The organism is Bifidobacterium tibiigranuli (genome assembly GCF_009371885.1).
GTDB classification, from domain to species: domain Bacteria; phylum Actinomycetota; class Actinomycetes; order Actinomycetales; family Bifidobacteriaceae; genus Bifidobacterium; species Bifidobacterium tibiigranuli.
Map to the genome: position 1 here is coordinate 57,672 of NZ_QLZA01000005.1, position 115,343 is coordinate 173,014.

The window sequence follows — 115,343 nt, forward strand, 5'->3', positions numbered from 1 at the left end:
CCTCGGCGTCGCCTATGAGCTGACGGTGCCGTTGGCACCGTCCTTCGCGACCTTAGCGGTCGCTCACTTCGCCTACGGACAATCCACAGGATTGTCCGCTTAACGGCTCAGCACAGGGCTTCTCATTTGACGGCTCCGCGGCTCCGCAGCTCCGCGTAACCAATCTAGTGCGTTGATGACGTCGATGCCGTCAACCGTGCCGAGTCCAAGTGTGTCCAACGTCAGTATCATGCGGTTGCCGGACTGGTCGCGCAGCCGCGACAGCGGCTCGAATTCACGCTGTCGCGTCGCCGGATCCATGATGCTAGCGCTGACTTGGATGAACAGCCGCTCACGGGTGAGGTCGTCGCGCACGCGAGCGGCGACGAAATCGATTTCAAGATTATCGATTTTACCAACCTGCACCTCATAGCCGCGTATCTTCAATTCATTGAAGATGACGTTTTCCAGCAGGAATCCGAAGTCGCCGGATGGGTATCCAAGCAGCATGTTCTTGATGCCGAGATCGGTGGGGTAATACTTGTTCAGCCCTTGCAGATAGTCGCCGCCTTTTATGTTGATGCGTGGTGCGCGATAGAACAGAAACGCGTCCAGCAAGCCGGATATGTACCGTTCGATGGTCTCGTTGGCAGTGGGCCGTCGTGCGCTTTTGAGTCGATGCTCGATGTTGGTGATGGACGTCGGCGAGCCTGAGGTGTCAGCAAGATAGCATGCTACATCGTTGAACACCATAGGATTGCGGATCTGCAGATACTGAGAGATGTCGCGCACCAGAATAGTGTCATAGATGCCTGAGAGCACGGTGTGTGCCAACGGCTGGTCAGTGCCTTGATCGACGACCGGCGGCAACCCTCCATACCGGGTATACCGTTCGAATGCGATGGTTTGATTGCTCTCTTCTGTGTAATGCATGAATTCGTCGAATGACAGGGGAAATACATTGATTTCGATGTGACGACCTGACAGCAGCGTCGCCAGTTGGCTGGACAGCAGATGCGCGTTGGAGCCGGTCAGATAAATGTCAACGTTCTTGTCGACATGCAGCGCGTTGACGGCTCTCTCCCATTTCGGCACGATCTGGACTTCATCGAGCAGCAGATAGTGACGCTCGCCATTGTGGATGCGAGACGCGATGTGCTGATAGAGCCGTGTTGCGTCGAATCCGTTGTACTGGAACGATTCGAGGTTGATGTCGATGATATGGTCGTCCGGGATTTCGTGCGACGTGAGGTATTGGCGGAGAAGAGCGAGCAAGGATGATTTGCCGCATCGGCGCATGCCGGTGACGACTTTGATCAGCCCATTATCCTTCGCCGCGAGCAGCTTATTCAGGTATAGGGGTCTCGCCTTAAGTTCCATCGCTTTTCACCTTTTACTAGTATGATAGTAAAAGTATATCAAATTAACCAACTTTTACTAGTATAACCTGAAAAGTATGGTTTATTCGAAGACTTTTGCAACTATGCTAGTAAAAGTCTGTTTGCTTGAGTCTTCCCATGCCCTCCAGCCTTTTGCCTATGCGGGCATGGGCTGGTCTAGAATTTTGTGTGTGCCACGTTGTTAGGTAAATGTTGTTATCACGGTCACCAGTAGGAAGTAATCAGCATGAAGAAACTTATCCTCGATCTTGATACCGGAGTGGATGATGCGCTCGCGATATCCTATGCACTGGGCAGTCCGGAAGTCGAGCTGATCGGCATCACCGGCACGTACGGCAACGTCCAGGTCGAGCAGGGCGTGCGCAATTCGCTCGCCATCACCGACCTGTTGGGCCATCCGGAAGTCAAGGTCTACCAAGGCCTGCCGCGCGCCAGCACCAAGGATTCCTTTGCGGTGGGCAAGGTCTCCGCCTTCATTCACGGACAGAACGGCATCGGCGAGGTGACCATCCCCGATTCGAAGCGTGAGGTGGAAAGCGAGCCGGCCGTCGACTTCATCATCGACGCGGTCAAAACCTACGGCAAGGACCTCATCTACGTACCGACCGGCCCGATGACCAATATCGCGGCGGCATTGCGCAAGGCACCGGAAATTAAGGACCAGATCGGCGGCATCGTGCTCATGGGCGGCGCGCTGACCATATGCGGCAATGTGAACGCCTGGACCGAGGCCAATATCTCCCAGGATCCAGAGGCCGCGGATTATCTCTTCCGCTCCGGAACCCCGACGACCATGATTGGTCTCGACGTGACGCTGCAGACGCTGCTGACGTACAAGGAAACCCAACGTTGGCGTGACTTGGGCACCAAGGCCGGCGCGTTCCTCGCCGATATGACCGACTATTACATCAAGGCGTATGAAACCACCGATCCCCTTCGCGGCGGCTGCGGCCTGCACGACCCGCTGGCGGTCGGCGTGGCCGTGGACCCGACGCTGGTGACCACGCTGCCGATCAACATGAAGGTCGACGTGGAAGGCCCCACGCGCGGCCGTACCATCGGCGACAATGACCGGCTGAGCGACCCAGTCAAGACGGTGAACGTGGCAATTGGCGTCGATGTGGAGCGCTTCCTCAACGAGTTCATGACTCGGATTACCGCGCTTGCACAGCAGGCGGGCTAAGTAGCTGTCGCAATCACAAATCAGAGACCACAAGGCAGAACAATACGAATCGGCGAGACATAAAGGACTACTTATCATGACAGATACCGCGACAACGACCGGTGCACAGGCTGCGGACGATGTGGACGAGGCGACCAATAAGATGGCCATCGGCGCGCTCATCCCGCTGCTGATAACCTTCATTCTGGGCACCCTGTGCCTGCAAGGCTTCGATTTGGTGTTCCAGCAGGTGGGCGTCGCCGTGGGAGCGCCTGAGCACGCATCCCTGATAACCGCCCTGCCCAGCATCGTGTTGGGCATCGTATGCTTCATCTACGGCTCTCTGGGCGACTTCGTGTCGTTGCGCAAAATGGTGACTGTCGGGCTAGTGACGCTGCTGGTCGGCTCGCTGTTCGGATTCATCGCCAACTACTTCTTTCAGGCGAATCTGTGGACCGTGATAACCGCGCGCGTGTTGCAGACCGCCGGCGAGCAGGTGGCAGGCTCGGCCTATCTGGTCGTGGCCACCAAATACCTCAGGAACTCGCTCAAGGTGATCTTCTTCGGGCTGTTCACCGCCGGATACCAGCTGTCCGCAGCCATCGGCGTATTCGCGGCGGGCCTGCTCAGCTCGCTTAGCTGGCAGTTCCTGTTCCTCATCCCTTCGGTCACGATTCTCTTCCTGCCGCTGTTGCTGAAGAATCTGCCGGCGAAGAACGGCAATGGTAAAAAGGTCGATATCTTCGGATTCACGATTTTCGGCCTGGGGACGGCGTTCCTGACCCTCTTCTTCTCCTATATGAACTGGTGGCTGCTGCTGGTATCCGTCGTGCTGTTCGTCGGTTTCGGCCTGTATATCGATAGGGCGAAGAGCCCCTTCGTCACGCCGGCATTCTTCCGCAACGTGCGCTGGATCATGGCGATATCGCTGATCGCGCTGTTCTACTTCGTGAACTACTGCATTTCGCCGTTCTTCAACGCGATCGGCCACGATGTATACGGCATGAGCACCATTCAGGTATCTGACTACGTCGTGTGGGCCTTTGTTGTAGCCACGGCCGTCGGTACCTCCTCCGGCGTGATCGTCGGCAAGATTGGCCGCCAGCATGCCATTATCACGGCCGGCTGCCTGATGACGCTTGGCTTCGTCGGCTCTGCGCTGCTCGTCAAATCCGGATTCCTGGTGCTGACCCTGATGGCGTGCGTGTTCTACGCCGGCGTCGGACTGATGTACTCGCCGCTGATTTCCACGGTGCTCGGCACCCTGCCGAAGTCCGAATCCGGCCGCGGCGTAGGTATGAACGATCTGATTATGAACGTCACCGGTTCCATCGGCATCGCGATTTTCGGCGGTCTGATGGGAGCCAAGGCGATGTCGGGCAGCAGCCTCGTCGGCGCGACCGGCGCGGCGGCCAGCTACTCGAACCTGCTGCTTGTGGGCGGCGGCGTGCTCGCGCTTGGCGTTGTGGCCTACCTGGTCTTCCGCAAGAAAATCTACAGCGACGCGGCGTGATGCTCGCATAGGCATAGGCATAGGCATAGGCGCTGCGCTGCACGCTGTATGCGCACATATGAAAGGATAGTCAACATGACCGATTCCATCCTTGCGGCGCTGAGCCGCATCCATGGCACCGTATCCGTCGTCGGTTCGATGAACGCGGATTACACGGTCACCACCGAGCGTTTGCCCGGACCGGGGGAGACTGTGAACGGCGGACCGTTGCAGATTCTTCCCGGCGGCAAATCCGGCAATCAGGCCGCCGCTGCGGCGCGTATCGGCGCTGAGGTGCAACTGTTCGGCGCGGTCGGCGACGATGCCAATGCCGACTTCCTGCTCGGCAAGCTTGGTGACGCCGGTGTCGATACGGCGAATGTGCTGCGTGTCGAAGGCCCCAGCGGCACTACGGTGATCACCGTGGACGCTCACGGCGAGAACACCATCGTGTACTCGCCCGGGTCGAATGCGCAGGTCAGCGTGGAGTACATCGAATCGATGTGCGAACGGCTGATTGCTTCTGGCGTGCTGGGCCTGTGCTTGGAAAGCCCCATTGAGACGGTGACTGCCGCCGCCAGAATCTGCCACGAGGCCGGCGTGAAGGTACTGGTCAACAACTCGCCATTCATGGCTGTTTTGCCGCAGGAGTTGATTGCGCTCTGCGACATTCTGCTCGTCAATGAACACGAAATGGCGCAGATGCTGGGCATCGCCGAACCGGACCACGACGATTGGAGCGCTTTCGATTGGCATGCGGCGCTGGAACAGCTGCGGGAGCTCGGATTCGAGCAGACGATTGTGACGCTTGGTGGTGACGGCTCGGTGGTCTTGGATGCGACCGCTGATGATGTGATTCCTATTGCGCCAGTTGCCGTCACTCCCGTGGACACCACCGGCTGCGGTGACGCCTTCATGGGCACCGTGCTCGCGGGTCTCGCCTCCGGCTTTGCGCTGTGCGAGGCGGCTCAGCTCGCCTCCTTCGTCTCCGCCTACGCGGCGACTGGACTTGGCGCGCAGGCCTCGTACGGCACCACCGCTCAGATCAAAGAGCGTTTCGCCAGGCGGTAGCTTTTTTCGACTCCTTCGCATGGCACGGAGTCTAAAAGATTATTGCCGTGCCCTGGGAACCTGTGTAGGCATCTACAGCAGAAGGAAGGCGATATGGACAAAATGAACGAGTTCCAAGTCGAATTGCCTGATGGCAGCATGATGCCTCGGCTCGGTATGGGCACGTGGTATCTGGGGGAGGGGCGACGGCCGCAGACTGAAGAGATTGAGGCGCTTCGCACGGGTCTGGATGCCGGAATGCGACTCATTGACACTGCGGAGATGTACGGCGAGGGCGAGGCTGAGCGACTGGTCGGCAAGACCATCGCAGGATACCGGCGCGAAGATCTCTATTTGGTCTCCAAGGTGTATCCGCATAATGCGGGGCGCAGCCATCTGCGTGAGAGTCTGGAGGCGAGTCTGGACAGGCTCGGCACGGATTACCTTGATATGTATCTGCTGCACTGGCGCGGTTCCGTGCCGCTGGCCGAAACTGTGGCCTGCATGCAGGACGCCGTGGATGCAGGACTGATTCGTCGTTGGGGCGTTTCGAATTTCAACCTGGCTGATATGCGTGAGCTGCTGTCGCTCGATGGCGGCGCGAACTGTTGCGCGAATCAAGTGCTCTACCATCTGGGTTCGCGTGGCATCGAGGTGGATCTGATGCCGTGGCTTGCCGAACGACATATCCCGATTATGGCGTACTGCCCGCTCGCTCAGGCCGGGGGACTGCAGCGCGGTCTTATCGACAGCGCGGCCGTACGCAACGTTGCGCAGTCGCACGGTTTCACGCCGATGCAGGTGCTGCTGGCGTTTGTGCTGCACCAACCGAACGCTATTGCGATTCCGCGCAGCGGCAGCCGGGAGCACACCTTGGAAAACGCGGCTGTGCTGCAAAACCCGTTCACTGACGAGGAGTTCGAGGAACTCAGCCGCGCATTCCCCGCGCCGAACCATCCGGTTCCGCTTGATATGGAATAGCGTGATCATGTGTGATTGCAGCGGCTGGCGAACAGGAGCGGCGGGCTGCTCTCAGATCAGTGCTATTATGTCGACATGTATGGCGTTGATCCGTTATCAGCGGGGAGTCTTCGGAAGAACGATTGCGGTCGTTCGGTCTGCCTTGATTGCGACTCATCGGGCTGGCTGTACGACAGCGATTCAGTAGAACCGACGGGTTCGGCCCGACATAGCCGGATCGAGCGGCCGCGCACGGGCCTCGCGAATATAGCGAGACGGACATGCGGCAAGCGAGGTGGTACCGCGGTGGCGGCTGCCGACAGGTTGGATGTGCACGTTGAACAACGTGCGTTTCAGCGGTTTCGGCATCCTCTGTCGTCCTCGGGTTGTGTATGACGGACCTGCCAAACGAGGAGAACTGCGGTGAGTGAAACCACCAATTCCAATGCCGAATCCCAGCATGTGTATCCCAAGGCCGCTGTGGGCGAGCAGAGCGCGCATGTCGCGCCGAACCCAAGCTTCCCGGATCTCGAAGTGTCGGTGCTCGACTACTGGGACAAGGACGATACCTTCAACAAGTCCGTCGAACGCAACCCTTCCGGCGACCATAGCCAGAACGAGTTCGTCTTCTTCGACGGCCCGCCTTTCGCCAACGGCCTGCCGCATTACGGCCACCTGCTCACCGGGTATGCCAAGGATGTGATTCCGCGCTACCAGACCATGAAGGGCCGTCGCGTCAACCGCGTCTTCGGCTGGGACACGCACGGCCTGCCTGCGGAGCTTGAGGCGCAGAAGGAACTGGGCATCGAATCGGTCGACCAGATCGAGCGGATGGGCATCGAGAAGTTCAATGACGCCTGCCGCGCGTCGGTGCTCAAGTACACCGGCGAATGGCAGGATTATGTGCATCGTCAGGCGCGCTGGGTCGATTTCGAGCACGGCTACAAGACACTCGACATCCCGTACATGGAATCGGTGATGTGGGCTTTCAAGCAGCTCTACGAGAAGGGCTTGGCGTATCAGGGTTATCGCGTGCTGCCCTACTGCCCCAAGGATCAGACGCCGCTGTCCGCGCACGAGCTGCGCATGGACGCCGACGTGTATCAGGATCGCCAGGACACCACCGTTTCGGTCGCCGTCAAGCTGCGCGACGAAGAGGACGCCTACGCGGTCTTCTGGACGACCACGCCGTGGACCGTGCCGACCAACTTCGCCATCGTTGTGGGCGCTGACATCGATTATGTCGAGGTCAAGCCCGCGACCGGCAAGTTCGCGGGCAAGAAGTTCTATCTCGGCAAGCCGCTGCTCGCCTCCTACGCCAAGGAACTGGGGGAGGACTACGAAGTCGTGCGCGAGCTCAAGGGGTCCGACATGGTCGGCTGGCGCTACTGGCCGGTTTTCCCGTATTTCGCGGGCGACAAGGCTACGTCCGAGGGCGGCACTCCCGGCCCGAACGCCTATCAGATCCTGCTGGCGGATTACGTCGATACCGTCGAGGGCACCGGCCTGGTGCATCAGGCGCCTTACGGCGAGGACGATATGAACACGCTGACCAAGTACGGCATCGTGTCGACCGACGTGCTCGATGGAGGCTGCAAATTCACCAGCGCCTGCCCGGATTACGAGGGGCTGTACGTGTTCGACGCCAACCTGCCGATCCTGCGTAATCTGCGCGCCGGCGACGGCCCGCTCGCGCAGATCCCGGCCGAGCATCGCGCATTGCTCTTCCAGGAGAAGAGCTACGTGCACTCCTACCCGCACTGCTGGCGTTGCGGCACGCCGCTGATCTACAAGCCGGTCTCCTCATGGTTCGTTTCGGTCACCAAGTTCAAGGACCGGCTGCTGGCGCACAATCAGGAGATCAACTGGATCCCTGAGAACGTCAAGGAAGGCCAGTTCGGCAAATGGCTGGCGAACGCGCGCGACTGGTCGATCAGCCGCAATCGCTTCTGGGGTTCGCCCATTCCGGTGTGGGTCTCCGATGATCCGAAGTACCCGCGCGTCGACGTGTACGGTTCTTTGGACGAGCTCAAGCGCGATTTCGGCGATTACCCGCGTGGCCGCGACGGCGAGATCAACATGCACCGGCCCTTCATCGACGAGCTGGCGCGCGTCAACCCCGATGATCCTACGGGCAAGTCGCATATGCACCGCATCAGCGATGTGCTGGATTGCTGGTTCGAGTCCGGCTCGATGTCCTTCGCGCAGTTCCATTATCCCTTCGAGAACAAGGAATACTTCGAGCAGCACTTCCCGGCCGATTACATCGTGGAATACATCGGCCAGACGCGCGGCTGGTTCTACCTGCTGCATGTGATGGCGACGGGCCTGTTCGATAGCTCGGCGTTCGAGAACGTGATCTGCCACGGCATCGTGCTCGGCAGCGACGGCCAGAAGATGAGCAAGCATCTGCACAACTACCCGGACGTGAACGGCGTGTTCAACGACTATGGCTCCGACGCGATGCGCTGGTTCCTCATGAGCTCGCCGATCCTGCGCGGCGGCAACCTCATCGTCACCGCCGATGGCATCCGCAACACGGTGCGCCAGGCCATGCTGCCGATCTGGAGCTCGTACTACTTCTTCACCCTGTACGCGAACGCCGCCAATCATGGGGCGGGCTTCGATGCACGGCTGCTGCGCTCTGACGAAGTGGCCGGGCTGCCGGCGATGGACCGCTATCTGCTCGCCCGCACGCGCATGCTGGTCGAGCGTGCGCAGCAGGCGCTGGACGATTTCGCCATCTCCGATGCCTATGCTGCGGCGTCCGATTTCATTGATGTGCTGACGAACTGGTACATCCGCAACACGCGCGACCGCTTCTGGAACGAAGATGCGGACGCGTTCAACACGCTTTACACCGTGCTGGAAACCTTCATGCGCGTGCTTGCGCCGCTCGCCCCGATGGAAGCCGAAGCCGTGTGGCGCGGGCTGACCGGCGGCGAGTCGGTGCATCTGGCGGACTGGCCGTTCATCAATGACGCGCAGTCCGGCGAGGACACTGAGCTGGGGCAGGTTCTGGTTGCCGACCCGCAGCTGGTCGCCGCGATGGAGAAGGTCCGCGAGATCGTCTCCGCCACGCTTTCCGTGCGCAAGGCGGAGCGGATTCGCGTGCGCCAGCCGCTGGGGCGGCTTACGGTTCTGGTCGACGACCCGAACGGCGCCGCTGGCTACGCGGATGTGCTCAAGTCCGAGCTCAACGTCAAGGATATCGAGTTCTCCACCATTGAGGATGCGCCCAAGCACGGCCTCAAGGTCATCAACGATCTGAAGGTCAACGCCCGCGCGGCCGGCCCAAGGCTCGGCAAGCAGGTGCAGTTCGCCATCAAGGCCTCCAAGTCCGGCGCATGGCATGTGGACTCGGCTACGGGCGCGCCAGTCGTGCAGACCCCGTCCGGTGATTTGGCGCTGGTCGAGGGGGAGTACGAACTCATCAACCAGGTCGAGGAAAGCGATGCCGCGGCTGGCGCCGCAGCCGGCGCCGTATCATCCGTGTTGCCGACCGGCGGCTTCGTGATCCTCGACACCGCGCTGAACGCCGACCTGCTCGCCGAAGGCTACGCCCGCGACGCCATCCGCACCGTCCAGGACGCCCGCAAGGACGCCGGCCTGGATATCGCCGACCGCATTGCTCTGCGCCTGACTGTGCCAGCTGCCGACGCCCCTAAGGTCGAACAGTTCCGCAAGTTGATCGCCGCCGAGACGCTGGCCACGAGTTTGGATATGGTAGCGGATGATGGGGTGGAGGAGCTGGGTGTGGCGGTAGAGAAGGCGTGAGACCTTAACAGTCTGCGCATCTTAGCATGATGTAATTGGTAAGGATTGTGGAGTGTATTTGTGGTGACGCTCTACAATCCATAGGTTACTAACTAATGCTGTAGCAGGTCCTCAGCAGTAAACTCAAATACAATCGAGAACTTCGTTATATCGAAACGAAAAGATCCGTAAACCTCAAGGTCCACACATGTTCTACAACAACATTTATTATGACAGCCAAGGGAGGATCCAACAGGCGTGCGATTGCGATAACACGACTCCGATAGCTGATTATCAAGTACTTCAACAAGGGCGAAACGTCAATTAGTTACAGGCGAAATCCAGTTTTCCTATGAAAATTTCTGATGTGGATTGCCTGCCTTACACGTACCAATGCGAATAGAACGCTGAACTTGCTCGCTGACCGGGACGTGTTGGTCGAGACTACCGGCGGGCGCAGGAACCGGGTATGGGAGCATAAGGGAATTCTGTCCGTGTTAGCTGATTACGCGTAAAAGAACCGTAGGCAATGAACATGATGCAGGCGTATCCTATTGGGGAGCCCACGGGGCTGTCCAAGCAAGCCCTGTCGATTTGGGCCAAGACGGCGGGCTATAGGCGTGAAGATGCCGACGATGACAGTTATCTGCTGCTCTGGCAGCATATGGAGGACACCGGTGCGGTGTCATCCTGGGTATGGAATGAGTTCCTTCCTGAGGATGTCAAGTCGTTGCTGGCGGAAGATATCGGCGACGAGGTTGCTGCTGAATACCTGTACTGTTTCATAGCCATGGTTCATGATGTCGGCAAGGTGTCACCGGCTTTTGCTGTGCAGGACGACGATGGTGCCGACCGCATCCGGCAGACGGGGCTACGGCTCAGCAGAGATGTCGCCCATGACCCGAAGCGCTCAGGTTATCGGCATGAACTCGTTGGATTCACGACAATTCTCGCTTGGTTCAAGACCCAAGATTTTCCCGCGGATCGCGGATCCTTTGCCTATGGGCTGGCAAGCGTCGTCATGGGGCATCATGGATCCTCGGCTAACGACAAAACGCAAACCTTGCTTGAATCCGCTTTTGCGGACATGTTTCTCGGTGACAAGCACTGGTCTGATATTCGTATGGAATTGCTGGACTGGGGCGCTGAGACCACCGGATTCTCGCAATGCGTGGACACGCTGCAATCCAGGCCGCTTCGCCGCAGGACGCAGATTCTGCTGACGGCATTGGTGATCATCGCTGATTGGATCGCAAGCGACAAGTACCTGTTTCCTCTCAACGACGATTCAGGGATTGCTATAGCGCGGTTCGACGCCGCAGCTCGCGCTCGCAAAGCGTGGCGACGCCTTGATCTGCCCCGCCCGTGGAAAGTCAATGATGCCGGGCAAACGCCCGATGAACTTTTCGCCCGGCAGTTCGCCATACCCGGCGCACAGCTCAGACCGGTGCAGCGTGCTGCGGTCGATGCCGCACAGCGCATGGAAAAGCCCGGTCTGCTGATTGTCGAAGCCAATATGGGCGAAGGCAAAACCGAAGCAGCATTGCTGGCCGCTGAAATATTGGCTGGGAAGTTCCATTGCGGCGGCATATATTACGCATTGCCCAGTCAGGCGACCGCCAACGCGATGTTCACGCGCATTCTCGACTGGATTGGTCATTTGCCGGCCGATGAGCGCAATCCGCTGGCTTCGCTGTTCCTTGCGCATGGCAAACGTGAACTCAACGAAGAGTATGAACAGCTACGAAATCAATGGTTCGCTAACGACCAGATGCCTGACTTGCGCTTCGAGGGTGAGATATGCAATGCAGACCACGATGACCCGTACAACAGGCATATGACCGAAGCGGTTGTAGCCTCGTGGCTCACCGGGCGCAAACGCGGCAACCTCTCCGATTTCGTAGTGGGTACAGTCGATCAGGTGCTCATGGCAGGGCTCAAAAGCCGCCATGTCGTGCTGCGCCATCTGGCGCTTGCCGGCAAAGTCGTGATTTTGGATGAGATCCACTCCAATACAGCCTATATGAATGTGTATATGGAGACCGTGCTTTCATGGTTAGGTACATATCATGTTGCGGTCATCATGCTCAGCGCGACCCTGCCGCAGGAGCGCCGCCGTGCATTTCTTGCGGCGTATCAGAGGGGATTCGCTGCTCCGGCTCAGGTTGAATCGTTCAAGCAGCGTGCTCCGATAGAATCGACTGGCATTTCCATCTTTGCTGCGCATGCGCGATCGTACGGTGCTCGAAAAGGCGGTTCCGCAGTGCAGAGGCCACGAAGCGATGGCAGCTCCCAGCACGATACCGTCAGTCAGCAAAGCGCTGACACTTCTGCGAGCCAAGCTTTGGATATGCGGTATCCTCTGATCTCAGTAGTCAGCGGGGATGATCCGGCAAGCTCGCCAGAATACTCATGGACGATCGCGTTTTCCCCGCAGGCGCGGGGGGATCCGGGCCGTCTATACATAAAGGAGTATACGGTATGGTTTTCCCCGCAGGCGCGGGGGTGATCCAGGACGCCGCCTGTCCTCCTGCGGCCGCCACGCCGTTTTCCCCGCAGGCGCGGGGGTGATCCGCACAGTCTCGAGCGAAGAAGAGACGCCGGAAAGTTTTCCCCGCAGGCGCGGGGGTGATCCGCCGACCAGCACTCCCAGCCCCTCGGCGGAGAGCGGGTTGCCAATCTTCCACACGTTCTCGCATATGTACTTGAGCACGTACAGCGACATGGGAGGAAGAAGCAGGGAGGCGATGGACATGGTCATGACGGTGCCGCTGGTGTTGCCGTTCTGATCCACGATGTTCAGGGCCGCCATGAAGGCGTTGGTCATGGTGGTGATGAGGGTCGCGACGATGGAGATGACGGTGATGCCCGCGCATGAGGCGACCATCTGCTTGACCACGTTTTGACGGCCTTGCCGCCCTTGTCCGGCATGACCGCGTAGATCAGGAAACCGAAGTAGAGCCCGATGCCCGCGAGCAGGTAGGACATGACCGCCGCGAGCATGCGCAGCAGTCCCAGTCCAAGGTCCCAGATGACGAAGTTCACCAGGCCCGAGAGCGCGAAGACGACGGCGCCGCCGATGTCGGTAAGGCCCGAGACGCCGTGCTGCGCATTGATGGTGTTGATGGCCGCGTTGTTCTGCAGCGAGTTGCCGTTGTTCGAGTCGGAGCTTGCCGCGGCGGTCTGCCAATCAATATCTTCGGTTTTCCAGCCGGCTCCCGAGTCACTCTTGATGTCGAACTTGTTGACGATGGCGCGCAGCGAGTCGCCGCCCGCATCGCTGCTGCCGCTGGGGCTATCCCAGCTCCACTTCTGGCCCCTGATCTTCGAGTGGGCATTGGGCCCGGGCTGGAGGATGTCGTAGTTCCAATTTTGCCCGGAGACCCGCCCGTTGACGGCTGCAGAGCACTGGTCGGAGAGGGGGAGCGATACCTCCTCCACGTCGGGCAGACCGGAGTCGGCGCTGAGGTCGACGCCCGTGGAGTCGGTGACGGTCTTCGACAGTCCGCGATGCCCGCCTGTGAAGCTGGATGAAGCCGAAGCCCGGGCGCGCGTAGAACGTCTTCTTGTCGGACTTGAGCCCGCACACGTCGAACATGGTCACGGCGCGGTCGAGCATCTGGTTCGAGGTCGGGTTCTTCTCGCTGGATACGAGCATGTTGGGCCATCACGCGGCGGCGCGTCCGTTGATGACGGCGCCGCTTCCCGCCGCGGCCTGGGCTATCATCCCCTGGTCGAAGCCGGAGACGCCGCCGCGGGCCTCGAGCGCGCGGCAGAACACCTGCATGCCGTTGTCTCCCGGGCCGTACTGGGCGCGCGCCCAGACGCGCAGGCCGGTCTCCTCCCACATGCGGTTGAGGGCGATCAGCGTGGGATCGTTGCCCGTCTTGTCCTCGTTCGACTTCGAGTTGTCCTCGAGCTGCGCGGTGTACCGGCGACAGGACAGATAGTCGATGCTCCCCGCCTTCGAGGAGAGGAAGTTCGTGGTGTCGTGCGTCAGGCTCGTGTCGAGCATGCCCGAGAGCTGGCCTAGCGGCATGTTGATCACGTTGTTGACCTGCCCCACCGTCCATGCGGGCGTCATCGGCGTGTTCACGGTGGCTCCGGGGCTGGCGCTGGCCGCGCCCATGCCAAGGAACAGGCCAAGACCCAGCCCCATGGCTCCTACCTTCTTCATCAGCACGCGGGTGCCCTGCCCACGGAAGACTGCCCACATGCCGCCCAGCGCCGCGAGCATGATGATGATGAACGGGATCATGAAATCCGCGACGGTGAGGGCCGTGTACATCCTGCCCGCAAACGTGTTGACCATGGGCCCGAAGGAGCTGTCCAGCCCCCTCGCCCCGGCCTTGGACATGCCCACCATCCACGCCGCCGCGCCCCACAGCTCGTTGCCCAGCGACAGGAAGATGCCCTCGACGTTAAGGGGGATGCTGGTGAACAGGCTGGTGATCTGCTCGATCAGCCCGTCCGAGCGGTTGGACAGCCCGCCCGCCAGATCGGCCCAGCGCAGCACCGGCAGGTTCGGTCCCATCTTCTGCAATCCGCCCATGGCGACAATCAGCGACATCGTAAAGCTCCTCCGCGTCCAAATGGCAATCTGCGATGGCGCTATGCGCCTAGACCGACGCATAAGACGATGAAATGTCATTTTCAGCATCGGAAGAGAAGAGGAAATCATGAAGAAGAGGATGCTTGGCCTGGTCGCAGCCGCATTGGGGGCGATGACGCTGCTCTCGGGGTGCGGGGGCACGGGAGCGTCTGTACCCGCCGCCGAGCCGAAGCCGCAGCTTAATGGAACGTATGTCTTCAAGGACACCCCCCCCAGCAGGGCAAGCTCACGTTGAAGGATGGCGTAGATAAGTTCGTGGAGGGTGACTACACCGCTAGTGGGACGTACGCACTGTCGGACAAACCAGGCGCAGACGGACTCTATATAATAAGCACGCTTTATAGCGACTCCAATGGCCTATGCATGACCTCGAAGCCTGAGCTTTGCCACAAGGGTGCCGAGAAGATGGGGGTTTACATTAACCAGTTCTCCATAAAAGCCTCTGACGGCGGAAAGCAACTGACGCTCACTCCCGAGTTCGATCAGGTCAGGGCGAAGAGCTTTCTGGCTCCCAATCAGGGATTCATGGCAGTGCCCTTCGGAAGCCAATGCGAATACGACATGACGAAGGGCGCTCTGAAGGACCCGGACTGCGCCACGCTGATCAGGCAGTAGTTCACAGAGGTCTTCTATCGGGCAGGGGGCATCGCATATTCGCGAGGCCCCCCTCTTGTTGCATCTCGGTCTACCGTTCGGCGCGTCGCGCGATGGTGCGTGGATGCCATGGGGCGCATGGAAGAGGAAAAACAGGAGGAGTGGGTTCTCCTCGCGCGACGATGCGAGAAAATGAAACCGACGGAGCCTTGGGACAGACCGGAAAGCGGCGACATCCAACGGCATTCGGAAGTACCCAAGTACTGGCTGAGAGGAGGTCCGGGTTCCGGTTTCTGCGTGACTCTGGAATCGAAGTGCGCCTGCATTATAGCCCGTGATGGACATGCCTGCGATGAATTCATGCGCGAATTTGATTCCGAATACATCTATACGACCGCTCTCTCGGAGCTCGTTCATGTTACATTCATTATCGACAATGCAGTGCATGCAGGCTCCGAAGAGGAGGTGCTTCGCGGTGCTGCCGTCAGTGAGACGGATGACGGATTCATGGTTTCGCTTGGCTATCCGGTGGAAAACGCCATTAGGGATATCCTTTACGAGATGGCGAAGGCGCTGCTCGTAAGACCCCTTGCGGATTCCATTCGGTTCTTGGATGCGAAATACGCAAGCGTCGGATGGAATCCAAAAAGAAAGGAAGAGGCCCTGAGCGAGCTTGAAAGACTAGAGCTTGAGCGAACGAGTATTCTTCAGGGCGATGTCTTTCATGATAGGGTCATGAAAAGGTACGAAGACGAGAAGCATCTCGATGATCAGATGCAAGGTCTTCGAAGAATCGTCGAGGCGAGAGATGTCGGCCTAAGGCGCATGAGGCTTGCCACAACGAGCATGCTGGAGGCTGGCGTGTTCCTGCTCTCCTCCTCCGAGATGCTTCAGTTGGTGTGGGATGTCTGGCTGGATGGCTGGCATGTGCGCTATTCTTTCAATCGGGTGCTTCTTTTTCTCCTGATTGTCGCAATCGGCTGCACTGGCGTCTATCTGGCATGGCACAAGCGAGATTAGCGAAAAAACCCATCGAGGGTAAGACCGGCAGTGAGCCACGTGAATATCATAAGAAGCGCGGCTACGATTGCCCCTATGCTTACGATCAGGAGAATTCTTGATAATTTTGGCTTTTCGGAGCCCGGGCATATCGCCAGCTTGGCAAACGTGGCTGCGAATATGACAAAGATGAAGAATCCTATGATTGCCGACACCGCATCGAGATGGGAGACGTAGAAATTGAAGAAACGAATCATGTTCCCCTATCTGCGTCCTCTTCTGCTGCAATAGCTCTGAACCCCCATAATTCCGCCGCTCCCGTTCGCGTCCACTTCGGCGCGTCGCTCTCAGAGGGCCGCTTCATGCCGCAGTCCCGCTCAAATCCAGCTTGTAGGCCTTATGCCCGTATATCGGTCGCCGCCACTGCTCGACGAGCCGGTAGCCGTTGGGGCTGAAGGACTCGCCGGAGCCGGGCAGGATGAACTGCCCGTCCAGGGCCTTGGCCTCGTCCCGCATGCGGTCGAAGCGCCGGGGGTTGAGCTCGCCTGCCACCGAGCGCTTGCGGGTGAAGAACGTCAGGGCGATGACCAGGCCCACGGGGCTGAGGACCAGCGGCCAGGATGACTGGGTGAACGCCATGATCGGCGCCGCCGGGACCGCCCCGGCGCCTAGGCCCGCGAGGGCGATGAGCAGGTCGGTGGATCGGAACCAGAGGTGCTGCGTGATCTTGAGCTCGTCCACCTGGTCGACCCTGTTGCCGCTGATGCGCGTGATGTCGAAGAGCATCGCGCCTCCCTTTACGAGAGGTGGACGAGGCCGCCGCCCGTGAGCTTGTCGAAGGCGAAGATCGCCAGATCGGGGATGATCGCGAAGAGCGAGGCCAGGATGGGGAGGATGGTGGCGGGCGCGAAGCACACCACGCCCAGCGAGATGCCGCAGATGATGAACATCATGCCTCCGTTGCCCTGCACCATCTGTCCGATCGTGGTCTGCGGGAAGACCTTGCGGGCCAGGATGAGGCCGACGCACACGAACACGACGATGCCGCCGATGACCATGAGCGAGGTCTTGACGGTATCGTTCGCGTTGATGACGGTATCCGCGAACTTCTTGCCCGCGCTCGCAGCCTGCTGGGTGATCGTCCCGAGATTGTAGGTAGCCAGGTTAATGGACTGACCATGCATGGGATTCTCCTTTCTTTCCGAGTCGGAGCGATTCCGGCTCAACGACCCGGTGCTATGCGCCAGCGGACGCATAGCATGCCGCCATGGCATCAAAAGCGAAGAAAAAGGAAGCGGACGTCTGGGCCGAGGCGGTGAAGAAGGAGCCGGATCCCGACAAGGAGTTCGTCAAGCTGGTCGCGGGCCGCACCCGCTGGTACCGCGGCGTGTGGATAGCCACCCTGGTCGGCATCGCGTATCTGATCATGATGACGTCCAATCTCCCGCAGCCCAAGCCCCCCATCGCCCCGGATTTCAACCCCGACGGCAAGCAGGCCGCCTACCAGCAGGTCGAGTCCTGGCTGGCGGGCACGCAGCCGCTCGGGGCGCACGCGACCATCGTAAGCTGGGATGGATCCGCGAGCGTCGACGTGAACGACGGCAAGACGCCGGTGAAGGCCATCCGGCACGCCATGACGGTGCAGGGCGACGACGGGCGATGGTGGACGGTGTACTCGACCATCGCTGCGGGCGCCCATCCGCTCGGCTCCCCCGATGCGGTGCCGCTATCCGCCCAGCTGAACGGGGACTCAGGGGCCACCTCGGCGCTCCAGTACGGCTGGGACGGGACGCTGGGGAGCTACATGCCCAGCAGCGCCGCGACCCGGCTCATCACGCAGTGGGCGAACGCGCTGTACGGCGACGACTCGGCGCTGCTCACCACGATCGTCGCGGATCCCTCTCCGGGCGCGCAATACGTCGCGCTCTCGCTCCGTGGCGCGAAGAGCGTGACAGTGGACACGGGTGCGTATCTCAACAGAGGCAAGGTGGCGCGCGACAAGCACTCGTCGTCGGTGGCGTTTTCCCCGCAGGCGCGGGGGTGATCCGCGCGGTCGAGCATCTGGTTCGAGGTCGGGTTCGTTTTCCCCGCAGGCGCGGGGGTGATCCGTAATCATGAGTCTCGTGTACGCGACCACTGACGTTTTCCCCGCAGGCGCGGGGGTGATCCGTCGTGGGAGGCGCGGACGGTGGTTTTCCCCGCAAGCGCGGGGGGTGATCTGAAGGAATCATGACAGTGAATGAACTGCGCGACGTTTTCCCCGCAAGCGCGGGAGTGACCCGGACGGCACGAGCGCCGGCACGCTCAGCTGGCAGAATGAAGTGGACTGGGTTTTGTTCCTTGTTGTTTATTGGGTGACTGGTGTCGCCTTGGTTTGATAATACCGTGCTTCCACCTCGGCTGGCGTGTGGTAGCCGGGGTGCTGGTGCAGGCGCTCGTTGTTCCACCAGGAGACCCATTGCAAGGTCGCCGTTTTCAACGCTTGCACGGTCTGGAACGGCGCGGAGCGTCTGACCGGTTCGCTTTTGCAGGCGCCGTCGGCGCTTTCGGCCAGCGCGAAGGCGCGCGAGTCGCCCACCGTGCCGGTGGACGCGAGGATTCCGGCCTCGTTCAGATGCGTGCCGTACAGGCTGCTGATGACTGGGCGCCGTGATCCGAGTGGCGGATCAGTCCCCGGGTGTCGCCGTGCCGGGCCGTCCAGGCGATCGACTGATCCAGGGCGACCAAGGCAAGCGCACGCGTGTGCCGGCTGGCCGATACCGCCCAGCCGACCGCGTGGCCGCAGGGATCTGGCCACGGCGAGCCCCTTGGATGCCCAGGGAACGCATCACGCGCAGTACCTGATCCCTGCCGATCCCATCCCAGCTTTGACCGATCAGCCGGGCATGCGTCTTCCGGTAGCCATCCATACACGGCCATGAACCGGTGCGCACGGATCAGCGCGACGTGAGCAACCCGCAATTCAACGAGGCCCCGGGCGTCCGGCAGATCGGCCCGACCCCGAACCGGACGCGATGCGCGTCGACATACGCGATTCAATCAGCGTCGTGCCGGGTCGAGCCCGTGCCTACGAAAAAGCCGACGCCGAACCCGATATCTCATTCGCGCGGCGCAGCTCGGCATTCTCCCGGCGCGGCTTCCCCAACTCCTCGGATTCTCCCGGCCCCGTCATGTTCGCAGTATCCGAGCGCTGCCGCCAACGCCGCAACGACTGGCGACACCCAGGCTCTTCGACACGCCTTCCAAGGCCTTCGTCTCCGACATGTAATTGGCGCGCGAGTCCGCCAACAACCTGACGGCCCTCTTCTTGAACTCCGCATCATATCTTCTGGCCATGATTCCATCATCTCTTCATCTAGGGAAAGCAGGAACAAAAACCAGTCAACATCAGTTTTCGTGCGCCAGCGACCACAGCATGCGGGTCGAGGCGTACAGCCCTGAGTTCGCCGCCGACAGAATCGCCGTGAGAATCACGAAGTTCAATATGTCTCCGGCGAACGGCAGACCGATGCTCTTGAAGACCAGAACGAATGGGCTTTGATCGACTCCCGCCTGCTTCCAGGGAATCAAAGTCGCCATCACCGTGATGCTGCCGATGAAGAAAATAATCAGACGCCATAGCGTCGTGTGAATCGTCTTGGGAATCGTTCTCGCCGGATCCTTGACCTCCCCGGCCGTGACCCCGATCAGCTCTGTGCCCGAAAAGGCAAAGTTCACGGTCAGCATGGTCGTGAAAACGCCTTTGAATCCGGTCGGGAACAGGCCGTCAGCGTACAGATTATGGAAGAGAGGCTGCGGGTTGTATCCCTGCACGTGGAACGCTCCGAAGATAGCCAGCAGACCAATGCCAATGAACAGCACTATTGCCAAGACCTTGATGCTGGCGAACCAGAATTCCGTTTCCGCAAAGAAACGCACAGAAAAGGCGTTGGACAGGAAAATGACGATCATGAATATCAGACTCCACATCCACGTCGGCGAATGCGGAAACCAGTTGCGCATAATCAGGCCCGCGGCAGTGAATTCCGATCCCAACGCCACCGTCCACGTGAGCCAATACAGAATCGCCACCGTGAATCCTGTGCCCGGCCCGATGAATCGATTGGCGTAGACATGGAACGAGCCGGTCTGCGGCACGGCAACCGACAGCTCGCCCAGGCAGAGCATGACCGCATACACGATAACCGCTTCGATGGCATAGGCCAGAATCGTGCCGACCGGCCCTGCCTGGTGAATCGTGTATCCGGAACTCAGAAAAAGACCTGTGCCGATCACTCCGCCCAAAGAGATCATCAACAGGTGACGAGCTTCCATTTTGCGTTGCAAGGTTCCCTGTTTGATTTCCATCTTTCCGCATCCCCCGATTGGATTATGTTATTAGCGTTATCTTGGGCCTTTGTCCTGACAAGCATTGGCGTAGCGTGTCATACGAGTGTTCCAGTTGGCGTTCCGCGGAAGCCGCATCAGTCTATATACCTATATATACAAGGGAAGCCTCTCGGCACGAGCATCCCCATGGTGTAGGGTCGGGGGCATGACCATCACCATTGCAACCTCGAATGTCAACGGCCTGCGCGCCGCGAATCGCAAGGGCGTCTCATCCTGGGTGAGCGCCACGACCCCCGACGTCTGGTGCATGCAGGAAGTGCGTGCGCCGCAGAACGAGATCGAGCCGATTTTCGACGATTTCGCCCAGCGATATGCGCAGGAGAACAAGGTACCGTCTCCCGACGCGCTCGTTCGCATGAACGAGATATGCAAGATCAAGGGGCGCGCCGGCGTGGGACTGCTCTCCGATCTGCCGGTGGTCGCACAGCGCTATGGGCTGCCGGGACTTGAGGAGGACGTGGACACCGGGCGCTGGATCGAAGCCGATATCACGACGCCGCAAGGCTACGAGATAACCGTGGCGAGCGTCTACGTGCATTCGGGCGACGCGAAGGACGAGGTCAAGATGACCCAGAAGTTCCGCTTCCTCGAGCAGATGCTCGTGCGCATGGGCGAGTTGCGCGACGAGGCGGCTCGTGGCGGCAGGCAGGCCGTGCTGTGCGGCGACTTCAACATCGCGCACACCCCGCTCGATATCAAGAACGCCAAGGCCAACCTCACGCATTCGGGCTTCATGCCCTCCGAGCGTGTCTACATCGACAAATGGCTTGACGAGTACGCTTTCGTCGATGTCATGCGTAATCTGGCTGGTGAGATTCAAGGACCATACACGTGGTGGAGCCAGCGCGGGCGCGCCTTCGACAACAACGTGGGTTGGAGGATCGACTATCAGTTCGCCACGCCGGAGCTGGCCGAGACCGCGCGCGGATTCGTCATCGACAAGGCGCCGAGCTACGAGACCCGCTGGTCCGACCATGCGCCGCTGCTCATCACCTATGACGTGTGAGCACTGCGTGGGTAGGCGCTGAGTTGGGCAAACACTGAGTTGAACAAACACTGCGCAGCAAACACTGCGTGGGCGAGCGTTGAGTAGCAAGCACTGAATGCTGAATGCAACTCAATGAACACTAGGTAAATACACACTGCATAATAAACGCCGGGTGCTAGGCTTGGGACGGTTGCAACCACTAGAAACGAGGAACCATGGGATTGTTTGGCTTCGGCAGGAAGAAGCATGACCCGCAGGCCGATGACACGGCGAAAAAAGTTGCCGCAGACGGCAACGCCAGCGATACCGATATCGATGCTGACGCCGACAACGCGCATGTATCCGCACTCGTAGATGAGCCGTCGTTCCCCGACGAGCCGAGCACCGACTACGAGGGGCGCGGCGAGGAGTACGGCCCGTGGGACACGGCCGACGAGGACGCGCCGGGCTACGACGATTACCTCGACTTGGGCGCGTTCTACCTGCCCTTCCTGCAGGATATCGAGCTGCGCATCAAGGCGAACCGCAGCAGCCAGCAAGTGCTGGGCTGCACAGTCACCTACAAATCTTCAAGCGTGGAAATCGAGGCTTTCGCGGCCCCCAAGACGATGGGTCTGTGGGACGATGTGCGCGGCGACCTGCTTTCCTCGAATGCCAAGGCGAGCGAGCAGCCCGGCGCGTTTGGCATGGAGCTGAAGCTGCCCGTATCAGTCAAAGGCGGCAAGACGGTGATCACGCGCATCGCTGGCGTTGACGGCCCGCGCTGGATGCTGCGCGGCATTTTCTCCGGCAATGCGGCGATCAACCCCGACTCCGAAGAAACCAAGACGCTTAACGAGTTCTTCGCCGATATCGTTGTCGAGCGCGGCGAGGAACCGCTCGCTCCGCGTGATCTGATACCGATGCACCCGCCTGTGGCACCCGCCGAGCGCAAGGCCGCCAAGGATCAGGAAAGCGATGACACCGAGTCCGACAGCAACGAGATTCCCAAGCGCCCCAAGGGGCCGTTCGATTCGGATCAGCAGACCGAGGTGAAGACCACGCTCGCGCGCGGCCCGATGTTCTCCGAAGTTCGATAGGCGCGGCAGCAGTATAACGAGCACGACGCGTGGGCAGGCACGGCTAAGAGAAGAGAAAGCGCGGCACAGGCATGAGTCCGTTGAATGCTGACGAACGCAGCACCACCCGAACCGGCATGGCGGCTTTGGCGCATGCCGATGCCAGCGATGATTTTTCGGTCATCGGGGCGATTGGAGGACCGCGCGGCATTGTCGAATCGATGCTGCCCGGCGTCGTTTTCGTCGTGCTCTTCATCGTCACCAAGGATGTGCGGCTGACCGTGATCGTGTCCGCCGTTGTGGCGCTTGTTCAGGTCGCCGTCCGGCTGCTGCAACGGCAGTCGGTTATGGGTGCGCTGAGCGGCGTGGCCGCAGTTGCTATTTGCTTGGTCTGGGCGTGGAAAAGCAACGAGGCGCGCGACTACTATATGTTCGGCTTCCTGACGAACGCCGCGTATATTGTGCTGCTGCTCATTTCGCTTGCCGTGCGAGTGCCGGGGCTGGGCCTGATGGTCGAATTCATTCGCACGCTGCCCACGGAGCATTTCCGCGCATGGCTTGACGGCTGGCGCTCGGACCGCAAACTCCGCCGCGCCTACACGACCATCACCGTGCTGTGGATAGGCCTGTTCGCTTTGCGACTGCTCGTGCAGGTGCCGTTGTACGTCACGAATCATGTGACGCTGCTCGGCACGGCTAGACTGCTGATGGGCATACCGTTCTGGGCGCTGGCCATCTGGGTGTCGTACCTCATCGTCGCCACGCCGCTGCACCATCACAAAGTTATGGAACGCGAACGGGCTGGTCGCGAAGCGTACAGTTCGGCGCATAACGAGTTCTATGAAGACGCGCAGGAACAGCAGGAACAAGAGTCCGGCAACGACTGAGTAGCCAGCGTATGGCCGGCGCATAATTACATAACCGCATAGTCACATAATTGCGTAAGCATATAACACAGAGCAACAGAAGTAGGAGTCTTTCATGCAGATCACGGTACGCATCGAGCGCTACGCCGACCAAGGCCGTTGTGTGGCCCATAGCGATGGCCGGGTGGTTTTCGTGCGCTTCGCATTGCCGGGCGAGCTGGTGCGTATCGAGCTTGATGAGCCGCATGAGCGCAAGGATCGCTTCTGGACCGGCGAAGTCGTCGAAGTGCTCGAAGCGAGCGAATTGCGTGTGCCTCCTGCGTGGCCGTTGGCAGGGCCGCTGGCTGACGGCGGCGGCGTGGGCGGGGCCGATCTCGTCCATGTCTCGCTGCCGGGGCAGCTGGCATGGAAATCCGCGACGGTTACCGAGCAGATGCGCAGGCTCGGCCATGTCGAGATTCCCGATGTGCCGGTCGAACGCATCGCCGGCGACGAGGAGATGCAGGGACTGCATTGGCGCACACGCATCGAGCTGATTGCCGACGAGCAGGGCCGGCCTTCGATGCGACGACGAGGCAGCCATCAGCGCGTGCCGATCGACACGATGCCGCTGGCGTCGCAGGCGCTGCTCGCCGTGGCGCAGGAGCATGGCATCTGGGACGGCGGGCTGGAACCCGACGCGCATGTGCGCATCGCGGTTCCCGAGCCGCGTGACATCGACACGGCTGCAGACGGCACTGCATTACACAACACTGCGGCAGATAGCACGGCGGTAAATAACACTGCGATACAAAGCACAGCCGCAGACAACGCCGACGTTGCCAACGATTCCGCGCTGCGCTCGGCTGTAGGGGAGAACTACGCCATCCTGGTCGACGGCAAGCTCGCCGCCGGCTCCGATCAGCTGCGCGAAACGACCACGGTTGGCGCACGCACCTTCCATTATCGGGTCAGCAGCGCAGGATTCTGGCAGATGCACCGCCGTGCGCCGCTCGTACTGCCGCAGCATGTGATGACGTTGGTCGACCGCGTGCTGCAGGGGCGCAGATCACCGGTGATCTGGGACTTGTATTCAGGGTCGGGCCTGTTCACGCTGCCGCTGGCCGTCCACGTGCCCGATACCCGGATGCTCAGCGTCGAAGGTGCTGCGCAGCCAGTCGAAAACGCGCGCAGAAATCTGGGCGATATGGGCATCCACGCCGAGCAGGTCAAGGCGCTGGCCGGCGATGTGAGCGCCGTGCTGCGTCATGTGTCCAAAAGCCTGGCGCATCCCGACGTGGTCGTGCTCGACCCGCCCCGGGCCGGCGCGCGCAAGGAGGCGTGCCGCCAGATTGCCGCCGCGCACCCCGCAGGAATCGTCTACATTGCCTGCGACCCGGCTTCATTGGCCCGCGACACTGCCGCTTTGACGTCGCAAGGGTACAGGCTCGCCGACATTCATGCCTTCGACATCTACCCGATGACCCATCATGTGGAGACCGTCGCGCTCTTCACACGCAAAGACTTTGCACGATGAGCATTCGCAGCATGGTTCGGCGGTTAGGCGCTGGTGACGTGAAAAGCGGTTCCCGCCGACACGTCGCTGCGCGCATAACCGGCATGCTGGCATCGTTGTGCGGTGCCGCCCTGTTGCTGAGTGCCTGCTCGCCGCGCAATGCCGCCGTGGGCGATACTGCCGGGCATAGCGGCGATGGGACTGTCGTCGTTCATGACAGCATCGACAAGGGCGATGTGAGCGTGGGGCTTATCGGCTCGGATGATGCTGCGCTCGACCGCACGGTGCTTGCAGCGCTGTCCGGCTCGGGCCTGAACGTCTCGTATGTGTCGACAAGCCAGGTTCGCAATCCGCTTGACGCCGCTCAGCAGGGCGCGAAGGACTTGGCTGCACAGCCGGTCAGCGTGATACTCATCACGCGCATCGATGCCGATACAGCCGCAGATGCTCATAGCTGGGATGAGGCGCTTGGCGCCGTTCGCAATGCGGGCATTCCGGTGGCGCTGATCAACCCGCGCACGCCGCCGCGCGATGCTACGCTGTGCGCGGCGCAGCTCAACACTGCAGGAGATATTGGTGAGGGCACGGCTAAGAACAATCATGAGAACGATCATGACGACAAGTCGAAAACCGCGCCAATCAAAACCGTGCCAATCGCTCAGGCCGTAATGGCGTTGGTCAACGACGTGCCGCATGGGCGTATGATAACCGTCAATACCGCAGCGCAGACCACAGCAAACACTGTCGGGCAGTAGGCGGGCAGTGGAAAGGGCAACTATGCACGATACCATGGAAACCATGGGCACAGAGTCGGCAGGCGGAGAGTCTGCGAGCGACGCCGTCAACACGATGCCGCAGGTCGAGGAGAGCGGCCTGGGCGAGCGGGAGATTCATGAGCGCGTGGAGCGCGGGCAGACGAATCTGGTCGACAATCCGACCTCGCACTCGCTGGCGCAGATCATCCGCTCCAACGTCTTTACGCTGTTCAATGGTATTATCTTCGTCGCGATGCTCATGGTGATGGTCACCGGCTCATGGCGCGATTCGATCTTCGGACTCATTATCATCGTCAACACCGGCATCGGCATCGTCACCGAGCTGAAGGCAAAGCACACGCTGGACAAGCTTTCGATTCTGGTCGCATCCCACCCGCTTGTGCGGCGGGCTGGACGCAATGTCGAAATCGATCATGATGATATCGTGCTCGATGATCTGCTGTGGATCCGCTCCGGCGAGCAGGTGCCTGCCGACGCCGAAATCCTGCACAGCTGGGGTCTTGAGCTTGATGAATCGATGCTCACAGGGGAGTCGAACACGGTGCGCAAGCAGCCTGGCGACAGCGCCTATTCGGGGTCGAACGCGGTCTCCGGGCTGGCGCTGGCACAGGTCAGTGCCGTGGGCAAGCATGGCTACGCCGCGAAGCTGACGGCTCAGGCGAAGGTCTACACCACGACCGTGTCCGATCTGAATCGCGGCATCAACAAGATCCTTGAGGTGCTCACGTTCCTGGTGGTGCCGCTGTGCGCGCTGCTCATCTGGTCGCAGGTACATGCGGTCGGCGGCTGGTCGGCGGCGGTTTCTGGCGGCCAATGGCGTCAGGCCGTCGTCTCCGCGGTGGCCGGTGTAGTCGGCATGATCCCGGAAGGTCTGGTGCTGCTCACATCGTTGAACTTCGCCATCGCTGCGATGCGGCTCGCTCGCAAGAACACCTTGGTGCAGGAGCTCGAGGCCGTGGAGACGCTCGCGCGGGTCGACTGCCTGAATCTTGACAAGACCGGCACCATCACCGATGGCGGCATCGAATTCAAGACGCTGCTGCCTGTGGATTCGCTGCCTGCGGATGGGGTCGGTGCCGAGGCTGGCGTTGGAAGCGGTGATGATGCTGATGATGCCTCCGACGCCAGGGGCCGGGTTCCCCGTGAAGTGACGCAGGCCCTGTTCGATCTGGCCAACGAGGAAAACCCCAATGGCACCGGCCGGGCCGTGCTGGAAGCGCTGTCTGCGCAAGGCTATGTGGCGGGGCAGGTCGACGCGCGCATGCCGTTCTCCTCGGCAAGGAAATGGAGCGCCATCGCGCGCAAGGGCGATGGCGTCTGGTATTTCGGCGCTCCCGAAGTGCTGCTCTCAGCGCCTGCACAAATTAGTGGGACGGCACAGATCAGTGGGACGGCACCGGTCGACGAGACTCGCTTCGCCGCGCTTTCCGCCGCAGTTGCCCAATACGCGAACCACGGCAACCGTGTACTGCTTATCGCCCATCGAGCGGGCGATATCCCCGCCGATTTCGACTCTGAGCCGCGCTTGGATTCTCATGCGCTCCCGGTTGCATTAGCGCTCTGCGCCGAGCGTGTGCGCGACGATGCCGCCGATACCCTGCTGTGGTTCCGCGAGCAGGGGGTGCGCTGCCGTGTGATCTCCGGCGACAATCCGGCCACCGTAGGTGCCATCGCAACCCAAGTGCGTCTATGCGGCGACAAACCCGTACGCACGATGGACGCGCGTGAGCTGCCAGAAGACATAGCCGAGCTCGCCCAAATACTCGACAATGTCGATGTACTCGGTCGCGTCATGCCCGAGCAGAAGAAGGCCATCGTTCAAGCTCTGCATCGAGATGATCATGTGGTCGCCATGACCGGCGACGGCGTCAACGACACGCTGGCGATCAAGGAAGCCGATCTGGGCATCGCCATGGGCAACGCCGCGCCGGCCACCAAGGCCGTGGCACAGGTCGTGCTGGTCGACTCGAAGTTCTCCCATCTGCCCGATGTCGTGGCGCGTGGCCGGCAGGTCATGGCCAATATGGAGCGCGTCGCCTCGCTGTTCCTCGTCAAGACGGCCTACTCCATCATCATTTCCCTGGGCGTCGTGCTCACAGGGATTCTTTTCCCGTATCTGCCTCGGCATATCACCTATATCGGCGCGCTGACCATCGGCATACCGGCCTTCGTACTCGCGCTGGCACCGAATACGCGCCGGTATATCCCGGGCTTCCTGCGGCGCGTCATCACCTTCTCGCTGCCCAGCGGCATCGCCATCGGGGTAAGCGTGCTGCTGAGCTCGTGGTTCCTGCCCGAGATCATGCAGTGGGACATGCATGTGAAGTTCAATCAGCGCTCGCTGTTCACCATCAATGCCATTATCGTGTTCGCTCTGGGCATCGTGGTGTTGGCGCAGGTCGCGCGCCCCCTGCTGTCTTGGCGTGGCGCCCTTGTCGCATTGTTCGCGGCGGCTGGCGTCATAGGCGCCTTCATTCCCTTTGTCGCAAGCTTTTTCGCGCTGCAACTGCCCTCTGGAGGCTCGCTTGTGGCCACGCTGGCGGCGCTCGCCATAGGGCTGCTGATTCTGGCGACATGCCAGCTCATAGCTAATCTCGTGCGGCGAAATATGCCCGGAGTACGATTGCCGCATGACAGGCGGATGAGCCGGAGCTGAATTCTCTCCTATACTTACTTTATGAGGCGGGGATTCAAGCTCCTAAGCCTTCGCCGACCGGCATGCGCCCGTATGCCTGCTGCGCTGTGTTGCCGTGCTGTTTGACGGAATGCAGCTGCAGAAGTCAGGTCGCGCGTGCCTGGGAACGAGACGATTCGAGCCCCAACGTTCGGAGGAACCATGTCTGTACGAGACAAGCAGCTGTCCACGCTTAGCGTGAACGGCAAGGAATTCGACTACTATCGCATCGATGATCTGCCAGGCGTGGATCACTTGCCGTATTCCCTGAAAGTGCTGGTCGAGAACCTTGTACGCAACATCGACGGCGCCAATATCACCGACGAGCATGTGAAGGCGCTGCTCGACTGGGATCCGGATGCTCAGCCGAGCCACGAGATCCAGTTCACGCCTTCGCGCGTGGTGATGCAGGACTTCACCGGCGTGCCGTGCATCGTCGATCTGGCAACGATGCGCGATGCGGTCAGCGAACTGGGCGGCGACCCTGAAGTGATCAACCCGCAGGTGCCAGCTGATATGGTGATCGACCATTCGGTGCAGATCGACACCTATGGCGTGTCGGACGCGGTCGAGCGCAATATGGACATCGAATACCAGCGCAACGGCGAGCGCTACCAGTTCCTGCGCTGGGGGCAGCAGGCACTGAACAACTTCCGCGTGGTGCCGCCGGGAACCGGCATCATCCACCAGGTCAACATCGAGTACCTGGCCAAGGTCATCATGAGCAAGGCAGGGGAGCGCGGGCGGCAGCTGGCTTACCTCGATTCCTGCGTGGGCACCGACTCGCATACCACTATGGTCAACGGTCTGGGCGTGCTGGGCTGGGGCGTCGGCGGCATCGAAGCCGAGGCGGCCATGCTCGGCCAGCCGATTTCGATGCTCGTGCCGCGCGTCGTGGGCTTCAAGCTGACCGGCTCGATTCCCGAGGGCGTCACCGCCACCGATGTCGTGCTCACCATAACCGACATGCTGCGCCAGCACGGCGTGGTCGGCAAGTTCGTGGAGTTCTATGGCGACGGCGTGGCCTCGGTGCCGCTGGCCAACCGCGCCACCATCGGCAATATGAGTCCGGAATTCGGCTCGACCTGCGGCATCTTCCCGATTGACGACGTGACGCTTGACTACCTGCGCCTGACCGGCCGCAGCGAGGATCAGGTCGCGCTCGTCGAGGCCTACGCCAAGGCCAACAAGCTCTGGGGTGACACCAAAGCGCCCGGGTACGTGGAGCCGAAGTACTCGGAGTACCTCACGCTCGATCTGGGCACCGTCGTGCCCTCGATCGCCGGGCCGAAGCGCCCGCAGGACCGCATTCGGCTGTCTGAGTCCAAGGACTCCTTCGCCGCGACACTGCCCGATTACGAGACTGACAAGACCGCGCAGCAGCCGGTGCCGGTCAGCACGGATTTCCGTGGCGACTTCGACGTGGCCAATGGCGATGTGGCCATCGCCTCGATCACCAGCTGCACGAACACCTCGAACCCCTCGGTGATGATCGCTGCAGGGTTGCTGGCGCGCAATGCGCATGCCAAGGGCCTCAATCCCAAGCCGTGGGTCAAGACCTCGCTGGCCCCCGGCTCGCAGGTGGTCGCGGACTATCTGGAAAAGGCCGGCTTGCAGAGCGATCTCGATGCACTGGGCTACCAGCTGGTCGGCTTCGGCTGCGCCACCTGCATCGGCAACTCCGGGCCGCTGCTGCCGGAGATATCCTCGGCCATCAACGAGAATGATCTGACCGTCACCGCCGTATTGTCTGGCAACCGCAACTTCGAAGGGCGCATCAGCCCCGACGTCAAGATGAATTATCTCGCCTCGCCGCCGCTGGTTATCGCGTATGCGCTCGCGGGCACCATGAGCTTCGACTTCGCCAGCCAGCCGCTGGGGCAGGACAGCAAGGGCGAGGACGTCTTCTTGGACGACATCTGGCCGTCCAACGCCGAGGTCCAGCAGGTCGTGGACGAGACGGTGTCGCGTGAGATGTTCGTCGAGGATTATCAGTCGGTATTCGACGGCGATGAGCGCTGGAAGAGCCTCGATGTGCCCGAGGGCGAGCGCTTCGCGTGGAACCCGGATTCCACGTATGTGCGCCGCCAGACCTTCTTCGACGGCATGCGCCACGAGCCCGAACCGGTGCAGGATATCCACGGCGCGCGCACGCTGGCGCTGCTCGGCGATTCGGTCACGACCGACCATATCTCGCCCGCCGGCGCGTTCAAATCCTCGAGCCCGGCCGGGCAGTACCTGATCGAGCACGGCGTGAACCAGAAGGATTTCAATTCCTACGGTTCGCGGCGCGGCAACCACGAGATCATGGTGCGCGGTACCTTCGGCAACATCCGCCTGCGCAACCAGCTGCTGGCCTCGGTCGGCAAGGAGGTCACGCCAGGCGGCTTCACCTATGATTTCCTCTCGCAGGAGCCGACGACGATTTTCGACGCCGCGATGCACTACCGCAAGGAGGGCATTCCGCTCGTGGTGCTGGCTGGCAAGGAATACGGCACCGGCTCGTCGCGCGACTGGGCGGCCAAGGGCACGGCGATGCTCGGAGTCAAGGCCGTCATCACCCGCAGCTTTGAGCGTATCCACCGCTCGAACCTGATCGGCATGGGCGTGCTGCCCCTGCAGTTCCCCGAAGGCGAATCGATCGAGTCCCTGGGACTTGACGGCACCGAGACCTTCGACATCTCGGGCATCGAGGCGCTCAACAACGGCGCCATCCCCAAGACCGTCGTAGTCAGTGCCACCAAGTCCGACGGCAGCGTCGTGGCATTCGACGCGACCGTGCGCATCGACACCCCCGGCGAGGCGGACTATTACCGCAATGGAGGCATCCTTCAGTACGTGTTGAGGAATCTCATGGAGTAGTGCGCACTACTCCATCGCGCAATCCTATAGTGCGCACGAATCGAACATTGGCGAATTGTCGCAATCATTGGAAATTCGCCCCAAAGGCCTTAATTAGCCTTTGTCAAATGTTCGATTCGTGCGCACTACAGCTGCATCCCGGCGAGTAGTGCGTGCCTTCTGCGATTGACAATCTCTACAATCGACTTCACGAACCTATTTCGAGTCTCCTCGGTTCTGAGGTCGGCTGCAGTCGCCTGGATGATGATCCATCCCATGGCGATGAGCTCGTTCATGCGCGTTGCGTCGCTACGCATCTGTGCCGGATCGCTGTGATACGCCCCCTGATATTCGATACCTACTTTTACGTCCGGAATTGCGATATCAATGAAGCGCCACCGCCTATCTCGGGTTTGCACGGGATGATTCGTCGTAATATTCGCAATTCCGTACAGAAGCATATGCACCTGTACCTCCGGCGGGGAATCGGTATTCTCGACAAGATAGGGAATGACTCGCATGCATCGAGCTCTGCCAGTGAAGCGTGGGTTGGCTGTAACGTAGCCGACGAGTTCGGATTTCGTTGCCGCCTTGAGCACCTTGTCACGGCACAATAAGGCCGAGCCCACTATAGCCAGCGATTCGTCATCGATATAATGCGATATCTGCGCCCAGGCCATCGCTGGCGAGGCAAGCAGGAATTGGCATCCAGACATGCGGCGGACATCTTGGGATGACGGCCACATGTGGGGCTTGACCCCTCGCAGCCGGGGTCGAGATGTGCGATGCGGAGATGACACATGAATCAACTCACTCGACAATGTACAGCCAGATGCTTCGACGCCCCAATAATGAAGCGCGTTGACATAGCCGACGATAAGAGGTCTGCGTGTGCGCCGTGCTGCCTCATTGCAGCGTTGATGTTCGCCTGACCTCAGCGCCATTGCCTGTTCTCGCATGAAAGATACCATGCGCCCAGTGTAGAGATGTAATGTGCAGGCAGTCCAGCGGGAACGGGGTATGTGGTCGAAGGCTTTGCGTAGTGCACACTACGCGATTGGGCAAAGCCATAGTGCGCACGAATCGAACGTTGGCGGACTATATAATCATTCGAATCCTGCCAAATGTGCGCACTACGCAATCATGCAATCGCGTAGTGCGCATAGTCCCCTAGTTCCTACCCCCGAAGAGGCGCAGCAGGTAGAGGAACATGTTGACGAAGTCGAGGTAGAGGCTCAGCGCGCAGACGATTGAAAGGCGCTTGATCATGTCGGGGTTCGTCGCGTACTGGGCGAAGAGCGCGCGGGTGCGCTGTGCGTCGTAGGCCGTCATGCCGGCGAAGATCAGCACGCCGACGGCGGAGATCACCATGATAGTGGTGTCCGAGGGCATGAGGAACATGAGGATTACCTGGCTCACGATGAGCACAAGCAGCGCGACCATGAGAATCGGGCCGGCCTTGAGCATGTTGACCTTCGTGGTCAGGGAGAGCATCGTCAGCGCCACAAAGAAGCCTGCGCTGATGACCAGCGCTATGCCGATGGAACCGAGATCGTAGACCATGAAGATCGAGCTGAGCGTGAAGCCCATCAGCGCAGCATAGACGTAGAACATCGCGTACGCGGTGCTGGTTTTCATCTTCATGATGCGGGCGCCGAGCGTTATGGCCAGCACGACCTGCACGATGGCGAGTCCGATCCAGCCGAACATGCCCGTCGCGACGAGAAAGGCGTTGAGCGCCCCGGTCATCTGCGTGAGGACCGCTACGGCAGCGGTGACCAGCAGGGCGAGCGTCATCTGCCCATAAGCATTAGCGATCGAGACGCGCTGTGCACGCTCATAGGAGTATGTGGCCTGCGCGTCAATCGGAGCCTGGCCGGCCTGCGCGGCAGCGTAGGCGTACGGCGTTCCGTCGGGATTCTGCCCGGCCGGCATCTGATAGACGGGCTGCCCGTTCTGGGGCTGCTGCTGGCCGTATTGCGGCTGATTGAATTGACTGTTATTGTCCTGCGGTTGTCTGCCGAACGTCATGGTTACTCCTTGGTTCGCGTACCTTTCCATCCTAGAGTAGACGGATGTGCTGAATGTTAGCTCGGAGCGCAGCGATGCGCTTGGCTGCCCGATTACGATGGGAGCTATGGCCGAACAGGTCAGTGCAGCGCAGTACGACACGGCGAAAGTCGGCCAGTCGGACGACGAACATGGCTGATGCCGAATTCACATTACTGAATCGAGGAAGCATGACAAGCGATATCAAGAACCCGACCATCACACTGAATAATGGCGTAACCATACCGCAGCTGGGGCTGGGCGTATTCCAGACGAAAAGCGGCAAGGAGACCACCGACGCAGTGCGCGAGGCTTTGCAGGCCGGATACCGGCACATCGACACCGCCGCAGCCTACGGCAACGAGGAATCAGTAGGCGAGGGCCTGCGGCAGTCGGGACTCAAGCGGCATGACGTGTTCATCACGACGAAACTGTGGAATGACGACGCGCGCGCCGGCATAGCCAAAGAGGCGTTCTACCGGAGCATGGAGAAGCTCGGCACGGAGTACATCGACCTGTATCTGATCCACTGGCCGGTCGACGGCTGGGAGCAGGCGTGGGAGACCATGGCCGAGCTGTACGCCGAGCGGCGCGTACGGGCGATTGGCGTGAGCAACTTCCAGCCGCATCACCTTAAGTCGCTGCTGTCGATCAGCGATACCAAGCCGGCGGTCGATCAAGTCGAGTCCTCGCCGCAGTTCGCCAACCAAGATGTCATCGACTTCACACATGCCAACGGCATCAACGTGGAGGCGTATAGCCCGCTGGGCGGCACCGGCGGCACGCTGCTGTCCAATCCCGCGCTCGCCTCGATTGCCGAGCGTTATGGCAAGTCTCCGGCGCAAGTGGTGATTCGCTGGCACTTGCAGCGCGGCCTGATCGTCATTCCGAAATCGACGCACGCGGAGCGCATCCGCCAGAACTTCGACGTTTTCGATTTCCAGCTGACCGGAGACGATATGAAGGCCATCGGCGCGTTGAACACTGATACGCGCACCGGTGCCGACCCCGACAACTTCAACTTCTGACGCTGGCTGAGATCGGCTGACGCTGACGCGGGTTGGCGCTGACTGACGCTGACACACCTACGGCTACCGCATTCGTGCGCGTGCCCTACCCCTTGTCCTGCGCCCTGCGGCGCGGCGCCTCATCGCCTTGGGGCGCTCCGTTGATGTCGCGATGAATGTTCTGCATCTGCGCCTCGACGTTCTGCAGGCTGCGCGCGCAGTCGAGCAGGGTCTGCGAATGCTCGCTCAGCCTAGCGTCGGGCAGGTCGGTCTTATAGCGCAGCGCGTGTTCCAAGCTGGCCCAGTAGTCCATCGCGATGGTGCGGAACTGCACTTCGACCGGCGTGTAGTGCGCCCCGGAGGAGAGGAACACCGGCACTGCGTAGATCACGTGCAGGCTGCGGTAGCCGTTCTGCTTCGGATTCTTGATGTAGTCCTTGACCCGCAGCACCTGAATGTCGGATTGCGCCGAAAGATAGTTCGACACCGAGTACACGTCGTCGCGATAGTTGCAGATGACCCGGATGCCGGCCACGTCGAAAAGATTGTCCTTGATGGACTGGGTGGTCGGCGGCAGCTCCTTGCGCCTGAGCTTCTCCAGAATCGAATCGACGGATTTGAGCCGGCGCTCCAAATGATGAATCGGATTGTGCTCGAAGCGCACTTGGAACTCGCTGTCGAGCACATCCAGCTTCGTGCTGATCTCGTACATCGCCCCCTCGTACACCTGCATGAGATCCACGAATTCGGTGATCTCGCTACCGTTGAACGACGTCCTGTTGGCGTTTGCCGCTTCGAGCCTCGCCTGCATTTCGGCGGTGTTGATGCGGTCATGACGGTCTAATATCACGGTTCCCTATCATAGCCGCATGGCGCTGACGGTTGACTGGATAGTTTCATGGATATGCGCCCTTCTGAACACATACGGCGCATATGCGCGGCTTGCAGGCGCAACGTGTCGCTCAGTCCGGTGGCGGCGCATCGCTACAATCGCGCATATGCATGCAATATGGGAATCCGGCGCGGCTCTGGGTGCGGAAGCGGGCGCAAAGACGGCCACGGCATCTGAGAGCGGTGTTTCGGTGCCGGTGCTGGCGCGCGATGCCGCCGGCGGCAGCAACTCCGAGCTGGACGCGGTGAGCAGCACCGCACGCAAGGTCGTCTCCATCATCGGCCCCACCGCCTCGGGCAAGACCGGACTCGCCATCGCGCTCGCCGAAACTCTGCGTGAGCGGGGGGATACGGCGGAAATCATCAACGCCGACGCCTATCAGATGTATCGCGGCATGGATGTCGGCACGGCGAAGGCCACGCCACAGGAGCGCCAAGCAGTGCCGCACCACCTCATCGACATCATCGAGCCCGACGACGCTATGAGCGTGGCGCGATTCCAGCAGCTCGCCACGGCGCGCATCGCGCAACTGCAGCAGAGCAATATCCGCCCGATTCTCGTCGGAGGATCGGGGCTGTACGCGCGTGCCGCGATTGACGACATTTCCTTCCCGGCGACCGACCCGACCGTGCGTTCACAGCTAGAGGAACGCTCGCGCGTTGAAGGACCGGGCGCGTTGTACGCCGAGCTGCAGGCCAAGGATCCGCAGGCCGCAGCGCGCATGGACCCGCATAATCCCCGCCGCACGATTCGCGCCTTGGAGGTCATTGCGATTACGGGGAAGCCATACTCGGCGAGTCTGCCGCAGTATCGCTACGTCATGCCCGCCGTGCAGATCGGGCTGGACCTGCCGCGCGAGGAGCTCGACCGGCGTATCGATATCCGCACCGAGGCGATGCGGCAGGCGGGATTCGTTGATGAGGTGCGCCGGCTGCGGCCCCATCTGGGGGTCACTGCGGCGCGTGCGCTGGGCTATCAGCAGATTCTTGAGGCGCTCGACGGCACTATCAGCGAGGATGAGGCCTTCGCACAGATCGCTCAGCGCACGAAGCGGCTGGCGCGCAAGCAGATGGGCTGGTTCGGGCGCGACCCACGCATTCACTGGCTAAATGCGCTCGACCCGCAGCTGGTGGACCATACGCTTGCGGTTATCGAACAGGCGGATGCGGGAGCCTTTGACGAGCATGACGCGAATGCGACCGGCTACGCTCACCATCACCTCGGCGATGTGGGCGATGTGGCCGAAGCAGGCGATGTGGCCGAAGCGTAGCGTACATATAGCGTGTCAGTGCGCCGGGCCCTGGTCCCAGCCGGCAATAAGAAAAACGCGCGTGGGATTGACCGGGCGCTGAATAGCGGCGAACAGCTGCTCGAAGCCGCTGATATCGCCGGTATAGGCCAGCCGCTTCGCGTGCTTGTAGGCTTGCCGGCTCACCGGGCCCCAGTCCAGATCCCAGCCCGCGTCATGTGCCAGCCGCGAGGCGAAGATACGCAGCACCATCGCGTTGCCGCCCTTGAAGGGATGCAGATAGCCCAGCTCGTCATAGATCTTCGCCAATTCATGGGTGAAATCGTCGCGATCGAGATTGCGCAGATTGTGCTTCTCGCTCAGCTCGGTGGAGATGTTCATCGCCCCAGTGTCGATAAGTCCGGCCGGGAAGAACGCCTCCGGATCCTCGTCACGGCTGGCATCACGATCGGGCTCATTGGCTACATCGCCCGAACTGTGCGCAGCGGCGCGCTGCATGCTGTGGTCCTTGACATCCTTGGTGCGCAGCAGACCCGCGTCGTCGTACACGCCGTCGAACAGCGCGTGGTGAATGGCCTGCAGCTCTGAAAGATCGCCCGTGGGCTCCCAGCCGCGCTCGGCGAGCAATACGGTTCTGGCGAATACGCCGCTTGCCGCGTCATGCGGGTCTCGGTCGGCGATCTCGATCAGCTGGCGCACGTCCGAGCTGCCCAAGGCATAGCCATCCGCTGCCCGTTTCGTGGCGTCGTTGGGCGTCATTGCTTCCAATGCGCAGTTCTTGCGGGCAAATGCGACTGCGACGGCACGTTCTGCAGGAGTCATATCTGCCTATCATAGTCGATGGAAATCTGATGAAAAGTCGATGGGAACGGGAGCCGGTAGAATCAAGGGCGTTATGGCACGAACCGCATCTTCATCAAACAACACAGCCAAATCCCCGCGCTCCAAGGCGAAGGGGGCCTCGAGCGATGCCAAAGGCTCCGCCAGCGAGCTCAAACCCGAGCCGTTCTGGCATAAGGCGCTGCTCGCCGTGCCTCGAGGGCTTGGCAAAATTGTGCGCACCATCAGCGGCGTCGGCGAATACGACCCTCAGAACCGCAACGATGGCTGGTGCTTCATCCTGTTGGTATTGGCAATAGCGTTCGTTGCCTCGGAATGGTTCCGCGTCGATGGAGTGCTGGGCCGGGCGCTGCATGCCTTCGTCTCGGGTGTCTTCGGCGTCATGAGCGTGGTGCTGCCGGTGCTGCTCACCTATCTTTCGATACGTCTTATGCGCAACAGCGGCGCGGATTCGGACAATGCCAAGGTAGTGACCGGCTGGGCGCTGTTGCTGTGGTCCGTGTGCTCGATTATCGATGCGCTGGTGGCTTCGGACACGCGAAGCTTCAATATGTCCGAGATACAGGGTGCCGGCGGACTGCTCGGCTTTGCGCTCGGCTCTCCGCTTTCGTGGGGCCTGTCCGAGGGCTTCGCCGTACTCATTTTCGTCGTGACTGCACTGTTCGCCCTGCTGCTGATCACTCGTATGCATGTCAATGAGGTTCCTGATCGCATTCGCGGCGTGTTCGGTCGTCGTGGAGCAGCAGCCAGCAACGCCGATGATGATACTGAGCAGTTCCCGAACGAGGTGCATGTCGGCGAGGGCACGCTGTCCTTCGCACAGGGCGTGCCTTCGCACAATGACGCGGACGAGGCGGAGCAGACGCTGGACGCCAAGGCGGCGAAGGGTGGACTGTGGGCGAAGTTCCTGTCGCGCTTCTCCCGCAAGGGCGCGGATGCAGACAGCGGATCCTTGGATCGCTACGAGAATGACACCGCATTCGACAAGGCTGCGCGCAGCCACGGCGAGAGCGCCCAGTTCCCAGCGGTCGACGCGCCTACTGGCGCTGCGCAGGGTACCGGGGCAACCGGAGCAACGTACGATGGCGCTGATCTGCACCTGCCGGGCAACGCCGGTTCACCGCGTATCGTCAACCCGACGTATGACCGCGCCGCATATGACGACGCGGAGAATTCGCAGCCTACGGTCGCGTTGAATCCGTTGGGAAGCACTGCGTTGGGAGGCGCTGCGCCGGGGAATGCTGCACAGACAGGCTACGGCGACTACGGTTCCGGCGAACACGCTGCAGCGCCCGACTCTGCCATAGCCGACCCGTGGGCGGCAATCGGCGCCCCCGGGCCAGCGCAGGATGGCGGCGATGCCATGCTGGTGAACGCCGCAACGGGTGAGATAGCCGACGACGGCAGCGATAACAGCAATGACGCCGGTATCCCTGACGATGCCCTAGCTCCGTACCAATTGCCCGACCTGAACCTGCTGGCCAAAGGACAGCCGCATGCCGTGCGCACGCCGGCCAACGACAATGTCATTCGCGCGCTGACCTCCACCTTCCAGCAGTTCAAGGTGGACGCCAAAGTCGTCGGCTTCCTGCGCGGCCCTTCCGTCACCCAGTACGAAGTGGAGCTTGGCCCGGGCGTCAAGGTCGAGAAGGTCACCAACCTGCAGCGCAATATTGCGTACGCAGTGGCCAGCTCCGACGTGCGCATTCTGTCGCCTATCCCTGGCAAATCGGCCATTGGCATCGAGATTCCGAACATCGACCGCGAAATCGTGCATCTGGGCGATGTGCTGCGCTCCGACGAAGCGGTGAGTGACGCCAATCCGATGCTCGCGGGCGTAGGCAAGGACGTCGAAGGGCATTTCGTCACCGCCGATCTGACCAAGATGCCGCATCTGCTCGTTGCCGGTGCCACTGGCTCGGGCAAGTCGAGCTTCATCAACTCCATGCTCACCTCGGTCATCATGCGGGCCACGCCTGAGCAGGTCCGCCTGATCATGGTGGACCCCAAGCGCGTCGAGCTGTCGGCCTACGCGGGCATCCCACATCTGCTCACGCCCATTATCACCGACCCCAAGAAGGCCGCGCAAGCCCTCGAATGGGTCGTCAAGGAGATGGACGCGCGTTACGATGACCTGCAGTTCTTCGGCTTCCGCCATGTCAAGGACTTCAACGAGGCCGTGCGCGCCGGTAAGGTCCACGCCCCGCTCGGTTCGAATCGCAAGGTGGCTCCATATCCGTACCTGCTTGTCGTGGTCGACGAGATGGCCGACCTCATGATGGTGGCCAAGAACGATGTGGAGAGCTCGATTCAGCGTATCACGCAGCTGGCCCGCGCCGCCGGCGTGCATCTGGTGCTGGCTACGCAGCGCCCGTCGGTCGACGTCGTCACCGGCCTGATCAAGGCGAATATTCCATCCCGGCTGGCGTTTGCCACATCCTCTGCGACCGATTCGCGCGTCATCCTCGACTCGGTGGGTGCGGAGACCCTGATTGGTCAGGGCGATGCGCTGTTCCTGCCGATGGGGTCGGCCAAGGCGTTGCGCGTGCAGGGTTCGTGGGTGAGCGAATCCGAGATCCGCAAGGCGGTCGAATACGTGCGCACGCAGCGCAAGCCGCATTACCGCGACGACATCGAGCAGATGGCCAAGGAAGCCGAGCAGCATGCCGTCGAGCCTGACGAGGATATCGGCAACGATATGGATGTGCTGCTGCAGGCGGCCGAGCTGGTCGTCACCACGCAGTTCGGGTCCACTTCGATGCTGCAGCGCAAGCTGCGCGTCGGATTCGCAAAAGCTGGGCGGCTGATGGACCTGCTCGAATCGCGCGGCGTCGTAGGACCTTCCGAAGGCTCGAAGGCCCGGCAGGTACTGGTGCAGCCGCAGGACCTGCAGCAGGTGCTCGCCTTCATCCGCGGGGAGAGCGATTCGCTGCAGACTTCGGCGGGAGCGGCAGACGGAGCGAACGATGCGCTGGGCGAATAATTCGAGCAGCGCGGCAGTTGTCGCCGGTTTTGCTGGTTTTGCTGATTTTGCTGGTTTTGTCGACTTTGCCGATTACAGCTTCGATTTCAGCGATATGCGCATGTGCGGTAATGAGTTCGCAGTAGGGTGAATAGTATGCAAACACGGGATGAACATAAGACATCGTTATGGGACGGTTGGAATAGCCCACCGAATCTGGTGACCTATTCCCGTATCGTGCTGGTGCTGATTTTCCTTTGGGCGGACATCGCCGCCGGCCCTTGGGGAGCGCAGAACCTGCGGCTGCGATGGGCTGCAGCGCTGCTCTTCGTCGTCGCCGCGTCCACCGACAAGCTGGATGGCTGGATGGCGCGCAAGTACGACCAGGTTACCGAACTGGGCAAGCTTATGGATCCCATCGCCGACAAACTGCTGATTCTGGCCACACTGGTCGTGGCCTCGGCATTCGGCGAAGTGTTCTGGTGGGTTACGATTCTGTTCCTGATTCGCGAGCTGGGCATCACGGTGATGCGTTTCTTCGTCATTGACAGCGGCGGCAAGGTCATCGCCGCTTCGCGGGCAGGAAAATACAAGACCCTGACCGAATGCGTCGGCTTGGGCATGCTGCTGACGCCCATGTGGTCGCTTGCCTCGGGCGATGAGGTCCCTACCTGGGTCAATGTCTACCATGGCGTCACGCAGGCGATTATCTATATCGCGCTCGCTCTATGTCTGTATTCCGGCGGGGAGTATCTGATCAACACCTTCGGCGGGCGGCGATCCGCGTCCTCGGCCGGTGGCGATCAGTCGGCATGACTGGTATGGCTGGCATAGCCAGTGTGTCTCGCGCCGAGACGTCCGATGGTGAATCGGATATGCAGGGCCGTTGCGACGCGCTTGCCGCAAAGATTCTCGCGCGTTGCAAGACACTCGGCGTGAAAATAGCCGTTGCGGAATCGCTGACTGGGGGATTGCTGGCCGACGCCTTCGTGCGTGTGCCGGGTGCTTCGGCGGTGTTCCTTGGCTCGGCGGTCACCTATGACATCGCCGCCAAGGCCTCGATTCTGGGCGTGGACGCCGAGCTGCTGCGGCGCGAAGGCGCGGTGTATCCCGAGGTGGCGCGTCAGATGGCGCAGGCCACGGCGAATCTCTACCACCAGCCGGGCTATGACGCTGTCATCGGGCTGTCGACCACCGGCGTTGCGGGGCCTGGCCCGGACGGCAGCAAACCTGCGGGGCTGGTCTATATCGGTCTGGCGATTCCGGCCGTGTTCGCAGCTTCCCGGCAACCGCAAACCATTGTGCGGGAGCTGCACTGCCACGGTTCGCGCGAGGCGGTGCGCCAGCAAAGCGTGCTGCATGTTTTGGAAAACCTAAGCGAACTAACAGTGAATTCACAGGAATAATCTCGTCTTCCCGGTGTTGTTCATAGTGTAAGCCTTACGAACACGAGCCGAAAGGAATGGCGCAGATGGACACGATGACACGCACCAACGAACAGACGGATGTAACCACTCTGTCGACACGGCCGGTTCAGGCGGGCAATGCGCGTATGCGCGATTTGACTCCCGCACAGCGCAGGGCGGTGATGTTCGCCCAGCAGCAGGTGATACGCGCGCGGGCTGCGAAGAAGGCCAAGGATGAGCGGCAGGCTGCGCTCAGCCGCATGTGGCAGGCCGAGGACGCCGAGCAGCAGTCCAAGCCTAGGGCGGCTTCGCGCAAACGCGAGTCCACCAGCGAAAGCAGAGATATGTCGCTGCGCGAGGCAATAGGGCATGTGCTGCGCGATTTGCGCACGCAGGACCATAAGACGCTGCGCGAGGTAAGCGAAAAGGCCGGCGTCTCGCTCGGCTATCTTTCCGAAGTCGAGCGTGGGCAGAAGGAGGCCAGCTCCGAGCTGCTTGGCTCGATCGCCGAATCGCTGGGATTGAGCACTGCGCAGATGCTGCGCATGGTCGCCGATTATCTCGATTCCGTCGAGCTGTGAGCATCGCGTCGTCTCCGGCAGTATAACGACAACGAAACCCGCCACCTGTGGATGGCGGGTTTTTCGTGCGTATGCAAGTCGTGCGTATGCGAAAGCAACGGCGTGCGTAGTTGTGGCGGAGTAGAATTCGCTGAGACGAGATATGGCAGGAACTATGAGATCGAGGTGCTGTGCGCGAACGGGAGTTTTGGGAGCTGCTTGAGGAGATTTTCGGCCGCAGCTATGGCCGCAGTCTTGCCCATGACCAGCAGCTCACCGCGCTTGAGGGTATGAGCGTGGTGCAGGCTCTCGCAGCGGGTGTCGAGCCGCGCGTCGTCTGGAATGTGCTGTGCGACCAGATGGATGTTCCTGATTCGCAGCGATGGGGCAGAGATCACAACGCGCCTCCGCTGCCAGCGCGCTGATTGGGCTCCGCGATGCCAGTGCGGTGAACGACGCTTGCTGTGGCTGCTGACGACACGCCGTGTTCTCCGTAGCATGTTCGAACAAATGTTCGTATGCTGGGTTATAGTATTTTCAGCGCAGATCATGCATCGGCGGCTTCCACACACTGGCGGCTTCCAGTTATCAACGGCTCTGCAGCCGCTTCGGATTCAGCGGCTGAGGGTCCTGTGAGACGAGAGACGCTCGGCGTGTCGAAATGGCAAGCCTTCGACCACAATGGTCTGTCGGGATTGCCGAGGCGGCATGTCACGCCATACCGTGGGATGTGACGAGAGCTGTACAACGTAAGGAGCAGACATGGCACAACAGGCAAAAGTCGCGTCGAAGGCGAACGTGACAGATTTACGCGGCGAGGATCCGCGGCGGCAGGCCGCGCTGAAAACCGCGCTGCAGGAGGTCGAGAAGAGCTTCGGCAAGGGGTCGGCTATGCGTTTGGGCGACAAGCCCGCGCAAGACGTCGAGGTCATCCCCACCGGGTCTCTTGCACTGGATATGGCCTTGGGGATAGGCGGGCTGCCCCGTGGCCGCATCGTGGAGATCTACGGTCCGGAGTCCTCCGGCAAGACGACGCTGGCGCTGCATGTGGTCGCCAATGCGCAGAAGAACGGGGGAGTGGCGGCGTTCATCGACGCCGAGCATGCCTTGGATCCGGTCTATGCCAAGCATTTGGGCGTGGACACGGACTCGCTGATCGTCTCGCAGCCCGACAACGGCGAGCAGGCGCTCGAGATCGCTGACATGCTGATTCGTTCCGGCGCGCTGGATGCCATCGTCATTGATTCGGTGGCGGCACTGGTGCCCAAGGCCGAAATCGAAGGCGAAATGGGCGACAGCCACGTTGGCTTGCAGGCGAGGCTGATGAGTCAGGCGCTGCGCAAGATGACCGGTGCGCTGGCGCAGGCTGGCACCACCGCCATCTTCATCAACCAGTTGCGTGAGAAGATCGGCGTGTTCTTCGGCAGCCCCGAGACCACCACCGGCGGCAAGGCGCTGAAGTTCTATTCCTCGGTCCGCTTGGACATCAGGCGCATCCAGACGCTGAAGAACGGCGATGAGGCCGTGGGCAATCGCACCAAGGTCAAAGTGGTGAAGAACAAGATGGCGCCGCCCTTCAAATTCGCCGAATTCGATGTGCTCTACGGCGAGGGCATCTCGAAGGAAGGCTCCGTGCTGGACATGGCGCTGCAATGCAATGTGGCGAAGAAGTCCGGCTCTTGGTTCACCTACGACGGCGAGCAGCTTGGTCAGGGCCGCGAGAACGTGCGGCAGTTCATGAAGGACAATCCGGCGATCACCGACGAGATTGAGCGCAAGGTGAAAATCGCCTTCGGGCTGCTTCCCGACGACACGCCGGACCCTGACGATGCTGATGGCGCAGCTGGTGGTGACGCAGACGGCGGTGATGCGGCTCATGACGCAGCCGGCGCGGGCGAGGCTGGCGATTCCAAGGCCAAAGCCTCAAAGGCCGCCGCAGCCAAGGCATAGCCGATGATCAGCGCCGAAGAGTTCCTGAGCAGCCACACGCCTGTTGCCGAAGAGGGCGAACCGGAGACGGAGCAGCCCGAAAGGCGAGCCAAAGAAGCTGATTTGGCGGCCCAAGGCGATGCGGCAGGGAAAGCCGCTCAGGGTGGGGCAGCTGAGCCCCTGCGGCATGCCGGTTCCTTCGGTTCGCAGCCTGATGATGCTGTTGGTTCTGGCATTGCTGGGCACGCTCACGGCGCTGGGCATGCTCATGACGCTGGGTCTGGAACGGCATCATCGTATGGTTTGCACGGTGCCGGTCGCAGCAGTTTCGGCCACTCAGGCTTCCGCGATGCGCATTCGCGGAAGCCATATGGTGGCACGCGCCGGTCACGCAGACACGCGCGAGACCCCGACGACACCTCGCCTAGGGCGCAATCGCGGGGGCAGCGCGGGCCTGATGATCCGCAGAGTCTGGATGCATGCCGGGAGGCGGCGCTGACGCTGTTGGACGCTGCGGCGCGCCCATCCGGGGCGTTGCGAACGCGTTTGCTTGGCAAAGGCTATGCACCAGGCGTTGTCGAAGAGGTCATCGAGCGGTTGAGCGCGGTGAATCTTATCGATGACCGGGCATATGCGCAAGCAGCAGTCCGCTACTGCATCGGGCGGATGTACGGGCGACATGGCGCCATCAACGAACTCGTGCGCAAGGGAGTCGAGCGGCCGTTGGCCGCCGAGGTCGTGGATGAGGCTGACAAACACGGTGCGTTTGAGGAATCGGCGTGGGAGCTTGGACGCTCTGTCGAACACAAAACCCGTGGGCTTGATCGCCAGGTGCGCAAACGCCGTTTGTGGAGCGCTGGCGGGCGCAAAGGGCATGACCCGGCGGTTCTGCGCGACATGGCGCACCAGCTCTTTGACGATGATGGACAAGAGGTCTAACTGCCTCCCCTGTACGCTGGCGGCTGTGGCTATGCGGCAGGCAGCGTATGATGTAATCCGTTGCGGCGGTTGCCGTCTTTGGCGATGAGAGGGGCATTATGTCCGAGGTTCTCTTTGAAGTCGTTGCGGCGATCGTGCTTATGGCGCTGCTTGCCGTGGTCGTGCTCAAGCCTCGTGGATTGCCTGAAGGGTTCGTCGGTTTGCTCGGGGCTGCGATTCTCATCGTGATTGGCGCTACAACGCCGTCTGTCGCCTTCGCCCAAGCCGAAAGCTTGATGCCGACAGTGTTGTTCCTTGGCTTTTGCCTGATATTCGCCGGATTATGCGAGCGGGAGGGGCTGTTCGTATATTGTGCCGACATTATAGGTAGGCTGTCGCGGGGCAGGCCGGGAAAACTTTTCGTCCTGTGTTTTCTCATGGCCGCGTTCGTCACAGCGTCTTTGAGTCTGGATACGACCGTGCTGCTGCTGACCCCGGTCATACTGGCCACGGCGGAGCGCATGCGGCTGGACTATCGGCCATATGCTTATGCTGCCTGTCATCTGGCCAACACGGCCTCACTGCTGCTTCCAGTATCGAATCTGACGAATCTGCTCGCTATGCAGAACACGGGATTGGATTTTCTTGACTTCGTGGTCATGATGGCGTTGCCATGGCTGGCTGCTGTGGGAACGGAATTCGCCGTGCTGCGCTGCGGCTTTGGCACGATGCTGTCTTCGAGGCACTACGATGCAAGCGACTCGGGGCGTCTGCAAACGACCGGGAACCGCTCGGCAGATGACAACGCGCCCAAGGATGATGAGCACGTTCCGTTGCTGGCCATTGTGGTGGTCGGCATGACGCTTGCGGGATTCATGATTTCGGGCAAGCTGGGACTCAGCCCATTCTGGTTCGCTGCCTTCGGCTGCATAGCATTGACTATAGGACGTGCCGCAGCGGGGCGGGCTTCGGCACGAGAGCAATTGCTGCAGGCGTGGAACGACGCCAATCCTTCCTTCCTGCTGTTCGTGCTGGCCTTGGCTGTTGTGGTCGCGGCGCTGTCGGGCAATGGGTTGGGGAATCTGATCGCTCCGCTGTTCTCCATGGGGACTTCGCTGCCAGTGCTGCTGCTGGTCGCAGGCGTTGCAGCGCTCTCGGCCAATGTGCTCAATAATCTGACTGCGGCGATGCTGCTTATTCCCTTGGCGGCGAGCCACGGCTTGATTATGGTCATGGCAATCCTGATTGGCGTGAACATCGGCCCGAATCTGACCTATGCCGGGTCGCTGGCGACGATTCTGTGGAGAAGAACTCTCCAGGAACGCGGGCGTCGCGTAGAATTGGCAAGATTCACCGCCATTGGTCTGATCAGCGTGCCGCTGTGCATCATTGCTGCGACAGTGACACTGTGGCTGCTTGCCTAGATCAACGTATGCCACTGGTTACGGCACGGAAGTCACGGGTCACGAAACCTGCTATGAAGACTACTTATTTACCAATGAAATGAGACAGCGGCAAAACAAAAAACTAAGGAGTGTTGAGACCCCTCATACCCCGGGTTCTGTCGTGCGCCAAAGCGCACGGATGGCCATCCATCTCGACCTGACGTTGCCGCCAGGCTCTAGCAGCCTACCCGAAGGCCCGAGCGAGCAGCTCTTTACGCCTTCTGCTTGGCCTTGCTCCCGATGAGGCTTGCCATGCGACCCACTGTTGCCAGGGGCCCGGTGGTCTCTTGCACCGCCGTTTCACCCTTACCCGGCCTTGCGGCCAGGCGGTCTGTTCTCTGTTGCGCTATCTCTCAGGTCGCCCTGGGCGGACGTTATCCGCCATCGTGCCCTGTGGAGCCCGGAAGTTCCTCAGACCCGCCATAAGCGTGTCCGCGGCCACCGAAGGATCTCAACCACTTCATTGTAGCAAGACTTTCGGTGTCGATTGCATAACGTTCGCGAAACGAGTTGTTTGCCGCGAGTCCTTGCTGCGTTAACCCAAGCTTCGATTACAATGAGTCGTACCCGGACAGTGAAGACGCCGTCCGACACATATAGCGGGAAACCGCTTGAGATAGGAGGTCCACATGGAAATCGTCGTAACCGGACGTCACACGCAGATCAAGCAGAGGTTCCGCGATGTCGTCGAAAGCAAGATGAATCGTGTGACCGCCATCGCCCCGGACGCACAGCGCGCGCAGATTGTGCTTTCGCATGAGGGCAATCCTCGTCAGGCAGACACGGCCGAGCGCGTGGAAATCACCGTGATCGCAGGTCGCTCCGTCGTACGTGCCGAGGCATCGAGCACCGATGAGTTCAGCGCACTTGACATGGCGCTGGATAAATTGACGCTGCGGCTGCGCCGTACGCGCGACCGGCGCAAGGACCATCGCCGTGGCTACACCAACCCGGCCCCGGTCGATCTGGGAACCATCCTTCCGCCCGAGGAGCCGGAGGCAGAGCCCGAAGAGCCGAACAATAGCCCCCAGGCCGCCATCGCTTCCGAGTTGGGACCCGGCGAGTCCGTCGAGGTGCAGGTTGGTGACACTCCAATTGTGATTCGCCGCAAACTGCATCTCGCCGATCCGATGACCATCGACGAGGCGCTGTACGAAATGGAACTGATCGGCCACGATTTCTTCCTCTTCGTCAATAAGGAGACCGGCCGCCCGTCCGTCGTCTATCACCGTCACGGATGGAGCTACGGTGTGTTTGAGATCGATACCGCCGACAACGTCGCCAAAGTCATCAAGGGCTGAAAACCGGCATAGGGAGAGTCGACCTGAAATTCAGACCTAGGGAATTCGCCTTCAGCGAGCGTGTTCCCGGGGAATGATGGCAGAAATCCCGCAAAACTAACAAGGACGAGGGGCTGTACATCAATGCGATGTACAGCCCCTCGTTGCGTCTCGTATGCGAGCGGCAGACCGGATTATAGGCCGTAAGAAGCCGTGGGAGGCAGCCCCAGACATCGTACGACAGGAGATGAAAAGGGGCTGCTGCACGAATCGACGCCAGCCTGTTATGAAAATCGGCGCACTCGCGTACTATATAGACTGTTTGTGCCCGGCCCAACGGTGCCGGGGTATGCTCGTTTTAACGAACAAGACGGATCAGGGAGCAAAAACGTGGTAGACATCGTCGACAAGGCGCTTCGTATGGGCGAAGGCCACCAGATCAAGAAGCTGGAGAACGTGGCGAAGGCCGTGAACGCTCTTGAGGATAAGATATCCGCATTGAGCGACGACGAGCTCAAGGGGCAGACCGCCAAATTCAAGAAGCGGATTGCTGATGGGGAAAGCCTTGATGATCTGATGCCCGAAGCCTTCGCCACTGTGCGCGAAGTCTCCAAGCGCACGCTCGGCCAGCGCCATTTCGATGTGCAGCTCATGGGCGGCGCGGCGCTGCATTGGGGCAACATCGCCGAAATGAAAACAGGTGAAGGCAAGACCCTCGTGGCTACGCTGCCCGCGTATTTGAATGCGCTTGGCGGCAAAGGCGTTCACGTGGTCACCGTCAACGACTATCTGGCGAGCTACCAGAGCGAGCTGATGGGGCGTATCTTCCGCTTCCTGGGACTCACCGTCGGCTGCATCATCACCGATCAGAAGCCTGTCGAGCGCCGCAAGCAGTACAACGCCGACATCACCTACGGCACCAACAATGAGTTCGGCTTCGACTATCTGCGTGACAACATGGCGTGGGAAAAGAACGAACTGGTGCAGCGCGGCCATAACTTCGCGATCGTCGATGAGGTCGACTCCATCCTCATCGATGAGGCCCGTACCCCGCTCATCATCTCCGGCCCGGCCGAAGGCGACGTGACGCGCTGGTACCGCCAGTTCGCGCGGCTGGTCCCCAGGCTTACCCGCGACGAGGATTACGAGGTCGACGAGAAGAAGAAGGTCGTCGGCATCCTCGACCCAGGCATTACGAAGGTCGAGGACTTCCTCGGCATCGACAACCTGTACGAACCCAGCAACACGGCGCTGATTGGCTACCTCAACAACGCCATCAAGGCCAAGGAACTCTTCCTGCGCGACAAGGACTATGTCGTGACGCACGGCGAGGTCCTCATCGTCGACGAGCACACCGGCCGTATCCTGTCCGGACGCCGCTACAACGAGGGCCTGCACCAGGCCATCGAGGCCAAGGAAGGCGTCGAGGTCAAGGCCGAGAACCAGACCTTCGCCACCATCACTCTGCAGAACTACTTCCGCATGTACGACAAGCTCTCGGGCATGACCGGTACCGCCGAAACCGAGGCGGCCGAGTTCATGGGCACCTACAAGCTCGGCGTGCTGCCGATTCCGACGAACCGCCCGATGGTGCGCCAGGACAAGAACGATCTGATCTTCCGCACCAAGAAGGAGAAGCTCACCGCCATCGTCAAGGACGTGGCAAAGCGCCATCTCAAGGGCCAGCCGGTGCTGCTAGGCACCGCCTCGGTCGAATCCTCCGAAATCGTCTCCTCGCTGCTTGACGTCGCAGACATCGAGCATCAGGTCCTCAACGCGAAACAGCATGGACGCGAGGCTGCGGTCGTCGCCGTCGCCGGACGCAAGGGCGCCGTCACCGTGGCCACCAACATGGCCGGACGAGGCACCGATATCATGCTCGGCGGCAATGTCGAGTTCCTGGCCGACCAGAAGCTCAAGTCCGAAGGCTATTCGCCCGACGACACCCCGCAGGAGTACGAGGACCGCTGGCCCGGCACGCTCGCCGAGATGAAGGCGCAGGCCAAGGACGAGCACGAGGAAGTCACCGAGCTCGGCGGCCTGTACGTGCTGGGCACCGAACGCCACGAGTCGCGGCGTATCGACAACCAGCTGCGCGGCCGTTCCGGGCGTCAGGGCGACCCGGGCGAGTCCCGGTTCTACCTGAGCCTCGAAGACGACCTGATGCGCCTGTTCAACACGCAGCTCGTCGCCCGCGTCATGACCAAGGGCATGCCTGAAGGCGAGCCGATCGAGTCGAAGAGCGTCTCCAAGGGCGTGCGCACCGCGCAGAAGTCCGTAGAATCGCGCAACTTCGAAATCCGTAAGAACGTGCTCAAGTATGACGACGTGATGAACAAGCAGCGCAAGGTCATCTATGCCGAGCGCCAAGCGGTGCTCAAGGGCGAGGACATCCACGAGGATGTCGAGCGCTTCATCGCCGACACTGCGGAAAGCTATATCAAGGGTGCCAACAACGGCTCCGACAAGCCGAAGGACTGGGACTGGGGGGGGCTGTTCAAGGCCCTGAACATGGTCTTCCCGGTCGGCGTCGACATGGGCGAGGCCAAGAAGAAGGTCACTGACCTCAAGCACGAGAAGGCCGTCGAAGCGCTGCGTGACATCTTCGTCGAGGATGCCAAGGCCCAGTACGCCGAATTCGAGAAGAAGATCGGCGCCGAAGGCCTGCGTCAGCTCGAACGGCGTGTCGTGCTCGCGGTGCTTGACCGCAAATGGCGTGAGCATCTCTACGAGATGGACTACCTCAAGGACGGCATCGGCCTACGCGGCATGGGCCAGCGCGACCCGCTGGTCGAATACCAGCGTGAAGGCTACCGGATGTACAACTCGATGATCGAGGCCATCAAGGAGGAAAGCGTCCAGCTGCTCTTCCATGTCGACGTCGAGCAGGTCGCCCGCACCGAGGACTTGGAAACCGAGCAGGACGAGGATGCTGCGGTCGATGCGGCTCAATCGGCGCTTGGTATTGCTTCGTCTGCTGAGGAGACCGGCGAGGCCAGTGATGCGGTGGCGATCAGCTCCGAGCCGGGCGACCCCGATGCTGCTTCTACCCAGGACAGCGACGAGGACGACAGCGCCCAGCCCGGCATCGTCGGTCCGGCTCCGCTCAGCCACGCCGAGGGCAAGGTTCCTGCGAGCAAGCAGCCCAAGAGCGAGGAATCGAAAACGGCATGGTCGGACGGGAAGACCTTCCCTGGTACCTCCAAGAACTCGTCGTGCCCGTGCGGCTCGGGACGCAAGTACAAGATGTGCCACGGTCAGAACGAGTGACGGAGAGGCGATGACACGCTGAGCTGCGATTCAACAGCTGGCAATTGAACGGCCATCAATTAAACGACACAGGGCGGCGGACACTGGCAACGGTGTTCGCCGCTTTGCTATTCGATAGCGGTGTCTGCTAGGCACATTCATGCGTTTGGGTAAGGGGAAACACACGAATCTGCCCAGTAGAGCCAACATATGGAAACACGAAAACATTCTGTGACGGGAAGACAGTAGAATAGGGCATCGTCATGGCGACGTGCCATGAGCAGCAGCATCACGCCTCAGGGAGGGCTTATGTCCGAGATCACATGGAAGTCGATTCTCACGAAGCTGGTCGGTGGCGACCACTTGAACGCACAGGAGTCTCGATGGTTCGTGGATGACCTGATGAACGGCGACGCCAATCCGGCAGCTGTCGGTGCCGTGCTGGCGATGCAGCAGCAGCTTGGACTGACCGCCGATGAGATTTCAGGAGCTTCGCAGGCCATGGTCGCGCATGCCGTGCCGCTGCATGTGAGCGGCGAGCTCACCGACATCGTGGGAACCGGTGGCGATGGTGCCGCGACGGTGAACCTGTCGAGCATGGGTTCGGTGGTCGCTGCTGCGGCTGGCGTCAAAATCGTCAAGCATGGCAACCGTGCCGCCTCCTCGAAGTGCGGCGCCGCCGATGTGCTCGAAGCGCTGGGTCTTCCGCTTGACCTCGAACCGCAGGCCGTGGCCGAAATCGGCGACGAGGTGGGCATCACCTTCGCCTTCGCCAAGACCTTCCATCCTTCGATGCGCTTCGTAGGTCCGGTGCGTTCTGCGCTGGGCATTCCGTGCGTGTTCAATGTGCTCGGTCCGTTGACCAACCCCGCCAAGCCGCAGCATGTGGCTATCGGCTGCGCCGACCGCAAGCTCAGCCCATTGATGGCGCAGGTGTATGCCGGGCACGGGCAGAGCGGCATGGTCTACACCTCGCACGAAGGCCTGGACGAGCTAGCGCAGACGGGGCCGGTGTCCGTGTGGGAGATTGCCGATGGCAAGGTCACCGAGATTGAATTCGACCCGGTGGAGCAGCTGGGACTCGAACGCATCGATGTCAGCGCGCTCAGGGGAGGGGAGCCGGAGCTCAACGCTTCCATCTTCCGCCGCTTCCTTGCGGGCGAGGACGTGTCGTCGCGTTCGACGGCGCTGCTCAACGCCGCGTCGGCCATCGTGGCCGATGGGCATCTGGTGCCGCAGGGCGATTTCATCGAGCGTTTCAAGGCAGCCTACGCGATCGCGGAGCAGACCGTCGACTCTGGTGCGGCTCAGGCGCTGCTCGACCGCTGGCTCGCCGCAGCTCAGGCCAAGCGATAGCGGGTCGAACGAGTCAGACTCTGGCGCCGTCATCGAAATAGTCATCGCGGGTCTGCGAGGATCCGCGATGACGGGCGATGAGTCCTGCGCCGCCAATGAGCGCGCAGGGGCCGAAGAACATGCCCAGTATGCCCGTGTACTGGTGGAAGAACACCGACGCGATGGTGCCAGCGATGCCGACGAGCAGCAGCCCCCAGAACACCAGCGTCGTGGCATCGATATGGCCGATTTTCGGGTTCGGCGGCACGAAATCGTCCTGCGAGTCGAGCATGTCGTCGGTATCCAGCCAGCTTGAGGCTGTGAAATCACGTGGGCCGTGGCTAGCGCTCGGTATGTCGCCAGCGAAGGTTCCCTCATCGAGGTCGTTGACCGAGAGCAGCGCCTCCTTCTCCTTGCGCTTGGCATGCTTCTCGAACTGCTTCGCACTGCGGGAATGCGCGACATCGCCCAGATCGTCGGCATGGCTGCTCTCGAACTCGGCCCACAGCTCGTCGGCGTTGGCAGCGTCGGCCTTATCGCCGTCAGCGGCATTATTGACGCCGTTCGAGCCGTTTTTCGGCGTGGAGTTTGGACTCGTATCTTCGCCGTTGCTATTGTTGAGTTCAGTCATAGGCACCACTCTAATAGAGGTGCCGTAACAACTTGGCGCATCACGACCATGCCGCTGCACATAAGGCGGTGGCCGTCGAACGCCGCGCGAAAGGGAGAGTCATGCTCTACTGGTTGTTCGTCAAGGGACTCGGCCCCGTCGCCCGCTGGCGCATGAACCCGTCAAGCCGGGGAGTCGAGAACATTCCCAGGCAAGGCGGCGCTATCATCGCCTCGAATCATCTTGCCGTCATCGACGATGCGCTGATACCGCTGACCAGTCCGCGCATGATTCACTTCATGGGCAAGGCCGAATACTTCGAAGGCAAAGGCATCAAAGGCAAATTCCAGAAATGGTGGTTCACTTCGGTGGGCGTCTTCCCTGTGGATCGCTCCGGCGGCTCCAAATCCTTGGGTGCGCTGGCGCACGCGCGCGAAATCCTCGAAGCTGGGCATCTCTTCGGCATCCATGTCGAAGGCACGCGCAGCCCCGATGGGCGGCTCTACCGCGGTCATGTCGGTGTGGCGAAGCTGGCGCTGGAAACCGGCTGCCCGATCATTCCCACGGCCGTCATCGGCAGCCGCGAGCTGCAGAAGCCGGGGCAGGTGATTCCGTCAAAAGGCAATTCGATGGTGATGTACGGCAAACCGATTACCGTGGCGAAGAAGGCACCAGGCGATATCACGCATGACGAGCTGCGCTCGCTGACCGACCGTGTGACCGAGGCCATCCGCAAGCTCAGCGGCCAGGACTATGTCGACGAATACGCCCAGAAGGTCAAGGCGCGGCTGCAGGCGCAGGAGTCGCCGTCAGACGCTGCAGAGCATGAGACGCGCTGACAAGGGTTACTGAAAAGGTTGGTGGTCTCGCATAGTTTCATGCGAGACCACCAACCTTCATGTTTCTTGAGGGCTTAGTCGTTTACGTGTCTTTGCGGCGTGCCTTTCATTATCAGTCAGTGAAGGCTGCATCGACTGCGTCAGCGAATGCAGCTAAAGAGGGGAATTCCCATGTGGGGTAGACCTCTGCACTAGGCTCCGGGGTGGCGCCCCAGCCGGGCTGATTGTGGCGACGGTTGATCCACACGGTTTTCAGGCCTTGCTTCTGAGCAGGAACGTGATCGTGGAACAATGATTGTGCTACATGCAGCAATTGGTCAGGCTGCAGTCCAAGTTCATCGATGCGGCTGAGCAGAGCATGGAAGTTCCTAGGCGATGGCTTATAAGATCCGATTTCGTTGGCTACGAGAATCTCGTCGAACTGTATTCCGAGTCGTTTTTCGCTGGCGTCGAAGCCTTCCCGATTGACGTTCGAAAGAATAATGAGGGAGTAGTGCCGATGCAGGCGTTCCAACGCCTTATGGGAATCAGCAAACGCGGGCCAGTCGGGTACGGAGACTCCGAGCTTTTCAGCCTGCTTTTCGCTCACCTCGTATCCGAGTTCCACGCCGACTCGTGTGAACGCCTGCTCTAGAACCTGCGGATAGGGCATGCTCGGGAATTCGGCTTCCACAGCGGCCTCGTGGTCGGCATAAACATTGAGAAGCTGCTCCTGATTTGCAGAGATACCTATGCTTTGGGCCCATTCGACAAGGACACTGCCTATTCCGGTCTCCCAATCGATGAGCGTTCCGTAGCAATCAAAGCTCAGTGCCTTGAATGTTGTGAATTCTTCGTACATAAGACCATCATCCATTCTTATTGGTGTCATGCGCCGCGATTCCACGGCGCGTTCGTGTTTGATTTCCACTTGCGCATATGGGATTCAGAGGAATCGTTAACATTTTACGATTTATATGTAGTGCTATGTCACGGATATTTTCATCGGAAACATTATGGTAATCAATTGGTTGTCTTTTGTAAACATTTGACAGTTATCAATATGGGTACTGCATGAAGAAAATTACGATGCACATTACCAAGTGAGGAATCATGAACAAAATAAGAAAAATCGGAGCCGTTGCATGCGCAGTGGTGCTGAGTGCGGTTATGGGATTATCCGGATGCGGATCTGCCTCATCTAGCCCCACCCCCAGCAAAACTCTTAAAGTTGTTACTTATGCGAACTGGAACCCATTCGAATATCTCGATAAAGGCAAGATGGTCGGTTTCGATATTGACCTTATTCAGGCCGTCGCGAAGAAGGCCGGCTATTCGGTGACCATCAAAAATGCTGGCTGGGAGGATATGTTCAGTCAGATTCAGGGCAAATCCAAAGATATGGCGATTTCGGGCATAACGATAACGGACGATAGGAAAAAGACATATGATTTCTCTTCCCCCTACTTCGTATCACGTCAGAGCATCGTGGTCCACAAAGATAGTTCGATTGCATCTGCTGCAGATCTCAAAGGCAAAAAGGTCGGAGTGCCAAGCGGGCAGACGGGGCAGACGGCTATGGAGAAATTGTTCGGAGAAAAGAATCCTAATATCATTGCCTCCAAAAATGGCCTGCATTATATGCAGCTGATTCATGGCGAAGTGGATGCCGCAGTAGGCGACGACACGAATAACAAGCATTTCATTGAAAGCAACAAACAGTACGACCTCAGGATTGTCAGGGACGACAAGGCATTTGCACCGGAATACTTCGGGATTATGTTCCCGAAGGGAAGCACCTACCGCGATCCTATCGACAAGGCGCTCGCCTCTTTCATCACAACAAAGGAATACAGTGAAATGTACCAGAAGTGGTTCGGTACCGCTCCGAATATCAAAGATCTGAAGTCATAGTGCATCTCTGAACAGTATCGTTCTTTCAATCGTATTCCAGGTTCGATGGATGAATGAGTACGCAGTAACCGCAATTCACGCAGAAGATGATTGTAAAGGTGATTCAGAATGAGTTTTGATTTTAGTATCGTATATCAATATCTGCCATATCTGCTATCAGGCACATTGCTGACATTAGGATTCTCGTTGGCAGGCGTTGTGTTTGGAAGCGTCATAGGCGTGCTGATCGCCTTCGGAAAGATGAGTCGAAATAAATGGGTGTCTCTGCCCTTCAGAATCTATGTCGCGTTTTTCCGAGGCACGCCGCTGCTAGTCCAGTTGCTTATTATCAATTTCGGCGTTGTGCCGGTTATCATCGGTACGTCAAACGGAACCGTTGCGGCTATCATGTCGTTGTCTTTGAACTCCGGTGCATATATCGCTGAAACAGTTCGAGCTGGTGTTGAATCCATCGATCGTGGGCAGTCAGAGGCATCCAAGTCTTTAGGCTTAGGGAAAGTGCAGTCGCTGCGGTACGTCATCATGCCGCAAGCAATCAAACGAATCCTTCCGCCTTTGGGCAATGAGTTCATCAGCCTTATCAAGGACTCGTCGCTTGCCTCGACCATTGCTGCTCCCGAACTGACCTATTGGGCTCAGGCGATGAATGCGCAATATTATCGCGTGTGGGAGCCATATCTGTCTTCTGCATTCATTTATCTGGTGCTGACCTACGTCTTGGGCTATTTGGTCAACAAGCAAGAGAAAAGGATGAAATCATGATTTCAGTAAGAAATCTGAAGAAAAGCTTCGGCGACCATCAGGTTCTCAAAGATGTTGACATGGACGTGGATGAGCGTGAGGTTGTGGTTATCATAGGTCCTTCTGGCTCAGGAAAATCAACGTTGCTGCGCTGTATCGGTCAGCTGGAAACGGTCAATGAAGGCGAGATAGCAGTCAATGGCACGGTCATCTCGCAGCACGATGAGCATGATAAGTACACACGGGCCGATATAGGAATGGTCTTCCAGCAGTTCAACCTATTCCCGCATTACACCTGCATGGAGAACATCGTTCTTGCCCCCACAAAAGTGAAGAAGATGCCTCTGCCTGAGGCTCAGGAGCTGGCAATTGAGCTGCTGCGCGAGGTTGGTCTTGAGGACAAGGCATCTGCATATCCATCGTCATTATCAGGTGGTCAGCAGCAGCGTGTGGCGATTGCCCGTGCACTTGCGATGAAGCCGAAGATGATGCTATTTGACGAGCCCACATCGGCGTTGGATCCGGAAATGGTCGGCGAAGTGCTTGAAGTCATGCGAAGACTGGCCAAAGAAGGAATGACCATGATTGTGGTGACGCATGAGATGGGCTTTGCTCGAGAGATTGGTGACCGTGTCATTTTCATGGATGGTGGCCAGATTCTTGAGCAAGGCGACCCTGTGTCATTGTTCGCCAATCCCCAGAACCCGCGGACCCAAGCCTTTCTCAGCAAAGTGTTGTAGCCACGCAAACAATATTTCAAACAAAAAAGGAGTAAATCAATATGGAGTTTACGAGAGAATCAGAGTTGCTGTATATCAGTGATTCCATTCCGGGAATGGACCTCAAGCCTGAAGCCATGCCTTTCTTCCCCAATACCGCATTCACGATGAAGACGCTTTCGGAAGTGAAGCAGACCTATAAGGACGAGGGCTACACCTATATCCGTACCAACAACCCCAACCGCGACCTCTTGGCGAATGCAGTCTCGTGGCTGGAAGGCGGAGAGAAATCGCTGATTTTCTCCTCCGGAATGGGTGCGATCACCACCACGCTGATCACCATTCTGAACCCAGGCGATCATGTCATCTGCAATTCGTACATTTACGGCGAAACGTTCGATGTATTCAGCAAATTGCTCTCTCGCTTCGGAGTGGAGACAGATTTCATTGATCTCGGCGACATCGATGCGGTCAATGCTGCTATCAAGCCCAGCACTAAGTTGATATACACGGAGGTGCTTAGCAACCCGGTCATTGAGCTCACGGATATTGCTGCTATGGCGGACATTGCGCATGCTCATAACGCCTTGCTGATGGTCGACAACACCTTCACTACTCCTCTGGCTATCAAGCCAATTGAATTGGGTGCTGACATCGTCATCAACAGCCTTACTAAGTTCATGAATGGACATAGTGATGCCATTGCAGGCTCCATCACGGCGTCGGCCAAGCTCATTGATGAGATCCATCCCGTGCGCATGCTCTGTGGCACGCCGGGCGAGCCATTCAATTCATGGATGATTCTTCGCGGCCTGCACACGCTGAGTCTCCGTGTGCCCAAGCAGATGAGCAATGCGAAGAAGCTGGCGGAGGCTCTTGAGAAGCATCCGGCAGTTAGCAAGGTCAACTATCCGGGGCTGGAAAGCTCTCCTCAGCATGATCTGGCGATTCGCGTATTTACCGATTCAGGTTTCGGAGGAATGCTCAGCTTTATTATTCCCGATGACGATGAAAAAGTCGATGAATTCATGAGTCGGCTTCATTTCGCGCATTATGCGCCGACGCTTGGCGGTCTGCGCTCGTCGTTGGATCACCCGATTATTTCTTCGCACAAGCACATGCCGGATGCCTTGCGCAGGAAGATGGGTATTACGCCAGGCATGTTCAGACTTTCCGTGGGCATTGAGAATCCGGATGATCTGATTCGTGATTTCTATAATGCGCTCAGTGTATTTGAGGCATAAATGGCACGGGGAAGGGAATAAACGTGAATGTTACGGTTCTTGGTACTGGAATTATGGGAAGTGGTATCGCGCGCTCATTGGCGAGAGGAGGTTTGTCGGTTACAGCTTGGAATCGGACCATTGCGCGTGCCGAGCCGCTGAAAAAGGATGGCGTGTTGGTTGAGCCTGACCTGCATACAGCCCTTGTGCATGCCGAAGCCGTGATTATAGCGTTGTATGACGCAGACAGCGTTCTGGACGTGCTGGAACGCTCCGCGTCATATACTCCTAGTAATACGATCTGGATACAAACGGCGACCATCGGAGTGGAAGGCACGAAGCGCGTGGCGGATTTGGCTGAGCGCGATGGGCTCAGGGTCATTGAAACCATGATGATGGGAAGCAAGGATCAGGCCGCTGTCGGTCATCTGACGTTGATTGGTGGCGGAGACCCTGCCCTGTTCGAGCAGGCGAAGCCTGTTTTGGATGCCATGTCATTCAAGCTGGTGCATTGCGGCCCTCAGCTTGGAGATGGGACAGCGGTCAAGCTGGTGTGCAATCTCTGGCTCGCTTGCATAACTGCGGCTGCCAGTCAGTCAATCAAGCTGCTTGAACACCAGCATGTCGACCCAAGGCTTTTCCTTGAGGTCATCGATGGTGCTACAACGGATTCCCCATATGCCCATATCAAGGGTATGAAAGCTATCACGCATGATTTCAGCCCGCAATTCGAAGTCCTTGCGCTGCGCAAGGACCTGGGACTCGTCGGTTCGGTGATGGAATCTGTAGGGTTCCGTACCGATCTGCTCTCTACGGTGACAAATCTCTACGACGAAAGCATCAGTCATGAGCAAGGCCACGAAGACATCAGCGTAGTATCTCAGACGTTTGACGAAGACAGCGCGCATTGATTTTCGTACGTGCTGAATCGTAGCGCGTTGGACCTCAAAAAAACAATAATTCAATCAAAATGCAAGGAAAATTACAGAACAGGGGAAGCATATTATGGCCACATTGAGTCCAGCGCTCAAACAGTCGTCATCTGTTGTGGTAGATCACGCCAAAGGAAGTTGGATATACGCGCAGAACGGAAGACGATATCTGGATTTCACCACCGGCATCGGTGTAACCAGCACCGGCCATTGTCATCCCAGAGTCGTCAAGGCTGCGCAAGAGCAGATTGGCAAGGTGATTCATGCGCAGGCGACTACGGTGATGCACCAGCCCATGCTTGATTTTATCGATGAGCTGGGTACGGTGTTGCCGGAGCAGCTCAATTCCATATTCTTCTCCAACTCGGGTTCCGAAGCCGTCGAATCGGCGCTGCGACTGGCGAAGATGGCGACTGGAAGACAGAATATTATCGCCTTCCAAGGCGGTTTCCACGGCAGGACGATGGGTGCCGCATCGGTGACTTCTGCGACACTCACCGTGCGATCTGGCTTCGGTCCGATGATGCCGGGAGTGTTCTTTGCGCCGTATCCCAACTCTTACCATTATCACTGGTCGGAGGAAGAGACAGTCGAGTTCTGCCTGCGCGAGCTTGATTTCATGTTCCACACGCAAACCGATCCCAAAGACACGGCCGCATTCATCATCGAGCCGGTGCAAGGGGATGGCGGGTACATCAAGACACCGCCCGCTTTTATGAAGGCGCTGCGCGATATTGCCGACCGCAACGGCATCATGCTGATCTGCGATGAAGTACAAGCTGGCGTAGGCAAAACCGGCCACTTCTGGTCGCACCAGATCTCGGGTATCACTCCGGACATCATGACGATGGCAAAAGGCATCGCGAGCGGTTTCCCAATTTCAGGCATCGCCGCGAACGAATCCATCATGAAGCTCGCCTGGCCGGGATCACAGGGAGGCACATACTGCGGGAATGCAGTCTCGGCTGCCGCGGGCGTGGAGACGATTCGTGTCATCAAGGAAGAGCATTTGGTTGCCAACGCCGCTGAGCGCGGCGTGCAGCTCGCCGGTTTGCTACACCCGTTGGCACAACGACATGCGAACATCGGTGAAGTGCGGGGCGTTGGTCTTATGCGTTCCATGGAATTCATCGGTGACGATGGAGACCCTGACCCTCAGTTGGCGCGCAAGGTGCAGCTTGCTGCCGAGGATGGAGGATTGCTTACCTTGACATGCAGTCCCTACAACAATGTGGTCAGGATTGTGCCGGCTCTCAACGTGAGTGCCGAGGAGATTGACGAGGGAGCCTCGCTGCTGACCGCAGCGGTGGAATCGGTGCTGGGGTAGCCCGGTAGTGTATCGACTGAGCATTGGCTTGGGCAGCGAGCAGGTTGTACTGCCCAAGCCAATCAGTGTTGGCCTGTGAGATATTCGACGGCCGATTCCATGTGCCGATCAAGCTCTTTGAGCAGCGGCTTTTTGTCGCCCTGCCGCAGAAGCTCAAGCAGCAGCTTATGCTCGGTCGCTATCTCGGATGGTGCCATATACGCGCCGCGAAGATGGGCGATGCAGAGTGTGATCTGCGCGATGATGGTCGAATAGAAATCGTTGACCCGTTTGCTGCCTAGCGCCTGAACGACGCTTTGATGAAATTCCACGTCACCTTTGACAACGACGTTCCAGTTTTCGTTGTTCGTGAGCGAATCCATATTGTGAATGCACTGCTGCAAGCTTGAGAAGACGGATTCATCCGGCGAGTGTTGAAGATGGACGAAAGCTTCGCGTTCGATGATCAGACGCGCAAAATAGATGTCTTTCACGTCTTCTTCGGACATGGTGGCGACAAAGACCCCACGATTCTTTTTCGCTGTGAGAATTCCTTCCGAGACGAGTTGCTGAAAGGCCTCGCGGACAGGTCCGCGGCTCACGCCGAACGATTCGGCGATTTCCATTTCCTTCAGCTTGTCGCCAGGGGAGAGAACTCCATTCAGCAGCAATTCGCGCACCTTGTCGTACACTATCTCGTGCGTCGGCGGCACGTTGATGGTGTAGGAACGCAAAAGCGGATTAGCCATGAGTACCCTCTACTAGATTTTGCAAACAATAGTACAGTGTACGATGCGGGCTAAACGGCGGAGCCCTTATTGCCCAAGAAATTCAACGTGTTGTATATGGGGCTGCAGCATAAGAGTTCTTAGGCAATAAAGTTTTCATAGGTACTTCCTTGCATGGGTGTTCTAGACTTCGGTATGCTGTGAGAAAATATCGGCGATTACATGGAGATTTGCATTTCCGCCGGAGAGAATGCATACATTTTTTCCAGATGTTTTTTTCAAGAGAAGCCCTGCAAAGGACACGGCAGCGGAAGGTTCGATAAGCATCTTCGTGTAGGTGACAATAAGCGTAAGCGCGGTAGCTATTTCCTCGTCGGAAACGGTGACCATCTCGTCAACATTGTCCATGACCTCGGCAAAGGCTTTCTCGCCTGGCGCGGTTCCTGCTAGGCCATCAGCTATTGAATACCGGCTCGGAATCGTTGTGATTCTTCCTGCCGAGAATGAAGCCCCCATGCAGTTCATGTGTTCTGGCTCCACACCTATCACTGTTGTCTTGGGGGACAGAGCTTTGATTGCTGCCGAAATCTCCGATATAAGGCCTCCGCCTCCTACGGGGACATAGATGGTATCGACACCAGGTAGGTCTTGTAGGATTTCGAGACCTATTGTCCCTTGCCCCGCCATTATTCGCGGGTCTTCCACGGGGTCGATGTATGTGGAATTGCTTGTTTGCATATATTCCAAGGCTTTGGCATGGGCTTCGGAACCGGTTTTCCCGTATGAAGTGATGCTGCCTCCGTATGCCTTGCATGCATTGACTTTTGCCGCAATAGCGTTTTCAGGCATGAAGAGCTGGGAACGTATGCCAAGAACCGAGGATGCGTAAGCTACTGCCTGCGCATGGTTTCCTGACGAATAGCATACGACGCCGCGAGCTTTCTCATCGTCGGTGAGCGAAAGCAAGGTGTTGAAGGCTCCACGTACTTTAAACGATCCGGTCTTTTGCAGGTTTTCGCATTTGAAATATACTTCGGAGCCGACCATACTTCCCAGAGACGATGAGGATGCAAGAGGGGTCGTGTGCACATAGTGTGCTATGCGACATGCCGTTGATTCTATGTCAGCTACATTCAGCAATGCTAACCCCCTCAGATAGGCGTATTTGGTGCTTCTTCATCGCATTACTCATCGAATACACTCAGCGCATCGAAGAGATCACGGATGATATCGTCGGAATTCTCCATGCCGACAGAGAGGCGAATCAGTCCGAAGGTGATTCCTATCTTGTCAAGCTCTTCCTGAGGGAATCCATAGTGGGATGAGGTCATCGGATGCTGCAGAGTCGTTCGATACCCGCCAAGCGTCATTGCGTAATGAACGATATTCAGATGCCGCAGGAAGGCGTTGATCTTATCCCGATCTTCGGGAATTTCGAAGCTGAGCATCGCCCCATAGCCATTCGTAAATTCCTTGGTTGCCAGTTCGTGCTGCGGATGTTCGAGCAGACTTGGATGATAGACCTTACTGACTGCCGGATGAGACTGCAGCGCTGCCGCGACTTTCGTAGCATTGTCCATCTGCGCTCTGACACGCAGATCCATAGTGCGCATGCCACGCTGGACAATCCATGCATCGAAGGGGTCTGCGGTCGTTCCCAGAAGAACCTGGAGCCTATACGCCTGTTCGATTATTTCATTGGTTGATGTGATGGATCCGGCGGAGGCGTCGCTATGCCCGTTGGCGAATTTCGTCAGACTGTTGATGGTGACATCCGCGCCATGATCAATAGGCGCGATGAGCAGAGACGTGGCGAAGGTGTTATCGACGACGAGCTTTGCTTGATGTTTATGTGCAATGCTTGCCAACGAATCAATGTCGGCTACGGCAATCATTGGATTCGAAATCGTTTCCGTATACAGGATTTTCGTGTTGTCCTGTATGGACTGTTCTACTACAGCCAAATCTGACATATCCACAAAAGTCGTTGCGATGCCAAATCCGTCGAGTTTTTCCAGCAGATCAATCGACTCTCCATATAGGGTCTGATCGGCGAGGATATGATCGCCTGAGTGCACCAAGGAGAGAATCAAGGTTGAAATCGCCGCCATGCCGCAGTTGCAAATGATAGATCGTTCGCCCTTTTCAAGACAATTCACCAGTTCGGCAAGAGCATTGCGGTTGGGATTGCGCGAGCGAATATAGGCATATCCTTTTTCGCGATAGATATCTTCCAAATCATCAAGATCCTGCGGATGGAATGCGGTTGTCAGGTAGATGGGTAGAGATTCAGGGTCGCTGGCTCTTTCGTGAATTGCAGAACCTTGATGGACGATTTGCGTTGATCGACTGAGGCTGTTCACCATACGTACGCTCCTTGGTGCATTCTTGTTGAAACACCAAAGATTTTAACATTGAAGAATGTTAACAATCTATAAAGTGCAAAACCGAACTATGTAAAGCGTACGGAGTCAGACTTTAGCGTTCGCCTGCTGCAGTCTCTTTCTCAAGCACGCGTACGTGGATGCTGTTGGCGAATGAGGATTGCAGGATGATTGGGGCAGTGGAAAGTTGGCCGTTTGAGCTGGAATTGGCATTTCCTGGTTCTAAGCTGCCTGCCGAAACCGGTGAATGCAATCGGGACAGCGTCATGGTGCCGGACGTCTTGTCTTGGTTCTCGACGCGCAGCGTCGTACCGATGGTGATGTGCTGGGCATCGAAGTAGCGTAGCAGCTCGGGATCCTCGTCGCTGACGCGCTCGATGGTGACGGCTGCGCCGGCTTCCACCTCGGACAGCGGGGTTTCGGCGACGTTTGGCATCGAACCGTCGGCACGGGGAATCGGGTCGCCGTGGGGGTCGGTCGCGGGGTGGTCGAGCATATCGTCAATGCGATCGATCATCATGTCCGAGGCGGCGTGTTCCAGTGCGTCGGCTTCGGCGTGCACTTCGTCCCACGAGTAGTGCAGCGCGCTGACGAGGAAGGTCTCCAGCAGCCGATGCCTGCGCACCATAGCCAGCGCGTACCGCTCGCCGGTGTCGGTCAGTTCGATGGCACCATAGGGGTCATGCCGGGCATAACCGCCTGAGACGAGGCGGGCCACTGCGCCGGAGACGGTTGAAGGCCTGACATGCGCCTTGTTCGCCAGATCCGAGGGCTGCACGGGGGTGCGCCCCCATTCGTGGAATCCCCAGATGACCTTGAGATAGTCCTGCGCATTGGGGGAGAGATCCTGTAACGTCATAACCCACCAGTGTATGCGGCTGCCTGCCATACGCGACACGTCCAGGTTAGACGCGTCATGTGAGATCGTTCACTTCGCGTCGGGCTTGAAACTGCCCATGCGGCGCGCGATGCCGGTATCGTCGTAAGTGTCAATAAGTGCAAGTGTCATAGGCACAGTGTCATAAGCAGCACAGTGTCATACGCACGGCTGGCCGCATATCGACCGGCGACATGCGGCTGCGGCGCCAACGCCGCGCTGCAGCCCGGAACAATCGCTCGCGAAGGAGTTATGAACATGGCAAAGGCTATCGAAGAGGCCAAGGTACTGATCATCGTACAGAACTGGGGCATCGAGGAGACTGAGATGACGCGGCCGCTGCGTGACCTCAAGGCCGCAGGGGCACAGGTGACTCTGGCGGCGGCATCGATGGACCCTGTTGAAACCGTGCAGCATGACCGTTATGAGGGCGAAACCGTGCAGCCTGATGAGACCTACGACAGCGTGAATGCGGCGGATTACGATCTGCTGGTCGTTCCTGGCGGCACCTGCAATGTGGACCGTCTGCGTGTCGCTCCGGCTGCCATCAAGCTCGCGCAGGACTTCGCTCACGCAGGCAAGCCCATCGCCGCGATTTGCCACGGCCCGTGGCTGCTGGTCAACGCCGGGCTGCTGCCGGGCAAGACCTCAAGCAGTTGCCGCTATATCAAGGCCGATATCGAGAACGCAGGTGGCACGCAGGTCGATGAGGTGCTGCATATTTGCAATAGCAACGGCTGGCGCCTGATTTCCTCGCGCAAGCCCGACGACCTCGATGCCTTCGTTGGCGCAATCAAGGACACGCTCACCGAGTAACTTGAGGTGCGGCTAGTGGGTCTCGGCGTGTCACGGTTAAAGACGGTTGACAGAGCAAGGGGATGACGAACGCTCAGCCAAAGTCAGCCAAAGATTGCAGCGCCGTCTTTGACCATGATGATGGAGATGAGGAACAGAATCCACACCGCATCGACCATAAGATCATAGTTGAGTCGGTAGTAGGTCTTGAGGCCCGCGCGATCGGGCAGGTGCTGCACGCTGGCCGTGGCGTGGGAGAGTGCCATGAACTGGATTGTGGTGGAGAACATGAGCACGAGGCACCACGGGCACAGGGCGCGGATGACGAACACCGACTGGGTGAACAGCCAATAGGCGTAAAGCAACGCGAACAGCCCGCCGAACCAGGTGGCTGCGGCGAACCAGCGCGGTATGCGGATGCGGGCCAGTCCGATGACGGCGATGGTGACGAACACGCTTTCCGCCGCGATGCCGAAGAAGGCATTGGGGTAGCTCAGCCCGTTGAATTTGACGATTTCGGACTGCCATGATTCGGCGACCGTCGAGCACGACAGCACGCTGTTGACATCGCAATCCAGCAGCTTCTTGGGGTTATGAGCCAATTGGAGCGTTTCTGCCGACAGAATCAGCGACACCAGCAACGCTATGAGCGAAAATATCAGCATGACCGCATAATTCCAGGTCGCGCTGTGACGCAGCCCAGCCAGCGCGGGCGTGAACGGGGTAAGCGGCGAGCGCGAAGCGGGGGCAGGGACAGCGCCCCTGTGCAGCGCAGCGGCGTCGGACTCTTTGGTATCAGACGCCGCTGCATCAGCGACTACTGCTGTTACAGCGTCTGCGGCGTTCGTTCCGCCATCGGATAGGGCTGGGTTCTTGATGTCGTCCACAATGGTCCTTCTGTTGTTCCTCAACAATGATGTCGCTGTGATAATCGTCGTATGATCATGACACTGCCGCGTGCCGTTATGCGTTATGGCAGTCTCACGATTGCGGCGACATGATGACATTTACGCCTTCATATGCGCTTGTTTGCTGTGTCACAGCTTACGATGGTTGCATGACGTATGACGATTGTGCCGAGCGTCCGCAAACCGGCTGGGATATGCACTGTCACACGGTCTTTTCCGATGGTACGGAGACTCCCGAAGAGCTGGTCCGGCAGGCCAAAGCGATGCAGCTGCTCGGCGTGGCTATAACCGATCACGACACCACCAGCGGCTGGGTTCCCGCTCAGCGCGCCGCAGAGCGGTTGGGGTTGCCATTGCTGCGCGGCACTGAAATCACCGCCGAATTCGACCGGACCTCTGTTCACATGCTCGCTTACCAATACGATCCGAACAGCCCGCATATCGCCAGCATGTTCGCCAGAACCCGCGATGGCCGTGTCCGCCGCGCCAAGATCATGGTGGAGCGGCTGTCCGAGGACTTTCCGATCACTTGGGATGACGTGCTCGATCAAGTCAAGGAAGGGTCACGCACCACGATTGGCCGGCCGCATATCGCCGATGCGCTGGTCGCCGCTGGCGTCTACGACACGCGCTCCGAGGCTTTTCAGGGGGCGGTAAATGGTCGCAGCAAATACTACGTGCCCACGGCTTCGCCGACAGCGCTGGAAGTGGTGGATGCTGTACGCGAGGCCGGCGGCGTGAGCGTCGTCGCGCATCCGGCCGACACCAGCCGCAATCGCGTGTTGCTCAGCGACGAGCAGATTCACGCGCTGGTAGATGAGGGATTGGACGGGCTGGAAGTGTGGCATCGCGGCAACGCACCAGCGCAACGCCTCCGGCTGCTTGCCCTCGCGCAGCGCTACGGGCTGCTAACCACCGGAGGGTCGGACTGGCACGGCAAAGGCAAGCCGAACCTGCTGGGCGAAAATGTGACCGATCCAGAAACAGTAGCGCAAATCATCGAACGAGGGGCGATCGTTCCGATTAACCCATCGGGAGCTTCATCGCTTCGCTAGTTTCGTCCGGCGTGTGCATTGAACATCGAAAAACAAGACCGAAAAACAATGCGTGGGCATGAAATCCATTGTAAAAACAACAGTTTCACGCCCACGCATTGCAGGTCTGTTCAGGAGTGATTCGAAATCACCGCAATCGCTTGGTCACAGTGCCACTTGATCACAGCGCGCCGAAGCCGACGGCGTGGCGCGTTTCGGAGCCGATTGTGGCGTAGCCGAGGGCACGGCCGGGTACCAGGATGCGGCGGCCCTTGCTGTCCGTGATGTCGATCATGGTCTGGTTGGCCACTGCATCGGCAATAAGCGAACCAATCTTTTCAGCGCTTTCGTCGCTGCTGAAATTCACCGGCCGCGCCACGTTCTGGATGCCCAGTTCGATATCCATCATTACTCCTTTTTGTTATCATTCAAACTTGCGTTCACAGCATTCGCTGCGCGTCACACGTGTCGCATATGAGACTCGTATGACACGCAGTTTCGTTATGTCCCTAGCCATTGTGCCCGCACCCAGCGCTTTACGCTTTCGGCGTGGTGTCATTCGTGTCGTCGGCTGACTGCGTATCGCCAGAAACGAGGTTTGTGCCGTTCGCATCGCCTGAGCTGGCCGTTCCGGCACTGCCAGACTTCTGCGGCGTACTGCCTGATTCCTGCCGAGCATTCGCGTCATAATCGGGATATTCGTTGCGATCGGGGTAGATATGCACGCCGCTGCTCGTCGTGTCGTCCGGGTCGAAGCCGTCCAGGCCCTCCTGCGCATCGCGCAAGGCGCGCTGCTCGCGTTCGAGCAGCGGGATGACGATGGTGGAGGTGTCGCTGGGGCTGAATGAGCCGCCATCGAACGTGTCATCATTGAAGGCGTCGTCGCTGCCAGCCAAACCGTTGGAGCCCTGCGAACGCTGCAACGACGAAGGGGCAATGGCCATCGTCGCCGATGAAGAGTGCTGCCTGGAATGTCCGAACTGCTTGGACTGCCTGCTTGGCTGCACCGGACGGTCCGCCGTGGAATCCGAATCAACGGGCGCGGCTGCCCGGCTCGCCCGTGCCGAACCGGTTCTGTCCGATTCGCCGGTGGCATCCATTTGCCCGGTTCCGTCGCCGCCTTGCGACTCGCCGGCACGTTCCTGTTCTGCGGCTTCGAGAGCGGCGCGGCGGCGCTCCGACTCGGAGAGCAGCGTGCCGACCGTGATGGTTGACGGTGCCTGACCCGGCGAGGCATGCGCGGAATGTACGGCAGGGGCGGCAGCGGCGTGACTCTGCGTCGCCACGGCAAGCTGATGGGCCAGCCGTTCGACCTGCGCCTTGAACTGCATGATTTTGGCATTGTCGGCGTGGTTGAGTGCCTGAATAAACTCGCCGACCTGCTCCATCTGCAGCCACAGGTTCGCGCGCAGCATAATCAGATCGTCCAGCCGCGACCCCAGCATGCGCCCGTAGGCCGTCAGCACGGCGTTGCGGTGCGGCTCGTCAAGCTTGGCGAAGGTCCACGCCAGATCGCGTGCCGGATCGTTCACCTGCATGTCCTGCCAGTTGGTGACGGCGGTGATGGTGGAATCCGAGAAGAGGAAATCGCCGTCTGAGAAGCCGCCGTGCACCGGGCAGGTGGCGAATGACCACAGGCCTTCGGTTTCCAATATGCGCGACCAGCTTGCGGTAATCGACGATGGAATATGGCCGGCCTGACGCAGCCGCTTGATCCAAGCGGTGAGCTGGGCGCGAATCTGCCCAGTGGAGAACGCCGGGTATTTCCCTTCCTGCAGGAAGTTCGGACGCAGCCGGTGAATCGCGCCGATGGCGGTGCCGACGCTTGCGCTGTCGTCCAAAGTGAGCAGATCAAGCGGGCGGGACTGCCCGTTGTGATGCGTGGCGACCAGAACCGCCGTGCTACCGGTGACCCCCCGATCCGACGCGCCGTCTTCGAACGCGAGCACATTGTCCATCGCGAATCCCAAGCCCCCGGGCTCCCTCGCCTTTGCCAGCGTGTTCGCGGCGTGCACGCGCCTCGCCAGACGTTTTTTGCCGGCTTCGGTATCGGAGGCGAAAACATCGTACAGGGCTCCGGAATTGTCTTGCACAACCGCCAGATCAATGCCCATCGCCTCATCCGTGGCGTTATTCTGCTCGCTGTTGCGTGCTCCGGCCACGGCGATGCTCGGCATGGCCGCCGATGCGAGTGCCGCCAACATGAGATTGCGTCGTTGATTCACACCTCCACACTAATACATAGGCGTCTAAAACCAACACGGTATGCCAATTTCTGGCGTTACCGGCTTACGAATTTCGTGCTGCCCATACCGCTGAAGGTGCAAGCGCGGGCACGATGAAGGCACAAGCGCGGACAGCGCGAGGACTCAACGAGGGCACGGACAGCGTGCCATTAGGGGGTGCGGCTGACACAATGGCAGCTATGAACGCATCAGCCGAAGCCATCGTGCAGGGACTTGACGACGCCCAACTGGCCGCCGCCACGACTTTGCATGGCCCGGTGCGCATCATCGCCGGGGCCGGCGCGGGCAAGACACGCACCGTGACGCGCCGCATCGCCTACGCCTGTGCGAGCGGGGCCTGGGACCCTACGCGCACGCTCGCGGTGACCTTCTCGGTCAAGGCGGCGGCTGAAATGCGCTCGCGGCTCGCCTCCTTAGGCGTTGGCGAGCAGGTGACGGCTTCGACCTTCCACGCGGCGGCGCTCCACCAGCTGCGCCAGGTCTGGCCGGACATCTGCGAGGCGCCGTTCCCGCATGTGATTCGCGAGCCGGGCCGTGCCATCGACCAGTGCATGTGCCGGGTCCTGGGCACCGACCAGTTCGGCGACGCCGAAGTGCGCGCGGTTCTGGCCGAGATCAACTGGTGCAAGGTGTCGCTTATCGCGCCGTCCGACTATTCGCGGGTATGCGCGGCCACGCATCGCCAGCCGCCCGCCGGCCTGGAAGTCGATCGGCTTGTCGATGTGATGCAGGAATACGAGCGCGTGAAGACTTCGCATGGGGAGATTGACTTCAACGATATCCTGCTGCTGACCTGCCACATCCTCGATGACTTCCCGGAGGAAGCCGTGCATATCCGCGCCGCCATCGGCTGGCTCACCGTGGACGAGTACCAGGATGTTTCGCCGCTGCAGCACCGGCTGATGAGCCTGTGGCTGAACGGCAATCGCGATGTGTGCGTGGTGGGGGACCCCGCGCAGACCATCTACTCCTTCGCGGGGGCGAGCAGCTACGACCTGCTGGGCTTCGCCAGCGAATTCGCGCCGTTGAGCGCGGACATCGACCTCGGCATCGACTACCGTTCCACCCCGCAGGTCGTGGGTTGCGCGAATCGCGTGCTCGCGTCGGCAGCCAATCGCGAGGATTATCTCAAACTGTCGGCGCTCAGGCCGGGCGGCGCGCGGGTGAGCCGAACCGTCTATGACGATGATGACGAGGAGGCGCGTGGTGTGGCGATGCGCATCGCACGCATGGTTTCCCAAGGCGCCGCGCCGGACGATTTCGCTGTGCTCACGCGGATTAACGCCCAGCACCGAGTCGTCTGCCGCGCGTTGCGTGAGCAGGGTCTGCATTATCGGGTGCGCAGGGATGCGGGTTGGCAGCATTCGGCGCTTGAGGACGAGGGTGCGGGGCTGGACCATGCGCTGAGCCAGGCGCGGCAGGAAGCCTTGGAGCAGATCGGCGCGGGTGGTCAGCAGGGCAGTCAGCAAGGTATCCAGCAAGGGGTGACGCTGTCTACGATTCACGCGGCCAAAGGTTTGGAGTTCAAGCACGTCTTTATCATCGGATGCTCGGAGGGCCTGCTGCCGTTCAGCTCGCCCAGCCCTGGCGAGCAGCTTGAGGAGGAGCGCCGGCTCATGTACGTCGGCGTGACCCGTGCCGAGGACACGCTGCACCTGTCATACGCGCGTCGCAAGGACTCGTCGGGCGGCATCGCCCGTGCGCCGAGCCGCTTTCTGTGAGGAGGAGCGTGCCTAGGGCCGTCAGAATCTAACTGCCACAACACCTAATTTGATTTGCGCTCTGCATGAGTCCCAGCTCCGGCTAATGCCCCTTTCGTGATGCTGATTCGCCTTTAGCGTCACGAAAGGGGTAGCAACTGCTCGATAATGCCCCTTTTGTGACGCTAATCCAAGCTAAGAGTCGCGAAAGAGGCACTCGATGAGATAGGTGTCGATTATGAGCACCACAACATGGGCAGATGAGGCATCGATGAGCTAGCTGAGCATGTTCCTAAGCCGTGGGTTTGTCGTCGTTTGGATTGCTATCAGCTGAGTTGTCGTCAGTATCATCCCCGGGTTCCTCGCCGAGCAGCTTGCTCAGCTCGGCGTCCCAGTCGATTGCCGGCTCCTTCGCGGAGCCTTCGATGGCCTTGCCGTCAACCGGAGCCGCGCCCGTCGATGTGGAGGATGTGGCGTCTGTGGCGTTTGCGGCGGTGATAGCGGCATCGTCGCCCGGCAGCTTGGGAAGCAGATCGGGGTGGCCCCATTTGGCGTCACGTGCCTCGGCGCCGTCGACGCTGCCAATGGTCTCCCAGAGCGCCGCGGCCTCGCGCATGCGCTTGGGCCGCAGCTGCATGCCAAGCAGCGATTCGAAAGTGCGCTCTGCCGGGCCGCCCACCGCACGCTCGCGTCGCAGCATCTCGCGCAACTGCTCGATATGCGGGATATGGGCCATGCCGGCCTTCCATGTGACGCAATCGACCCAGCCTTCGACCAGCGCGAGCAGATTCTCCAGGCTCGCCATGGCCTCCTGCTGCTCGGGCGTGTCGGGAATGCCGACCTTGGTAAGGTTCACGGCACCCGCGATGGACTCGGGGTTCATCGCGTCGGCGTCGCGCAGCTGCTCTTCCACGGCGTCCAAGTCGATATCGACGCCCCGGGCGTACTTGCCGATCAGCGCCTCGAAGCGCGGCATCAGCCATGTGACATCGGCGAACAGGCGGGCGTGCGCGACCTCCTGCAGCGCGAGGAATGCCAGCACTTCGTCCTCATCGATGTCCAGCTCATTGGCGTATTCCACGGCGTTCTGCGCGATGAGCGCACCCGCGGGGTTCTTCAGCAGGGCGATTCCCTGGTCAAAGCTGCCGCGCACTTCGTGGGAGAGGTCGCCAGCCGCATGGCCTAGCTGCATCGCGTATGAGGTGTTGCCCAGCAGCTTGATGAGCTTGACCGGGTCCTTTATGCCCTCGGGAAGCGGAAGGGGCACCGGCCCTGCGAAGACCCCGGCGATCTCGCCATCCAAGGCTCCGCCGAGCCGTTCGGAGAGGACGGCAGAGAGCGCGTCGCTCATCGACTGCGCGACGGGAGCGGCGAATTTCGCCCAGGCGTCCACGGTGCCCTCCACCCAGCCGGCACGCGTGAGCACCTGCGGCTCGCCCGGCGCTGGGTTAAAGGAGCAGGCCGTATCAAGCCAGAGGTTGGCCTCGCTCATGGCGCTGCGCACAGCCTGCCCATCCTGCGCGGCGACGGTGCGCTGCGAGCTGTCGTCATTGGCCTGCTGCAACGCAATCGACGTCGCCAGCTTGACGTTGATGGGCCCCTCAGCGACGGTGCGCTGCATATCGCTCACCGTGTTCAGCCCGCCGGCGGAGAAGGCCTGCATCAGGGCCTGCACCTCCTGTGGTTTGGGCAGATTGCTGGAATCCTGATTCATGAGCTGTGCGCGGACCTCTTCGGGAAGCTGGGAAATCTGGGTCCAGGCGACCTCGCCCTGAATCGGGCCGAAGCATTCAATCAGCCATTGGTGAATCGCGTTCTCGTCCATGCCCATCCATCCTTTGCTTGCGGCGGTGAGTCGTCGTTCTCCACCATATGTTACGCATTGTCCTTTACGCTTATTGTCCTCTACTTTAGACGTTTCGCTGAGGGAGACATGTGCAGAACCGGGAAAATCCGCCATTAGACGCGGCGGATGGTGTGGTCGCTGGCATGCGGCGAGCGCTTTCGGACGGCAATGCGCGAAATGAGGCGTGCATTCGGCTGTTGAGTGAGGCATTTGGGCAGGGGAGCCAGCATACTAATGCCTATGTCGGTTATGCATGCACACGAGGAGCAGCCGCAGTCAGACGACGCGCGGACGCCGGAGCAGTCCCAGTCTCAGCCACAGGACGCAGCCCAAGAGCAGCCGGGGTTTTTCGGTCGTGGTGTGCGCGCTGTGCGTTCGTATTTCGCATCGAGTTCCTTGCGCACTATGGCAGGCCTGATATGTCTGGCGCTGTGCGTGATTGCGTTAGTGCTGCCCAGTCCCTATGTCGTGGAGTCGCCGGGGCCGACACGCGATGTGCTCGGCACAAGCGGCGGCGAGCCGATTATTACGGTCTCAGGTGTGCCACATAGTTCCGGCGCGGCTGGCAGCGACCAGCACCGCGACGCAGGCAAGCTGCTGCTGGTGACCGTCAACGCCAACGGGATTCCCGGCTCGCCGGTCACCAATGCGCAGGCGTTGCTGGCGTGGCTGAATGCGCATAAGGAGATCACGCCGAGCGAAGCAGTGTTCCCGGTGGGCCAGGATGCCAAACAGTACGTGAAACAAGAGCAGGGCGAGATGACCGGGTCGCAGGATGCCGCCAAAATCGCGGCTTTGAACTACGCCAAAGGTCTCGGCATCGACGTCTCGGGAGTGAAGGTCTCGATGCATGTCGATAATATCGGCGGTCCTTCGGCGGGCATGATGTATAGCCTGGGACTGATCGACAAGCTCACTGCAGCGCAGGAGACCGGTGGCAAGACGATTGCCGGCACCGGCACCATCGATGCCAACGGTGAGGTCGGCGCGATAGGCGGCATCCGGCTCAAGATGCTTGGTGCGAAACGCGACGGGGCCACGTGGTTCCTCGCCCCGAAGGCGGACTGCAACGAGGTTGTGGGGCATGTGCCCAAGGATCTGCGCGACGTGCAGGTGTCCACGCTGGACGAAGCCTACAAGGCCGTAGTCGCCATCGGCCAAGGCAAAGGCGACGCGCTGCCGCATTGCGTGGCGGTCGCCAAGCGATAACCGGGGTATGAGTGCGTCCAGAGTCCGATCTGAGCCGATGCGGCACGCGAAACTCCATGCTGCACTGCGGCGTGGCGGCGCGGGGGATGACCACATGGTGATATCTCGACTGGGCATGTAACGCAACTGTTCGTAGCGTCTTGCTAAGATGCCTACTGTGAATGAAACGGCATCTCAAAACGCTGAAGAATTCGGTTTTCGCGCTGGCGACATCGTACAGGAATGGCTGTGGGACGATGACGTCAACGACGCGATTCGCACCAAGATCGAAGCCCTGACCGGCGAGGATCTGGTGGATGAGGATTACGATTCCGCCGTAGACGGAGTGATCATCTGGTGGCGCGATGGCGATGACGAAGACGGACTCGCCGATACTATCGTCGACGCCTATGGCGTCTTGGGTGAGGACGGCCCCCTGTGGGTGCTGACTCCCAAGCCCGGGCGGCCTGGCGCTGCCAACCCCAATATCGTGCTGTCCGCCGCAAAAACCGCTGGAATGAATGGCGCCACGCCCCTGACTGTCGCCCCTGACTGGAACGGGATACGCCTGCGCCCCTTCGGCAAAGGCCGTTGAGGCTTCGGGCGCTAAGACTTTGGACGCTGCGTAATCGGCGTCCATCGTTGCTGCCTCGATAGGGCTTATGGGGTCTGAACGGTTCGTGCTTGTGCCTTGTGCGAGTGCTTCCGCGAATTAATTAAGCACATTCTTGAGGATTGCGGGATTTCAGGCCTTGAAACTCGTGTATACAGCTTCACGGGAATGGCGTTATTCCGCCAAAGTGCTGCACGCCAAACCTGTGGTCTACTTTGCGAAGTGCCTAATAGACGAAAAAAGTGCTTAGTAAATGAATTCTCGCGGATTGTGGCCATTGAGCAACTGCTGTTTCAGGTGTCTGGCGGCTGGAACCGACCAAAACTGGGCAAGGCAACGTGTATTCAGCACTTTTTTCGTCTATTAAGCAGGTGCACAAGTATACGTCTGGCATGCATTCTGTGTGAGCGTTGGAATTCCAACGATTTCGAGTGTGCGGCAAAACTTGGTATGGCCCTGAAACATGGTCGCGCGCGGAAATCTGCTTAATTAATGGCGAGGCGTGTAAAAGTGAACAATGAAAGAGGTGTCTGGGGGCAGGCGAATTCGAGTCGCATTCGCCGCGGGGTGACTCGCTTGCGCAGCAGGCCCAGGCTATAGCAGAGAACGCGGAACGCAACATATGCGTCTATGCGTCACAATACGAAGACGCGGCCGCGCGCGCACCCGTGATTGTATGAATACTGGGTGCACACGCGGCCGCGCATACAAGTCGCTCAGTCGATCTGATCGAGTCCAGGGTAGAGCGGGAAGTCCTCGGTCAGCTTGACGACGCGGGCGTGCAGCGTCTCGGTGTCGGCGGAGGTGCCTTGTGCCAGCGCGGTGCCGATGATGTCGGCCACCTCACGGTACTGCTCCTCGCCGAAGCCGCGCGTTGCCAGCGCCGACGTGCCGATGCGCAGGCCTGAGGCGACCGAAGCCGGGCGCGGGTCGAAAGGCACGGTGTTGCGGTTGACCGTAATGCCGCACTGCGCGAGTAGATCCTCGCCCTGCTGGCCGTCCAGCTCGCTGTTGCGCAAGTCGGCCATGACCAGATGCACATCGGTGCCGCCCGTGAGCACGCTGATGCCGTTGGCTTTCACATCGGCAGCGCTGAGCCGTTCCGCGAGGATCTTGGCACCGTCAAGCGTGCGCTGCATGCGGTCCTTGAATGCGTCGCTACCAGCAACGGCAAAGGCGACGGCCTTGGCGGCGATCACATGCATGAGTGGGCCGCCCTGCTGGCCGGGGAATACGGCGGAGTTGAGCTTCTTGGCATATTCCGAGCGCGCGAGAATGAATCCGGAGCGCGGGCCGCCTAAGGTCTTGTGCGCGGTTGATGAGACGACATCGGCGTATGGCACGGGGCTGGGGTGCAGCCCGGTCGCCACCAGTCCGGCGAAGTGGGCCATGTCCACCCAGAACTTTGCGCCGACCTCATCCGCGATGGCCTTCATCGCCGCGAAATCCTCGATGCGCGGGTAGGCGCTCCACCCGCCGATGATCAGGGCCGGGTGGGTTTCGAGCGCCCGCTGGCGGATAATGTCGGGGTCGATGCGGTAGGTTTCCGGATTCACACCATAGGACTCGGCATGGTAGAAACGTCCGGAGAAGTTGATCTTCATGCCATGCGTCAGGTGACCGCCGTGGTCGAGCGCGAGGCCGAGCACCGTGTCGCCGGGCTTGATGAGCGCCTGATACACGGCGGCGTTGGCCTGCGCGCCCGAATGCGGCTGCACGTTCGCGTACTCCGCGTTGAACAGCGCCTTGGCCCGGTCACGGGCGAGCGTTTCGACCTGATCGACGACCTCGCAGCCGCCGTAGTAGCGCCGCCCTGGGTAGCCTTCCGCATACTTGTTCGTCAGCACCGAACCCTGCGCCTGCAGCACCGCGCGCGGCACGAAGTTCTCTGAAGCAATCATCTCAAGGCCCTCCTGCTGGCGGCGCAGTTCGCCGTCGAGCAGCGCGGCGATCTCGGGATCGGCCTGCACGATCGGGGCGTTGAATATGTCGCCCGGAGTCTGCGCTAAGGGTCGTTCGGCGGATCCAGCGGATTGTGTCACAGTGGATGTGGAAGTGGTTGCGGTCATACATGCTTCCTAACGTGCTAGCGGTTTGGACAGTGTTTTCAGTTGTGCTTCCGATATGCATTGTACCGGTTTCGCCGGGGAAGGGCAGGGGGTTGATGGGGCGTATCGGCTGCGGGGCGGCCAGCCAATGCGCCAGACCTATTGTTGGACCGAATGCCAGTGTCCGGATTGTAGCGCTAACGAGCAGTTATCGCTACAATCCGGCCTATAACGAAGCCTATGCGTCCGTTGTGTAGCGACAGGCTCACGTTAGCGCTACACAACGGACGCTAAGGCCAGCAAGCGGTGCCATTACGTCATTTCGAGAACGGTTGTGCGCGCAATCATGCGGCGACGGGCTCGCGCTTCTTGACGCGCGACACCAGCCAGATGGATACGGCCGCAACCGCATAGAGCAGCGCGAGGATGGGAATCAGCGCGCTGTAGCGATGCGTCTGGTCGGAGGCGTGGCTGACGACGAAAGAGGCCAGCTGATTGCCCGACAGCCCAGCGATGGCCCACGCGCTCAGCGCCAGTCCGTGCGTGGTGGAGACGGCGGTGATGCCGAAATGCTGGTCAAGCAGCACCGGCAGCGTGGAGAAGCCGCCGCCGTACCCGGCATTGACGAGGAAGAGCATGGCCAGCACAGCCCAGAGCAGCGCCCGGTCGATGCTGTGTGTGCCGATCTGCAGCAGACACACCGCGATGGACATGGCGAAGATGATCAGATACACGGTTTCGCGCCGCTTGAGGTGGTCGGAAAGCGTGGAGAAGCCGATGCGTCCGAGCGTGTTGAACACGGCGTCGACCGCCAGCACCGTGCCGACGATGCCCGCAATGGCGACCGAGAGCTTGTCGGCGCTCAGACCCGCGTACTTCGGCATCTGGCTGAGCGCATCGTGCAGGATGTCCTTCTCCTGCGAGATCAGCGCAAGCCCGCAGGTGATGTTGATGTAGAAGGCGAGCCAGATGCCCCAGAACACGGGCTTCTTCATGATGCTTCGGCGGCTGACCTGCGCCTCGGGATGGTAGACGTAGCCTTGCGGGCGCTTGATGAGCAGGAATCCGGCGAACATCATCACGGCGTAGACGGCTGCCAGAATGTAGAACATCGCGACAAGCCCGACCGAAGCGATGAGATACTCCATCACCGGGCTGGCGATGGCCTTGGCCAGACCGAAGCCCGCTACTGCGATGCCGGTCGCCAGGCCCTTGTTGTTCGAGAACCACAACATGAGGTTCTTCACCGGCACGAGATAGCCGATGCCAAGCCCCACGCCCATAATCGCGCCGTAGCAGATGAACACGCCCGGCAGAAAATTCAACGCGATGCTCAGGCCAGTGCCGGCGAACCCGACGGCGAAGCAGACCATCGAGACCAGCGCGGATTTCTTGATATCGCGCTCCACCATAGGACCGAGGAACGCGGCCGACATACCCAGGAAGAATATGGCGAGCGAAAAGCCCCATTCGATGGTCCCCGCGGGCGCGTGCATGCGGTCCGCGATGAGCTGCTTGAATACGCTCCAGCAGTACACGGTGCCTATCGAAACGTGAATCAGGAGTGCCGGCGCAATGGCCCGCGTCCAACGATTATCGGCGATACGTGACATGGAATCCTCTCTCTGTTTTCTCTTATTGTGCAGAGGGCGCGCAGCAGGACGGCCGAGTCACGCAGTTTTGCGCAGATTTATGGCGCGGTGATGTGTAGCCCGGTGGTGTGTGATGGTGTATGCGCGAGGGCAAGATTGTTGCTGTGCTCTGGAAACACTGTGTTGTTTGGGCGCAGTGTTGCTTGCTGCATTGTTGAGTGGATTGGCTGGTGAATTGGTTGCTTGCGCTCTCTACACGAAACAAAATAACACGACGGCAGTGCGTTCTGTCAGGCCATTGTTGCGACACGCTGGGGGCTAATCGCGCAGTGTGATGTGGGACACAGGTAAATGTTCGATTGTGTTAGTTTTTACTGTTCTGTTACTTGCTGTTGAGCGTGTGATGTTGTGTGAGAATATGCGTAAAACCATTGTAAATACAGAGTTTTACGTGTGCTATAACTTTTGCTGATAATTTTTTTCGTATTCTGTAAGCGAACAATGTGAAGGCGTGTCGTGTGAAGTTCTGTCTCGCGGCAGTGCTTCGTGTTTTGGATTTCGCCGCCAAGATGAATGTAATGCTTTTACATATTGAATGGTACAATATTATGTACAAGTACTGTTTTGGAGGCAATCATGGTGCAGGCGGTCGCATACAGCAATTTCCGTAAGGATCTCAAATCGTATATGCGCAAGGTCAACGAGGATTCGGACATGCTGCTTGTGACCAATACGAATCCGGATGACGACGTTGTGGTGATGAGCGCCGCCGATTACGACTCGATGATGGAGACGCTGCGCGTCTATCAGAACCCCTACCTGCGCAACAAGATCACGCATGGACTTGAGCAGGTGCGTCAGGGGCAGGTTCAGGAGCATGCGTTGCTCGATGGTGACGGTTCCGGGGCGTCGGCATGATTATTGCGTGGACGCAGGATGCGTGGGGCGACTACCTGTTTTGGCAGTCGCAGGATCGCAAGACGCTCAAGCGAATCAACAGGCTCATCAACGACATGTGCAACCATCCATTCGAAGGCATCGGCAAGCCGGAAGCATTGCGATGGGGACTGCAAGGCGCGTGGTCCCGTCGTATCGATTCAGCGAACCGCATCGTGTACACGGTTGTTGAAGGGCGGTTGTGCATTATTTCCGCGCGGGACCACTACGAGTAAGAGGGTCTGAATGATTTCGTATTTTGGATATTGAAGGGGTAAATAAAATGATAAAACCGAATACTCTAAAAGCTGGGGATACCGTTGCTCTTGTTTCCTTATCTTCTGGCATTGCGGGTGAAGAAATATTTTCACACAGAGTAGAAATCGCTAAAGTACGGCTTGAAAATGACTTTGGGCTTAATGTTGTTATTACGCCCAATGCTATGAAGGGGATTGATTTCCTTGACAAAAATCCACAGCTGAGAGCAAAGGATTTAATGGATGCCTTTATGGATACCGATATAAAGGCTGTTATTTCCATGATTGGCGGTGATGATACAATTCGCCTTTTACCTTTTATCGATTTTGATATTTTACAAAAAAATCCTAAAGTATTCATGGGATACTCCGATACTACAGTCAACCATTTTATGATGTATAAAGCTGGAATAACTTCATTTTATGGACCGTGTGTATTTGCTGAATTTGCTGAAAACGGTTCAATGCACAGCTATACAAAGGAATACCTTAAAAAAGTATTATTTGAAAAGCATGACACAGTCAGCATTCTCCCCAGCCAACAATGGACATCAGAATTTTTGGATTGGGCAAATCCAGAAAACAACACGATATTTCGCACCATGTTGCCAGACAGCAAAGGATATGAATTATTGCAGGGGAATGGAGTTGTAAAGGGGAGGCTTATTGGCGGCTGCGTGGACGTGTTTCCAATGATTGTTGGGACAGAAATCTGGCCGAATAAAACCCAATGGGAAAACAGTATCCTCTTTCTCGAAACATCAGAAGAGTATCCGTCCCCAAACAGCTTGAAATACCTGCTTCGTGGAATGGCAGCGCAAGGGTTGTTTGATGAAATTGTCGGCATCATTTTTGGTAAACCCAAAGACGAAAAATATTATAGCGAATATAAAGATGTTCTTATGCGGGTAGTTGGAAAAGAAGTTGGACGCTATGATTTACCAATACTATATAATATGAACTTTGGGCATACTGCGCCTATTTGCACACTTCCTTATGGAATAATGGCAGAAATAAATTGCAGCGAAAAATCGTTCAAATTGATAGAAGCGGCAACTTGCTAATCAACAAGGGCAACGTACAGTGAAGTTTGCTTGTTGCATGGGCCGCTATGTCTATCCGGGCAGTCAAGGGGCGAGTAGTATTTTGCTGACGCAAAATCTCCGCCGGCACGAAGTGTTTCAGGAGGGCCGCAGCTCAGAACCTCAGAACTGCTTGAACTCGGGCTGCGCGTGCTCGCCGGTTTCGAGCCAGTGGGCGAGGTCGTCGGGGCCGGCGAACACCGCGCTCACTGACTGCGCGATCATGAGATTGACGGTGTCCGAAGGCTTGACCCCCTCGTAGTAACCGTAGACCGGCATGCCGCGGCTGTAGGCGTAGCCGATTTCGAACATGGTACCGGTATCGCCGTCGATGAGGTTGGCGATGACCGCGTCGGAGTCGTGGATGCCGTCGATGTCCTGTTCGAAGCAGAATTTCGGCCATGCGGCGTCATGCTCGCGCTTGTCCACCTCACCGAACCTGGGCTTGAACAGTTTCCTGCCGTGCGATTCGAGGACGGCTTCCAACCGCTCCATACTGTGGATTTCCTCGTCGTTGAAGAATGGGCCTGCGACATAGAAATCGTAGTGTTCGTGGGGCTCTTGGAGCTCTTGGTGTTCGGTTTGTGGGTCGTGGTTTTGGTCATCGGCTGGGATGGATGCGGCGACTGCGGTCATCGGCAGGCCTTTCGTAAGTGGAAGATGAAGGTATTAGCTAAGTATCAGTATGCCGCAGGGTCATGTCGGTTGCGTAAGGTGCGGGTGCTCTCGGTGATTCGAAACTGATTGATCGACGTATCTCCGTGGAACGGTGATGTGCTGCTGGTTGTCGGCGTGATGCTCTGCTTCGGCAATGATTGGGCGAGCTGCCTACGTTCTGGACTTGCATCCCGGAGTTTACAATGCTAACTTTGTAATTGTGAACAACGTAAACTTATATTCCGAAACGATGGCTTCGGCTGACGACTTGGCAATCCAGTGCAGCGATGTCCGCAAGTCATATGGCTCGCGGTGTGTGCTTGATGGCGTGAATCTACAGGTGCGATATGGCTCGATTCTGGCGCTTCTCGGGCGCAACGGGGCCGGCAAATCCACGCTTATCTCCATGCTGTGCGGGCTGCTGAATCCTGATTCCGGCAGTGTGCGAGTGGCGGGGGTTGCACTGAATGGTAAGCGCCCTAATGCGCTCGGTTCGGCGATTGGCCTGGCACCGCAGGATCTTGGGCTGTATCCGCAGTTGACGGTGATGCAGAACCTTATGAGCATGGCTATGGTGCAGGGGCTGCGGCCGCGCAATGCCCGAGAGCGAGCCGAAGATCTTATCGATATGTTCGATCTCGGCAAGCAGTCGGGACAGCGGGCCGAAAGCCTTTCGGGCGGGCAGAAGCGTCGGCTGCACACGGCTATGGCGCTGGTGCATAGCCCGCGCGTGCTGTTTCTGGATGAACCGACGGTGGGCGCGGATGTCGAGGCACGTTCGAGCATTCTGCAAGTCGTGCGGGGCATTGCCGATTCGAGCACGGCCGTGCTTTACACGACGCATTACATGGAGGAGATCGAGCAGCTCGGAGCCGATGTCGCGTTTCTTGATGGCGGCAGCATCGTCGATCAAGGCAGCATTCATGACATTATCAAGCGCCATGCCGCTCCGTCGATTTGCGTCTCATTCGTTGGCGGTCTGCAACCCGAAGTTATCGGTTGGGTGCGGACCGGCGACGGCTTGGAACCGGACCGCCCGATTGACGACCCCGGTCGGACGCTTGCCGCATTGCTTTCGGACCAGCACTGCCGTGATGTGCAGTTGAAGGATGTGCAAGTCATCCACGCGAACCTTGAAACGGCGTATCGCAATATCGTCAGGTCGGGTGGCGGCGACAGTGTTGCTTACATTGCTTCCGGGAATCCGGGATATCCGGAACGGCCGGAACAATCCCAAGCGCTTAGTGGAATATCGGGAAAGGAAAACCGATGATGTCAGGTAGGCGCATATTCGCCGTGGCTCGGCTCAACGCGCTGCTGCAAACGCAGGAGCCGTCGGTTCCGGTGCTCATGGCCGTGATTCCCATCGTGCTCACGCCGTTCATGATTCCGGGCAACCGCATGACGCTGGTGGCCGAGGGGTACGTGCATGCCACGGGCGCGGAGCAGGCGGTGCCGGGCTTCGCGGTGTTGTTCTCCTTTTTCTCCGTGCAGCTTATCGTGCAGATGTTCTTCGATGAGCAGCAGTGGGGCACTTGGAACCGGATGCGTGCGTCGGCTGCGTCGATGAGCGAGATCGTTCTGGGCAAGGTCGCGGTGGCATTCATCATGCAGCTTGCCCAGATGGTTGTTGTGCTGGCTTTTGGCATGCTCCTGGACGGCTACCGGCCTGACGGCAGCATGCTCGCGCTGATAATAGTGGCGACCGTATTCGCGCTTATGGTCGCAATGTTCGGCGTTGCCATCGCGATGTGGTGCGGCAGCGAACGAACCGCGCTTTCGGCCGCGATGCTGGGCGGCGTGCTTATGGCCTGCCTTGGCGGCTCGCTGACCGCCGTGAGTACATTTCCCAGTTGGGCACGGCCTTTGGCGCGGTTCTCGCCGGCGTACTGGGCGGTCGATGCAGTCAAACGTATCGGGCTGGATCGCGCAGGCGTGGCAGATGTGCTGCCGCAAATCGGCGTCATCGGTGGATTCGGCGCGTTGTTCGTCGTGGCGAGCATCATAGGGTTCTATAGAAAATCGCGGAGCTAGGCGTACTTGCGTATTTGCGCATTTTGGCGTCACTGCGTTAGCGTTGCGGCATAGCATTTTATAGTGCCGGTGTTGGTGAACGCGCCGAGAATGGATGATATGGAGTCTGAAATCAGGGAGACGAAGGGTGCCGGGCGCGTGCTCGGCGGTGAGACGCGCAGACGCGCGTTGAGCCGTGAGCTGCTGCTGCGTACCGCGCTGTCGATTGTCGATGAGGAGGGCTTCGAATCGTTGACATTGCGCGCCTTGGGCAAACGGCTTGGCGTCTCGCAGACAGCTGTGTATCGCCATATTCCCGATAAGGCCGCGCTGCTGGATGGCATCGCCGAGCAGATATGGCGTGACGTGGTGGCCGGGCTTGGGGCGAAGCCGGATGCAGGAGGGAAGGAGTTGGGCGGCAGGGAAGATGGCGGAGCAGATGTCGAAGGCATTCCGGATTTCCGGCAACTCGTCCGTGACTATGCGCTCAGCCTGCGATCGACGCTGCTGCGGCATCCGAACACGGCGGTGCTTATGGCGACCCATCCCATCAGTACGCCAGAGCAGTATGAGCTTATCGCGAATGTGCTTCACGCGGTCGCATTGGCATCCTCAGCTGCGTCTGCTGCTGTATCGGATGTGGTTCGGCGGTCTAATCGTATGCCCGACCTCATAGGCCTTATCCAATCCGTCACCGTGCTCACAATCGGCTATGTGATAGCCGAGGTCACCAAACCGGCCGGGGGAGCAGGCGGCGAGCCGTCCGAAGCGGCTATGCGCGAAGCCATGTTGCAATCGGAGGAACTGCAGCAGTTTCTCGCTCCTCTCGCGGACCCGGAGCGCACGTGGAGCATGGAACGCGAGTTTGAGCGGGCGCTGAATGCCATGCTCGATGGATGGGTCATTGAATAGCGCTTGGGTGCGGGCACTCGGTAGAGGACACTGTGTAGAAAACACCGCGTAAAAGACACTAAGTAAAAGGTGCTGGGTAAAAGGTGCTGCGTAGAGACCGCTGAGTGAAGCCAATGAGGGGAAATCATCATGGAGGGTATGATTCGAATCGCGTCGGATATTGTAGGCTATGTTATGGGGTTTCGTATCGGTCAAGGCAGTCGGCAAACTGATTGCCGTCGTTGCTGTCTTTATGCAGGGCGGTATACAGGAGCCATCCGCGAACAACCGGTAATCAATCCGGGCAATTACATACCAGCAAGGGGCATGAAATGAGTACTCTAGTCATCGTCGAGTCGCATTTCAGCAATACGTGGAGCATCGGCGAGGCTATCGCCGGCGCGCTTCCCGATGCGACGCTGCTTCGGGTCGATAATGCACCCAAGCGGATTGACCCCAGCGTGGAGCTGCTGATTCTTGGGGCTCCGACGCACGCGTTCACGCTTTCCAGTAGCGCAAGCCGGACCTCGGCGCTAGAACGGAAGACTGCCGGGGCGCAGGCGGCGAGAAGGGGTGGCTTCCATGCCAGCTCAATCGGACTGCGCGAGTGGATTGCTGAGGCCTCCATCCCGGCTACGACCAAGGTGCTTGCCTTCGACACGTGCGTTGCGGGGGCAGGAACGCTGTTCGGGCAGGCAGCCAAAAAAGCCGTCGCAAGACTCGTTGCAAACGGCGTAAATGCGCAATATGGGTCGACTTTCTGGGTCACCGGCGCCGACCAGTTGCGCGCGGAAGAGACAGAGCGGGCAGCCGCATGGGCGCGAGGTCTCACAGCGGAGGAGTGAAGCGGCTGGTAGCGTACGTTTCATGTCACACAAGCGTGTGCCGTATTGGAAAACGTACACTGAATCGTCGTTATCGTACGTTTTCCGATACGGCCTTCGTGAACATGCGGAAAAACGTACGGTGAGGTCCGCTTGCTGGCATGGAATCTTGTGGCATTGGGGGAGCCGGCTTAAACGTGTTGCGTTTGAATGGAATCTGGTCCATTGCTGCGGTCTCGAATCATAGTGATGAGCCAGAATGCGAGGAGAGTGGCGGGTAGCGCTGCACCGATGAGGCAGACGCCTTGCCAGCCGTGGGATGCGTACATGATGCCAGCGAGTGTGGAGCCGAGGGACATGCCGTCTGCATCCGCTGACTTCCCATGTGGCTCCATGCCTACAGTGTATTTTCTAGAGTTCACTCTAGGTCAAGCCACTGCAGGAATCGGGCTGAGCGCATCGGCCGTCATCGGCTTGACGTCATTGGCGACACGCCGGTGCGCAGGCACGAGTCATTGGACTGCCGCGGATCTCGGAGAGTATCATGATGGTCGTAGTCCGGTGACTTGCTTGACTGCCGGATGTGAGACGGGTTTATGACGGTTTGCGGATATCGGCTAACCGATGCGATGAGGCGCAACAAGCAAAACGAGCGCTGGCAGACATGCGGCAAGGATGCCGAGCGGCAGGTAGCTGCCGGTGATGCTGACGAGTAGGGCAGCGGCGGATGAGGCGGCAAACTGAGCGAGGTATTGGGCGGAGCCGTTCAAGGCTAGGATGGTGCCGCGGGCGTTGGGGTCGAGGGTGGCGGCCAGTGTGGTCAGGGCCGGCTGTCCGGCGACGATGGCAAGGCTCCATGCGAAGTTGCCGATGATGGACAGCGGCAGTGCCGGGCTGAGGCTCATGAGCAGTACGCCGCCTGCGGATACGGCAGCGCAGACGATGAGATGCGTGAGCGTACTCCAATAAGCCAGAAGTCTGCCGCCGCCGACCGACCCTGCTACGCCGGCGATGCCCGCGACGAGCATGATGCCGCTCATCGCGGCGGTCGTGACGTCGAATCTGGACTGGTAGAAGGCCCCGATCGAGGTGAACAGGATCGCAAGCCCTGCGTTCCACAGAAACGTCGCGGCCAGAACGAGCAGGGTTGGTCGGCTGGACAGAGCTGTATGCAGCAGATGCAGCATGCCAGAGCCCGTGCGCCCGAGGCTGGTCGATGCCGTGGCCTTGCTTGCGAAGATGCTTGTGGCGGGCAGGAGGCAGCAGGCTCCAAGGATTGCGATGGCATGGAACACCCACGGCCAGCCGACTGCCGAGGCAAGTAGCGCGCCCAGCGGCACGCCAATGACGGTGGAGGCGGGCATCAGGCCCATGACCATTCCGATATTCGCGCCCCGCGTGGCATCGGTGGAACGCTCGGACACCTCAGCAAACACGCTCGGCATCACCGCGCCAGCCCCGGCGCCCGCCACCGCGCGACTTGCCAAGGCCAGAGCGAAGCCAGGTGCGAAGCCCGTCAACGCCGTGCCCGCGGCGAACAGCACAATGCCGGCAACGGCTATCCGGCGGCGGCCGGACCGGTCAGCCATCGCGCCGAAGAACGGACTCGTCAGTGCGTAGGCAAGTGCATACGCGGCCACCAGCAGGCTCGACAATCCGGTTGAGACGCCCCACTGGCGAAGCATCATCGGAGCGATAGGCGCAACCACCATAGAATCGCTGCCCACAAGGAACGCCAGAGCGCCGCCGACGATGATGGCCGGTGCCGGCCGTCGGGCGGGAGCGCCTTCTTGAGTAGGGAGATTCGCCATCATTGCCCTCTTTCTATCCGCTGCTTGTGCAATGCGAATCGACTGCATATGTGCCGTTCGATGGCGTTGTTCGGTGGGCGTTATCCAAAAAATGCTGTTCAATATTTTAAGTTCGATGTTCGACGAACATAGTTTATCTTGATACACTGGGGCGACAACCACACAGGAGGTGATGGACGATGGCATTGCTCCCGCAACCGGCAGCAGATGAACTGGACCTTTCAACGGTGCTTCACGCGCTGAGCGACCGGACGCGACGCTGCATCCTTGCCGAGCTGGTTTCGGGTCCTCGTCGTTGCGGCAGCTTCGACTTGCCGATTGCGAAGTCCTCCGTGTCGCACCATTTCAAAGTGCTGCGAGACAGTGGACTGATCCGGGTCGAGGCGCAGGGCAATACTCGGACCGCCACACTGCGCCGAGACGATATCGAAGCACGCTTCCCAGGGCTGCTTGCCGTGACGGGCATCCTTGACACTGGTCAAACGGCAGCGAATCTACACGATCGTGATGCGCGTTGAAAACGTCGAGGCCCTTGAATCTTTTGCGATTCAAAGGCCTCAACGCTATTTGGATAGGAGCTACGTATGCATATGTATGCGTAGCTCCGTCAGACTCGGCTCGTTTCTGAACGTCTTAGCGACGGCTGGCTGCTGCTGATGGTGCTACTGCTGCCGAGGTCGCTGCTAAGACTGCCGCTTATGCGCGCTGCAGCTTCAGGCTGATGGCGGTTCCCAGGCCTTGGACGTAGGCGAGCTGGATCTGCAGTTCGGCCAGCGGCTCAAGCAGACGCGCGTTTTCCAGCGGGCCGACGGGCACGGCGTCGAAACCGAGGGAGGTGAGGTATTCGACGACGGTCTTCACGGCCTCTTCGTCATCGCCTGCGACCGGCGTGAAGATCGAGCCTGCAGGGAATGCGGCGGGGTCGTGGTTCGGGGCCAGCACGGTGTCGAGTGCCTTGACCACCTTGGCGTCGGCCAGATGCCTGGCGACCTCTTCGCCACCGGAAGTGGTGAAGCCGACGGTCAGCGCGGTGAAGTCCGGGGTCAGCGGGTTGGTCGCGTCGATGACGACCTTGCCAGACAGCGCCTGCGCCCACTCTTCGGGCAAAGCCAGAGCGGCCTGATAGGGCAGCGCCAGCGCCACTACGTCGGCGGTGCTGATGGCGGCTACTGCGGTCTCGGCTTCGGTCTTGCTCGTAAGCGTGGTGACTTGGTGGCCGGCCTGCTCGGACCGCCGTGCCAGAGGGCCGCCGACGTTTCCGGTTCCGATGATGACGATGTTTGCCATGATGATGCTCCTTGTTGATTATTTGAACATAGTGCTTGCATTCGGCCCGAGTCGGTTGTTCTTCTCGGGCTGTCTCGGTGACAATGTCAATCCTTGTCGATGCTGCAAGTTTTATCGAGAGCCAAACTGCGAAGGTAATGATCGTGAACTACGATCAGAGCAACGCAATAATTGCAGATCGGTTATTGACAATCGTCGAAAACAGATAGAAACAACAGCTAGAAACAGATAAAGAGGGGCCAGCATGGCTGATTTTGAACTGCGGCAGGTGCGCATCTTCGTCACCGTCGCCGAGGAGCTGCATTTCCGGCGCGCGGCGGACCGCCTGTTCCTGCCGCAATCCGTGGTCAGCGAGCAAGTCAAGCGGCTCGAGCATGCGCTCGGCGTGGAATTGTTCGACCGCTCCCGCAGAAACATCGTCCTCACTGCGGCCGGGATGAGCCTGCTGCCGCTTGCTCGCACGCTGCTGGATGACGCTGCCACGCTGAGTTCCGCAGCCAATGAATACCGTTCCACGCGCGTGCTGCGGCTCGGCATCGGATGCGGGATGGGCAGGCGGGTTCCGCTCGTCTTCAAGGATCTCGCCCGCAAAGGCTACACGGTGCGCGCCGTCGAGGTAGCGCCGGAGCAGCGGGCTGCCTCGCTGGCGGACGGCACGATTGATGCCGCGTTCTTCCGCGGGCGCGTCCGGGACATGACGCTGCGCAGCGAGCGCGTCTGGGAGGACCGGCTCATCGCCGCCATGCCCGAGCACCATCCGCTTGCCGACAAGGACTCGGTGTCGATTCAAGAACTGGCTGGGTCGCCCGTGGCGTTGGCGTCGTATGACGTCAATCCGGCGCTTCATGACGTGCTGAACGAGGCTTACTCATCTCAAGGACTGAGACTGACCGTGGGCATGCCATTCACCAGCGTCGAGGCCACATTCGCCGTCATGGCCGCCAATTCAACGCCGATGTGGACGCCGATCTACGAAACCTATGAGGCCGAGCACCAGTACGAGGGCATCCGCGTCGTCAGCATCGAACCCGCAATCACGATTCCCACCTTCCTCGTCGCCGCGCCCACCATGCAAAAACACTGGTACAGCGACCTGATAAGCACCTGCGAGACGGTCGCGATGTCGTGCGCCGAGCCGATTAGTGCGTGAATGTCTTGAGTCGGAGTGTTTTCAATTGTTGAATTGATTTTCAGGGAGCCGGGCCAGGCGTATTCGTATTTCTTGATGAGCATGATATGGTCGAAGCGAGCTTTCGGGTTCAACAAATGGCGGGGATGATCCCCGCCACCTTTGACCACACCGCGTGGCGACACATGCAGGGGATGCGGTACAGTAGTGCGTCGCGGGCGATTAGCTCAGTTGGCTAGAGCGCCACCTTTACACGGTGGATGTCGGGGGTCCGAGTCCCTCATCGCCCACAGTGCATGTGCGGTCAGTTAACCTTACTGCCTAAGGGTTTTTCTCTTGCGACTTTCACTATGTAGAGGATTGGTGCCATGACTCAGCAGTATCCGTTCGCCCAAGTAAATGTCTTCTCCAGTGAACCCTATCGAGGCAACCCGGTCGCGGTCATACTCGATGCCGCGGGCGTCACGGATGAGGAGATGCGACGGGTCGCGAGGTGGACGAATCTCTCCGAGACAACGTTTCTGCTGCCACCCACCACAAGCGAGGCGGACTATCGGCTACGTATCTTCACTCCGACGGGCGAGCTTCCCTTTGCGGGCCATCCCACTCTGGGATCGGCGTGCGCATGGCTCCAGCACGGCGGCAGACCACGAGCGCAGGGGCACATCGTACAGGAGTGCGGAGCCGGGCTGGTCGAGTTGCGCAATGATGACAACATGCTCTCCTTTGCCGCGCCGCCGATGCGCCGAACCGGTCCGCTTGACGACGATACTTTGGCACGACTGGTGGCCGCCTACGGGATTGCGCCTGCGCAGGTAGTTGCTCACCAATGGGTCGATAATGGCCCGGGCTGGGCTGTGATTCAGCTCGCGACCGCGCAAGAAGTGCTCGCTTTGCAGCCTGACCTCTCACTTATCCCGGACGCGATGGTTGGCGCGGTTGGTGCGTACCCAGCCCATTCACCGCATGCGTTCGAACTGCGCGCGTTCGCGCCCGGTGCCAACGTACCCGAAGACCCGGTATGCGGGAGCTTGAACGCTTCCGTCGCGCAATGGCTCACAAGTACGGGGCAGGCCCCTGAGCGCTACACGGTTTCCCAGGGCGCGTGCCTCGGTCGTGCTGGTGAGATCGCCATCACCGTTGAGGATGGCTCGGTCTGGGTCGGCGGCGCAACCACTGTGTGCTTCCAAGGCACCGCAACTATTTAGGAGACTGGCAGTCGTCAGTGTGTCGGTTCCCTCTGCGGTGCTGATTCCGGAGATGCCGTCGATACGGTACAAAATCGCCGATCCAGCCAGTCGAAGATGACCTGATGCGCGAGTTTCAGGTTCGTGACCTGGCAGTGCGCGTCGCCTTCGGCGTGTTCGAATTTGCGAACGGTGACATCCTGATGCCTTGCCTTCATCGCAGCGGCGAGCGCTTGGGTTTGGCGGGCCAGCTCCTTGGCTTCGCCGGCTCCGAACATGAACAGGCTCGGGCAGGTGATGGACGATGCGTCGACGATGGGGGCCTCTCTGGGCGCTCTGGCGAGCACTTCGGCAAAGTCCTTGGTGCCGAACTGCCAGGCGTATTTTTCGAGACTGACTTGGAGTGCTGAATTCGTTCTGCCGATGATTGCGGCTGCCATATTCGTCAGCCAGCCCGGAGCCTTTTGCACGCCGCCCATTTCCGAAGAGAACACCTTGCCGATATCCGTGATTGGCGTGCTTGCAATCCACGCCGCGACACGGGAATCGGTGGAAGCTGCCTGCGCGGTGAAGTACCCGCCGCCGCTGAGCCCGAACAGTGCGATTCGCGCATCCGGTGCCGAAGCGTTGGCTTCCAGCCAGTCCAGGCACGCCGCGATTGATGTCGAGGAATCATGACGGAAGGTGAATCCGCGATCTGGGGTTTTCCCTTGGCCGGGCAAGTCGACCATAAGGACGTTGTAGCCGTGCCGCCAGCCGGGATATCCGCCGTAGTAAAAGAGGTCTTCGCGGAAGGTGTCGCCGCCGCCGACGACAAGCAACGTCGGCCTCGGCGCACCGTCGATTTCGAGGTAATAGCCGGGGAGACTGCTGCTCTCGAACGGGACTTCGATGGGTCGTATGGGCACATGACTCAGCGCGGCACCGCGCATGAATTCCTGTTCCATTTCGTGGATGATGATGTTCCACGCCTTGGTATTGGGACTGGCGAAGCCCAACGCGAATCTGCGGGCATATGCGGCTCCAAACGCACGCTGGCCCGCCTGTTCGAGCTTCCCCGACTGCACGCAGCTATCAGCTCGGCGAGAAAGAAAGCGCGCCTCGCGATAGAAGGATTCCCGCCAACTCCTAGGGTCGCCATCCTTGACGGTAGCGACCGCCGCAAGCACTTCGCCGGGGTTCATGCCGACGATCTGGCTCACGCCCAAGGCCAGATTGAACGCGAAGTCCATGTCGGTGTTGTTGAATTTCGTGCGCTGCGACTGCCTGCGCAGTACCTCGTTCCGTCCACCCATGTCTATTTCCTTTGTCATATAACGATTTGTCTTGATCGGTGTTTGCCGTCACAAACGCTGTGACAATATCGCTATTATTGTAGCGCTACAATAGTAGCGAATGTACAAATATATGCAGGAGTGTCGTCATGCCGAGGCAAACCAACCGTCGCGAGCTGCTTGCCGATGCGATTATCCGCGTTCTCGCACAATCCGGAGCGCACGGCCTGACGCATCGGGCGGTGGACAGCGCGGCGCATGTGCCAACGGGCACGACATCGCGCTATTTCCGGACTCGAGCCGCCCTGCTGCTGGCTGTAGCCCAGACCGTTCGCGACCGGCATCGCGCCTACATGGAGCGTTTATCGGCAAGCGAACCGGGGCGCCAAGGCGACCTTGTCGGCGTGCTCGCCGAGCTGATTGACGACTCCACCCAGGCTAACCGCGACCTCTACATTGCTCGAATCGAACTGTCTTTGGCATCGCTGCGCAATCCCGAGCTTCGCCCGATCCTCGAAGAAATCCGTGCTGCGAGCATTGCAACGGCTTGGAAACTCGCTCGCGAAGCAGGCATCGAGCTGACCGAAAGCCAGACCGATGTGCTTGGCTCCCTGCTGCTTGGCCTCACGCTTGAACGCGCAACCCTCGACCGGCCGCGCCTTACCGCGGATGACCTTGCCGCAGTGCTTGCGCGTGCGATTGCGTCGCCGTCTGCTCGGCTCGCTTGATTCACGTGCCAGAGCGATGCTCCATCTCGCCCGCGAACGCATCTTCGCCCGCCCCGGAATCGGGTACAGGCCCCCCATTGCGCTGATGAAGACTGTTTCGATTGGATTGGACTCATAGCTTGCGCGCCTATGCCTGTGCTGCAGCGCGCAATCGTGCATAGCAAACTTGCAGCGGATGCGCGATAGCCGCGTGAAGGCTTCGTGCCGGGCGGAAATATCGCCGCGTCCCAATAATCGCGTAGTGTTAGGTTGTTGAATACTTATCCGTAGGAGGTCAATAGCCGATGGCTCAAGAACCTGAAACCGAGCGGGACTCGTCCGGCATCGCGCGTGCCGGCAAACGCAAGTGGGGTTACGACACCGCTCAGGTGGATGCCTTTCTGGAGCGTGCGCACTCTCTGTATGAAGGCGAGTACGACAGCGAAGGCGTGCAGCTGACCCAACACGATATTCAGAACGTATCGTTTGATATGCGCAAGGGCGGGTATCTCTTCGAGCAGGTCGACGCGGCGCTTGACCGTCTCGAACGCGCAGTAGTCGACAAGCAGACCTCGTGGGAGATCGGCCAGCAAGGCAGAGTGGCTTGGAAGGCGCGCACTGAAGAGCTGTATCGGCAGGTCGCGGAGCATGCCGAACGCGCGGATCGCGAACGCTTCGCGGACGGGGCGCACAAGAAGCCCTCCTATGATCGCAAACAGGTCGATCGTCTGGTCGATCGCATCGTGGGCAAGGCGTCCGAAGAGCTGCAGATCGAAAACTCGTCTTTTGCGGCTGACGCGAAGGGTGGCGAGGTCGACTCCAAAACCGTTTCGCGCGTGGTGTTCACGCAGCGCAAAGGCGATGGCGGCTACGACGAGCGGCAGGTCGACTATTTCCTCAGTTCCTGCGTGCAGTTGCTGAGCCGCTTGGAATCCTATGATCGCATCTCGCAATATGACGACGAGCAGGCCGATTCCGCTCAGCCCGCACCGATTGCGAACAATGCGAGCAACACGAACAACGCGAGCAATAATGCGGACAGCATTTTCAATCAGGATCGTGCATCATCAGGTGTGACGCCCCTGTTCGCAGCTGCGCCGCAGGAGGGGACGGCGTCGTACGCCCCCGTGCACGCAGGCGAGGAAACCGAATCCTTCGCCGCGCTGAACAAGGCCGAGCAGGCTATTTATACGGCCTCGACGGCTCAGGAATCCGCGCCTTCATTTGCTCCTAGTACCCCTACTGCGCCCAAGCCCAGTGCCTATGGTTACGCCGCCCCGGAAAGCGCGAGCATGGGTGACGCTGCTACGTCCGTTGCGTCCGCTGCTTCGGCTCTGGATGCGAGCACGGCCGCGCCGGAACCGGACTACGCGACCATTGCGCAGCATGGTGATGCCCCTGTGGCGTCGACCGAGTTTGCATATGCAGCTGGGTCGCCAAATACGAATGCGCCGGCGGAAGCGGCCGAAACCATGTCGATTTTTTCCGGTACTGAGACCGCCGCAGAGACAACAGCCGCAGTGCCAGCACAGGCCGAATGGTCCGGTGCGCCAGCAGCCGATGCCGTATCTGCCGCGCCTATTCCGTCCTTCCAGCCCGCTCGTCCGGCCCAATCCGCCGTGCAGAACGGCAATGGACAGCACGCAGAGGCACACACAGTGGCACACGCAAAGGAAACGGATGCCACGCTTGCGGCGCTGGCTCATATGGCCGAGGTCTCTCAGGAACTGCCGAAGGTGAGTGCCACGGTGCCCGCCCCGAAGGTTCCTTCGCTGCAGACCTTCGGCATGCCGCATTTCGCAGCCGATCCCGTGCCTTCGCAACGCCATGCAGATGATGACGCAGGCGATGCTGCAGATAAGAGCAGCATGTTTCCGAAGGCCGACGAGGACATGGATTTGGACATTCCCGATCTTTCCTTCCCCGGCTTTGATGGCGATTCGGGCGACTCCAACGGCACGGATGCAGTGCGCTGAGCCTGCCGATGTGCAGTGATGTCGGTGGTGTTGGGAAAGTCGATGATGCCGCGCAGCAGATGTATCGCTGGATAGGATGAAGCTCGTGTCTGATCAGAACCAAACGAACGCGCGTGAGCCGGACGCTCCACAGTCCCCGAAGATCCTGGCGAAGGCTCCAGAGAATACAGAGAATGCGGAGAGTGCGGAAGGTACAGAGCAGTCACCGGCCTCGCAGATGCCGCAAACTGCGCAAATTCCGCAGGTGTGGGGCCGTGGCCGCCGGCTGATGGTGAGTGTGCCTATTTTCATCATTCTGATTGGCATCCTCGTCACGGTTTCGAATATCACCGCTGTGCCGTGGAACAAGGAACCCACCGGCCAGACCATCGAGACGCTTTCGCCGAACACCGCCGTTACTTTTCACAACCCGACCGGCACCCCGCTGCCCGGGCGAGGAAGCTACAAAGTCGTCAGCCGTCACGTCACCATCAAGGCGAAGCGCCCTTCGACCGGTGAAGTCCAGAACATCCGTGTGCTGATCCGCGAGCCACAGGGCGCTCCATCCGGCCGCCCCGGCGTGGTGTTCATGCACGGAGCAGGCTACGGCACCTGCGACAACTCCTTCGGCGATGTGGCCTTCGACCTGGCTTCGGCCGGATTCGCCACCGCCGTGCCCGACAAGCCGGTGTGGTCGACCGGCAACGTGAACCGCGACTATCCCGGCTCCGCAGCCGCCTACGATCAGATCATCAATTATCTGCGCTCGCTGAGCTCGGTCGACGCCGACAATATCGGTATCTATGCCACGTCGGAGAGCACGTGGATATCGCCGTATCTGCTGCGCATGGACAGGCGCATCGCCTTCCAGGTGCTGCTCAGCCCCATGGTGTACTCGCCGCGTCAGTCGCTCGGGTTCATGGTCGCACAGGACTTCGCGCTGACCGGGGCGCACGCCGGGTACCAGTCCATTGTGCGCAGGCTGTTCCACGTCGATTCCTCGATGCTTGGGCTGCAGAATCTCGATGTGCCCACGCAGTTTGATGTCGGCTACTCCATCCCGACCTTCGTGGCCTATGGTTCGAAGGACGTGATGACCGCGCAGGTCGACGGCGTGCGCAAGATCCTGGATATGGCCCATCACGCTGGCAATTGGGATATCACCGTGCGCAGCTATCCTGTGGCGAACCATGTACTGCGGCTCGGTGATGAGGCTGACGAGGGCACGGCGCTTTCCGACAATTACGTCACCGACATGGTCAATTGGAGCCAGGGCACCGTGCGCGGGCTGAAGCAGACCAGCGAACGGGTGGCTGGCACGCGCATCTACCAATCCATCGTGGTACCTTCCGAACTTGCAGGTGATAGGCCGCTGACGGTGTACGGCGTGGTGCTGCACATCGCTACGGTCGTGCTGCTGCTGGCAGCTGCGATTACCGCGCTCATTGCCCTGGGACTCAAGCTTCGGCATATGATTCGCCGGCAGGAAGGGCGGACTTTGGGCTTCGCGCGCGGATTCGGCAATGCGCTGCTGATGCTCACCGTCACGACAATGGCTACGGTGGTGCTCTTCGTGGCAGGCTTGGGCCAGGTGATTATGGCCGTGGTCAAGCTCGGGTGGGGAGGGGCACCGGTCGAGGATCCGGGCATGATGTATTGGAGCTGGCCCGTCATCCAGATCGTGTGCACGCTCGTGGTCTGGGCGTGGTCACGCGTGCTGACCCGTGTGATCGAGGAGGCCTCGGCGCGCGGACTGGCGCAATTGCCGCCTCGTACCGGGGAGCTCAAGGCCGTGGTGACAGGCCGCAAGCCGGTCGTCGCCTCCACGCGGCTGGGGCGTGTGCTGTTCTGGATTACCACAGTGGCGATGCTGCATGTGCTGCTGTTCTTCGCCTTCTGGGGGCTGTTCATTTACTAACGCTCACACTTTTTTGGCGGACTCAAAAAAGTGTGAGTCAAATGAACAGGCAAGATGGTAGCTTTTGAGCACCATAATGGCGGATTCTCAAGGTTTCGTATGGATAGATGCTGAACATGAAATGTTTGTTTTGCTCACACTTTTTTAGGTCCGCCGAAAAAGTGTGAGCCGTGTTCGCCGGGACAACGCGAAAACGACGTATAGTCGTGCATGATCGAGAGGAGCGCGCATGGCCTTATACCGCGATGAGGGCGTGGTGCTGCGCGCCGTCAAACTTGGTGAGGCCGACCGCATTATCACCGTGCTCACCAAGGAGCATGGCAAGATCCGCGCGGTAGCCAAAGGCGTGCGCCGCGTCAAATCGCGCTTCGGCGGGCGGCTTGAGCCTTTCATGCGCGTCGATCTGCTCATCGCCGAAGGCCGTTCGCTCGATGTCATCTCCCAAGCGGCGTCAATCGGCGCGTACGCCGCCGAGATATGCCTCGATTTCGAGGCCTACTCCGCAGCCAATGTCATCGTGGAGACAGTGGACAAGCTCGTATCCACCGAGCACGAGCCCTCGCGCGGGCAGTACATGCTGCTTATCGGGGCGCTGAATGCGCTCGCCAGGCACGCGCATGATGCGCTGACGATAGGGGAGTCCTATGTCATGCGCGCTCTGGCCGAGGCTGGCTGGACGCCGCGCATGGAGTCCTGCGTGGTATGCGGGCGGCACGACGAGCTGGGCTTTTTCTCGGTGCGTTCCGGTGGCATGATGTGCGCCGCGGATCGCACGCCGGATGCGGTACGGCTCGATTCCGGCGCTCGCGAGCAGCTCTCAGCGCTTGTTGACGGCGCTTGGTCGGCTCTTGACGGCGAAGGCCTGCGGCCCGAAGTGAGCCGAATTGTTGAAGATTGGGGAGAATACTACTTGGAACGGCCTATTCGTTCGTTGCGCTTGTTACATTCGTAGCTATGACTTTCGAACATGTCGACTACACGTCGCTGGACGTTCCCGCGGCCCCCTTCTCCGACCCTTCCATCGTTCCGGACTATCCCAAGGGTAAGGTGCCTCGGCATGTCGGCATCATCATGGACGGCAACGGGCGCTGGGCGCAGCAGCGCGGACTGGTGCGCACCAACGGGCATCAGGCGGCGGAGCCGGTGGTGTTCGACACCATCGCTGGCGCCATCGAGGCAGGCGTACGCTACCTGAGCTTGTACACCTTCTCCACGGAGAACTGGAAGCGCAGCCCCCAGGAAGTGCGCTTCCTCATGGGGTTCTCGCGCGACATCATCCATCGGCGGGTGGCGCAGATGGACGAGTGGGGCGTGCGCGTGCGCTGGTCCGGTCGGCGTCCGCGGCTGTGGAAATCGGTAATCGACGAGCTTGAAGTTGCGATGGAGCGCACCAAGAACAACAAGACCATCGACGTGGTCTTCTGCATCAATTATGGCGGGCGCTCGGAGATTGCCGACGCCTGCGCGGCCATCGCCCAGGAGGTGCGCGATGGGGAGATCAGCGGCGACAGGGTCACCGAAAAAATGATCGCCCAGCACCTCTACAATCCCGACATCCCGGACTGCGATCTGGTGATTCGCACCTCGGGGGAGCAGCGCACCTCGAATTTCCTGCCATGGGAGGCCGCCTACGCCGAACTCGATTTCGCGCCCGAACTATTCCCCGACTACGGTCGCGAGGTTCTGTGGCGCTCCATCGACCACTACGTGCACCGCGACCGGCGCTTCGGCGGTGTGAAGAAGTAGGCGGGGTCGGCTCAGGCTTGGGTTTGGCCTAGACTGCGTCCGTTTTGTGGCGTCAGCCTTGAGAAATGTGCTCCACTAGTCGGGAACCTCATCTGGGCATCCTATTCCAGACCAATGCTCCTGAGCTGATGAATCTTGAGCGCATCGGTGTGGGCTACCCCTGATTCCGAGGTGAGCTTGATCGCGCGCGGCCCTTCCGATGGATAGCTGTAGGAGCTGAGTACCTGTCGACCGCCGTTGACATAGACCTCGATGGAACCGCGATCGATGAACAGCCGCAAGTCGATTACGCCCTTCGACAGTTCTTCATCCGACAACGGCGCGGCACGATATCCACGATCGCCGCATGCAGCGGCCTGACGATCGATGACGACGCGGCCAAGTTGATCGTCATATGCTACGTATGTGTATGAGTCGTCGTTGGTGGCATGGATTTTCAGTCCCATGCGCTCGGCGGTGGAGCGAGCCAGATTGAGCGTCAGCTCGACTTCCACAGCTTCGGCATCGTCGACGATGATATGTTCCTCGTTGGCTTGCAGCTCAATAGCGCCAAGATCTGCACTACCGGCGCGTAGCGCACTGACCTCTTTAACCGGTGAAGTATGCAGATCGCCGTCGGCTCCGAGCGTTATTTCGCGCGGCAGGGTCAGCTGACCGCACCAGCCGTCCTCCTGCATCGGCGCGGACCCGGCGAAAGGGCTCATCCAGCCGTACATGATCTGGCGGCCATCCGGGGCCGTGAAGGACTGCGGAGCGTAGAAGTTATGCCCCCAATCCCACAAGCGGAATTCGCTCTCCGGCCGGAATACCTCGCCCGGCGTCCACGAGCCGATCATGTAGCCTGCATTGCTGGCATTGCGGTTCATGAAACCATGAGGTTTCGAGCCCATGGCGGAGAATCCGATAACCCATTTCTCTTCGCCGTCGGGGCCTGTGACGGGGAAGAAATCAGGGCATTCAAGCATGAACACGTCGGGGTCCGGATGCTCGAACAGCACCCGCTCGAAGCTCCACTCGATCATGTCCTGCGAGGTGTAGAGCCACATCTGGCCACGCTTGTGCGCCGAGGACACGCCGAAGGTCATGTACCAGATGCCGCCGGTCTTCCATACCTTCGGATCTCGGAAGTCTGAATCGACTTCCGCTCGCGGACAGTCGATGACCATGCCATGCTTGGTGAGGCGAATGGCGTCGTCGTCCTGCGCGGTGGCGAGCAGCTGCACTTCCAGCGAGCGTTTGGGGTCAATGGCGTCGGCGAGGTTGCGGTGGCCGGTGTAGTAGAAGCGCAGCGTGCCGTCGTCGCCGATGGCGGCCGACCCCGAGTACACGCCGTCCTTCTCCTCTTCAAGACTGGGAGCCATGGCGATCGGCTCGCGTCGCCAAGTGACCATATCGGCGCTGGAGACATGACCCCAGTGACATTGGCCCCACTGGGTGTCGAAGGGATGCAGCTGGTAGAACACATGCCAGCGGCCCCGGTAGTAGCATAGCCCGTTCGGATCGTTGATCCACCCGCCGTCCGACGCGATATGGAATTTCGGATACCAGCGGTCATTGCGCGACGCTGCAAACTGCGCGACGCCGGCCTCGGCTTTGGCCAGTTCGGCGTCATGGTCGAGAATCGGAGTGATTGTGGGGACGAGACCCATGTTCGGATCCTTTCAGTTGAAGGGCTATGTGTAAGTGGAGAAGCGGTAGTTGAAGATACAGGCAGCGCCCGAGGTGGCGGCTGCATCAGCTGCGTCTGCTCTCATTGCAGTTGCAGACGCAGCTGATGCCTCAATCAGCGGTTGGTCAGCCTTTGACTCCCGAAGAGGCGATGGAGCTGACGAACTGTCGCTGGAAGATTACGAACACGATGATGATCGGTACGGTGATCAGCGACGAATACGCCATGATCTGCCCCCAGGAAGTGGTCATCTGCTGGAAGTACTGCACGCCGATCATCACCGGCCGTAGGCTCTCGGACTGCACGACCATCAGCGGCCACACGTACTGGTTCCACATCGGCAGGAAGCTCAGAATCACGACCGTTGCGGTGGCGGGTCCGGACAGCGGCATCACGATTCGCGAATAGATATGGAACCAGCCTGCGCCATCCACACGCGCCGCTTCGTCAAGCTCCTTCGGGATGGTCTCGAAATACTGGATATAGAGGTAAATCGAGAAGGCATTGGCGATGAAAGGCACGATCTGCACAGGCATGGTGTCGATCCATCCGCGTGTGAAATACAAGCCGAATTGGTCCACCATCGGGCGCGGCAGTTGGTTCACCCACCAGAGCAGGGGAATGGCGTAGGTTTCGAACGGCACCATGAGCGTGGCGAGTATGAAGGTAAAGATGACCTTCTTGCCTTTGACGTTCAGACGTTGAATTGCGAAGGCGGCCATGGAGTTGACTAACACGCCGAGAACGACCGTGACCAGCGTGATGATTACCGAATTCATGAGAAAGCGTGCCGCGGGCACGCGGGTGAAGACCTGGGCGTAGTTCTCCAGTGAGATGTTGCCGACTGGCAGGAAGGCCTTCCAGCTGCTGAGGTCGGCCATGATCTCATCATCAGGCTTGAACGAGCTCACGACCATGAAGAGTAGTGGGAAGGCAAATACGCAGGCGAATACAATACGTATAATCCAGCCGCCAACGGAAAGCCGGTTGTGCTTATGACCCTTTGCCTTGGGGGATTTGCCTGCAGTGGTCTTCGCCGGAGCGGGGGTAGGAACAGAAAGTACTGTCGTTAAATTTGTCATGATGACGTTCCTTACTTTTAATGCTGTTTAATCATCCAGCGGCTAACGCTCTTGGGTCAGGCGACGCTGTACGCCGGTAATCAGCATGATGATGAGGAAGAACACGAGGGTGATTGCCGAGGCATAGCCCATTTCCTGCTGCTGGAAACCGGAGCGCACGGCTTCGAAAACCACGGTTGTGGTGCTGTCGCGCGGTCCGCCCTGAGTCATCACGTTGATCTGAGTGAATAGGCTGAGAGCCGCAATAGTTATGGTGACGAGTATCATGTTGCGTGTCGAACGCAGGCATGGCCACGTCACGTTCTTGAATTGCTGCCACGCATCGCAGCCGTCGAGCTCCGCCGCTTCGTACAATTCGCCGGGGATGGTCTGCAACCCGGAAAGCCAGATGAGCATATGCTGACCTACCGCTTGCCATATCGACATAACGATAATCGCTCCCATTGCGGTATGGGGATCGTTGAGCCAATCTACGGCCTGCCAGTGGCCGAAGGTTATTTTGTCGAGCACTTGGTTGAGCATGCCGTCATTCTGGTAGATGAACATCCAGAGCAGAGAGACAACGACCATCGAGGTGACAACCGGTAGAAAGTAGATCGTGCGGAAGAACACAGAACTGCGCACCTGCTTGTTGATGAGAACGGCGAGGAACAGGCCGAGTCCGGCTTGCACAGGCACGACGACGATGGCGAATATGGCGACATTGCGAAGCGCATACCAGAATGTCGGATCTGAGAACAGGCGGATGAAGTTGCTGAATCCAATCAGTCGTGTGGGGTTTGGACTGATAGTTCGGGCGTTGGTGAAGGCCAGCCCGAAGGCGATTAGCACCGGTATTCCGATAAACAGGAGTAGGAGAGCGCAGGCGGGAAGAAGCATTCCCCAGCCCACCAAATTCTCGTGATGTCGTTCGCTGTCGGTTTTGTGCTCGATTGCGGCTGATTTTATCGTTGGAGAATCAAGTCTGCTTGCAGTATTCATGGTGGTTTCCTCTCTCAGTTTTTGGTATATCCATCGGCACCTTGGATATTGCCGTCGATATGGTTGACTGCCTTGTCAAGCCCTGAATCGACGTCAGCACCGTTCATGATGTCTCCGATGGTCTTGCGGAATTCGGTGGATATGAAGTTATAAGCGGGAGTTTCGGGGCGCATCTTGGCATATCGTTGCGAGATTTGCGTGAACACCTGCATGTCACCGCCCTTGGCGAATTGCGGCACAAGCTGCTGGGCGCCGGAGGTGACTGGTATATTCATGCCTGCCTTCGACATCGCTGCAATGTACTTGTCCTGCAAAGAGAAGCGCAGATAATCCTGTGCAGCCTCTTTGTTGGTGCACGTCGAGGTGACGCCTACCGTCCATGAGCCGCCTCCTGCGACGGATCCATGGCCGAAATCGGTCAGGGGCATGGCAACGATATCGCCGTAATCCTTGGCATATTGTTGGAATGTCGACATGGACCAAATACCGCCATAGAGCAGAGCGGACTTGTTGTTCACGAAGTCCAGCGCGGTATCCGATCCGCCCTTGGAACTGATGTAGCCTTTGGCGACGAGATTCTGCATCCAGTGGGCAAAGTCCTTTGCCGCTGTACCGTTGAGCTTGCCATCTGAAGTCTGATAATTCGCCCGGTTAATCAGATCGCCTCCGAATGATTGCAGAATCGGTCCATAGGCATAGGCATACCATTCGCTTTTATTGTCAGCGGTGCCGATTTCGAAGGGGTATGACCATTGTCCACTTTCTTTTAGCTTGGCAAGGGCTTCATCCATTTCCGATTTGCTCCACGGGTGGTCAACGGAGGCTATGCGAATGCCATTCTTCTCAAGCACAGATTTGCGCGCGAACAGGGCGGTGGTGGCGTCGAAGTATCCGACGGTGTAGATCTTGTCGTTCCACGTGCCCTTAGCTGATTTCATAAGCTCATTAGCTCGTTTGAGCAAGGCCTCGTCGCTGATTGGGGCGAGGATGTTCGCCCATGCCCAGTAGGGGGTGTTCGGCTGATCGACATCGACGAGGCAGGGTAGATTACCGGCCGATGATGCTGAAATGATTGAGTCATTGTAGGAACTTTGCGGAAATGACTGCAGCTTGACTGTTGCCTTTCGATTTGGTGATTTGTTGTAGGCATTGATCATCTGGTAGTCCGCAGCGAGTTCGGCCTCCGACCCAGCGGAATGGGTCCAGAGCGTTATCTCTTTAGCGTTAGCTTTGGCTGCCTCTCGCTGAGCTTCGCCGCACCCTGAAAACCCCAGTATGCTGGCCGCTGCAAGAAGTGCCGCGCAAATTCTCATAATCCCCTGTTGCGTGTGTCGAACCATGACAGTCCTTTCTTGATCAGGCGCGAGTGTCGACCACTGTGCCGGACGCCTAACGCCATTGTTTTTCGTGAATGGCCGTCGTTGTGTTGCGTGAAGCAAAGCCATCGCTGACTGGTCGATCAGCTGAGCTGCTGTACTGAGATGAACGACCTGACAGCACCCAGTATATATCGTCAATCGATTTTCGTCAATCGATTGACGAAAGTATCGCGTTGATGGTTCTCTGCGGTTTTCGAAACGTACTCTCGGGCGTTTCAGAGCTTTCGGATCGGGCATATGTATGGGGAGTGCATATGGTGCCTGTCGCGATACTTGCCTGCTGTCTGACGCATGCTAAGTCCCGCTGTATGTCTCGTTTCCTTGCGTCGCGGTGCTCTGCGTTGCTGAGTTGCTGTAATTCGTGTGCAAGCTATCGTCGTCGCACTGACTCCTTTTCGATGAGCCTGCAGTGGATTTGCGCCGGAGCGGAGTCAAGGGGGGGCATGGGAGCGGTATCCCTGTCTATCGACGGGAGCGTTGCTTTGGAAGGGTTCTGCTCTTCGATGAGGGAAACCAGCTTTGACACGGACCAGAATCCTATCTCGTAATGCGGCAGCTCAACGCTGGTCAGTCGGGGCGACAAGGTCTCGGCGAATACTCGGTGGTTGTCTACGCCGATTACGGATATGTCCTCGCCGATATGTAGGCCGTGGCGGGCGGCGCACAAGTAGACCTGCATGGCACGGGCGTCGTTGAAGCAGAAGAAGCCGTCCGGATGTTCCGACTCGATCATCCGGTTGATTGCGGACAATGCTGCCTCGTTCCCAGATACGCTGATTTGCATGTGTGCGCCGAGGTTGAGTCCGGCGTCCATCAGCGCCTGACGATGCCCGGCGAGGCGCAAGCCTTGCGCGAGCATGGGATCCGAGCTTCCGATGTAGGCGATGTGTGTGCAGCCTGCGGTGATCAGGCGGCGTGTCGCATCGTATCCGATTTGGAATTCGTCGGGCGTGATACTCGGGGAGCGATGCTCCACGTCCTGCGCATCCGCTAGGACGAAGGGCAGGGATGCGAGGCTTGATGGCACGGATGTGAGACAGTTGAACATCTTGGCATACACGAATCCATCCACGTCGTATCGCTGCAGCGCTGCGATTTCGTCATCTGCATTGGCGATGCCGTCCGTGTTGACGGTCAGCATGACGTATCCCAGCCTGCTGGCCGCGTCCTGCGCACCGAGAATCATGCCTCCCGCATACGGTGTGGTGGCAATCTCTTCGCTGATGAATCCTAGGATTCGCGTTTTGCTGGTACGCAGCGAACGGGCCAGCGGGTTGGGCTGATACCCAAGCTCCTGTGCCGTGGCTCGAACTTTGGCCGCGATTTCAGTTTTCACCCGCCCAGCGTCGCGATTGTTCAGCACCAACGAGACTGTGGAGACAGACACCCCGGTTTGCTGAGCGATTTCCTTCATCGTGGTCATAAGTCAAACGATATACCGACCCGGCATATTTCAGGTGTTGCGGAGTTCTGCAGAGTGGACGATGGCGGATTGCACCGCGAGATTGACATGTGACGGCGTTGAGAAAATGGAACGAAAAGACCACTGACGGCTCTCATCGGCCCTTTCGTTCCATTCCGGCTGTCTGGTGGTTAGTCCTGTTCGAGAATCTTGTCGACCAGTTCGGCTTTTGCGTGCAGTTGGTTGGTGAAGCCGGGGCGGATGTCGAGCTTGAGGGTGACGCCGGTGCGGTAGCCTTGCGAGGCGAGCTTGTAGGTGGCGTCGCGCACGACTTGCAGCACTTCGTCAAGGTCGCCCTCGATGTTGGTGAACATCGCGTTGGTCTCGTTCGGCAGCCCTGATTCGCGGATGACTCCGACGGCCTGGGCGACGTACTCGCTCAGCTCCGCGCCGGTGCCGCTCGGCGCGATGGCGACGGCCGCAAGCGTGTTGATGTACGGCTTGCCGGTTTCGGGGTCCACGGGGACTTCCTGACGGTCACTGTTGCGATCAATCATGATTCTCTTTCCTGTAATACGTGTTCGTGTAATAGGCGGTACATATAAAATGGTAGCGCTGCGATGCTGCTGCTTGAACGCCGGAAAACCGCGACGATGATGCGCATATATCGCATATATATTGTGCGCACTGGCGTCTGTGGATTCTCGGCGTTCAGGTGAATTCGTTCCTTATTATGATTATGCCATCGCAGCGACCGCCTACTCCTTGCCGCTGGCGGCACCAGCGGCGGCTCCGCTGGCTGCCTCGGTCACGGCGTGCGAACCGGCGATGATCTGCTCGGCCTGTGAGACGACGCGCCGCTGCTGCGACGCGCTGCCGAACTGCTTGCGGATGTTCTGCGAGATGGCCATCGAGCAGAACTTCGGCCCGCACATCGAGCAGAAATGCGCCATTTTCGCTGGCTCGGCGGGCAGCGTCTCGTCGTGGAAGGCGATGGCGGTGTCCGGGTCGTACGACAGGTTGAACTGGTCGAGCCAGCGGAATTCGAAGCGCGCCTTGGAAATAGCCAAGTCGCGGTCCTGCGCGTGGGGGTGATGCTTGGCGATGTCGGCTGCGTGGCAGGCGATCTTGTAGGCGATGACGCCCTGCTTGACGTCGTCCTTGTCGGGCAGGCCCAGATGCTCCTTCGGCGTGACGTAGCACAGCATCGCCGTGCCGTAGCGCGCGATCTCCACCGCGCCGATGGCCGAGGTGATGTGGTCGTAGCCGGGCACCGTGTCGGTGGTCAGCGGTCCGAGCGTGTAGAACGGCGCGTTCTTGCAAATGGCCTTCTCCATCTCGATGTTCATGCGCACCGTATCGAAGGGGATGTGGCCCGGCCCCTCGACCATCACCTGCACGTCGTGATCCCAGGCGCGCTGCGTGAGCTCGCCCAGGGTCATGAGCTCGGAAAGCTGCGCGGCGTCGTTGGCATCGGCCAGGCAGCCGGGTCGTAGTCCGTCGCCCAGCGAGAAGGCGACATCGTAGCGGGCGAAGATCTCGCACAGCTCGTCGAAATGCGTGTACAGGAAACTTTCCTGATGATGCTGCAGGCACCATTGAGCCATGATCGAGCCACCGCGCGAGACGATGCCCGTCACACGATCCGCCGTCAGCGGCACGTAGCGCAGCAGCACGCCGGCATGAATCGTCATATAGTCCACGCCCTGCTCGCACTGCTCGATAACCGTGTCGCGAAACAGCTCCCACGAGAGCTTCGTGGCGTCATCGTCCACTTTCTCAAGCGCCTGATACATGGGGACCGTGCCGATCGGCACCGGCGAGTTGCGCAGGATCCATTCGCGCGTGGTGTGGATGTCGTTGCCGGTCGACAGATCCATCACCGTGTCCGCGCCCCACTTCGTGGCCCAGGTCAGCTTCTCGACCTCGTCGTCGATCGAGGAGGTCACGGCGGAATTGCCCATGTTGGCGTTGAGCTTGACGAGGAACTGCTCGCCGATGATCATCGGCTCGCTTTCAGGATGGTTGATGTTGCAGGGCATCACCGCACGGCCCGCAGCCAGCTCGCTGCGCACCAGTTCGACATCGCAGCGCTCGCGTTCGGCGACATAGCGCATCTCCGGCGTCACGATGCCGTGCCGCGCGTACCACATCTGCGTCACCGGATGGTTGCTGCCCCGCATGGGCTCGTGGTGGCGGCCGCGCCATTCCTTGGTGGCCTTGCCGCGTTTGATTGCGGTCTTGCCGTCATCGGCGAGGTTGCGGCTTCGCCCTGTGTACGTCACCGTGTCGTTGCGGTCATGAATCCAATCCAGGCGCAGCGGGTCGAGACCGACCTTCGGGTCGCATGCGGGTCCTTCGGTGTTGTAGTCGCGGAAGGGTTCGTTCGGCCCCTGGCCAGGCGTGTCCTCCAATACGATTTCGGTGTATGGCACCTGCAAGTCATAAGCGCCGTGCTGGTTTTCGAAATGCACGTCCCTGATCTTTCGGATATGCACCTTGTCGCGCTGCTTCGAGCCACGCGCGGCGATATCGACAGCCTGCTGCTTGGCAAGCCGGGCCGCATCCTTGGCCTCCTTCGCGTTGAGGAAGCCGTGTGCTTCCTTGCGCTGCTCCTGCACTTTGGGCGCGGCGGCCTGCGATGAGTCGTCGGCTGGCCGCGGGGCATAGCCGTGCTTGGCTTCTCCGCGCACGCCGCGCCATGCGTCGAGCATCGTGCGGGTGGCGGCCTGTGGGTCGTCGGCGCCCGCGATGGCAGAGACGACGAACCAGCCGGCCGCCTTGGTGCTGGCGAGCGGGGCGATGTCCTGAAGTCTCACGCCGCCGCCTACGACCACTGGGTAGTCGCTGGCCTCGCAGATCGTGTTGATCAGGTCCAGGGTGAGCAGGTGCTTGCTGCCGTCGTCTTCGACCACGATTGCCTCGGGCTTGGTCGTGGAGCGGTGCAGCGGGCCGGCGCCAATATAGTCAATGCATCCGGCGGGCAGCTCGTTGATGAGGCTGACGAGGCTTTCGGTTTCGGCGGACAGGCCGATGATGGCGTCCGGGCCCAGCAGCGTGCGCACCTGGCGCGGCTCCATATCGGTCTGCCCGATATGCACGCCGTCGACTTTGACGCCTTTGCTGCGGCACTGCCAGACCACGTCGGCGCGATCGTCAATCACGAAGGCGACGGTATCAGCGCGGTCGTTGTCTTCGATGATCTGCGCGATGTCCTGCGCCATTGTCGTCAATTCCTTCGCGTCGGCGTTCTTGGCGCGCAGTTGGATGAAGGTCGCGCCGCCGCGCAGCGCCTCCTCGACCACGTCGGCTATCGGGCGACCTTTGGTGTCTTCGGGGCCGACGACGAAGTAGGCGGAAAGATCGAAGTTGTCACGCATCGATGCGTAAGGGTATGGGGCACTCATGGTGTTTCTCCTTGGTGGCGGAGTTTCCGCCGGGTTGGTTTGCATGAAGAGATGGATTGGGCTGGTTTGGGGAAAAGAGATGAATCGGGTTGCGATTGTGTACATTTCCGAGAATGTGCGATGCAGTATGGGTTCTGTTCCTGCATTGGGAGCAGGGCGAGCTGCCGCACCACCTGTATATCTGTGTGATGGGTCCGCAGTTGCGCGAGGCTGCTTCACGCGGGTTTAGCGGTCTGCAGAGGGCTCAGTAGATTCAGCGGGCACGGCGACAATCGGCGATGCTGCCACTTCGTCGGCGCTGACGGCATACAAGGCGTCGAGGAAGGCGCTTTGGAAGGTGCCCGGACCGTCGCTGGTCCGTTCGGCGCGTTCGGAGGCCCGATTGTAGAGCAGGCTGGCTGCCAACGCGGCGGTCAGCGGGTCGCTGACGGCCAGATAGCAGGCGAGCACGCCGCCGAGCGAGCAGCCCGCACCGGTGATTCTGGTCATCATGGCGCTGCCGCCGGGCAGCCGGTAGGCATGCGTGCCGTCGGTCACCAGGTCGACAGCTCCTGACACGGCCACGGCCGCCTTGCCGTCAGGCGCTGCGGCGGCGAGGAATCGTGCCAGCGCCATGGCCGCGTCAAGTGCGTCGTCCACGTCGTCGACGGATTCCACCCCGGCAGGGCGCGTGGCTGCGGACGTATCGTCGGCATCATCGTGCAGTTTCCAGATGTTGCACAGCGCCAGAATCTCCGAGGCATTGGCGCGCACGACGGTGGGTGGCGCGGTTGTGAAGGATTCGAGAATCGCGGTGCGCGTAGAGCCTGCGCCCGCGCCGACCGGGTCGAGCACCCAATGATGCGACTGCTCGCGCCAGAACTGCGAAATCTTCGCCAACTCCTCGCGGTAGAAAGGCTGCAGCGTACCGACGTTGACATAGCTCGCGCCGGCGATTGCGGTCATATCCACGACCTCGTCGTAGATCAGGCTCATCGCCGCGCTGCCGCCAACGGCCAGTTGGGCGTTGGCCACGAGGTTCATCGTGACGAAATTCGTAAACGACGGCGCCAAGGGCCTTGTCGTCTTGACCGCCTCGACCGCCTGTCTGATGCGTGTGCGCAGCTCGTTATGCGGCGGGACATCCGAAAGAATTTGCGAAGCATTGTCGTGGTCGGCAGTGTAACCGTCGTCGTAATCGTTTCGGACAGTATCGTCTCGGTCGATGCCGTTTTGGTCATCAAATGCGTTGCTGTGATTGCGATATGCGTCGTCGGCAATGACGGCACCGCCTGGACTGGATGGGTTGGCTGAATCGCTCATGAATGCGCTCCCTACGTCGGTCTTAGCCAAACAGGTTCGAAGGGTCAGGCACATGCCTATCTCAGCCCCGTACGGGGCACCCCTGCACTTACGAGACACACGCTAGAAGCAAATGCGGACAAGCGCGGGACACGCTCGGGTCGCGCGGCGTGAGTCTCACGCGGCGAGCCTGAGACGGCCGTTGCTCGTGTCATTGTCAGGCATTACACTCTATTCGGTTATCAACGTTGCAAAATGTCTCAAAAGTAAGGTGTGCTGTGGCTATCTCTAAGCTCGATGAAGTCGTATCGCTCGCGAAGCGTCGCGGGTTCGTATTCCCCGCCGGCGAGATCTACGGCGGGACCCGTTCCGCGTGGGATTACGGCCCGCTCGGCGTGGCGCTCAAGGACAATATCAAGCGCGAATGGTGGCGTGCGATGGTCACTACGCGCGGCGATATCGTTGGCGTGGATACTTCTGTTATCCTGCCGACGCAGGTGTGGGTTGCCTCCGGCCACGTCAAGGTATTTAACGACCCGCTGGTCGAATCGACGATCACCCACAAGCGCTACCGCGCCGACCATCTTGAGGAGGCTTTCGAGCGCAAGCACGGCCGCATGCCCGAAAGCTGGGATGAAGTGCCTGACCCCGAAACCGGGGAGCGCGGGCACTGGACCGAGCCGCGCGACTTCAACATGATGCTGCACACCTCGCTCGGCCCCGTCGAAGACGAGAATTCGCTGCATTACCTGCGCCCGGAGACCGCGCAGGGCATTTTCGTGGACTTCAAGAACGTCATGACCTCTTCGCGCTCCAAGCCGCCATTCGGCATCGCGAATATGGGCAAGTCCTTCCGCAACGAGATTACGCCGGGCAATTTCATCTTCCGCACGCGCGAATTCGAGCAGATGGAGATGGAGTTCTTCGTCGTGCCCGGCACGGACGAGGACTGGCACCAGTACTGGATTGACACCCGCACCCGCTGGTACACGGACCTCGGGATCGACCCGGCGAATCTGCGCCATTACGAGCATCCCAAGGAAAAGCTCTCGCACTATTCCAAGCGCACGGTCGACATCGAATACAAGTTCGGCTTCCAAGGCTCCGACTGGGGCGAGCTGGAAGGCATCGCGAACCGCACCGACTTCGATCTCTCCGCGCACGCCAAGCATTCGGGCGAGGACCTGAGCTACTTCAACCCGACCAGCGGCGAACGCTATGTGCCGTTCGTCATCGAGCCCGCAGCCGGCCTGACCCGCTCGCTTATGGCCTTTCTTGTTGATGCCTTCGACATCGACGAGGCACCGAATACCAAGGGCGGCGTCGACAAGCGCACCGTGCTGCGGCTCGACCCGCGTCTGGCACCGGTCAAGGCTGCGGTGCTGCCATTGAGCAAGAAGCCTGCGTTGCAAGGCATCGCGCATGATCTTGCCGCCGAACTGCGCCAGCACGACTGGATGATCGACTACGACGAGGCCGGTGCCATTGGCCGCCGCTATCGCCGCGAGGACGAGATCGGCACGCCGCTGTGCGTCACCGTCGATTTCGATACGATTGACGACCATGCCGTGACGATTCGCGAACGCGACACCATGCAGCAGGAGCGCGTCAGCCTTGATAAGGTCGCCGACTACGTGGCCGAGCGCGTGGCCGAGCGCCGCGTGCGCTACCCGGAGGGGCCGGTCAGCATCGTCGGCACCACTGCGGCTGACGGCGGCACGGACGTGACCAAGGAGAGCGGCGAGGACCTGAGCGCTCCGGTGAAGGTCGCCGAGGCCGGCGGCAAGTACTGATCGCCGATTGCGGCTCCGGTGCGACACTACCATCAGAACATAGTGATGTTGGGATGAACTGTGACAGAAACTGCTATTGCTGCTAGGGTCGATGCTTCGGCGATGGTCGCTGCTGCGCCGGCCATCGAACCGGTGGACTTGGGGCCTATCCATATCCCCACCCCGGTTGTGCTTTCGCCGATGGCCGGCGTCACCAACTGGCCCTTCCGCGTGATCTGCGAGGAATACGGCCCCGATGGGCTGTATGTGGCCGAGATGATCACCGCACGGGCGTTGGTGGCTCGCAATCCTAAGGCGCTGCGGCTGTGCCGCTTCGCGCCGAGCGAGAAGATACGCTCGTTGCAGCTGTACGGCGTGAACCCGGCCATCGTGGCACAGGCCGCGCAGATGGTGGTCGACGGCGGCATGGCTGACCACGTCGATTTGAACTTCGGCTGCCCGGTGCCCAAAGTCACGCGGCGCGGGGGCGGCTCAGCGCTGCCTTGGAAGATGGATATCTTCCGCGACCTGGTTTCGCGCGTTGTCGCAGTCTGCTCGCAGGCAAATATCCCGGTCACGGCGAAGATTCGCGTGGGCATCGACCATGAGCATGAAACCTATCTTGAGGCCGGCCGTATCGCTCAGGAAGAGGGCTGCGCTGCGGTGACGCTGCATGCGCGCACGACGGCCGAGTACTACGGCGGGCATTCCGACTGGCACCGCATCACCGAATTGGCGCAGACCTTAAGCATTCCGGTATTCGGCAACGGCGACATCTGGGGAGCGGAGGACGCGCTGGACATGGTGCGTCAGACCGGATGCGCCGGCGTCGCCATCGGGCGCGGCTGCCAGGGTCGGCCGTGGCTGTTCGCCGACATCAAGCACGCCTTCCAAGGCAATTCGGAGCGTATCAACCCGAATCTGGGGGAAGTCGGGCGCGTCATCATGCGCCACGCCCGGCTGCTTGTGGAGTTCTTCGACGGCGATGAGCATATGGCCGTGCACGATCTGCGCAAGCATATCGCCTGGTACCTCAAAGGCTTCCCGGTCGGCGGCTCGACCCGCAAGGCCTTCATGGAATGCGAAAGTCTGGCGGATGTCGAGCGCGAAATCGCCCGACTCGATCCCGCGCTGACGCTGCCCGAACGGGTGATCGATGCACCGCGCGGGCGCGTTCGCTATGCGAAGAAAGTTCATCTGCCCTATGGATGGCTGGACTCGCGCAGCACGACGCATGACGAGCGCGAGGCCCTGTTCGGAGACGACCCGATGGACGCGGGTTACTGAGCATCCGATTTCGTTTGCGAAGTGACGGCATGTCGTTCTCGTAGGCGAAAGTGGAAAAAAGATGGATACACGCGCGAAAAAATGCCGATACGGCCCGATTCTGCGCTAGAGTAAGGCATAACCGTGAATGACAGGAGACTATGGTGAGCGAGATTGCCCAGACTGACAATTTCAACGACAAGACCAATATTAAGGTAGTCGGTGTCGGTGGAGCCGGCGGCAATGCCGTCAATCGCATGATTGCCGAAGGTCTGCAGAACGTTGAATTCGTAGCGGTCAATACCGATGCAAAGGATCTGCTGCGATCCGATGCGGATGTGAAGATCTCGCTTAATGACGCTTCCAGCCGAGGCCTCGGCGCCGGAGCCGACCCCGAGAAGGGCGCGAAGGCGGCGCAGGATCATCAGTCGGATATAGAGGAGTCGCTCAAGGGCGCCGACATGGTGTTCGTAACCTGCGGCGAGGGCGGCGGCACCGGCACCGGAGCCAGCCCCATCGTTGCGCGCGCGGCGCATCAGCAAGGGGCGCTCACCATCGCCGTGGTGACTCGGCCGTTTTCCTTCGAAGGCCCGCAGCGCGCCGCTTCGGCAAAGATGGGCATCGAGAATCTGCGCAACGAGGTCGATGCGCTTATCGTCATCCCCAACGACCGGCTGCTTGAGCTTTCCGACCGCACCATCGGCATCGTGGACGCATTCAAAACCGCTGATACGGCCCTGTTGGCCGGTGTGCAGGGCATCACCGACCTGATCACGATGAACTCCTACATCCACGTCGATTTCCAGGACATCTCCTCGATTCTGCGCGGGTCGGGCACAGCGCTCTTCGGCATCGGCTCGGCGCGCGGCGAGGACCGCGCCGCCCAGGCCGCCGAAATCGCCATCAGCTCGCCGCTGCTTGAGGAAAGCGTCGAGGGCGCGCACGGCGCGCTCATCAACATCGCCGGCCCGACCGACCTCAAGCTGCAGGAGGCTTCCGCAGCTACCGAGCTGGTGCGCAAGGCGATTCACCCCGAGGCGCAGATCATCTGGGGCCTGGCGCTGGACGACGCCTATGGCGACGAGGTGCGCGTCACCGTCATCGCAGCGGGCTTCGACGCGAATTCAAAGAAAACCGAGACGTCGGCTGCTGTGCCGCTTGGCGGTCAGTCCGCCGCCCAGGCCGCGCAGCCTGCGTCATCTGCCCAGCCGAGGGAAAGTGCCCAGGTGCCGCCGCTCGTGCAGAGCCGTACGCCCGATTTCACGCCAGGCAATGGCGACGCCGCCTCCCAGTCTTTTGACGACACCACTTCCAATGGACCGGTTCCCGACGACACGACGAGTGATGATGGGTTCTCCGCGAACGATCCGGGCGATCTCGACATCCCCGACTTCCTGCGGTGATGGTCGCAATGGTACTGATGATGATGTGCAAGGCTGAGCGAAAGGAATGTGCATGGCGGGCTTAATGAAAAGCGCGATGTCGTATCTTGGCATGAGTGATGTGGTCGATGAAGAGGATGACTTCGCCGTGCCAGGCGACGACGATGCTTCATCCTTCGACTCGGATCACACGGTCGCGCCGGCGAGCCAGTCAGCGGCATCTGCGGCTCTGCCGCAGCGCGAGGCAAGCCCGTTCCCCAGCAGGGTCAGCCGCATCACGACGATTCACCCCAAAACCTATGAGGACGCGCAGCTTGTTGGCAGGGCCATACGCGATGGCGTGCCCGTAGTGCTCAATCTGACCGGGGTTCCTGAGGCCGTGGCGTATCGCATTGTGGACTTCTCTGCGGGCGTTGTTTTCGGCGTGCGCGGATCGATCGAGCGCGTCACCCCGCGCGTGTTCCTCTTAAGTCCGGCGCAGGTCAATATCAAGGTCGAGGAGCCGAAGCAGGCTAATTCGGCGCGGGATCTGTTCTCGGAATAATCTCTGGGAGTAATTGTTTCTGGGAATAATTGTCTCTGGGAGTAATTGCAGTTTTGTCAATGCATGTGCCTCGGCTATAAGCGCCGAGGCACATGCATAGCCGGGATGGGACGCACTGTGCTCATGCGGCGGCACTGAGCTGCATTCGCATGGCATTATTCGCATGGCATTCCGCGCCGCGCTGATTATGAGCCTGTTGGTAGGGTTGGGCACATGCTGACTTTATTGCTGAGCCTCATTGATTGGCTGATTGGCGCGTACATCACCGTGCTGTTCATTCGCATGATTCTTGACTGGGTGTCGATTCTCGCCCCGCGGTGGCGTCCGCGCGGCGTCATTGCCTCGCTGGTGTACGCCATCTACTGGCTCACCGACCCGCCGCTGCGTTGGCTGCGGCAGTACATTCCCCCAGTGAGAATAGGGGCGTTCTCCCTCGATGTGAGTTTCATCGTGCTCTATTTTGCGCTGATTGTGCTGCAGATGATCATCTGAACGGCTCAAATAGCGCCATGACGGGGCCTAAAACTACGTAAAGGCACGAAGTCCGTGATAGCATCGGTGTGATAGCAACACATCGAGGCTTCACGCCCAAAGCGAGGTGTAGGATTTATGGCTCTGTTGACGCCCAAGGACATACGGGAGCATACCTTCCAGACGGTCCGATTCAAGGAAGGCTACGATGTCGACGAAGTTGACGACTTTCTCGATCAAGTAACCGAAACCGTCGAGGCACTGGGGAAGCAGGCCGTACAGGCCGGCGGCCAGTCCACACAGGCGCTGGGGCCTGATGTGGCGAACCTCAACGCGAAGATTTCCGAGTTGACCGCGCAGGTGCAGTCGCTGCAAGGCGATAACGAGAACCTTCGAGCTGCAGCGTCGCAGCAAGGGCCTCAATCCGCGCAGGTCGATGCTTCGAAGCTGAGCGAGGCTGAGGAAAGCAACCGCGCTCTGGTCTCGCAGAACGAGCAGCTCAAGGGGCAGGTGGACCGCCTCACCGCTCAGGTCGATCAGCTCACTGCCCAGGCGGCAAAGGCCTCTGGCAATGAACAGCTGGGAGAGCAGCTGGCAGC

Annotated in this window: 99 protein-coding genes, 1 tRNA gene, 1 other RNA gene, 4 pseudogenes and 1 riboswitch (1 of these 106 only partly in view); of the genes and pseudogenes, 67 read left to right on the forward strand and 38 right to left on the reverse strand. The window is 59.7% G+C overall.

From position 1 onward, the window contains the following. Positions 1-99 precede the first annotated feature (99 nt). Positions 100-1,359 (reverse strand): ATP-binding protein, encoded by a 1,260-nt coding sequence (locus DDF78_RS05315; protein WP_152580789.1) that lies wholly within the window; start codon positions 1,357-1,359, stop codon positions 100-102. 246 nt (positions 1,360-1,605) lie between these two features. On the opposite strand from DDF78_RS05315, the gene DDF78_RS05320 reads away from it, so the two are divergent. The 6 genes from DDF78_RS05320 to DDF78_RS12425 all read left to right on the forward strand — a co-directional run bounded on the left by DDF78_RS05320 (position 1,606) and on the right by DDF78_RS12425 (position 12,308). After that, positions 1,606-2,562, forward strand: coding sequence for a nucleoside hydrolase (locus DDF78_RS05320; protein ID WP_152580788.1), 957 nt, complete (start codon positions 1,606-1,608; stop codon positions 2,560-2,562). A 76-nt stretch (positions 2,563-2,638) separates the two neighbouring features. Further along, positions 2,639-4,054, forward strand: coding sequence for an MFS transporter (locus DDF78_RS05325; RefSeq protein WP_152580787.1), 1,416 nt, complete (start codon positions 2,639-2,641; stop codon positions 4,052-4,054). Between the two features lie 75 nt (positions 4,055-4,129). Next, entirely contained in the window at positions 4,130-5,104 is a 975-nt protein-coding gene (locus tag DDF78_RS05330; RefSeq protein ID WP_152580786.1) for a ribokinase, read from the forward strand. Positions 5,105-5,197: 93 nt separating this feature from the next. Continuing rightward, complete coding sequence (locus tag DDF78_RS05335; RefSeq protein ID WP_237564560.1) at positions 5,198-6,064, forward strand: aldo/keto reductase; 867 nt, start codon at positions 5,198-5,200, stop codon at positions 6,062-6,064. 402 nt (positions 6,065-6,466) lie between these two features. Then, positions 6,467-9,820 carry a mupirocin-resistant isoleucine--tRNA ligase gene (gene ileS / locus DDF78_RS05340; RefSeq protein WP_152580785.1) on the forward strand — a complete coding sequence of 1,118 codons (3,354 nt, stop codon included), beginning with the start codon at positions 6,467-6,469 and terminating at the stop codon, positions 9,818-9,820. Positions 9,821-10,334: 514 nt separating this feature from the next. Then, complete coding sequence (locus DDF78_RS12425; protein ID WP_415481522.1) at positions 10,335-12,308, forward strand: CRISPR-associated endonuclease Cas3''; 1,974 nt, start codon at positions 10,335-10,337, stop codon at positions 12,306-12,308. Here DDF78_RS12425 and DDF78_RS12430 read toward each other — a convergent pair. From DDF78_RS12430 to DDF78_RS05365, 3 genes are all read right to left on the reverse strand, one after another. After that, on the reverse strand, positions 12,258-12,686 hold the full coding sequence (locus DDF78_RS12430; RefSeq protein WP_438502740.1) for a hypothetical protein: 429 nt from the start codon (positions 12,684-12,686) through the stop codon (positions 12,258-12,260). The two genes, DDF78_RS12425 and DDF78_RS12430, sit on opposite strands and share 51 nt — an antisense overlap. Continuing rightward, positions 12,623-13,240 carry a hypothetical protein gene (locus DDF78_RS05360; RefSeq protein WP_152580782.1) on the reverse strand — a complete coding sequence of 206 codons (618 nt, stop codon included), beginning with the start codon at positions 13,238-13,240 and terminating at the stop codon, positions 12,623-12,625. The genes DDF78_RS12430 and DDF78_RS05360 overlap by 64 nt, the downstream gene beginning before the upstream one ends. Before the next feature lie 226 nt (positions 13,241-13,466). Continuing rightward, on the reverse strand, positions 13,467-14,432 hold the full coding sequence (locus tag DDF78_RS05365; RefSeq protein ID WP_152580781.1) for a hypothetical protein: 966 nt from the start codon (positions 14,430-14,432) through the stop codon (positions 13,467-13,469). Between the two features lie 46 nt (positions 14,433-14,478). Here DDF78_RS05365 and DDF78_RS11720 point away from each other — a divergent pair, with 46 nt between their 5' ends. The 3 genes from DDF78_RS11720 to DDF78_RS05375 all read left to right on the forward strand — a co-directional run bounded on the left by DDF78_RS11720 (position 14,479) and on the right by DDF78_RS05375 (position 16,025). Further along, on the forward strand, positions 14,479-14,646 hold the full coding sequence (locus tag DDF78_RS11720) for a hypothetical protein (RefSeq protein WP_154677512.1): 168 nt from the start codon (positions 14,479-14,481) through the stop codon (positions 14,644-14,646). 170 nt (positions 14,647-14,816) lie between these two features. Beyond that, positions 14,817-15,026 (forward strand): hypothetical protein, encoded by a 210-nt coding sequence (locus DDF78_RS05370; RefSeq protein WP_152580780.1) that lies wholly within the window; start codon positions 14,817-14,819, stop codon positions 15,024-15,026. Between the two features lie 117 nt (positions 15,027-15,143). Continuing rightward, positions 15,144-16,025, forward strand: a complete 882-nt coding sequence (locus tag DDF78_RS05375; protein WP_152580779.1) for a hypothetical protein — start codon at positions 15,144-15,146, stop codon at positions 16,023-16,025. 339 nt (positions 16,026-16,364) lie between these two features. On the opposite strand, the gene DDF78_RS05380 is transcribed toward DDF78_RS05375, so the two are convergent. Together DDF78_RS05380 and DDF78_RS05385 are read right to left on the reverse strand one after the other, a co-directional pair. After that, the gene (locus tag DDF78_RS05380; protein WP_152580778.1) at positions 16,365-16,790 is read right to left on the reverse strand and encodes a hypothetical protein; all 426 of its coding nucleotides are present in this window, start codon (positions 16,788-16,790) and stop codon (positions 16,365-16,367) included. A gap of 11 nt (positions 16,791-16,801) precedes the next feature. Further along, positions 16,802-17,188, reverse strand: a complete 387-nt coding sequence (locus DDF78_RS05385; protein ID WP_152580777.1) for a hypothetical protein — start codon at positions 17,186-17,188, stop codon at positions 16,802-16,804. An 83-nt stretch (positions 17,189-17,271) separates the two neighbouring features. On the opposite strand from DDF78_RS05385, the gene DDF78_RS05390 reads away from it, so the two are divergent. Further along, positions 17,272-18,048, forward strand: a complete 777-nt coding sequence (locus DDF78_RS05390) for a hypothetical protein (RefSeq protein ID WP_152580776.1) — start codon at positions 17,272-17,274, stop codon at positions 18,046-18,048. Between the two features lie 303 nt (positions 18,049-18,351). On the opposite strand, the gene DDF78_RS12435 is transcribed toward DDF78_RS05390, so the two are convergent. The 3 genes and pseudogenes from DDF78_RS12435 to DDF78_RS05400 all read right to left on the reverse strand — a co-directional run. After that, positions 18,352-18,801, reverse strand: coding sequence for an IS3 family transposase (locus DDF78_RS12435; RefSeq protein WP_152580775.1), 450 nt, complete (start codon positions 18,799-18,801; stop codon positions 18,352-18,354). Positions 18,802-19,172: 371 nt separating this feature from the next. Continuing rightward, positions 19,173-19,340 (reverse strand): hypothetical protein, encoded by a 168-nt coding sequence (locus DDF78_RS11845; protein WP_162000928.1) that lies wholly within the window; start codon positions 19,338-19,340, stop codon positions 19,173-19,175. A 57-nt stretch (positions 19,341-19,397) separates the two neighbouring features. Further along, a pseudogene (locus DDF78_RS05400) lies at positions 19,398-20,351 on the reverse strand (amino acid permease); the annotation flags it as partial. Positions 20,352-20,538: 187 nt separating this feature from the next. Between DDF78_RS05400 and DDF78_RS05405 the strand changes: the two are divergent. The 7 genes from DDF78_RS05405 (at position 20,539) to acnA (ending at position 31,112) form a co-directional block, all read left to right on the forward strand. After that, positions 20,539-21,399 (forward strand): exodeoxyribonuclease III, encoded by an 861-nt coding sequence (locus DDF78_RS05405; RefSeq protein ID WP_152580774.1) that lies wholly within the window; start codon positions 20,539-20,541, stop codon positions 21,397-21,399. 197 nt (positions 21,400-21,596) lie between these two features. After that, positions 21,597-22,460 carry a DUF3710 domain-containing protein gene (locus tag DDF78_RS05410; protein ID WP_152580773.1) on the forward strand — a complete coding sequence of 288 codons (864 nt, stop codon included), beginning with the start codon at positions 21,597-21,599 and terminating at the stop codon, positions 22,458-22,460. Positions 22,461-22,531: 71 nt separating this feature from the next. Further along, entirely contained in the window at positions 22,532-23,326 is a 795-nt protein-coding gene (locus tag DDF78_RS05415; RefSeq protein ID WP_237564561.1) for a DUF3159 domain-containing protein, read from the forward strand. A gap of 94 nt (positions 23,327-23,420) precedes the next feature. Next, on the forward strand, positions 23,421-24,821 hold the full coding sequence (locus tag DDF78_RS05420; protein ID WP_152580772.1) for a class I SAM-dependent RNA methyltransferase: 1,401 nt from the start codon (positions 23,421-23,423) through the stop codon (positions 24,819-24,821). Then, positions 24,818-25,555, forward strand: a complete 738-nt coding sequence (locus tag DDF78_RS05425) for a type 1 periplasmic-binding domain-containing protein (protein WP_152580771.1) — start codon at positions 24,818-24,820, stop codon at positions 25,553-25,555. The genes DDF78_RS05420 and DDF78_RS05425 overlap by 4 nt, the downstream gene beginning before the upstream one ends. Positions 25,556-25,598: 43 nt before the next feature. Beyond that, on the forward strand, positions 25,599-28,232 hold the full coding sequence (locus DDF78_RS05430) for an HAD-IC family P-type ATPase (RefSeq protein ID WP_152580770.1): 2,634 nt from the start codon (positions 25,599-25,601) through the stop codon (positions 28,230-28,232). Positions 28,233-28,412: 180 nt separating this feature from the next. Further along, complete coding sequence (acnA, locus tag DDF78_RS05435; protein WP_152580769.1) at positions 28,413-31,112, forward strand: aconitate hydratase AcnA; 2,700 nt, start codon at positions 28,413-28,415, stop codon at positions 31,110-31,112. A 125-nt stretch (positions 31,113-31,237) separates the two neighbouring features. On the opposite strand, the gene DDF78_RS05440 is transcribed toward acnA, so the two are convergent. Further along, entirely contained in the window at positions 31,238-32,062 is an 825-nt protein-coding gene (locus tag DDF78_RS05440) for a putative endonuclease domain-containing protein (RefSeq protein ID WP_152580768.1), read from the reverse strand. A gap of 199 nt (positions 32,063-32,261) precedes the next feature. Continuing rightward, on the reverse strand, positions 32,262-33,122 hold the full coding sequence (locus tag DDF78_RS05445; protein WP_152580767.1) for a Bax inhibitor-1/YccA family protein: 861 nt from the start codon (positions 33,120-33,122) through the stop codon (positions 32,262-32,264). Between the two features lie 46 nt (positions 33,123-33,168). Between DDF78_RS05445 and DDF78_RS12200 the strand changes: the two genes are divergently transcribed. Next, a complete protein-coding gene (locus tag DDF78_RS12200) occupies positions 33,169-33,300 on the forward strand; it encodes a hypothetical protein (protein ID WP_272869818.1) in 132 nt (43 codons plus the stop codon). Positions 33,301-33,331: 31 nt separating this feature from the next. Continuing rightward, the gene (locus DDF78_RS05450; RefSeq protein ID WP_152580766.1) at positions 33,332-34,168 is read left to right on the forward strand and encodes an aldo/keto reductase; all 837 of its coding nucleotides are present in this window, start codon (positions 33,332-33,334) and stop codon (positions 34,166-34,168) included. A gap of 85 nt (positions 34,169-34,253) precedes the next feature. Here DDF78_RS05450 and DDF78_RS05455 read toward each other — a convergent pair whose 3' ends face one another. After that, positions 34,254-34,997 (reverse strand): GTP pyrophosphokinase, encoded by a 744-nt coding sequence (locus DDF78_RS05455; RefSeq protein ID WP_152580765.1) that lies wholly within the window; start codon positions 34,995-34,997, stop codon positions 34,254-34,256. A gap of 232 nt (positions 34,998-35,229) precedes the next feature. On the opposite strand from DDF78_RS05455, the gene miaA reads away from it, so the two are divergent. Beyond that, positions 35,230-36,309: a tRNA (adenosine(37)-N6)-dimethylallyltransferase MiaA gene (gene miaA / locus DDF78_RS05460; protein WP_415481590.1), complete on the forward strand. Its 1,080-nt coding sequence runs from the start codon at positions 35,230-35,232 to the stop codon at positions 36,307-36,309. Between the two features lie 15 nt (positions 36,310-36,324). On the opposite strand, the gene DDF78_RS05465 is transcribed toward miaA, so the two are convergent. Next, positions 36,325-37,110: a Fic/DOC family protein gene (locus DDF78_RS05465; RefSeq protein ID WP_152580763.1), complete on the reverse strand. Its 786-nt coding sequence runs from the start codon at positions 37,108-37,110 to the stop codon at positions 36,325-36,327. Between the two features lie 73 nt (positions 37,111-37,183). Between DDF78_RS05465 and DDF78_RS05470 the strand changes: the two genes are divergently transcribed. From DDF78_RS05470 to DDF78_RS05505, 9 genes are all read left to right on the forward strand, one after another. Beyond that, positions 37,184-40,111: an FtsK/SpoIIIE family DNA translocase gene (locus tag DDF78_RS05470; protein ID WP_152580762.1), complete on the forward strand. Its 2,928-nt coding sequence runs from the start codon at positions 37,184-37,186 to the stop codon at positions 40,109-40,111. Continuing rightward, the gene (locus DDF78_RS11725; RefSeq protein WP_154677511.1) at positions 40,095-40,241 is read left to right on the forward strand and encodes a hypothetical protein; all 147 of its coding nucleotides are present in this window, start codon (positions 40,095-40,097) and stop codon (positions 40,239-40,241) included. Before DDF78_RS05470 ends, DDF78_RS11725 begins: the two co-directional genes overlap by 17 nt. Positions 40,242-40,246: 5 nt before the next feature. Further along, positions 40,247-40,906: a CDP-diacylglycerol--glycerol-3-phosphate 3-phosphatidyltransferase gene (pgsA, locus tag DDF78_RS05475; protein ID WP_152580761.1), complete on the forward strand. Its 660-nt coding sequence runs from the start codon at positions 40,247-40,249 to the stop codon at positions 40,904-40,906. Positions 40,907-40,965: 59 nt separating this feature from the next. Next, positions 40,966-41,496, forward strand: coding sequence for a CinA family protein (locus DDF78_RS05480; protein ID WP_152580848.1), 531 nt, complete (start codon positions 40,966-40,968; stop codon positions 41,494-41,496). A 65-nt stretch (positions 41,497-41,561) separates the two neighbouring features. After that, on the forward strand, positions 41,562-42,077 hold the full coding sequence (locus DDF78_RS05485) for a helix-turn-helix domain-containing protein (RefSeq protein ID WP_152580760.1): 516 nt from the start codon (positions 41,562-41,564) through the stop codon (positions 42,075-42,077). A 170-nt stretch (positions 42,078-42,247) separates the two neighbouring features. Beyond that, positions 42,248-42,481, forward strand: a complete 234-nt coding sequence (locus tag DDF78_RS05490; protein ID WP_152580759.1) for a DUF3046 domain-containing protein — start codon at positions 42,248-42,250, stop codon at positions 42,479-42,481. Between the two features lie 337 nt (positions 42,482-42,818). After that, positions 42,819-44,006 (forward strand): recombinase RecA, encoded by a 1,188-nt coding sequence (recA, locus tag DDF78_RS05495; RefSeq protein WP_152580758.1) that lies wholly within the window; start codon positions 42,819-42,821, stop codon positions 44,004-44,006. Positions 44,007-44,219: 213 nt separating this feature from the next. Continuing rightward, positions 44,220-44,924, forward strand: a complete 705-nt coding sequence (locus DDF78_RS12110) for a regulatory protein RecX (protein WP_415481587.1) — start codon at positions 44,220-44,222, stop codon at positions 44,922-44,924. 98 nt (positions 44,925-45,022) lie between these two features. Continuing rightward, positions 45,023-46,327 (forward strand): SLC13 family permease, encoded by a 1,305-nt coding sequence (locus DDF78_RS05505; protein WP_152580756.1) that lies wholly within the window; start codon positions 45,023-45,025, stop codon positions 46,325-46,327. Positions 46,328-46,437: 110 nt separating this feature from the next. Here the strand turns inward: DDF78_RS05505 and rnpB are convergent. Further along, positions 46,438-46,802: RNase P RNA component class A (gene rnpB, locus DDF78_RS05510), an RNA gene on the reverse strand. A gap of 175 nt (positions 46,803-46,977) precedes the next feature. On the opposite strand from rnpB, the gene hpf reads away from it, so the two are divergent. The 4 genes and pseudogenes from hpf to trpD all read left to right on the forward strand — a co-directional run bounded on the left by hpf (position 46,978) and on the right by trpD (position 52,233). Next, positions 46,978-47,649, forward strand: coding sequence for a ribosome hibernation-promoting factor, HPF/YfiA family (gene hpf, locus DDF78_RS05515; RefSeq protein ID WP_152580755.1), 672 nt, complete (start codon positions 46,978-46,980; stop codon positions 47,647-47,649). Between the two features lie 369 nt (positions 47,650-48,018). Continuing rightward, a pseudogene (secA, locus tag DDF78_RS05520) lies at positions 48,019-50,536 on the forward strand (preprotein translocase subunit SecA); the annotation flags it as partial. A gap of 179 nt (positions 50,537-50,715) precedes the next feature. Further along, positions 50,716-50,898 (forward strand): annotated as a pseudogene (locus DDF78_RS12480) (SEC-C metal-binding domain-containing protein); the annotation flags it as partial. Positions 50,899-51,186: 288 nt separating this feature from the next. After that, entirely contained in the window at positions 51,187-52,233 is a 1,047-nt protein-coding gene (trpD, locus tag DDF78_RS05525; RefSeq protein WP_152580847.1) for an anthranilate phosphoribosyltransferase, read from the forward strand. Between the two features lie 13 nt (positions 52,234-52,246). Here trpD and DDF78_RS05530 read toward each other — a convergent pair whose 3' ends face one another. Further along, positions 52,247-52,843 (reverse strand): hypothetical protein, encoded by a 597-nt coding sequence (locus DDF78_RS05530; RefSeq protein WP_152580753.1) that lies wholly within the window; start codon positions 52,841-52,843, stop codon positions 52,247-52,249. A gap of 101 nt (positions 52,844-52,944) precedes the next feature. Here DDF78_RS05530 and DDF78_RS05535 point away from each other — a divergent pair, with 101 nt between their 5' ends. Next, positions 52,945-53,661 (forward strand): lysophospholipid acyltransferase family protein, encoded by a 717-nt coding sequence (locus tag DDF78_RS05535; protein WP_152580752.1) that lies wholly within the window; start codon positions 52,945-52,947, stop codon positions 53,659-53,661. A gap of 112 nt (positions 53,662-53,773) precedes the next feature. Here DDF78_RS05535 and DDF78_RS05540 read toward each other — a convergent pair whose 3' ends face one another. Beyond that, positions 53,774-54,502, reverse strand: a complete 729-nt coding sequence (locus tag DDF78_RS05540) for a haloacid dehalogenase type II (protein ID WP_152580751.1) — start codon at positions 54,500-54,502, stop codon at positions 53,774-53,776. A gap of 251 nt (positions 54,503-54,753) precedes the next feature. Between DDF78_RS05540 and DDF78_RS05545 the strand changes: the two genes are divergently transcribed. From DDF78_RS05545 to DDF78_RS05570, 6 genes are all read left to right on the forward strand, one after another. Then, a complete protein-coding gene (locus tag DDF78_RS05545) occupies positions 54,754-55,554 on the forward strand; it encodes a transporter substrate-binding domain-containing protein (RefSeq protein ID WP_152580750.1) in 801 nt (266 codons plus the stop codon). A gap of 108 nt (positions 55,555-55,662) precedes the next feature. Beyond that, the gene (locus DDF78_RS05550) at positions 55,663-56,316 is read left to right on the forward strand and encodes an amino acid ABC transporter permease (protein ID WP_152580749.1); all 654 of its coding nucleotides are present in this window, start codon (positions 55,663-55,665) and stop codon (positions 56,314-56,316) included. Then, on the forward strand, positions 56,313-57,035 hold the full coding sequence (locus DDF78_RS05555; protein WP_152580748.1) for an amino acid ABC transporter ATP-binding protein: 723 nt from the start codon (positions 56,313-56,315) through the stop codon (positions 57,033-57,035). The genes DDF78_RS05550 and DDF78_RS05555 overlap by 4 nt, the downstream gene beginning before the upstream one ends. Before the next feature lie 41 nt (positions 57,036-57,076). Next, positions 57,077-58,258 carry a trans-sulfuration enzyme family protein gene (locus DDF78_RS05560; RefSeq protein ID WP_152580747.1) on the forward strand — a complete coding sequence of 394 codons (1,182 nt, stop codon included), beginning with the start codon at positions 57,077-57,079 and terminating at the stop codon, positions 58,256-58,258. 23 nt (positions 58,259-58,281) lie between these two features. Further along, positions 58,282-59,148, forward strand: a complete 867-nt coding sequence (locus DDF78_RS05565) for an NAD(P)-dependent oxidoreductase (protein WP_152580746.1) — start codon at positions 58,282-58,284, stop codon at positions 59,146-59,148. 94 nt (positions 59,149-59,242) lie between these two features. Beyond that, positions 59,243-60,496 carry an aspartate aminotransferase family protein gene (locus DDF78_RS05570; protein ID WP_152580745.1) on the forward strand — a complete coding sequence of 418 codons (1,254 nt, stop codon included), beginning with the start codon at positions 59,243-59,245 and terminating at the stop codon, positions 60,494-60,496. 62 nt (positions 60,497-60,558) lie between these two features. Here the strand turns inward: DDF78_RS05570 and DDF78_RS05575 are convergent, their stop codons facing one another. From DDF78_RS05575 to DDF78_RS05590, 4 genes are all read right to left on the reverse strand, one after another. Next, the gene (locus DDF78_RS05575; protein WP_152580744.1) at positions 60,559-61,224 is read right to left on the reverse strand and encodes a GntR family transcriptional regulator; all 666 of its coding nucleotides are present in this window, start codon (positions 61,222-61,224) and stop codon (positions 60,559-60,561) included. A gap of 162 nt (positions 61,225-61,386) precedes the next feature. Continuing rightward, the gene (locus DDF78_RS05580) at positions 61,387-62,292 is read right to left on the reverse strand and encodes a threonine/serine dehydratase family protein (RefSeq protein WP_272869819.1); all 906 of its coding nucleotides are present in this window, start codon (positions 62,290-62,292) and stop codon (positions 61,387-61,389) included. Between the two features lie 95 nt (positions 62,293-62,387). After that, positions 62,388-63,569, reverse strand: coding sequence for a trans-sulfuration enzyme family protein (locus DDF78_RS05585; RefSeq protein WP_152580742.1), 1,182 nt, complete (start codon positions 63,567-63,569; stop codon positions 62,388-62,390). Between the two features lie 112 nt (positions 63,570-63,681). Further along, on the reverse strand, positions 63,682-64,446 hold the full coding sequence (locus tag DDF78_RS05590) for a metal-dependent transcriptional regulator (RefSeq protein ID WP_152580741.1): 765 nt from the start codon (positions 64,444-64,446) through the stop codon (positions 63,682-63,684). A 276-nt stretch (positions 64,447-64,722) separates the two neighbouring features. Between DDF78_RS05590 and DDF78_RS05595 the strand changes: the two genes are divergently transcribed. Continuing rightward, a complete protein-coding gene (locus tag DDF78_RS05595) occupies positions 64,723-65,280 on the forward strand; it encodes a type 1 glutamine amidotransferase domain-containing protein (protein ID WP_152580740.1) in 558 nt (185 codons plus the stop codon). 83 nt (positions 65,281-65,363) lie between these two features. On the opposite strand, the gene DDF78_RS05600 is transcribed toward DDF78_RS05595, so the two are convergent. Next, positions 65,364-65,966 (reverse strand): vitamin K epoxide reductase family protein, encoded by a 603-nt coding sequence (locus DDF78_RS05600; RefSeq protein ID WP_237564571.1) that lies wholly within the window; start codon positions 65,964-65,966, stop codon positions 65,364-65,366. 350 nt (positions 65,967-66,316) lie between these two features. Between DDF78_RS05600 and DDF78_RS05605 the strand changes: the two genes are divergently transcribed. Beyond that, positions 66,317-67,222, forward strand: a complete 906-nt coding sequence (locus DDF78_RS05605) for a PHP domain-containing protein (protein ID WP_152580739.1) — start codon at positions 66,317-66,319, stop codon at positions 67,220-67,222. Positions 67,223-67,382: 160 nt separating this feature from the next. Here the strand turns inward: DDF78_RS05605 and DDF78_RS05610 are convergent, their stop codons facing one another. Together DDF78_RS05610 and DDF78_RS05615 are read right to left on the reverse strand one after the other, a co-directional pair. Then, the gene (locus DDF78_RS05610) at positions 67,383-67,607 is read right to left on the reverse strand and encodes a DUF3107 domain-containing protein (RefSeq protein WP_152580738.1); all 225 of its coding nucleotides are present in this window, start codon (positions 67,605-67,607) and stop codon (positions 67,383-67,385) included. A 130-nt stretch (positions 67,608-67,737) separates the two neighbouring features. Next, on the reverse strand, positions 67,738-69,426 hold the full coding sequence (locus DDF78_RS05615; protein WP_415481506.1) for a phosphotransferase: 1,689 nt from the start codon (positions 69,424-69,426) through the stop codon (positions 67,738-67,740). A 191-nt stretch (positions 69,427-69,617) separates the two neighbouring features. Between DDF78_RS05615 and DDF78_RS05620 the strand changes: the two genes are divergently transcribed. Continuing rightward, positions 69,618-71,168 carry an ATP-dependent helicase gene (locus DDF78_RS05620; RefSeq protein WP_162000713.1) on the forward strand — a complete coding sequence of 517 codons (1,551 nt, stop codon included), beginning with the start codon at positions 69,618-69,620 and terminating at the stop codon, positions 71,166-71,168. Between the two features lie 271 nt (positions 71,169-71,439). On the opposite strand, the gene DDF78_RS05625 is transcribed toward DDF78_RS05620, so the two are convergent. After that, complete coding sequence (locus DDF78_RS05625; protein WP_152580844.1) at positions 71,440-72,972, reverse strand: zinc-dependent metalloprotease; 1,533 nt, start codon at positions 72,970-72,972, stop codon at positions 71,440-71,442. A 426-nt stretch (positions 72,973-73,398) separates the two neighbouring features. Between DDF78_RS05625 and DDF78_RS05630 the strand changes: the two genes are divergently transcribed. Together DDF78_RS05630 and DDF78_RS05635 are read left to right on the forward strand one after the other, a co-directional pair. Further along, on the forward strand, positions 73,399-74,202 hold the full coding sequence (locus DDF78_RS05630) for a YlbL family protein (protein WP_237564572.1): 804 nt from the start codon (positions 73,399-73,401) through the stop codon (positions 74,200-74,202). Between the two features lie 148 nt (positions 74,203-74,350). Beyond that, positions 74,351-74,776: a DUF3052 domain-containing protein gene (locus DDF78_RS05635; RefSeq protein WP_162000712.1), complete on the forward strand. Its 426-nt coding sequence runs from the start codon at positions 74,351-74,353 to the stop codon at positions 74,774-74,776. A 734-nt stretch (positions 74,777-75,510) separates the two neighbouring features. Here DDF78_RS05635 and glyA read toward each other — a convergent pair. Both glyA and DDF78_RS05645 read right to left on the reverse strand, forming a co-directional pair. Beyond that, positions 75,511-76,863, reverse strand: coding sequence for a serine hydroxymethyltransferase (gene glyA, locus DDF78_RS05640; RefSeq protein WP_152580735.1), 1,353 nt, complete (start codon positions 76,861-76,863; stop codon positions 75,511-75,513). A 323-nt stretch (positions 76,864-77,186) separates the two neighbouring features. Beyond that, positions 77,187-78,455 carry an OFA family MFS transporter gene (locus DDF78_RS05645; RefSeq protein ID WP_152580734.1) on the reverse strand — a complete coding sequence of 423 codons (1,269 nt, stop codon included), beginning with the start codon at positions 78,453-78,455 and terminating at the stop codon, positions 77,187-77,189. 615 nt (positions 78,456-79,070) lie between these two features. On the opposite strand from DDF78_RS05645, the gene DDF78_RS05650 reads away from it, so the two are divergent. Genes DDF78_RS05650 through DDF78_RS05660 form a run of 3 tightly spaced genes read left to right on the forward strand, consistent with a single transcriptional unit; the run spans position 79,071 to position 80,691 of the window. Then, positions 79,071-79,352 carry a type II toxin-antitoxin system Phd/YefM family antitoxin gene (locus DDF78_RS05650; RefSeq protein ID WP_152580733.1) on the forward strand — a complete coding sequence of 94 codons (282 nt, stop codon included), beginning with the start codon at positions 79,071-79,073 and terminating at the stop codon, positions 79,350-79,352. Then, positions 79,349-79,606, forward strand: coding sequence for a Txe/YoeB family addiction module toxin (locus tag DDF78_RS05655; protein WP_152580732.1), 258 nt, complete (start codon positions 79,349-79,351; stop codon positions 79,604-79,606). The genes DDF78_RS05650 and DDF78_RS05655 overlap by 4 nt, the downstream gene beginning before the upstream one ends. A gap of 23 nt (positions 79,607-79,629) precedes the next feature. Further along, on the forward strand, positions 79,630-80,691 hold the full coding sequence (locus DDF78_RS05660) for a S66 family peptidase (RefSeq protein WP_202613223.1): 1,062 nt from the start codon (positions 79,630-79,632) through the stop codon (positions 80,689-80,691). 141 nt (positions 80,692-80,832) lie between these two features. Here DDF78_RS05660 and DDF78_RS05665 read toward each other — a convergent pair whose 3' ends face one another. Then, the gene (locus DDF78_RS05665; protein WP_152580731.1) at positions 80,833-81,345 is read right to left on the reverse strand and encodes a nucleoside 2-deoxyribosyltransferase; all 513 of its coding nucleotides are present in this window, start codon (positions 81,343-81,345) and stop codon (positions 80,833-80,835) included. A gap of 271 nt (positions 81,346-81,616) precedes the next feature. Between DDF78_RS05665 and DDF78_RS05670 the strand changes: the two genes are divergently transcribed. From DDF78_RS05670 to DDF78_RS05685, 4 genes are all read left to right on the forward strand, one after another. Further along, a complete protein-coding gene (locus DDF78_RS05670; RefSeq protein ID WP_152580730.1) occupies positions 81,617-82,639 on the forward strand; it encodes an ABC transporter ATP-binding protein in 1,023 nt (340 codons plus the stop codon). Further along, positions 82,636-83,400: an ABC transporter permease gene (locus DDF78_RS05675; RefSeq protein WP_237564562.1), complete on the forward strand. Its 765-nt coding sequence runs from the start codon at positions 82,636-82,638 to the stop codon at positions 83,398-83,400. The genes DDF78_RS05670 and DDF78_RS05675 overlap by 4 nt, the downstream gene beginning before the upstream one ends. Before the next feature lie 99 nt (positions 83,401-83,499). Further along, entirely contained in the window at positions 83,500-84,291 is a 792-nt protein-coding gene (locus DDF78_RS05680; protein ID WP_162000711.1) for a TetR/AcrR family transcriptional regulator, read from the forward strand. 311 nt (positions 84,292-84,602) lie between these two features. Then, positions 84,603-85,115, forward strand: coding sequence for a flavodoxin (locus tag DDF78_RS05685; protein ID WP_152580728.1), 513 nt, complete (start codon positions 84,603-84,605; stop codon positions 85,113-85,115). 596 nt (positions 85,116-85,711) lie between these two features. On the opposite strand, the gene DDF78_RS05690 is transcribed toward DDF78_RS05685, so the two are convergent. Next, positions 85,712-86,908, reverse strand: a complete 1,197-nt coding sequence (locus DDF78_RS05690; protein WP_162000710.1) for an MFS transporter — start codon at positions 86,906-86,908, stop codon at positions 85,712-85,714. A gap of 176 nt (positions 86,909-87,084) precedes the next feature. On the opposite strand from DDF78_RS05690, the gene DDF78_RS05695 reads away from it, so the two are divergent. Further along, complete coding sequence (locus tag DDF78_RS05695) at positions 87,085-87,423, forward strand: ArsR/SmtB family transcription factor (protein ID WP_152580726.1); 339 nt, start codon at positions 87,085-87,087, stop codon at positions 87,421-87,423. 178 nt (positions 87,424-87,601) lie between these two features. Here DDF78_RS05695 and DDF78_RS05700 read toward each other — a convergent pair whose 3' ends face one another. Next, positions 87,602-88,192 (reverse strand): NADPH-dependent F420 reductase, encoded by a 591-nt coding sequence (locus tag DDF78_RS05700; RefSeq protein WP_152580725.1) that lies wholly within the window; start codon positions 88,190-88,192, stop codon positions 87,602-87,604. A gap of 244 nt (positions 88,193-88,436) precedes the next feature. Here DDF78_RS05700 and DDF78_RS05705 point away from each other — a divergent pair, with 244 nt between their 5' ends. The 3 genes from DDF78_RS05705 (at position 88,437) to DDF78_RS05715 (ending at position 90,529) form a co-directional block, all read left to right on the forward strand. Continuing rightward, a complete protein-coding gene (locus DDF78_RS05705) occupies positions 88,437-89,342 on the forward strand; it encodes a LysR family transcriptional regulator (protein WP_152580724.1) in 906 nt (301 codons plus the stop codon). A gap of 195 nt (positions 89,343-89,537) precedes the next feature. Continuing rightward, positions 89,538-89,611: transfer RNA gene (locus tag DDF78_RS05710), tRNA-Val, on the forward strand. Positions 89,612-89,689: 78 nt separating this feature from the next. Continuing rightward, positions 89,690-90,529, forward strand: coding sequence for a PhzF family phenazine biosynthesis protein (locus DDF78_RS05715; protein WP_152580723.1), 840 nt, complete (start codon positions 89,690-89,692; stop codon positions 90,527-90,529). Between the two features lie 14 nt (positions 90,530-90,543). Here the strand turns inward: DDF78_RS05715 and DDF78_RS05720 are convergent, their stop codons facing one another. Beyond that, a complete protein-coding gene (locus tag DDF78_RS05720) occupies positions 90,544-91,803 on the reverse strand; it encodes an alpha/beta hydrolase family protein (RefSeq protein WP_152580722.1) in 1,260 nt (419 codons plus the stop codon). 128 nt (positions 91,804-91,931) lie between these two features. Here DDF78_RS05720 and DDF78_RS05725 point away from each other — a divergent pair, with 128 nt between their 5' ends. From DDF78_RS05725 to DDF78_RS05745, 5 genes are all read left to right on the forward strand, one after another. After that, positions 91,932-92,510, forward strand: coding sequence for a TetR/AcrR family transcriptional regulator (locus DDF78_RS05725; protein WP_152580721.1), 579 nt, complete (start codon positions 91,932-91,934; stop codon positions 92,508-92,510). A 284-nt stretch (positions 92,511-92,794) separates the two neighbouring features. Then, positions 92,795-94,465 carry a DivIVA domain-containing protein gene (locus DDF78_RS05730; protein ID WP_152580720.1) on the forward strand — a complete coding sequence of 557 codons (1,671 nt, stop codon included), beginning with the start codon at positions 92,795-92,797 and terminating at the stop codon, positions 94,463-94,465. A 268-nt stretch (positions 94,466-94,733) separates the two neighbouring features. Beyond that, complete coding sequence (locus DDF78_RS05735; RefSeq protein WP_237564573.1) at positions 94,734-96,362, forward strand: alpha/beta hydrolase family protein; 1,629 nt, start codon at positions 94,734-94,736, stop codon at positions 96,360-96,362. A gap of 229 nt (positions 96,363-96,591) precedes the next feature. Further along, complete coding sequence (gene recO / locus DDF78_RS05740) at positions 96,592-97,314, forward strand: DNA repair protein RecO (RefSeq protein ID WP_152580719.1); 723 nt, start codon at positions 96,592-96,594, stop codon at positions 97,312-97,314. Between the two features lie 2 nt (positions 97,315-97,316). Then, complete coding sequence (locus tag DDF78_RS05745) at positions 97,317-98,108, forward strand: isoprenyl transferase (protein WP_152580718.1); 792 nt, start codon at positions 97,317-97,319, stop codon at positions 98,106-98,108. Between the two features lie 101 nt (positions 98,109-98,209). On the opposite strand, the gene DDF78_RS05750 is transcribed toward DDF78_RS05745, so the two are convergent. The 8 genes and pseudogenes from DDF78_RS05750 to thiM form a co-directional block, all read right to left on the reverse strand. After that, complete coding sequence (locus DDF78_RS05750; protein WP_152580717.1) at positions 98,210-99,757, reverse strand: glycoside hydrolase family 32 protein; 1,548 nt, start codon at positions 99,755-99,757, stop codon at positions 98,210-98,212. Between the two features lie 145 nt (positions 99,758-99,902). After that, entirely contained in the window at positions 99,903-100,859 is a 957-nt protein-coding gene (locus tag DDF78_RS05755) for a carbohydrate ABC transporter permease (protein ID WP_152580716.1), read from the reverse strand. Positions 100,860-100,901: 42 nt separating this feature from the next. After that, positions 100,902-101,840 carry a carbohydrate ABC transporter permease gene (locus tag DDF78_RS05760; RefSeq protein WP_152580715.1) on the reverse strand — a complete coding sequence of 313 codons (939 nt, stop codon included), beginning with the start codon at positions 101,838-101,840 and terminating at the stop codon, positions 100,902-100,904. 14 nt (positions 101,841-101,854) lie between these two features. Beyond that, positions 101,855-103,285: a sugar ABC transporter substrate-binding protein gene (locus DDF78_RS05765; protein WP_237564563.1), complete on the reverse strand. Its 1,431-nt coding sequence runs from the start codon at positions 103,283-103,285 to the stop codon at positions 101,855-101,857. A 304-nt stretch (positions 103,286-103,589) separates the two neighbouring features. Next, a complete protein-coding gene (locus DDF78_RS05770; protein ID WP_152580714.1) occupies positions 103,590-104,642 on the reverse strand; it encodes a LacI family DNA-binding transcriptional regulator in 1,053 nt (350 codons plus the stop codon). Positions 104,643-104,812: 170 nt separating this feature from the next. Further along, positions 104,813-105,178 (reverse strand): thiamine-binding protein, encoded by a 366-nt coding sequence (locus DDF78_RS05775; RefSeq protein ID WP_152580713.1) that lies wholly within the window; start codon positions 105,176-105,178, stop codon positions 104,813-104,815. A 317-nt stretch (positions 105,179-105,495) separates the two neighbouring features. Continuing rightward, positions 105,496-108,028: pseudogene (thiC, locus tag DDF78_RS05780) on the reverse strand (phosphomethylpyrimidine synthase ThiC); the annotation flags it as partial. 225 nt (positions 108,029-108,253) lie between these two features. Then, positions 108,254-109,330 (reverse strand): hydroxyethylthiazole kinase, encoded by a 1,077-nt coding sequence (thiM, locus tag DDF78_RS05785; protein WP_152580711.1) that lies wholly within the window; start codon positions 109,328-109,330, stop codon positions 108,254-108,256. After that, positions 109,322-109,424: riboswitch (TPP riboswitch) on the reverse strand. Its footprint overlaps the gene before it by 9 nt. A 163-nt stretch (positions 109,425-109,587) precedes the next feature. Here thiM and DDF78_RS05790 point away from each other — a divergent pair. The 6 genes from DDF78_RS05790 to DDF78_RS05815 form a co-directional block, all read left to right on the forward strand. After that, entirely contained in the window at positions 109,588-111,102 is a 1,515-nt protein-coding gene (locus DDF78_RS05790; RefSeq protein WP_152580710.1) for a glycine--tRNA ligase, read from the forward strand. A gap of 102 nt (positions 111,103-111,204) precedes the next feature. Next, positions 111,205-112,368 carry a tRNA dihydrouridine synthase DusB gene (gene dusB, locus DDF78_RS05795; protein ID WP_152580838.1) on the forward strand — a complete coding sequence of 388 codons (1,164 nt, stop codon included), beginning with the start codon at positions 111,205-111,207 and terminating at the stop codon, positions 112,366-112,368. A 143-nt stretch (positions 112,369-112,511) separates the two neighbouring features. Further along, positions 112,512-113,750, forward strand: coding sequence for a cell division protein FtsZ (gene ftsZ / locus DDF78_RS05800; protein WP_152580837.1), 1,239 nt, complete (start codon positions 112,512-112,514; stop codon positions 113,748-113,750). Between the two features lie 52 nt (positions 113,751-113,802). After that, positions 113,803-114,273, forward strand: coding sequence for a cell division protein SepF (locus DDF78_RS05805; protein ID WP_152580709.1), 471 nt, complete (start codon positions 113,803-113,805; stop codon positions 114,271-114,273). 213 nt (positions 114,274-114,486) lie between these two features. After that, positions 114,487-114,765, forward strand: coding sequence for a YggT family protein (locus DDF78_RS05810; RefSeq protein WP_152580708.1), 279 nt, complete (start codon positions 114,487-114,489; stop codon positions 114,763-114,765). Between the two features lie 117 nt (positions 114,766-114,882). Beyond that, positions 114,883-115,343, forward strand: the 5' portion of a protein-coding gene (locus tag DDF78_RS05815; protein WP_152580707.1) for a DivIVA domain-containing protein. Its footprint extends 1,057 nt past the window's final position; the window shows 461 of its 1,518 coding nt (coding positions 1-461); it begins with the start codon at positions 114,883-114,885; its stop codon lies off the right edge, out of view.

Bases quoted from the DNA above. Each gene is read 5' to 3' on its own strand.
- DDF78_RS05595 (WP_152580740.1), top strand. From the start codon at position 64,723: ATGGCAAAGGCTATCGAAGAGGCCAAGGTACTGATCATCGTACAGAAC.
- DDF78_RS05440 (WP_152580768.1), bottom strand. From the start codon at position 32,062: ATGGTATCTTTCATGCGAGAACAGGCAATGGCGCTGAGGTCAGGCGAA.
- DDF78_RS05735 (WP_237564573.1), top strand. From the start codon at position 94,734: ATGGTGAGTGTGCCTATTTTCATCATTCTGATTGGCATCCTCGTCACG.
- DDF78_RS05505 (WP_152580756.1), top strand. From the start codon at position 45,023: ATGTCCGAGGTTCTCTTTGAAGTCGTTGCGGCGATCGTGCTTATGGCG.
- DDF78_RS05630 (WP_237564572.1), top strand. From the start codon at position 73,399: ATGGCAGGCCTGATATGTCTGGCGCTGTGCGTGATTGCGTTAGTGCTG.
- DDF78_RS05760 (WP_152580715.1), bottom strand. From the start codon at position 101,840: ATGAATACTGCAAGCAGACTTGATTCTCCAACGATAAAATCAGCCGCA.
- DDF78_RS05405 (WP_152580774.1), top strand. From the start codon at position 20,539: ATGACCATCACCATTGCAACCTCGAATGTCAACGGCCTGCGCGCCGCG.
- DDF78_RS05805 (WP_152580709.1), top strand. From the start codon at position 113,803: ATGGCGGGCTTAATGAAAAGCGCGATGTCGTATCTTGGCATGAGTGAT.
- DDF78_RS05700 (WP_152580725.1), bottom strand. From the start codon at position 88,192: ATGGCAAACATCGTCATCATCGGAACCGGAAACGTCGGCGGCCCTCTG.
- DDF78_RS05705 (WP_152580724.1), top strand. From the start codon at position 88,437: ATGGCTGATTTTGAACTGCGGCAGGTGCGCATCTTCGTCACCGTCGCC.
- DDF78_RS05330 (WP_152580786.1), top strand. From the start codon at position 4,130: ATGACCGATTCCATCCTTGCGGCGCTGAGCCGCATCCATGGCACCGTA.
- DDF78_RS12430 (WP_438502740.1), bottom strand. From the start codon at position 12,686: ATGGTCGCCTCATGCGCGGGCATCACCGTCATCTCCATCGTCGCGACC.
- DDF78_RS05425 (WP_152580771.1), top strand. From the start codon at position 24,818: ATGAGCATTCGCAGCATGGTTCGGCGGTTAGGCGCTGGTGACGTGAAA.
- DDF78_RS05410 (WP_152580773.1), top strand. From the start codon at position 21,597: ATGGGATTGTTTGGCTTCGGCAGGAAGAAGCATGACCCGCAGGCCGAT.
- DDF78_RS05765 (WP_237564563.1), bottom strand. From the start codon at position 103,285: ATGGCTTTGCTTCACGCAACACAACGACGGCCATTCACGAAAAACAAT.
- DDF78_RS12425 (WP_415481522.1), top strand. From the start codon at position 10,335: ATGATGCAGGCGTATCCTATTGGGGAGCCCACGGGGCTGTCCAAGCAA.
- hpf (WP_152580755.1), top strand. From the start codon at position 46,978: ATGGAAATCGTCGTAACCGGACGTCACACGCAGATCAAGCAGAGGTTC.
- DDF78_RS05365 (WP_152580781.1), bottom strand. From the start codon at position 14,432: ATGCGTCGGTCTAGGCGCATAGCGCCATCGCAGATTGCCATTTGGACG.
- DDF78_RS05570 (WP_152580745.1), top strand. From the start codon at position 59,243: ATGGCCACATTGAGTCCAGCGCTCAAACAGTCGTCATCTGTTGTGGTA.
- DDF78_RS05750 (WP_152580717.1), bottom strand. From the start codon at position 99,757: ATGGGTCTCGTCCCCACAATCACTCCGATTCTCGACCATGACGCCGAA.
- DDF78_RS05720 (WP_152580722.1), bottom strand. From the start codon at position 91,803: ATGGGTGGACGGAACGAGGTACTGCGCAGGCAGTCGCAGCGCACGAAA.
- DDF78_RS05480 (WP_152580848.1), top strand. From the start codon at position 40,966: ATGCAGGGCCGTTGCGACGCGCTTGCCGCAAAGATTCTCGCGCGTTGC.
- DDF78_RS05635 (WP_162000712.1), top strand. From the start codon at position 74,351: ATGCCTACTGTGAATGAAACGGCATCTCAAAACGCTGAAGAATTCGGT.
- DDF78_RS05445 (WP_152580767.1), bottom strand. From the start codon at position 33,122: ATGACGTTCGGCAGACAACCGCAGGACAATAACAGTCAATTCAATCAG.
- DDF78_RS05465 (WP_152580763.1), bottom strand. From the start codon at position 37,110: ATGACTCCTGCAGAACGTGCCGTCGCAGTCGCATTTGCCCGCAAGAAC.
- DDF78_RS05675 (WP_237564562.1), top strand. From the start codon at position 82,636: ATGATGTCAGGTAGGCGCATATTCGCCGTGGCTCGGCTCAACGCGCTG.
- DDF78_RS05415 (WP_237564561.1), top strand. From the start codon at position 22,532: ATGAGTCCGTTGAATGCTGACGAACGCAGCACCACCCGAACCGGCATG.
- DDF78_RS05695 (WP_152580726.1), top strand. From the start codon at position 87,085: ATGGCATTGCTCCCGCAACCGGCAGCAGATGAACTGGACCTTTCAACG.
- recO (WP_152580719.1), top strand. From the start codon at position 96,592: ATGGCCTTATACCGCGATGAGGGCGTGGTGCTGCGCGCCGTCAAACTT.
- DDF78_RS05370 (WP_152580780.1), top strand. From the start codon at position 14,817: ATGGGGGTTTACATTAACCAGTTCTCCATAAAAGCCTCTGACGGCGGA.
- DDF78_RS05335 (WP_237564560.1), top strand. From the start codon at position 5,198: ATGGACAAAATGAACGAGTTCCAAGTCGAATTGCCTGATGGCAGCATG.
- DDF78_RS05685 (WP_152580728.1), top strand. From the start codon at position 84,603: ATGAGTACTCTAGTCATCGTCGAGTCGCATTTCAGCAATACGTGGAGC.
- DDF78_RS05755 (WP_152580716.1), bottom strand. From the start codon at position 100,859: ATGACAAATTTAACGACAGTACTTTCTGTTCCTACCCCCGCTCCGGCG.
- DDF78_RS05390 (WP_152580776.1), top strand. From the start codon at position 17,272: ATGGCATCAAAAGCGAAGAAAAAGGAAGCGGACGTCTGGGCCGAGGCG.
- DDF78_RS05665 (WP_152580731.1), bottom strand. From the start codon at position 81,345: ATGACCGCAGTCGCCGCATCCATCCCAGCCGATGACCAAAACCACGAC.
- DDF78_RS05550 (WP_152580749.1), top strand. From the start codon at position 55,663: ATGAGTTTTGATTTTAGTATCGTATATCAATATCTGCCATATCTGCTA.
- DDF78_RS05530 (WP_152580753.1), bottom strand. From the start codon at position 52,843: ATGACTGAACTCAACAATAGCAACGGCGAAGATACGAGTCCAAACTCC.
- DDF78_RS05380 (WP_152580778.1), bottom strand. From the start codon at position 16,790: ATGCTCTTCGACATCACGCGCATCAGCGGCAACAGGGTCGACCAGGTG.
- DDF78_RS05430 (WP_152580770.1), top strand. From the start codon at position 25,599: ATGGGCACAGAGTCGGCAGGCGGAGAGTCTGCGAGCGACGCCGTCAAC.
- trpD (WP_152580847.1), top strand. From the start codon at position 51,187: ATGTCCGAGATCACATGGAAGTCGATTCTCACGAAGCTGGTCGGTGGC.
- DDF78_RS05320 (WP_152580788.1), top strand. From the start codon at position 1,606: ATGAAGAAACTTATCCTCGATCTTGATACCGGAGTGGATGATGCGCTC.
- DDF78_RS05535 (WP_152580752.1), top strand. From the start codon at position 52,945: ATGCTCTACTGGTTGTTCGTCAAGGGACTCGGCCCCGTCGCCCGCTGG.
- DDF78_RS05745 (WP_152580718.1), top strand. From the start codon at position 97,317: ATGACTTTCGAACATGTCGACTACACGTCGCTGGACGTTCCCGCGGCC.
- DDF78_RS05555 (WP_152580748.1), top strand. From the start codon at position 56,313: ATGATTTCAGTAAGAAATCTGAAGAAAAGCTTCGGCGACCATCAGGTT.
- DDF78_RS05725 (WP_152580721.1), top strand. From the start codon at position 91,932: ATGCCGAGGCAAACCAACCGTCGCGAGCTGCTTGCCGATGCGATTATC.
- DDF78_RS05450 (WP_152580766.1), top strand. From the start codon at position 33,332: ATGACAAGCGATATCAAGAACCCGACCATCACACTGAATAATGGCGTA.
- DDF78_RS05315 (WP_152580789.1), bottom strand. From the start codon at position 1,359: ATGGAACTTAAGGCGAGACCCCTATACCTGAATAAGCTGCTCGCGGCG.
- DDF78_RS05690 (WP_162000710.1), bottom strand. From the start codon at position 86,908: ATGATGGCGAATCTCCCTACTCAAGAAGGCGCTCCCGCCCGACGGCCG.
- DDF78_RS11845 (WP_162000928.1), bottom strand. From the start codon at position 19,340: ATGGCCAGAAGATATGATGCGGAGTTCAAGAAGAGGGCCGTCAGGTTG.
- DDF78_RS05575 (WP_152580744.1), bottom strand. From the start codon at position 61,224: ATGGCTAATCCGCTTTTGCGTTCCTACACCATCAACGTGCCGCCGACG.
- dusB (WP_152580838.1), top strand. From the start codon at position 111,205: ATGGTCGCTGCTGCGCCGGCCATCGAACCGGTGGACTTGGGGCCTATC.
- DDF78_RS05605 (WP_152580739.1), top strand. From the start codon at position 66,317: ATGACGTATGACGATTGTGCCGAGCGTCCGCAAACCGGCTGGGATATG.
- DDF78_RS05645 (WP_152580734.1), bottom strand. From the start codon at position 78,455: ATGTCACGTATCGCCGATAATCGTTGGACGCGGGCCATTGCGCCGGCA.
- DDF78_RS05610 (WP_152580738.1), bottom strand. From the start codon at position 67,607: ATGGATATCGAACTGGGCATCCAGAACGTGGCGCGGCCGGTGAATTTC.
- thiM (WP_152580711.1), bottom strand. From the start codon at position 109,330: ATGAGCGATTCAGCCAACCCATCCAGTCCAGGCGGTGCCGTCATTGCC.
- DDF78_RS05470 (WP_152580762.1), top strand. From the start codon at position 37,184: ATGGCACGAACCGCATCTTCATCAAACAACACAGCCAAATCCCCGCGC.
- DDF78_RS05545 (WP_152580750.1), top strand. From the start codon at position 54,754: ATGAACAAAATAAGAAAAATCGGAGCCGTTGCATGCGCAGTGGTGCTG.
- DDF78_RS11720 (WP_154677512.1), top strand. From the start codon at position 14,479: ATGAAGAAGAGGATGCTTGGCCTGGTCGCAGCCGCATTGGGGGCGATG.
- DDF78_RS05625 (WP_152580844.1), bottom strand. From the start codon at position 72,972: ATGGACGAGAACGCGATTCACCAATGGCTGATTGAATGCTTCGGCCCG.
- DDF78_RS05540 (WP_152580751.1), bottom strand. From the start codon at position 54,502: ATGTACGAAGAATTCACAACATTCAAGGCACTGAGCTTTGATTGCTAC.
- DDF78_RS05560 (WP_152580747.1), top strand. From the start codon at position 57,077: ATGGAGTTTACGAGAGAATCAGAGTTGCTGTATATCAGTGATTCCATT.
- DDF78_RS05770 (WP_152580714.1), bottom strand. From the start codon at position 104,642: ATGACCACGATGAAGGAAATCGCTCAGCAAACCGGGGTGTCTGTCTCC.
- DDF78_RS05670 (WP_152580730.1), top strand. From the start codon at position 81,617: ATGGCTTCGGCTGACGACTTGGCAATCCAGTGCAGCGATGTCCGCAAG.
- DDF78_RS05680 (WP_162000711.1), top strand. From the start codon at position 83,500: ATGGAGTCTGAAATCAGGGAGACGAAGGGTGCCGGGCGCGTGCTCGGC.
- DDF78_RS05620 (WP_162000713.1), top strand. From the start codon at position 69,618: ATGGCAGCTATGAACGCATCAGCCGAAGCCATCGTGCAGGGACTTGAC.
- DDF78_RS05420 (WP_152580772.1), top strand. From the start codon at position 23,421: ATGCAGATCACGGTACGCATCGAGCGCTACGCCGACCAAGGCCGTTGT.
- DDF78_RS05775 (WP_152580713.1), bottom strand. From the start codon at position 105,178: ATGATTGATCGCAACAGTGACCGTCAGGAAGTCCCCGTGGACCCCGAA.
- DDF78_RS05590 (WP_152580741.1), bottom strand. From the start codon at position 64,446: ATGACGTTACAGGATCTCTCCCCCAATGCGCAGGACTATCTCAAGGTC.
- DDF78_RS05485 (WP_152580760.1), top strand. From the start codon at position 41,562: ATGGACACGATGACACGCACCAACGAACAGACGGATGTAACCACTCTG.
- recA (WP_152580758.1), top strand. From the start codon at position 42,819: ATGGCACAACAGGCAAAAGTCGCGTCGAAGGCGAACGTGACAGATTTA.
- DDF78_RS05585 (WP_152580742.1), bottom strand. From the start codon at position 63,569: ATGGTGAACAGCCTCAGTCGATCAACGCAAATCGTCCATCAAGGTTCT.
- pgsA (WP_152580761.1), top strand. From the start codon at position 40,247: ATGCAAACACGGGATGAACATAAGACATCGTTATGGGACGGTTGGAAT.
- DDF78_RS05375 (WP_152580779.1), top strand. From the start codon at position 15,144: ATGGAAGAGGAAAAACAGGAGGAGTGGGTTCTCCTCGCGCGACGATGC.
- DDF78_RS05325 (WP_152580787.1), top strand. From the start codon at position 2,639: ATGACAGATACCGCGACAACGACCGGTGCACAGGCTGCGGACGATGTG.
- acnA (WP_152580769.1), top strand. From the start codon at position 28,413: ATGTCTGTACGAGACAAGCAGCTGTCCACGCTTAGCGTGAACGGCAAG.
- DDF78_RS05810 (WP_152580708.1), top strand. From the start codon at position 114,487: ATGCTGACTTTATTGCTGAGCCTCATTGATTGGCTGATTGGCGCGTAC.
- DDF78_RS05655 (WP_152580732.1), top strand. From the start codon at position 79,349: ATGATTATTGCGTGGACGCAGGATGCGTGGGGCGACTACCTGTTTTGG.
- glyA (WP_152580735.1), bottom strand. From the start codon at position 76,863: ATGACCGCAACCACTTCCACATCCACTGTGACACAATCCGCTGGATCC.
- DDF78_RS11725 (WP_154677511.1), top strand. From the start codon at position 40,095: ATGCGCTGGGCGAATAATTCGAGCAGCGCGGCAGTTGTCGCCGGTTTT.
- DDF78_RS05730 (WP_152580720.1), top strand. From the start codon at position 92,795: ATGGCTCAAGAACCTGAAACCGAGCGGGACTCGTCCGGCATCGCGCGT.
- DDF78_RS05715 (WP_152580723.1), top strand. From the start codon at position 89,690: ATGACTCAGCAGTATCCGTTCGCCCAAGTAAATGTCTTCTCCAGTGAA.
- DDF78_RS05385 (WP_152580777.1), bottom strand. From the start codon at position 17,188: ATGCATGGTCAGTCCATTAACCTGGCTACCTACAATCTCGGGACGATC.
- DDF78_RS05650 (WP_152580733.1), top strand. From the start codon at position 79,071: ATGGTGCAGGCGGTCGCATACAGCAATTTCCGTAAGGATCTCAAATCG.